Below are 115,343 nucleotides of genomic sequence, written 5' to 3'. Positions count from 1 at the left end.
ACCTTGGATGCCCAAACCAGAGACCGCGGGCCGTCCGTGGAAAAGCCGCGGCAGCCCGAGCGCACCCCTGAGCAGAAATCCGCGCCGGACAAGTCATCGACGGTGCAAGATACGCAGGAGGCCGACAAGAAGCCGTCGCCGCGTGCACGTCTGCGCCAGCACTGGATGCTTGCCGCGGCGGGCGCTGTCCTGCTGCTGGCCGCGCTGATTGGCGGCGGCGCCTACTGGCTCAACATCCGCCACTATGAATCGACCGACGACGCCTTCGTCGCCGCGCGCAGCTTTGCGGTCGCCTCGAAGGTCGGCGGCTATGTCGTCGACGTCCCCGTCACCGACAACCAGCACGTCAATGCCGGCGATCTGCTGGCGCGGATCGATGAGCGCGACTACAGGATCGCGGTCGAGCAGGCCGGCGCGCAGGTCGCGGTCGCCCAAGCTAACATCGCCAATGTCGAGGCGCAGCTCGACAGCCAGCAGGAGCAGATCAAGCAGGCCCGCGCGCAGGAGCAGCAGGCCGAGGCACAGTTGAAGTTCGCCGAGGAGGAGGCGTCTCGTGCGCAGAATCTGGTCGAGAAGGGCGCCGGCACGGTGCAGCGGCAGCAGCAGACGCGTTCCGACCTCGATGCCCAGCAGGCCAATACCAGCCGCGCGAAGACGGCAGTGACCGCGGCCGAGCTCGGCGTCAAGACGCTGGAGGCGCAGCGCAAGAGCAGCCAGGCCTCGCTCGAGCAGGCGAAGGCGCAGCTCGATCAGGCCAGGCTGAACCTGCAATACACCGACATCGTTGCCGCGCAGTCCGGGCGCGTCGTCAAGCTGAGCGGTGCGGTCGGCACCTACGTTGCGCCCGCCCAGAGCGTCATGATGTTCGTGCCGGACGAGGTCTGGATCACCGCCAACTACAAGGAAACCCAGCTGACGGACATGCGTCCGGGCCAGCCCGTCGAGATCAGGATTGACGCCTATCCGGAGCGCAAGCTGACCGGCCGTGTCGCCTCGGTTCAGCCAGGCTCCGGCACCGCGTTCAGCCTGTTGCCGGCGGAGAATGCCACCGGCAATTTCGTCAAGGTCGTGCAGCGCGTTCCGGTCAAGATCGTGGTCGACAACTGGCCGAGCGACGTGCCGGTCGGGCCGGGCATGTCGGTCGTGCCCTGGACGCGGGTGCGATGAGCGATGCCGTGGACGGCGGCGGCGCCTCCTGGTCGCCGGAGCGCTCGGCTGCGGGCGGGCACAATCCCTATCTGATCGCCTTCGTCGTCTCGATCGCGACCTTCATGGAGGTGCTCGACACCACGATCGCCAATGTCGCCTTGCGCCACATCGCCGGCGGGCTCGCCGTCGGCATCGACGAGAGCACCTACATCATCACCAGCTATCTGGTGGCCAACGCCATCGTGCTGTCGATCTCGGGCTGGCTGTCCACCGTGATCGGCCGCAAGCGCTTCTACATGATCTGCGTCGCCACCTTCGCGTTCGCCTCGCTGCTCTGCGGATTTGCCTGGAGCCTGGAGGCGCTGGTGCTGTTCCGGATCCTCCAGGGACTCGGCGGCGGCGGGATGGCAACGAGCGAGCAGGCGATCCTGGCCGACTCCTTTCCGCCGGGGAAACGCGGCCAGGCCTTTGCGATCTACGGCGTCGCCGTCGTGGTTGCGCCCGTGATCGGGCCAACACTGGGCGGCTGGATCACCGACACCTACACCTGGCACTGGATCTTCCTGATCAACGTGCCGATGGGCCTCATCTCACTGTTCCTGGTCGGCACGCTGGTGAAGGAGCCGTCGGGTGCCGAAGAGGAGCGGAAGGCGTTGCTCAGCAAAGGCCTGCGCGTCGACTATATCGGCTTTGTGCTGGTCGCGATCGGACTCGGCTCGCTCGAATTCGTGCTCGACGAAGGACAGCGCAAGGACTGGTTCGGCTCCAGCATGATCGTCGGCTTTGCGCTGGCCGCTGCGTTCTGCCTGATCGCGCTGGTCCCCTGGGAGTTGACGCGCAAGGATCCGATCGTCGACCTTCGCCTGCTCGGACGCCGCCAGTTCGGCTCCTGCTTCCTGGTGATGCTGTGCACCGGCGCTGTCCTGATCTCATCGACGCAGCTGTTGCCGCAACTGTTGCAGACCGAGCTGAACTATACCGCACTGCTTGCCGGGCTCGCGCTGTCGCCCGGCGGCATCGTCACGTTGATCCTGATGCCGGTGGTCGGCAATCTCGTCAGCCGCGTGCAGCCAAAATACCTCATCGCGCTCGGCGGGGTCATCGTCGCCTATTCGATGTGGCATCTGACCGGGCTGACCGGCGACATCACCTATGGCTACGCCGCGCTGGCGCGAATTTTCCTGTCCGCCGGACTTCCGTTCCTGTTCCTGCCGGTGACGACCGCGTCCTACGACGGCGTGCCGCCGGACAAGACCAACCAGGCATCGGCGCTGATCAACGTCGCGCGCAACGTCGGCGGATCGATGGGCGTTGCGCTTGCTCAGACCGCGCTGGCGCAGCGCCAGCAATTCCACCAGAACCGGCTGATCGAGCACGCAGCGCCCTCCGACATCGGGTATCAGCAAACCATCGATGCCATGACGCGCTTCTTCCAGGCCCAGGGCTCCAACGCCTCCGACGCCGCGTCCCAGGCGGTCGCCTGGGTCGGGCAGACCCTGCAGCAGCAGGTCGATCTGCTCGCCTATATCGATGTGTTCTGGTTGCTTGGGCTGATCGGCCTTGCGATGATCCCGCTCGCATTGATCATCAAGCCGATCGATCTGTCAGCGCCTCCCAAAGGACATTGAGAAGGCCGCTCAGGCAGACGACATTGTGAACGGAGACGATGGCCGATCTGCGCTATTGAGGTAAGGACGGACGCGGCCATCGCGCGGGGAGCAACATGCCCGGAATGAACCTTGTCGGCGTGAGCCTGGCTGCCGTCGTGCTGGCTGCGATGACCGTCACGGGATCGGGCGCCGAGCCGGTGCTGAAGGGCGCGGACGCCTTCGGCGACTGGCAGCGCGACAAGCCCGGCACGATCAGACTGATCACGCCGCAGGACCTGCCGAAGCCCGGCGCGACCCCCTCCAGCAGCAACGCGCCCCGCGTGATGACGCGCCCGGCATCGGTCGTGCCGCAGGTGCCGGCGGGGTTCAAGATCGAGCTGTTTGCCAGCGGGCTGAGCGGGCCGCGGATCATCCGGACCGCGCCCAATGGCGATATCTTCGTCGTCGAAACCTCGCAGGGGCGAATCCGTGTCCTGCGCAGCGCCGCCGGCGCCAGCAAGCCCGCGACCAACGAGACCTACGCGACGGGACTGAGCCGGCCATTCGGCATCGCCTTCTTCCCGAATGGCGACAATCCGCAATGGCTCTATGTCGCCAACACCGACAGCGTGGTCCGCTTCGCCTACCGTAGCGGCGACCTCAAGGCGTCGGGAAAGCCGGAGACCGTCGCCAGCCTGCCGCACAGCTACTTCGGCCATTCCACCCGTGACATCGTGTTCACGCCGGACGGCAAGCGGATGCTGGTGTCGGTCGGCTCTGTCGGCAATGCGGGCGAGGGGCTCGGCAGGGCGCCCGAAGGCTGGAGCACCCAACGCCCGCTCGGAGCGGCCTGGGGCGCGGAAACCGACCGTGCCGCCGTGCTCGCGTTCGATCCCGACGGCAAGAACCAAAAACTGTTTGCCACCGGCATCCGCAATTGCGTCGGGCTCGCGATCCAGCCGGGAAGCGGCACGCCGTGGTGCTCGACCAATGAGCGTGACAGCCGCGGCGACAATCTCGTGCCCGACTATGTGACGCGGATCCGCGAAGGCGCATTCTACGGCTGGCCGTGGTTCTATATCGGCGGCAACGAGGACCCCGCCCATGTCGGCACGCGCCCCGATCTGAAGGACAAGGTGACCATCCCCGACGTCCTCCTGCAGGCGCACTCCGCCTCGCTCGGCATCACCTTCTACACCGGGAGCAATTTTCCGCCCGAATATCGCGGCGACGCCTTTGCCGCCGAGCACGGCTCGTGGAACAGGTCCCGGCGGACCGGCTACAAGGTGGTCCGTATCAGGCTGAAGGACGGCGTGCCGACCGGCGAGTATGAGGATTTTGTGACCGGCTTTGTCATTGGCGACAATGAGGTCTGGGGCCGTCCGGTCGGCGTGACCGTGGCAAATGACGGCGCACTGCTGGTCTCGGAAGACGGCAACGGCACGATCTGGCGCATCAGCCACGAGTAGCGGCGAGCCCTTGGGCAGCGCCCGAGATGGGGCAAAGACTGTGGCAAGCGCGCTACAGCCTTGAGGTGCATTCTGCCGATATTCTCACGCCAGTGATTCAAGCAATTTTTTGGGGCGGGAGATTTTGGAATGCGGAAGATTGCGGTTGGCACCATCATGGCGCTTGCGCTCGGAGCATCGGTTTCTGCCAAGGCGGCCGATCTGGCCGCGCGGCCTTACACCAAGGCTCCGCCGATGGTTGCTGCGGTCTACGACTGGACCGGTTTCTACATCGGCATCAACGGCGGCGGCGGCTCGACCCACAAGTGCTGGGACTTTGTCTCGCCCGGCAGGGGCATTCTCGTTCCCGAGGGCTGCCACGACTCCACCGGAGCAACGGTCGGTGGCCAGGTCGGCTACCGCTGGCAAGCCGCCAACTGGGTGTTCGGCATCGAGGGGCAGGGCAACTGGGCCGACTTCTCCGGCGACAACATCAGCACTCTATTTGCCGCGGACCGCAACCGCAGCCGCATCGACGCCTTCGGCCTGTTGACCGGACAGATCGGCTACGCCTGGAACAACGTGCTGTTCTACGTGAAGGGCGGCGGTGCCGTCGTCGACGACCGCTACGATGTCTACGTAGCTCCCGGGTTTCCGGGGGCAGGCGCGCTGGTGGCTTCCGCCGATGAGACACGTTGGGGCGGCGTTGTCGGTGCCGGCCTCGAAGTCGGCTTTGCCCAGAACTGGTCGATCGGCATCGAATACGACCATCTGTTCATGGGGCACCGTACCGTTGGCTTGACCACGCCGGCTGGTCTGGCCGCCGGCGACAGGCGAATCGATCAGGATGTCGACATCGGCCTCGTTCGCCTGAATTACAAGTTCGGCGGTCCCGTGGTGGCGAAGTACTGATCGTCCCCCATCATATCGACCGGCGGCCTGAGCAGCGTGCCGCTGGTTGCTATCCCAATCCGTCCTTGAGGCCGTATTCCTCGTAGATGATCAGGGGATTGGTGTCGGGAAACAACCGGCACTTGGCCTGCGCAAGATGCAGGGTGACAGCGCCGGATTCGCATCTGGACGTCAGGATTTTCCGGACGTCCTCCATATGCGCACGCGGCTGATGTTTTGACGGCAACTGCTCAAGGGCGACCAGCGCCGTGGCCAGGGCCTCGGTAACCACCCAATCATCGTGTCCGGTAATTCCTTTTCGCGGCATCGCCACACCTCCCATGCCAGCGGCGCGACATTGTAACGCAAGGTGGGTGGGGGCTGTCATCAGCCAACATGGGCAGGGCGGCGCGGAACCCGCTCGAAACTTGCTGCCACGAAGCGCCGCAGGCGCCACGGGTGGCAGCTCCCGCAGGCAGTGACTACAACGACGGGCTCAGCCCCGGTCCGCCAAACTCCCAAAACTCCGTCTCCGAAATGTTCGAGCCCTATCTGTCAGCGTGGAGCCTCATTCCCGACGGCAACCCGATCGTGACGCACGCCGCGCGGCTGTTGCCGGTGCGGCGGCACGGCGAGCCTGCGATGCTCAAACTGTCGACCGAACGCGACGAGCGCCTCGGCGGCATCGTGATGGAGTGGTGGGACGGCGATGGCGCGGCGCGCGTGCTGGCCCGCGAGGGCGACGCGCTGCTGCTGGAGCGCGCCACCGGACCCACCTCCCTCAGCGAGATGGCCCGAACCGGACGGGACGATGAGGCCTGCAAGATCCTCTGTGCGACGGCGGCCCGCCTGCACGCCGTCAGAGCAAAGCCGCGGCCGGACCTGACGCAACTCACCGACTGGTTTCGCGAGCTGTGGCCGGCGGCGCGGACGCATGGCGCCATCATGCGTCGGTCGGTTGCAGCCGCGGAGGCGCTGCTTGGCGATCAGCGCGAGGTGGTGGTGCTGCATGGCGATTTGCACCACGACAATGTGCTCGACTTCGGTGCGCGCGGCTGGCTCGCGATCGATCCAAAGCATCTCGTCGGAGAGCGCGGCTTCGACTTCGCCAATATCTTCACCAATCCGGATCTTGCGGACCCGACACGTCCGGTCGCAACCGTACCCGGCCGCTTTGCGCGCCGCGTCGATATCGTCGTGGAAGCTGCGGTGATGGACCGCCGGCGGTTGCTGTCGTGGATCCTCGCCTGGACCGGATTGTCGGCGGCCTGGTATCTCGGCGATGCCGATCCGCTGGCCGAGATCGATCTGACGATCGCAAGACTTGCTGCGGCCGAACTGGACCGGATGGCGTGACGTCCGCGGCTATGCCGCGACTGCGCTGGCTCCGGTCAGTGACACACTGAGGATCCGCCACTTCGAGGTATCGAAGAAATAGGTGGCCTTGATGTGCGCGGACGCGGAATCCGGCGCCTGAATCACCGTGTGGAATTTCCGCGTTCCATCGCTCAGCGAAATCCGGAATGTCTGCATCGGTCGAACCTCCACTCGCCGAATGCTGCGGTAGCGACGGTTAACGTTCGGTTGACCGACGAAGTCGGGGGGACCGCCATCAGCGCTGCTTGCATGCGCTGACGGCCGTGGCTGCGGCCGGCGATGTCAGACCGACGCGCGGGTTGGCGCAGGGATCGCCAGCTGCCTCGCTACGCTTGGACGTTCTCGCATGCGTCCGTACCAGGCGAGCAGCGCCTCGCATTCCGCGGGCACCGGCAGGTTCACCAGCGCTGCAAAGATCAACCCGCCGATGACCGTGATGTCGGCCATCGAGAACGCCGCGCCGGCGACGAACGGTTGTCCTTTCAAGACCGCATCGAAATAGCGCATGCCCCTTAGCGCCTTGTCGCGCTGACGCAGCCCCCATTCGGCGTTCTGGTAAAGCTCGACATCGGGCCCAAGCCCCGGCGTGGCGTGGTGGAAGTAGACACTGATCGCGTCGAGCAGCTCCAGTTCGGCGCGCTTGCTCATCATGTGGATGATGCCCTTCTCGCGCGGCGTCGTGCCGGTCAGCGTCGGAGCGCCATCGAGCGCGTCGAGGTACTCGGTAATCGCCGTGCACTCGGCAATGAACGTCCCGTCGTCGAGCTCGAGCACCGGCAGCGTGCCTGAGTAGTTTTTGGCAAGGAAGTCGTCCCGCTTGTGCTCGCCCTTGCGCAGATCGACGCGCACGAACTCGACGCGCGAGTCCAGGTTCTTCTCGGTCAGGGCGATCCGGGCCCGTGCCGGATAGGGGCCGGTCGGCCAATCATGAATTCGCATTGCGGTTCTCTCTCTACCTAACACTTGGTAGGTATGGAATTAACGGATTATCATTGCCCAGTCAATCACTATCTAACAGTTGGTAGGTTTGGCTCTGAAGCAAACGAGGCAATGAAATGGGTGCAAGCTCCAGGGAAGCCATTTTGGCCGCCGCCAAGGGAATTGCGCAGGCGCGCGGTTATGGCGGCTTGAGCTTTCGCGACCTGGCGGACGAGGTGGGGATCAAGGCCGCAAGCATCTACCATCACTTCCCAAGCAAGGCCGATCTCGCCGCGGCGGTGGCGCGGCGCTATTGGGAGGATACCGCGGCAGCTCTGGAGGCATTGTCGGCAGCAACGCCGGACCCGGCGCGTTGCCTGCGGCAATATCCCGAGACGTTTCGCAAGGCGCTTGCGAACGACAATCGGATGTGCCTCTGCAGCTTCATGGCTGCCGAATATGATGATCTGCCTGACGCGGTGAAGCGGGAGGTCCAGATCTTTGCCGACGTCAACGTGGCGTGGCTGAGCCGGGTGCTGTCCGCAGCCGGCGCGGGCAGGCCCGAGGAAAGCCAGCAGCGCGCCCGCGCCATTTTTGCGGCGATCGCCGGCGCGCAGCTGGTTGCACGAAGCCGCGCGGATATCTCGCTCTACGACGCACTGATCGACGGCTATCGCGCGGCGGGTCTGTTGCCGGCGTAGTCCGCGATCACGTCACGCATCCGAAACGTTTGGGCCGCGCTGCAGTCCCCAATCCGGAATCACCACCAGTACGGACTTGGCTGGCTGTAGATCACCCCGGGCCCGACAACGCGCCGATGCCGGAAGCGCGCGTTGACCAGATCGACGGCGATCGCAGTCACATCGTGGCCCGTGTAAACAGGGTAGCCTTTGGAGAACAGGTAGCCGTCATAGGTCGGCGGAGACCCGTATCCGAATCCCCAGGGGAATCGCGGGGCGAACGGCGCTCCGTAGCCATCAGCCAGCGCTGATCCCGATGATGCCACGGCACTTAGCCCGAGTAGCGAGACGGCCAGCAAAAGACGCGGGGTCCGTTTCATTGCATTTCTCCTCCCAAGGTCGGTCAGGACGGTCAGTCGCCACAGTCATGTTATCCGCTGATCGCTGTGCTGGCCAGTGATCCGGCGGGAGCCGCCCGCAACGCCGGCGTCCTGCGACACAGATTGCACTGGTCAAGGCGACGCTGCGCACCGATAATGACGTCATCGCCTCTGGGACTGACGAGGGTCGCTTGTGTTCAGGCTACAGATTCTCGCATTCGCGGTCGTGATCCTCCAATTCTGTCTGACACAAGACGCGGCCGCGTTGCCGCTCACGCCTTTTCGATACGAAGCCCAGGCGCAGCGCCATTGCCCGGACGATACCGTGGTGTGGCTCAATTTCCGGAACGGGCGCTACTATCTCAAATGGCAGAAGCGCTACGCCATGGGGCTGGATGGCAATTTCGTATGCAGGAACGAAGCACGCGACAGCGGCTATCGGCAATCACTGCTCGGTCGCCGTTAGCACCGCCTCCACCGCGCCTGGGGAGAGGAGCGCATTGTTGAGGGAATGGAGACCACGTATTATCGCTGCAAGATCCCGCGGTACGCGATCCGCAGTGCCGGACCCTGGGCTGGTTCGAGAGGCGATGACCGGCCGAGCCAAGGCTGGTCGGTGAACGGTCATGGATGCGATCAGATTACCGGCATGGTTGCGGATCACCTTGGTCGCCGGGGTGGCGCTGCTGGTCGGCGGCGCCAGCCTGATCGCATATCGCTGGTACACAATGCCGACGACGCTGACGGTTGCGGTCGGCTCGCTCGACGGCGAGGCGACCAAGCTCGTGTCCGCGATTGCCGGCAAGCTTGGCCAGTCAGGCGCGCCGGTGCGGCTCAACATCGTTCACACCATAGGTCCGCTGGAATCCGCGAAAGAGTTTGCGGCCGGAAAGGTCGATCTGGCGGTGGTGCGCGGCGACGTCGGCGATCTCTCGCAGGCACAGGCCGTCATGGTGCTGGCGCATGCCGTAGCTCTCTTGGTCGCCTCGCCGGGAGCCTCGATATCCGACGTCAGCGAGCTCAAGCGTGCCACGATCGGCGTCATCGGCGGCGAGGCCAACCAGAAGCTCATCAAGGTCTTGACCGACGAATACGACCTCGCGCGGGCCGGCGTGACGTTCAAGGACATCGCTCCGGCCGATGCGCGGCGCGCGCTCGAGGCCAAGGAAGTCCGCGCGATCCTGGTCGTGATTCCGCTCACTGAGAAATACCTGGCGCTGTTGCGCGGGCTGTTTGCGCATGGTGCGAAAACCGGCCCCGTGATGATCGCGGTGGAGTCTGCCGGCGCGATCGCCGAGAAGGAGAGCGCCTACGAAAGCTTCGATGTGCCGAAGGGCACCGTGCGCGGCGCGCCGCCAATTCCCTCTGACGATCTGACCACGCTCAGGACGTCGTTCTATCTCGTGGCCCAGAAGAAGCTCGGCGCCGACCTGATCGGCGACTTGGCCGAGTCGGTCATGAAAGCTCGCCGGGATCTGCTTGCGGAATTGCCCATGCTGGGACAGATCACGGCACCCGACACCGCCGCAGACGCCTACCTGCCGGTGCATCCGGGAGCGGCCGCGTTCTACGACGGCACGCGGGAAAGTTTTCTCGACAAGTGGGGCAATGCGATCTTCCTCGCGCCGATGATCGCCGGTGCGCTGGCCTCGATCCTTGCGGCGGCGTGGAAGTTCGTCCGGCCGGTCGAGCTCAAGACCCGGCAGGAAGCGCTCGACGAGCTCTATGCGCTCGGGCCTCGGATCCGGATGAGCGAGCAGGCCGCCGAACTGGACGAGATCGAGCGCGAGATCGACCGCGTGCTTCGCATCCAGCGGAATGGGGATGCTGCCGACGAGAATGCCGAGCGCCACGTCACGGCGGTGAACGTCGCCGCCCATCGCCTGGAAAACCTGATCCACGACAGGCGCCTGCATCTTGCGTCACGGCAAGGGGGCAATTCGCAGGGTTGAAGGGGCTAGTTGGCGGAAGGGGTGTCCTGTCAACCCTACTGAATTATTTCGACGCCAAAGTCTCGCGGCATCTTCAGGTTCCCGCTGAAACCACCGTAAAATTCCGGAGAATGTGCAGTGGAAACCACGGCTAAGTCCGTGGTCTAGCGACGTTAATGGTTAAGCAAACGCAAATCTCGTTCATGTAGACGATCGCACAAATTTGCTGCAATCTGCACGCGAACTAGGTTAAGGGATCCTTCTAGGTTAAGGGATCCTTGCCCGGCTGAACCCGTCACGGGGAGGCTCGGGGATTGAAGATACGTAACGAGAAAATTTAAGCGACAAGCATTTTCAGGGTGCGCGGTGTGCGAACCGAAGCACGCAGCAGGCAGGGGTTACGGCGGTCGTAGTCATTTCACGGTAGGCAAAGTGCATATTGCAACGGCAGATGTTTCTTTGGCCGGATGCCCATGCGAATTTGGATGGGCGTTCGTGTTTTCAGTGAATTGAATTGCAATCGCTCCTGCTCTGCCTCAGCAGAGTGGAGGAGTAGGCGTTGGTTTGCGTAGTATTGCCGCACATCATAGTCGAGCCTAACGGGTCCGGAATCGAACCGCGCCTGCAGAGCATCTCAGTCGCTTCAACACGTTGTTCTTCCGACCTTCCGCTCGATCAGTCCGCAGGTCTCGCGAGTAATCTGCTGGCAGGCAACGCGCCCTGGCGGCGACTTCATCAATGCGATCCAGGACCGTTTGGTCGGTTGAACGCCGCCAAGCGCGACGCCGCGTCGAGATTTCAGACCTCGACCGATTTGAATTTTGAATAGGTCGGCCTCCGACCGCGAAATTATTGCGAACAAGATTTTGGAGCGAAAGTAATGGCAAGCGCCAGCGGCACGACCATCCTCTCGGGTACCCAGGGCAACGATAATTTGGTCGGTGGGTCGGGAAACGACATTCTCTCGGGTGGAGCGGGAAATGACCGCCTGAATGGCGGGTCCGGCGATGACATCCTCAACGGGGGCAGCGGTTTCGACACTCTCTTGGGAGGATCAGGAACCGACATCCTCATCTACAAGGCATTCGAAAATCAGTATATCCTCGGATCAACTGGTTTCAGCGCAGCAACCCAGCAGATCAGCGGAGGGGTTGCATACTCCGGAACGGACCAGACCACGTTGGGAAGCGTGGGTACGCAGTCGACGATCTCCGGATCGTCATTCCAGGGATATGACTCCTACAACGGCGGAAGCGGCGCGGTACAGCTAGGCAAAGCGGGGGCGACCCCGGACGCCGATACACTTCAGATTTGGCTGAGCGCTGCGCAGCTCGCAGACAGCAACATCCAGGCTGAAATTTCCTACTACAAGAATGTTTGGGTGCCAGCGCACATCAATGCGCAGACCGGGCAGTCTGACGAGACCATATACACTTTCAAGACCTTGAATTTGCAGGTCGCGGCCATTGAGAAGGTTGAGGTTCGCGATAGCGCCGGGGTTCTTACCATTGCGGCCAAATCGGATACCGCTTCGGCGACAGAAGCAGGCGGCGTCAACAATGGGACGCCCGGTGTAAATCCGACCGGCAACGTTCTGACGAACGATTTTGATTTTAGTTCTGCCACGAAGTCTGTCGCCGGCGTTGTCGCTGGGACAACGAGTGCTACCCTAAGCACAGGCGCCGGGTCCGATATCGTCGGTGCGCACGGCACGCTGCATCTCAATGCTGACGGCTCTTACACCTACAATGTGAACAATGCCGATACGGCAGTGAACGCATTGCCGACGTTCAACGATACCCTCACAGACACGTTCTCTTACACGGTCAAAGACACCGCGGGAGCGACTGCGACCACCACGTTGACCGTGACCATCCACGGCGCCAACGACGCCGCCACCATCACGGCATCGGGCAGCGAGGACACCGCGGTGACCGAAGCCGGCGCCGGCAACGCCACCGTTCAGGCAACCGCCGGCGATGCCACCGCGGGCGGCACGCTGACGGTCCATGACGTCGATGCGGGTCAGGCGCACTTTGCCGCCGTCGATCCGACGGCCTTGGCCGGCACCTACGGCAACTTCAGCTTCGATCCCGCCACCGGGGTGTGGGGCTACACGCTCGACAACAGCAAGGCGGCGACGGAAGCGTTGATCGCCGGCCAGCCGGCCACCGACACGCTCACCGTTGCATCGGCGGACGGCAGCGCGAGCCAGACCATCACGGTGAACATCACCGGCGCCAACGACGCAGCCACCATCACGGCGTCGGCGAGCGAGGACACCTCGGTGACCGAGGCTGGCGCCGGCAACGCCACTGTTCAGGCAACCGCCGGCGATGCCACCGCGGGCGGCACGCTGACGGTCCATGACGTCGATGCGGGCCAGGCGCACTTTGCCGCGGTGGATCCGACGGCGCTGGCCGGGACCTACGGCAACTTCAGCTTCGATCCCGCGACCGGGGTGTGGGGCTACACACTCGACAACAGCAAGGCGGCGACCGAAGCGTTGATCGCCGGCCAGCCGGCCACCGACACGCTGACGGTGACGTCGGCGGACGGCACCGCAAGCCAGACCATCACGGTCAACATCACCGGCGCGAACGACGCAGCCACCATCACGGCGTCGGCGAGCGAGGACACCGCGGTGACCGAAGCCGGCGCCGGCAACGCGACGACGCTGCCTTCGGCGGGCGATGCCACCGCGGGCGGTACGTTGACGGTCCATGACGTCGATGCGGGCGAGGCGCATTTTGCGGCGGTGGATCCGACGGCGCTGGCCGGGACCTACGGCAACTTCAGCTTCGATCCCGCCACCGGGGTGTGGGGCTACACACTCGACAACAGCAAGGCGGCGACCGAAGCGTTGATCGCCGGCCAGCCGGCCACCGACACGCTCACCGTTGCATCGGCCGACGGCAGCGCAAGCCAGACCATCACGGTCAACATCACCGGGGCCAACGACGCCGCCACCATCACGGCGTCGGCGAGCGAGGACACCGCGGTGACCGAAGCTGGGGCCGGCAATGCGACGACGCTGCCTTCGGCGGGCGATGCCACCGCCGGCGGTACGTTGACGGTCCATGACGTCGATACGGGCGAGGCGCACTTTGCCGCCGTCGATCCTTCGGCGCTGGCCGGGACCTACGGCAACTTCAGCTTCGATCCCGCCACCGGGGTGTGGGGCTACACGCTCGACAACAGCAAGGCGGCGACCGAAGCGTTGATCGCCGGCCAGCCGGCCACCGACACGCTCACCGTTGCATCGGCGGACGGCACCGCAAGCCAGACCATCACGGTGAACATCACCGGCGCCAACGACGCCGCCACCATCACGGCGTCGGGCAGCGAGGACACCTCGGTGACCGAAGCCGGCGCCGGCAACGCCACCGTTCAGGCAACCACCGGCGATGCCACCGCGGGCGGCACGCTGACGGTCCATGACGTCGATGCGGGCGAGGCGCACTTTGCGGCCGTGGATCCGACGGCGTTGGCCGGGACCTACGGCAACTTCAGCTTCGATCCCGCCACCGGGGTGTGGGGCTACACGCTCGACAACAACAAGGCGGCAACGGAAGCGTTGATCGCCGGCCAGCCGGCCACCGACACGCTCACCGTTGCATCGGCGGACGGCACCGCGAGCCAGACCATCACGGTCAACATCACCGGCTCCAACGACGCCGCCACCATCACGGCGTCGGGCAGCGAGGACACCTCGGTGACCGAAGCCGGCGCCGGCAACGCGACGACGCTGCCTTCGGCGGGCGATGCCACCGCGGGCGGTACGTTGACGGTCCATGACGTCGATGCGGGCGAGGCGCATTTTGCGGCGGTGGATCCGACGGCGCTGGCCGGCACCTACGGCAACTTCAGCTTCGATCCCGCCACCGGGGTGTGGGGCTACACACTCGACAACAGCAAGGCGGCGACCGAAGCGTTGATCGCCGGCCAGCCGGCCACCGACACGCTGACGGTGACCTCAGTCGACGGCAGCGCGAGCCAGACCATCACGGTGAACATCACCGGCGCCAACGACGCAGCCACCATCACGGCGTCGGGCAGCGAGGACACCTCGGTGACCGAGGCTGGCGCCGGCAACGCCACCGTTCAGGCAACCGCCGGCGATGCCACCGCGGGCGGCACGCTGACGGTCCATGACGTCGATGCCGGCGAGGCGCACTTTGCCGCCGTCGATCCTTCGGCGCTGGCCGGCACCTACGGCAACTTCAGCTTCGATCCCGCCACCGGGGTGTGGGGCTACACGCTCGACAACAGCAAGGCGGCGACCGAAGCCCTCACGGCGGGCCAGCCGGCCACCGACACGCTCACCGTTGCATCGGCGGACGGCACCGCAAGCCAGACCATCACGGTGAACATCACCGGCGCCAACGACGCCGCCACCATCACGGCGTCGGGCAGCGAGGACACCTCGGTGACCGAGGCTGGCGCCGGCAACGCCACCGTTCAGGCAACCACCGGCGATGCCACCGCGGGCGGCACGCTGACGGTCCATGACGTCGATGCCGGCGAGGCGCATTTTGCTGCCGTCGATCCTTCGGCGCTGGCCGGGACCTACGGCAACTTCAGCTTCGATCCCGCCACCGGAGTGTGGGGCTACACGCTCGACAACAGCAAGGCGGCAACGGAAGCGTTGATCGCCGGCCAGCCGGCCACCGACACGCTCACCGTTGCATCGGCGGACGGCACCGCGAGCCAGACCATCACGGTGAACATCACCGGCGCCAACGACGCCGCCACCATCACGGCGTCGGGCAGCGAGGACACCTCGGTGACCGAAGCCGGCGCCGGCAATGCCACCGTTCAGGCAACCGCCGGCGATGCCACCGCCGGCGGCACGCTGACGGTCCATGACGTCGATGCGGGCGAGGCGCACTTTGCGGCCGTGGATCCGACGGCGCTGGCCGGGACCTACGGCAACTTCAGCTTCGATCCCGCGACCGGGGTGTGGGGCTACACGCTCGACAACAACAAGGCGGCAACGGAAGCGTTGATCGCCGGCCAGCCGGCCACCGACACGCTGACGGTGACCTCAGTCGACGGCAGCGCGAGCCAGACCATCACGGTCAACATCAGCGGCTCCAACGACGCCGCCACCATCACGGCGTCGGGCAGCGAGGACACCTCGGTGACCGAAGCCGGCGCCGGCAACGCGACGACGCTGCCTTCGGCGGGCGATGCCACCGCGGGCGGTACGTTGACGGTCCATGACGTCGATGCGGGCGAGGCGCATTTTGCGGCGGTGGATCCGACGGCGCTGGCCGGCACCTACGGCAACTTCAGCTTCGATCCCGCCACCGGGGTGTGGGGCTACACACTCGACAACAGCAAGGCGGCGACCGAAGCGTTGATCGCCGGCCAGCCGGCCACCGACACGCTGACGGTGACCTCAGTCGACGGCAGCGCGAGCCAGACCATCACGGTGAACATCACCGGCGCCAACGACGCAGCCACCATCACGGCGTCGGGCAGCGAGGACACCTCGGTGACCGAGGCTGGCGCCGGCAACGCCACTGTTCAGGCAACCGCCGGCGATGCCACCGCGGGCGGCACGCTGACGGTCCATGACGTCGATGCCGGCGAGGCGCACTTTGCCGCCGTCGATCCTTCGGCGCTGGCCGGCACCTACGGCAACTTCAGCTTCGATCCCGCCACCGGGGTGTGGGGCTACACGCTCGACAACAGCAAGGCGGCGACCGAAGCCCTCACGGCGGGCCAGCCGGCCACCGACACGCTCACCGTTGCATCGGCGGACGGCACCGCAAGCCAGACCATCACGGTGAACATCACCGGCGCCAACGACGCCGCCACCATCACGGCGTCGGGCAGCGAGGACACCTCGGTGACCGAGGCTGGCGCCGGCAACGCCACCGTTCAGGCAACCACCGGCGATGCCACCGCGGGCGGCACGCTGACGGTCCATGACGTCGATGCCGGCGAGGCGCATTTTGCTGCCGTCGATCCTTCGGCGCTGGCCGGGACCTACGGCAACTTCAGCTTCGATCCCGCCACCGGAGTGTGGGGCTACACGCTCGACAACAGCAAGGCGGCGACCGAAGCCCTCACGGCGGGCCAGCCGGCCACCGACACGCTCACCGTTGCATCGGCGGACGGCACCGCAAGCCAGACCATCACGGTGAACATCACCGGCGCCAACGACGCCGCCACCATCACGGCGTCGGGCAGCGAGGACACCTCGGTGACCGAAGCCGGCGCCGGCAACGCCACCGTTCAGGCAACCACCGGCGATGCCACCGCGGGCGGCACGCTGACGGTCCATGACGTCGATGCGGGCGAGGCGCACTTTGCGGCCGTGGATCCGACGGCGTTGGCCGGGACCTACGGCAACTTCAGCTTCGATCCCGCCACCGGGGTGTGGGGCTACACGCTCGACAACAACAAGGCGGCGACCGAAGCGTTGATCGCCGGCCAGCCGGCCACCGACACGCTGACGGTGACGTCGGCGGACGGCACCGCAAGCCAGACCATCACGGTCAACATCACCGGCGCGAACGACGCAGCCACCATCACGGCGTCGGCGAGCGAGGACACCGCGGTGACCGAAGCCGGCGCCGGCAACGCGACGACGCTGCCTTCGGCGGGCGATGCCACCGCGGGCGGTACGTTGACGGTCCATGACGTCGATGCGGGCGAGGCGCATTTTGCGGCGGTGGATCCGACGGCGCTGGCCGGGACCTACGGCAACTTCAGCTTCGATCCCGCCACCGGGGTGTGGGGCTACACACTCGACAACAGCAAGGCGGCGACCGAAGCGTTGATCGCCGGCCAGCCGGCCACCGACACGCTCACCGTTGCATCGGCCGACGGCAGCGCAAGCCAGACCATCACGGTCAACATCACCGGGGCCAACGACGCCGCCACCATCACGGCGTCGGCGAGCGAGGACACCGCGGTGACCGAAGCTGGGGCCGGCAATGCGACGACGCTGCCTTCGGCGGGCGATGCCACCGCCGGCGGTACGTTGACGGTCCATGACGTCGATACGGGCGAGGCGCACTTTGCCGCCGTCGATCCTTCGGCGCTGGCCGGGACCTACGGCAACTTCAGCTTCGATCCCGCCACCGGGGTGTGGGGCTACACGCTCGACAACAGCAAGGCGGCGACCGAAGCGTTGATCGCCGGCCAGCCGGCCACCGACACGCTCACCGTTGCATCGGCGGACGGCACCGCAAGCCAGACCATCACGGTGAACATCACCGGCGCCAACGACGCCGCCACCATCACGGCGTCGGGCAGCGAGGACACCTCGGTGACCGAAGCCGGCGCCGGCAACGCCACCGTTCAGGCAACCACCGGCGATGCCACCGCAGGCGGCACGCTGACGGTCCATGACGTCGATGCCGGCGAGGCGCATTTTGCTGCCGTCGATCCTTCGGCGCTGGCCGGGACCTACGGCAACTTCAGCTTCGATCCCGCCACCGGAGTGTGGGGCTACACGCTCGACAACAGCAAGGCGGCAACGGAAGCGTTGATCGCCGGCCAGCCGGCCACCGACACGCTGACGGTGACCTCGGCCGACGGCACCGCAAGCCAGACCATCACGGTCAACATCACCGGCGCCAACGACACCGCCACCATCACGGGTACCGCGAGCGGCTCGGTGACCGAGGACGGCGGGTTGACGGCAGGCAATACGCTGACGGCCAATGATGTGGATACGGGGCAGAACCATTTCCAAACCCCGGCCTCCCTGGCCGGCACCTACGGCACCTTCACCTTCAACGCGCTAAGCGGCGTGTGGGGCTACACGCTCGGCAACGGCCAAGCCAATGTCCAGGCACTCGCAGGCGGCACGCAGGTACACGATACGCTGACAGTGAAGTCGTTCGACGGTACCGCCACGCAGGTGATCGACGTGACCATCAACGGTGCGAACGACGCGCCGGTTTTGGATGCAACCAAAACGCCGGTCCTCGCGTCCGAGAACCAGGGGGTCGGAGCGCCAGTCGGTGCAGTCGGGACACTTGTCTCGGCGCTGGTCGATCTCAATCCTCCGGTCGGCGGCCTTGATAACGTCACCGATGCCGACACCGGTGCGGTGACCGGCATCGCACTGGTCGGCACTGATACGAGCCATGGCACCTGGTTCTTCTCCACCAACAACGGTGGGGCATGGACGGCTGTGGGCACGGTGTCGAACACGTCGGCTCTGCTGCTGTCGGCCGACGCCAACACGCGACTTTACTTCCAGCCGAGCCCGGGTTTTGCCGGGACGAATACAGGCGCCATCACATTCCGTGCCTGGGACCAAACCAGTGGGTCGAACGGAGCGACCGGTGTGAACACCTCCTCCAATGGAGGTACGACGGCCTTCTCCGCTGCAACCGACACCGCCAATATCACCATCAATGCGACGAACATCGCGCCGGTTGTGGATTTGAATGGACCGGGTGCCGGCAATGACGCCACGGCGAGCTATCCATCACAGACAGCTCCCCTGTTGATCGCTTCTTCTGCGACGATCACCGACGCCGATTCGGCAAACCTGGCGTCCCTGACAATTACTCTCACCAATCCGCAGGATAATAGTTCAGGGACCGGTATCAGGGAGATACTGTCGCTCAATGCTGCCGCATCCTCGGCTGCTACGGCTGCCGGATTGACGGTGAGCTTTACGTCGAGCGTAACCAACAATACGGATCCGGTCACTCTGTCCATCACCGGGTCGGCGTCCGTCAGCACCTACCAAACCATCCTCAGAGGACTCCAGTACGCTGACATCAAATCCGGAGCGCACATCGATTCCCCGGCGCGCATCATCAATGTGGTGGCCAGCGACGGCACGAGCAGCAGTGTCGTCCACACGATCACGCTGAGCGTCGCAAAGCCGGCAGGAGTTGCGGGCTCCGAGATCAATCTGGCCCTGAACGATCCTGCCGATCACGTCGGAGCCACCACCGTGACCGTTACCGGCGTTCCTTCGGGATGGACCTTGAACGAGGGGACGCACAACAGCGACGGCAGCTGGACGGTGACGACCAATAACGTGTCGTCGCTGGCGATCACATCGCCTGTCGACTACGTCGGAGCGGCGGTCCTGAATGTCGCGCTGGCCTGGACGAATTCCGATGGCAGTATCGGACACGCAACCGTCATCGATAACGTCGAAGCGTATGCACCGGGCTCTCCCATCTTCGCCGTTGCGGGCACCGATACGCTGACGGCCTCAAGCGGTAGCGACGTGCTCGTGTTCTCGCAGCCGATTGGGCACGACGTCGTCTACAGTTTCGACGCGATGCACGACATGATCGACCTGGTCGGATATGTCGGTTTCGGAAGCTTCGCCGACATTCAAGCGCACACTGTCGACGACGGTGCCGGCAATGCCGTCATCACGCTGGGGGAGGGGCAATCGATCACCCTGTATGGCGTGGGTGCCGCGTCGCTTTCCGCCGACGACTTCGCGTTCAACCAGACTCCGTTCACGGAGAATCCGATCACGATGACGATCGACGACGGCGCGATCTTGCCGCTCAGTGGCGTGATCCACAACACCGGTACGATCGCGCTGAATTCAGCCGGCGCTGAAACCGATCTTCAGCTCGTGGGACATGGCATCACGCTGGAGGGCGGCGGTCAGCTGATCATGTCCGACAACGCCGGAAACTTCATTGCTGGTGCGATCAGCGACGTCACGTTCACCAACGTGGACAATATCATCTCGGGAGCCGGACACCTTGGCGCTGGACTGATGGTCCTCGTGAACGAGGGGACAATCATCGCAACCGGGACCAATTCGCTCGACATCGATACGGGGACGAACTCAATCAGCAATTCCGGAACACTCGAAGCGACCGGAAGTGGCGGTCTCGTCGTTCACAATGACATCGTCAATGACGGCGTCCTGTGGGCCAATGGTGGGAACGTCACCGTGGAGGGCAATGTCAGCGGCACCGGATCGGCGATCATAAGTGGGACGGCTACGCTCGAGTTTGCCGCAACTTCGACCGGAGACGTGGCATTCGCGGCCGGCTCGTCGGGAACTCTGGCACTAGATCATGCCTTCGACTTCTCGGGCATTGTCTCAGGTATGACCTCCGAAAATCATTTGGATTTGCTTGATTTCAACTTCGCGGACACAACTCTGAACTACGCCGCGAACGCTGAAGGGACCGGCGGAACGCTAAGCGTCACTGACGGCGTTCACACGGCGAGCATAGCTTTGATTGGTCAATACGACCCGGCGGGATTCCAGACCGAGGCTGACAAGGGCGCCGGGACACTGATCAACTATCATCTCCTGGCGTAGTGCGGTCCACACGACAAAACGACGTACACACCGGGGGCTGACGCCTCCGGTGTTCGTTTGGACGGGGGGGAAGCACTGATTTTTGCCGGGGACTCCGAACGGGGAGAACAACGCAGAACAGTGTACTGGCGGAAGGGGTGGGATTCGAACCCACGGTACCCTTGCGGGCACGCCGGTTTTCAAGACCGGTGCCTTAAACCACTCGGCCACCCTTCCGTCTGGATGCGAGCGACATAGCAAAGGGGGGAGGTTCGCGAAAGGGGCATGCGGTCGCCCCAAAGGGACAGCAAGGACGGCGCGCGCGGCGCCCAAGGTCTTAGTCTTCAGCTGAACGCGAACGCCAGCAGGCTCGAGCACAGCAGCACGAAGCTCGCTGCGGTCAGGGTCAGAAATCCGTCGGAGACCAAATCGTGATTACGCATGATACACCTGCCTTGAAGGGATGCTCATCCGAATTGATTAAAGCTTTCCGAACTGTCGCTCTTGCTCCTGGAAAGAGATGATGCGTCTTTCCGCTTTCAACGGACCCGATCAGGCCCGATACCAGTAGCCTTCCACAGCGTGAGCCACGAAGATGGCTGCACTCACCAGGCCCATAACCGCTGTAACCGTCTCGATCATCGCAAACTTCCTTTGCGCCCCGCAGGCGAGAGAACGATTGCAGCCTTGCACAGTCAAAAAGATTCAATTGTTGGGATCGAAGATGCGCCGGGACTGATGATTTGCTGCAACAGTGTGTCTGATTGCGGGACACGTGCGGGCGCTTGGCGCGGCTTTAGCTCAGTAGATCAACGGAGGGCGCGCAACAGACCATTCACCACGGCGGGCTAGCTTGAAAGCTCACCCCATTTCCGCCGTGTTCCGGTTGCGATATCGTCACGGTCTGGTGCGGAAGGTGGGCTGCATCATGGGGATGACCTCGACGCCTCGCAGTAGGCGCGGGTCCGGCAGAATGGTACTTGGGGCAGATGGGGATTAGACGGCCAGATTCGATCATCCGGACGGCGCGCGGCGCTGTTGCGGTGGCCACGTGCCTCGTCCTCGCCAACTGCGCCTCGTCGAACAAGTTCGCCAGCCGCGTCGACCCCCGATACGGCGTGTCGTCCAGCCCGCGCGTGGTCGCGCTCGGCGATCCCGTGCCGAAGGGCGGCGGCACCTACCGGATCGGCAAGCCCTACGTCGTCGCCGGCCGCACCTACGTGCCGGAGGAGGACGTCAACTACCGGGCCGACGGCATCGCCTCCTGGTACGGCAACGATTTCCATGGCCGCCTCACGGCCAATGGCGAGGTGTTCGACATGAGCTCGCTCACCGCGGCCCATCCGACCCTGCCGATGCCGAGCTACGCCCGCGTCACCAATCTGAGCAACGGCAGGTCGCTGGTCGTGCGCGTCAATGACCGCGGCCCGTATCACGGCAACCGCCTCATAGACGTCTCGAACAAAGCCGCCGAACTGCTTGAATTCAAAGGCAATGGCGTCGCCCGCGTCCGCGTCGAATATGTCGGCCGGGCACCGCTCGAAGGCTCCGACGACCGCCAGTTGATGGCAACGCTACGCACCGGCACGCCGGCACCGTCGCCGTCGATGGTCCGGGTCGCCTCGGCGCGACCATTCGTGCCGGAGATGTCGTCCTCGGGCGGCCGGATCCGCGGCGACGTCCCGCTGCCGGAGGGGCGGCCCTACAGCCTCGGCAATACCTCGGCCGATTACGCCTCGATCAACGCCACCTCCGAAATGTCCGCCTCTGGCCGCTCCCGCGGCCGCGTCCGGAACAATCCGCGGGAAGTATCCTACGAGAATGATGAGCGCTACGCCGCGAGCCCGAGCCCGGCGTCCGCGTATGTGCCGATCGACGCGCGCGGCCCAGCCGAGGTGCTGAGCGGGCGCGGCCTCTACTGAATCAGGTACTTCGCCTGACTATTTGAGAAATGCGATCAGCGACGCATTGACCTCGTCGGGGCGCTCCTGCTGGATCCAGTGGCCGGCCCCTCGATGATCAGCTTCTGCTTCAGGTTCGGCAGCACGCGCTCCATGTCGGCCACCCGCTTGGCGCCGATCAGCCCGGTGATGACGGAATCGTTCGAGCCGGCGATGAACAGCGAGGGCTGGTGGATCTGCGCGTCCTGCCAGGGCGCGGTCAGCTCCCAGTTGCGGTCGAGGTTGCGGTACCAGTTGAGGCCGCCGCGAAAGCCGGATCGGCGGTAATTGTCGGCGAACTCGGCGATGTCGGCCTCGGTCAGCCAGGTCGGCAGCGGCTTGTCGCCCGGCAGCTTGCCCAGAAAGCCCTTGGCCTCGTCGACGAACATCGAGTCAGGATCGGACACGCCGCGCCCCAGCACCAGCCGCATGGTGCTGATGACGTCACGCTCGAACTCGGCTTCGGCGACGCCCGGCGGCTGAAAATACTGCCAGTAGAAATTGGTGATGCCGCCCTCGCGCAGGGTCTGAAGCGGACGCCCGCGGCCGCGAAACGGCGGCGGCACACTGAGGCCGGCGACCTTGGTGAAGATATCCGGCCGGAACAACGCGGCGTGCCAGGCCACCGGCGCGCCCCAGTCGTGGCCGACAATCACGGCCTGTTCTTCGCCGAGCGCGGCCACCAGGGCGACCATGTCGCCGACGGTGTCGAAGATCGAGTAGGCGCCGACATCGGCCGGCGCGCTGGTGCGGCCGAAGCCGCGCATATCGGGCGCAACGACATGAAAACCGGCGGCAGCGAGCGCGGTGATCTGGTGCCGCCAGGAGTAGGACAGTTCCGGCCAGCCGTGGCAGAGCACGACCAAAGGTCCTTCGCCTGCCTCGCGCACGAACATGTCGATGCCGTTGGCGGTGATGGTGCGTGAGGAGGACATCGCGTTTCCGCCTTGTTTGCCGGTTCTGTTGCCTTTGCCGGTTCCAAGATTACGGACGTTCCGCGCAGGCGGCAATCCAGCCGGCCGTGCATAAGCGCAAATACCTCAGTTGTTTGCGATACTTCCACCTGTTAGAACGCAGTCTTTCAGGACATCGCCGATGGCAGGAAAGACCGCAGTTCCCCGCACGTTCGCCGCTCGCGCCGGACGAGGCTGGCGCGGCCTGATCGCGGCCGTCGTCGCGCTGGCGATCGGCTGCGGCGGGGTGGTCTATGCCGCCAACAACAGCGTGCAGGGCGCCAAGAAGGACGAGGGAGGTTTCGACGGCGATGCCCCGACCGCGATCCTGGTCGAGGCCTCCAGCGGCAGCGTGCTGTTCGAGAAGAATGCCGACGAGCTGCGCGCGCCGTCGAGCATGATGAAGCTGATGACGGCCGAGGTGGTGTTCAACGCCATCAAGAAGGGCGACGCCAAGCTGACCGACGAGTACCGCATCAGCGAAAATGCCTGGCGGCGCGGCGGGGCGCCGTCCGGTACCTCCACCATGTTCGCGGCGATCAACAGCAAGGTCTCGATCGACGATCTCCTGCACGGCGCGATCATCCCGAGCGGCAACGACGCCTGCATCGCGCTGGCCGAGGGGCTGGCCGGCAACGAATATACCTTCGCAACCGACTTCATGACCAAGCGCGCCCGCGAGCTGGGCCTGACCAAATCCACCTTTGGCAATTCCAACGGGCTGCCCGACCCCCGCAACAAGATGACGGTGCGGGAACTCGCGGTGCTGGCGCGCCACATCATCCTGACCTATCCCGACATGTACAAGCTGTTCGGCGAGAAGGAATTCACCTGGAACAAGATCCGCCAGCAGAACCGCAATCCGCTGCTCAACGCGCTGCCCGGGGCCGACGGGTTGAAGACGGGCTACACCAAGGAGGGCGGCTACGGCATGGTCGGGTCCGCCGTGCAGAACGACACGCGGCTGATCGTCGTGGTCAACGGCCTCGAGGACTCCGAGGACCGCGCCACCGAGGCCAAGAAGATGCTGGAATGGGGTTTCCGCAGTTTTGAGACCCGAACCTTGATCGCGGCCAACCAGCCGGTCGGTTACGCCCGGGTGTTCGGCGGCGAGAGCCGCTCGGTCAAGCTGACCACCCCCGATCCGGTCAAGGTGATGGTGGCGAAGAACGGCAACGACAAGCTGATCGCGCGCATCGTCTATAGCGGCCCGGTCAAGGCGCCGATCACGGCCGGCCAGAAGATCGGCGTCGTCCGGGTCTGGCGTGGCGGCAACGTCGCGGTGGAGCAGCCGGTCTATGCGGCGGACGCCGTCGCCACGGGGTCGACGATGCGCCGTGCGCTCGACGGCGTGCAGGAACTCGTCATCGGCATGTTCCGCGCCGGCGTCGAGAAGCTCTGACATGGCAGAGGCAGCAGTCAAACGGCCGAGCTTGCGCGGTCGCTTCATCACCTTTGAGGGCGGTGAAGGTTCGGGCAAGTCGACCCAGATCCGCAAGCTCGCCGAACGGCTCGACGCCGCCAAGCTGCGCGTCATCGTGACCCGCGAGCCCGGCGGCTCGCCGGGCGCGGAGATCATTCGCCACCTCGTGCTGTCGGGGATGGGCAAGCTGCTCGGGCCGGATGCCGAGACGCTGCTGTTCGCGGCTGCCCGCGACGATCATGTGCGCACGGTGATCCTGCCGGCGCTCAATCAGGGCATCTGGGTGCTGTGCGACCGCTTCTTCGATTCCACGCGCGCCTATCAGGGCCAGCTCGGGCAGGTGCTGCCCGGCCTGGTCAACGCCATGCAGCGCGTCACCATCGGCGATCTCAAGCCCGATCTGACCTTCATCCTCGACGTGCCGGTCGAGGTCGGCCTGCAGCGCGCCAGCGCCCGCCGCGGCAATGCGGCCGCGGATCGTTTCGAGGCGGAAGACGTCAAGTTCCACCAGGATCTGCGCGAGGCCTACCGGAAGATTGCGGCCGAGGATCCGCAGCGCTGCGTGCTGATCGATGCCACACCCGATCCGGATGCGGTCACGGCCAAAATATGGGCGGAGCTGCGCGAACGGCTGCGCGCGACGCAATCGGCGGCAAGCCCGGCATGAGCGCGCGCAAGGTCGAACAGGAGATCGCGGTCCGGCATCCGCGCGAAACGCCCGATCTGTTCGGGCATCGCGAGGTGGAGGCCGCCTTGCTCGATGCCTATCGCAGCGGCCGCATCCCGCATGCCTGGCTGATCGGCGGCGCGCAGGGCATCGGCAAGGCGACGCTGGCCTATCGCATGGCGCGGTTCGTGCTGGCGTTCCGCAATCCGCTGGCCGCGCAGGTTCAGCAGGCGCCGACGCTGCGGCTCGACCCATCCGATCCGGTGGCGCGGCAGGTCACCGCCGGCGCGCATGGCGGGCTCCTGGTGCTGGAGCGCGGCCTCAACGACCGCGGCGTGATGCGCACGGTGATCACGGTCGACGAGACCCGGGAGACGATCTCGTTCTTCGGCTCGACCGCCGCGGTCGACGGCTGGCGCGTCTGCATCGTCGATACCGTGGACGAACTCAATCCCAATGCCGCCAATGCGCTGCTCAAGATCCTCGAGGAGCCGCCGCAGCAGTCGCTGTTCCTGCTGGTCAGCCACGCGCCGTCGCGGGTGCTGCCGACCATTTTGTCCCGCTGCCGCAAATTGCTGCTGCGGCCGCTCGAGCAGGACGACGTGCTGCGCGCGGCCGCCGCCGCGACCGGCATGGCGTCCGACGATCCCGCGCTGGCGGAGGCCGCGGCCGCATCCGAGGGCAGTGTGGGCAGGGCGCTGTCGCTGCTCGGCGGCGACGCCCTCAAGCTGCAGCAGCGCACCGCGGCGCTGCTCGCGACGCTGCCCAACGTCGATCCGCGTGAGCTGCATGCGTTGGGCGACGCGCTCGGCACCAGCGACCGCGTCGCGCTTGCCGCCTTCATCGACGGCATCGATCGCTGGATGAGCGAGCGCATGCGCACTGGCGATGCCAATGCCAATCTGCCGCGCCTTGCACGGCTGGCGGAGGTATGGGAAAAGATCGTCCGCGCCGCGCGCGATACCGAAGCCTACAATCTGGAGCGCAAGCCGCTGGTTTTCTCGGTGTTTTCGATGCTCGCCGATGCAACCCGATAGACGCTCCGTCTGACAACACTCCCGACATTCCCGTTTCGACCTACAGAGGATTTTGTGGTGGCGACCGCTAGGAAGAAATCGTCGAAGAAGAAGGCGAAGAAGACGAAGAAGGCGGCGCCCGCTCGCGCAAGCGGGAAGAAGGCTGCGGCCAAGTCGCGCGCCGCCAAGAAGGGCAAGCGCGTCGCCAACAAGGCGAAGAAGGCTGCCAAAAAGACCGTCAAGAAAGCGGGCGCGAAGAAAGCGGCCAAGAAGACAGTAAACAAGGCAGCGAAGAAGGCCACCAAATCGGCGCCCAGGGCCGCGGCTGCAAAGGCTGTCGCTCCGGTACCGCCGGCCCCAGAGGCACCGAAAGCCCCGGCAGCCAGCAAGGCGCCAAAGCCGGCCCGTGCGCCGAAGCAGCCCAAGCCAGCCGCCGTTGCTCCTGCGTCTGCGCCTATAGCCGCACCGGCCGCAGATCGCGGCAACGTCTTCTACATCACGACGGCGATCGCCTATCCGAACGGCCAGCCGCATATCGGCCACGCCTATGAGGCGATCGCGACCGACGCGCTGGCGCGCTTCCAGCGGCTCGACGGCAAGGACGTGTTCTTCCTGACCGGCACCGACGAGCATGGCCAGAAGATGATCCAGACCGCGCAGGGCGAGGGCATGAGCCCGGAAGCACTTGCGACCCGCAACGCCGCGCGCTTCAGGGAAATGGATGAACGGCTCAACGTCTCGTTCGACCGCTTCATCCGCACCTCGGAGCCGGCGCACCACAGGTCGGTGCAGTCGATCTGGAATCGCATGCAGCAGAACGGCGATATCTACATCGACATCTATGCAGGCTGGTACTCGGTGCGCGACGAGGCCTACTACGCCGAGGAAGAAACCACCGTCGGCGAGGACAACGTCCGTCGCGGCCCGCAGGGCACGCCGGTGGAATGGGTCGAGGAAAAGAGCTACTTCTTCAGATTGTCCGCCTACCAGGACAAGCTGCTGCAGCTCTATGAGAGCCAGCCCGATTTCATCGGGCCGGATTCGCGCCGCAACGAGGTGATGAGCTTCGTGCGCGGCGGGCTGAAGGACCTCTCGATCTCGCGCACCACCTTCGACTGGGGCGTCAAGGTCCCCAACGATCCCGAGCACGTGATGTATGTGTGGGTCGATGCGCTGACCAACTACATCACCGGCGTCGGCTATCCGGACGAGAGCGACGCGAATTGGCGCTACTGGCCGGCGGACGTGCACATCATCGGCAAGGACATCATCCGCTTCCACGCGGTGTACTGGCCGGCCTTCCTGCTCTCGGCCGGGATTCCCGTGCAGAAGCGGGTCTACGCCCACGGCTTCCTGTTCAGCAGGGGCGAGAAGATGTCGAAGTCGGTCGGCAACGTCGTCGACCCCTTCAATCTCGCCGACCAGTACGGCGTCGACCAGGTGCGCTACTTCTTCCTGCGCGAGGTGCCGTTCGGCCAGGACGGCAACTACAACCACGAGGCCATTGTCGCGCGCATCAACGCCGATCTCGCCAATGATTTCGGCAATCTGGCGCAGCGCTCGCTGTCGATGATTGCAAAACAGCTTGGCGGCGTGCTGCCCGAGCCGGGCGAGTTCAGCGACAACGACAAGGCGATCCTGGCGCAGGCCGACGCCATGCTGGAGACTTCGCGGACCGCGATGGCGACTCAGCAGATCCATCAATGGCTCAACACGGTCTGGGCCGTGGTCGCCGAGGCCAACCGCTACTTTGCCGGCGAGGCGCCGTGGGCGCTGGCGAAGACCGATCCCGCGCGTCAGAAGACGGTGCTGTACGTCACCGCCGAAGTCGTGCGCCAGATCGCGATCATGGCGCAGGCGGTGATGCCGGAATCTTGCGCCAAGATGCTCGACAGCCTCGGTGTTGCCGCGGACGCTCGGCAGTTTGCCGCGCTCGCGGAGCGGATCAAGCCGGGGACGCTGTTGCCGGCGCCCGTTGGTGTGTTCCCGCGTTACGTGGAACCGAAGAGCGAGTGAGCGGTTCGGACATCATGCTGGTCGACAGTCACTGCCATCTCGATTTTCCCGACTTTGCCGACGATCTCGACGGCATCGTCGGCCGCGCCAACGCGGCCGGCATCGGCCGCATGGTCACGATCTCGACCCGGGTCAAGCGGCTCGACGGGCTGCTTGCAATCACCGAGCGGTTTCCCGACGTCTATTGCTCCGTCGGCACCCATCCGCATCATGCCGATGAAGAGGACGGCATTCCCGCCAGCGAGTTGATCGAGCTGACCAAACATCCGAAGGTCGTGGCGCTCGGCGAGGCGGGGCTCGACTATTTCTATCAGCATGGTTCGCGCGAGGCGCAGGAGCGCGGCTTTCGCGCTCACATCGCCGCGGCGCGCGCGACCGGACTGCCGCTGGTGATCCATACCCGCGAGGCCGACGAGGATTGCGGGCGCATCCTCGAGGACGAGGTCGCGAAGGGACCGTTCAAGGCCGTGCTGCACTGCTACACCGGCGGCCGCGAGCTCGCCATGAAAGCGATCGCGCTCGGGCTGTTGATCTCGTTCACCGGCATCATCACGTTCAAGAAGTCGGAGGCCCTGCGCGCGCTGGCGGCCGAACTGCCGGCCGACCGCATCATGGTCGAGACCGACGCGCCGTATCTCGCGCCCGGCAAATTCCGCGGCAAGCGCAACGAGCCGGCCTATGTCGTCGAGGTCGCCAGGGTGCTGGCGGAGACCCGCGGCGTCTCGCTCGACGAGATTTCGCGGCAGACCAGCGAAAACTTCTTCCGGCTGTTCTCAAAAGTGCCGGCGCCGAAGGTTGCTGCATGACGCTGACACTGACAATTCTGGGCTGCGGCTCTTCCGCCGGCGTGCCGCGCCCGGCGCTCGGCTGGGGCGCCTGCGATCCCGGCAATCCCAAGAACCGGCGCCGCCGCTGCTCGATCATGGCCGAGCGCACCACGGCGCAGGGCACCACGCGCGTCGTAATCGACACCTCGCCGGACCTGCGCGAGCAGCTGATCGACGCCGATGTCGAGCATATCGACGCGGTGTTCCTGACCCATGAGCACGCCGACCAGACTCACGGTATCGACGATTTGCGCTCCGTCGTGATGCACCAGCGCCGCCGCATCCCGGTCTATTTCAACATGTCCACCGCCAAGGACATCATGGCGCGGTTCTCATATTGCTTCATCTCGCCGGAAGGCAGCGATTATCCGCCGATCCTGACGCGGCATTCGATCGAGGCCGGCGAGAGCCACACGGTCGAAGGGAAGGGCGGCGCGCTGAAGCTCGAGGCCTTCCTGGTGCAGCATGGCCGGATTCCCGCGCTCGGTTACCGCATCGGCGATTCCGCCTACACGCCCGACCTGCACGACATTCCGGAGGAGAGCTGGCAGGCGCTGAGGGATCTCGACCTCTGGATCGTCGACGGCCTGCGCTATGCGCCGCATCCCAGCCACTTCAGCGTGGCCGACGCGCTGTCGTGGATCGAGCGCTTCAAGCCGAAGCGCGCGGTCCTCACCAATATGCATTCCGACCTCGACTACGAGGTGCTGCGGCACAAGCTGCCGCCCGGCGTGATCCCGGCCTATGACGGCATGCGCCTGACGCTCGATCAGGCGGGCTGACACTTCCCAATCACGACATTTCCTTCGGTCGGACCGCACCCGTCCGCCGCCGCACGTTCGCCGTGCCAGCGATCACACGCTTGCGCATTGACCTTTCGCGCGATTCGGATATCGTTATGATCATAACAATATCGGAAGGACCTGATGGCCGAAGCCACGGCAACGCGCGATTACACCGACCGCACGCGATATGACGCCCTGATGGACGTCGTGAAGAACCGCCTGACGACGCGGGCGTTCGATTCCAGCTACGTGATGCCGGCGGAGCATTACGACATGATCCTGGAGGCCGCGCGGCACGCGCCGTCCGGCGCCAATGCCCAGCCCTGGCACTTTATCGCGGTCACCGACCAGGACCTGAAGAACCGGATCACCGAGTATTTTCGCGAGGAGCAGGTGGCGCGCGCCAAGCTCAAGATGAAGTTTCCGACGCCCGACTATCGCGGCCTGGCCTCGGCGCCCGGCTTCATCGTCGTCGCCAGCGATTTTCGCTGGGTCAGAGCGTTTCCGGTGCTCAACGACGGCTCCGAGCTCGACAAGATGTACAAGGAGAATGCTGAGCGCATCCTGCTGCAGAGCGTGGCGGCGGCGACGATGTCGGCGCACCTCGCTGCGGCTGCACTCGGTTACAATGTCTGGTGGGTGACTGCGATCGGGCAGGAGAAGGCGCAGCAGGCGATGAAGCCGCTGCTCGGCATCCCCGAGGAGCTGTCGGTGCTCGACATCATGTGCTTCGGTCCGCCGGCGAAGCCGCCGTACAAGCGCTGGAAGAAGAGCCTGTCAGACATCAGCAACTGGAACAGGTTCGACGCCTCGCATTATATGACCGAGGCCCAGATCGACGAATGGGTTTCGACCACGCGCCACAAGGTGATGTATCGCGATGCCGAGAACGTCGACTAAGCCGGCAGCGCCGGTCAAGCGGCTGGCGCCAGATTACCGGCTGGAGGACCAGGTCGGCTTCCTGCTGCGCCGCGCCTATCAGCGCGCTTCGTCCAATCTGGTCGAGCAGATCGGCTCGCACGATCTGACGGCGCCGCAATTCGCGACACTGGCGCGGCTCTATGAGCGCGGGGCGCTGTCGCAGAACCTGCTGGGCCGGCTCGTCGCGATGGAGCCGGCCAACATCCGCGACGTGGTGCTGCGGCTGAAGAAGCGGCGGCTGGTCGCAACGCGGCGTGATCCGACCGACAAGCGGCTGGTGCTGATCGACCTGACCGCCGCCGGCGTTGCGCTGGTCGAGCAGTTGATCCCGATCGAGATCGCATGCACGGCCAAAACGCTGGCGCGGCTCGATGCCGAACAGAAGCAGCTGCTGTACGATCTGCTCGGCCGCCTCGCGGAGAACTGAACGCCTCGCCCAACACACGCTGTCGTCCCTGCGAAAGCGCTACGGCATGCACATCACTCAGCCGATCTTGCTTAAGGCGGCACGGGAGGTGGGAGGGCTCTCTCCCCCCTTGCGGGGGAGAGTTGGAGCGAGGGGTAAGCCACAGACACCGCCCGCGCGGCTTACCCCTCTCCCTAACCCTCCCCCGAAGGGGGGAGGGAACCCATCGGTCCTAACCGGCTACATAGGTAACAGAATAGACCGGCGACATAGGTAACAGGTCAACTGATCGGCAAGGAGGAGCTTGCCGATGGGGTGGATGGAGACCTGTGCTGTGGATGAGCGGATGCGTTTTGTGGTCGTGGCGCAAAGGCACGATGAATCATTTGCGGCGGTGTGCCGGCGGTTCGGCGTGAGCCGTCGGGTGGGCTACAAATGGCTTGCACGGTTCGAGGAAGAAGGTGCGGCCGGACTGTTCGATCGTTCGCGAGCTCCGCTGCATCGTCCGCACAGCATTGCCGAGAAGATTGCCGAGCGTTGCCTTGAGGTGCGTCGGGCGCATCCGACCTGGGGGCCGATCAAGGTGCTGGCCTTTCTCGAACGGAAGTCCCCTCGGACGGCCTGGCCTGCCGCAAGCACGATAGGCGAGCTGTTCGACCGAGAGGGCCTGACCGTGAAGCGCAAGCTGCGCCGGCGCGGCCCGCCTTCGAGCGCGCCCTTTGCCGGTTGCGAGGCGGCCAACGACGTGTGGTGCATCGACTTCAAGGGCTGGTTCCTGACCGGGGACGGCATGCGCTGCGAACCGCTGACGATCACCGATGCCTACAGCCGCTATCTGCTGCGCTGCCAGGCTCTGGCACGCACCGATACCAATCATGTCTGGCCGGTGCTGGACGCGGCGTTCCGGGAGTTTGGATTGCCGCACGCCATGCGCTCGGACAACGGCTCGCCGTTTGCTTCGCGCGGCGCCGGAGGATTGTCGCGGCTGTCGGTCAAGCTGATCAAAGCCGGCGTGACGCCGGAGCGCATTGCACCGGGCAAACCTCAGCAGAACGGGCGCCATGAGCGCATGCATCTGACCCTGCTGCAAGACGTTGCCAATCCGCCGGCTCGTACCATGCGCGAGCAGCTCAAGCGTCTGCACAGCTTCCAGCACCTCTACAACGAGGAGCGGCCGCACCAGTCGCTCGACAATGCTACGCCTGCCGACCGTTATCAGGCCTCCCCACGCCGCTTCGACGGCGTCTTGCGCCAACCGGAATACCACGACCAGGACGTCCGTTCCGTCCGGCACAACGGAGAGATCAAGTGGCTGGGCAACACGATCTACATCAGCGAAGCGTTGATCGGCGAACCCGTTGGGTTGGCCGAGAACCAGGACGGCTGGACCGTCAGCTATGGTCCGATCGTGCTCGGCACGATCGCCCACCGGGGCGACCTGCTCCGCAGACCCAAACGAAAGACAAAAGGCTGTGGACTTGAGGACAACGCTGCGCGTTGCCCTCAGGGTCCACAGCCTCAACAACAACAGACCTGAACGAAACGAGAATTGTGTTACCTATGTCGTCGGTCTGAACTGTTACCCATGTCCCCGGTTGCTCACATCCGGTGGTGCCTTCCTGACCTGTAAGTCCTCGCACCAGATGTGTGCATGCCGTAGTGCGAAAGCAGGACCCATAACCACAGGCTTTGGTGTTGAGGTAAGCTGTCGCCCCAGCGCAGCAACACAATTGGCATTCGTGGTTATGGGTCCCGGGTCAAGCCCCGGGACGACAGCGAGCATGTGGAGCCTTGCTTCAGGCCGAGATCGCCTTGGCGGAGCCGACCTGATTGCGCAGCAGGAATTTCTGGATCTTGCCGGTGGATGTCTTCGGGATCACGCCGAACACTACCGATTTCGGGGTCTTGAAGCCCGACATGTGCTCGCGGCAATAGGCGATGATCTCGGCCTCGGTTGCCTTCGCGCCGTCCTTCAATTCGAGGAAGGCGCAGGGCACCTCGCCCCATTTCGGGTCCGGCTTTGCCACCACCGCCGCGAACAGCACGGCCGGGTGCTTGTAGAGGATGTCCTCGACCTCGACCGATGAGACGTTCTCGCCGCCGGAGATGATGATGTCCTTGGAGCGATCCTTGATGATGACGTAGCCGTGCTCGTCGAGCACGCCGAGATCGCCGGTGTGAAACCAGCCGCCGGCAAACGCTTCCTGGGTCGCCTTCTCGTTCTTCAGATAGCCCTTCATCACGATGTTGCCGCGGAACATGACCTCGCCGATGGTCTCGCCATCGCGCGGCACCTCGCGCATGGTTTCCGGATCGAGCACCGTGACGCCTTCCTGCAGCGGATAGGAGACGCCCTGGCGTCGCTTCAGCTGCGCGCGCTGGTCGGCCGACAGTTCGTCCCAGCCCGGCTGCTCGGCGCAGACCGAGGCGGGGCCATAGACCTCGGTCAGGCCGTAGACATGGGTCAGCTTGACACCGATGCGCTCGGCGCCTTCGAGCACGGCGACCGGCGGCGCCGCGCCCGCGATCAGACCGACGACCGGCTTCGCCTTGCCGCCCTTCGGCGCGTCAGGCGCATTGATCAGCGTGTTGTAGACGATCGGCGCGCCGCACATGTGGGTGACGCCGTGCTTCGGGATCAGCTCAAAGATCTTCGCCGGGTCGACCTTGCGCAGGCAGACATTGACGCCGGCAGCCGCCGCGATGGTCCAGGGAAAGCACCAGCCGTTGCAATGAAACATCGGCAGCGTCCAGAGATAGACTGGATGCTGGCCGAGATTGCCGGCAAGGATGTTGCTGACGGCGTTGAGATAGGCGCCGCGATGATGCGTCACCACGCCCTTCGGGTTACCCGTCGTGCCGGAGGTATAGCTCAGCGCGATCGCATCCCATTCGTCGGCCGGCGGCCGCTCGACAAACAAAGGATCGCCCTGCGCGACGGCTGCCTCATACTCGATTTCGCCGATCCGCTTGCCGCCGGCAAACGCCGCATCATCGACGTCGATCACGAACGGCTTTGCGCCCTCCATCAAGGTCAGGGCTTCTGCGATCACGCCGGAAAATTCCGGGTCGACGAGGATGATCTTGGCGCCGCCATGGTCGAGCTGGAACGCGATCGATGGCGCATCGAGCCGGATGTTGAGCGCATTCAGCACCGCGCCGGTCATCGGCACCGCGAAATGCAGCTCGTTCATCGCCGGGATGTTCGGCAGCATCGCCGCGACGGTGTCGCCGTGGCCGATGCCGCGGCCGGCCAGATACGACGCAAAGCGCTTGCAGCGCTCATACATCTCTCTCCAGGTGAAGCTGCGGCCTTCATAGACCGTGCTGACATGGTCGGGATAGACCGCGGCCGAGCGCGCCAGGAAGCTCAGCGGCGTCAGCGGCACGTAGTTGGCCGGCGTCTTGTCCAACCCGATCGCGTACTGGTTTTGAGCTGCACTCATGTGGCCCATCCCAAGGTTCTTACAGGAAGCCGATCGAGATCCAGGGGAAGATGGCGACGATGACCAGGCCGATCAGCAGCGCCAGCATGTAACCCCAGATCGGCCGGATACCCTCGGCCGGATCGACGCGCCCGATGGCGCAGGCGGCATAATAGCCGACCCCGAACGGCGGCGCGAACAATCCGATGCCCATCGCCAGGATGATGATCATGGCGTAGTGCACCTCGTGGACGCCGACCGCCCGGGCGATCGGAAACAGCAGCGGTCCGAACAGCACGATCGCCGGGATGCCCTCCAGCACACTGCCCAGGATCACGAAGGCCAGGATCGAGACCGCGATGAAGCTGGCGGAGCCGCCGGGCAGGCCGGTCATCGCCGCAGCCAGCGCGCGCGAAAAGCCGGACTGGGTCAGGCCCCAGGCCATGCCGGTGGCGGCGCCGATGATCAGCAGGATCGCGCCCGAAAGCGAGGCGGTTTCCACCAGCATCGGAACGATCCGCCGCCAGTCGAAATTGCGGTAGATCAACAGCCCGTAGATGAAGAAGCCGACGATGAAGGCGTACACGATGCCGATCGTGGAGACCTCGGTCGCGGTCGCAATGCCCTCGACCACGGCGTAACGGATCACGAAAGGCAAGGCCAGCGCGGGCAGGGCGACGATCAGCGCCTTGAAGATCTCGGCGCCGCTGGCCCGCGTCACATGGCCCAAATTCTCACCGCGATAGCGCCACCACACCAGCGCCGACAGCGTGATCGCCAGCACCACGCCGGGCAACAGGCCGCCGGTGAACAGCGCCGCGATCGACACGCCGGTGACCGAGCCGATCGTGATCAGGACGAGCGACGGCGGGATGGTTTCGGTCTGCGCGCCGGTCGCGGCGAGCAGGGCGACGAGGTCGCCGGGCTTCGCGCCGCGCGCCTTCATCTCCGGAAACAGCACCGGTGCAACAGCGGCCATGTCGGCCGCCTTCGATCCGGAAATGCCTGACACGAGGTACATCGCGCCGACCAGCACATAATGCAGCCCGCCGCGGACATGGCCCAGCAGGCTGGCCAGGAACGCCACCATCGCCCGCGCCATTCCCGTCATCTCGATCAGGAGCCCGAGGAACACGAACAGCGGCACCGACAACAGGATCAGGTGGCTCATGCCTTCATCCATGCGCCCGACCAGCACCATCAATGGCGTGCTGGTGGTCAGCGCCAGATAGCCGTAGGTGGCGAGCCCGAAGCCGAACGCGATCGGGACGCCGGCGAAGACGCAGAAACCCGCCACGCCGACGAAGAAAATGATCAGATTGAGGTTGCCGAGCGGCTTCAGCGCGCCCTTGAGCAGCCAGAAGGCGGCGATGATGGCCGCGACCGAGGCGATCGCTGCCAGCACCGTCCTGACATTGCCGGCCCGAACCAGCCGCAACAGCGAAAACAACGCCATCAGCGCGATGCCGACCGGGAGCGCCGCCGCGCGCCAGCTGTTGAGGATCTGCAGCGCCGGCGTGGTGATGTAGCTTTCCTCATAGACGTATTCCCAGGACGGCCAGGCGATCATCACGAGGAACGCCAGCGCCGCGCAGGTCGCCACCAGATCCAGATAGGCGCGCATCGCAGGCCGCGCGTTGGCGACGACCGCGGTCATCCGCATGTGCTCGGCGCGGCGGAATGCGACGGCCGCCCCCAGCATCGCCAGCCACAGGAACAGGATCGACGCCAGTTCGTCCGACCAGATCAGCGGCTGGTGCAGCACGTAGCGCGCGACCACGCCGGCAAACAGGATGACGATCTCGGCGACGACGAGCACCGCCGCGGGAATCTCGACCAGCGTTCCGAGCAGCGATTCCAGCGCGACCAGGAACGAGCGGCGGCGAGGGGGCTGATTCACCTCGCCGGCCGCGACTTCGGTCAATTCGGCATGAGCCATACGGCCCCCTGCACTCAGGCTTCTTGCTTTGATGCGTTACGACAGCTTGCCGACGGACTTCTCCAGCAGGTCCCAGGCCTGCTCGCCATACTTGCCCTTCCATTCGGCGTAGAAGCCGGCCGCCTTCAGCTTCTCGCGGAACGGCGCCACGGTGGGCTGGTTGAAGGTCAGGCCCTTGCCGGCCAGTTCCTGCTGCAGGCCGGCATTCAGCTTGGCAACGTCGGCGCGCTCGTTGACGGCCGCGGCGTTGATGTTCTTGGCGACGACGGCGCGGACATCCTCCGGCAATTTTTCCCACGCCCGGCGGTTCATCAGGAACCAGAAGCCGTCCCACATATGGTTGGTCAGCGAGCAGAACTTCTGCACCTCGTAGAGCTTGGCGGTCGAGATGATCGCCAACGGGTTCTCCTGGCCCTCGACGATCTTGGTCTGCAGCGCCGAATAGACCTCGCTGAAATTGATCGAGGCGGGCGACGCATCGAACGCCTTGAACATCGAGGTCCACAGCGGCGACACCGGCACGCGAATCTTGAAGCCCTTGAAATCGTCCGGGCCGTTGATCGGCTTGGTCGACGACGTGGTCTGACGGAAGCCGTTGTCCCAGATCTTGTCCATCACCTCGAGGCCGGCCTTCTTGATCTCGCCGCGGACATAGGCCCCCAGGCCGCCATCCATGGCCTTCCAGACCGTGTCGTAATCCGGGAACGCGAAGCCGATGCCGTTGATGGAGGCCGCCGGAACCAGGGTCGCCAGGATCAGGCCGGACAGCGTGAAGAACTCGACGCCGCCGGAGCGGATCTGGCTCAGCATGTCGGTGTCGGAACCGAGCTGGTTGTTCGGAAAGATCTGCAGGTCGAACTTGCCGTTGGTCTCGGCCTTGATCGCCGCGGCCATCTCCTTGGCACGTACGTTCATCGGATGGCCATCCGGGAGATTGTTGGCGTACTTGTAGGAGAACTCGGCGGTCTGGGCGCGCGCCACATAAGGTGCGCCGACGCCGCCGAGGACGGCGGAAGCGGCGGTGGCCTTCAGCAGCGTGCGTCGTGAAAAGCTCATTGGTGGTCTCCCTCGAGGCTTGTTGTTGTTCTGAGATGCCAATCCTATACGGACCTGACGCCGTGGGGTCACCAGCGATCTCTGCATACGGCCGCGCTTATTGCAGCGTCCGCACGCCGCGGCAATATCGGCTTTCAGCCGAGGCGGCTGGCGGTGGACCGCATAGTTTCGGAAGCAGCCCGGTCACGGGGTCGAGTTGCCAGGGCCTGCGAAGAATTCCCACTAAATAACTGATCCAATTGTAGATATAAATATTCCATAATATACCTTATGCGAATTAGACATGGAGAAGAACGAGTTCTCACCTAGCGCGGTGACCGACCTAATCTAGTTCGGTGAGCCCCAGCCTAATTCGGACGCAAGCTGCGCTGTAACGAGAGACCCGCTTCTCCCAGCCGACCTGGGACCAAAATTAGAGCCGCTGGCTTATTGGCGAGCCGATAAGACGCGACCGCGCTGACCGGGGCGGGCAGCAACGACAATTAAGGCTTGAGAGGCAACCGGGGATTAACACCAGGAGGCAAATAGACGGTGTCGAGATTCCATTTATTTCGCATCGCCACCAGCAACTTTCGGGCCTCCGGCGAGATTTTCAGCTCACTCGCATTGGCGAGTTGGACTGAAAGGTTATGAGCGTGCTGGTACTCTATTGTTCCGGTCTCCGACGGCATGGGAACCCCGGACGAATGTACTTTCATCTCAAGGTACTCATGCGCGATGATGGTCTCGAGTTTGGTGTCCCTACTCGCCGTCTCCCATTCCTCGAATCCCGGCCACTGCTCCCGAACATTTCCCTCCACCCAAATCCCGTCACCTGTTCTGCATCCGCCACGTTCGTTGCCACCTGGATGAAAAGCTGACCTCTTGCCGCTTCGGTGGTTGTAATCTTTGCCGCCGATATGTTCCTTGGGCACGCCGACTTTCTCCATCTTCTCCGCGATTTCTTTTTCCAATTGCAACACTTCGGCATCGGAAAAATGCGGTGGCGGACGCCTCATGCCCTCGATGAATCGCGCTCTTGCAGTATTTTTCGCTGCTGCAGTAGCCCCTCTCCCGCCGGCCATTGAGCCTCTTTCGGCTTCCTCTGCTGTCTCGACGACCTTGCCGAATTTTCCGCGCAAGAAGGTCTTGAGTTCTTCAGATGCTGACAGGATTCCCTTTAATCGCGGCGCCAGTCTGGCAACAACGCCGCCACCTTCCTCGATCCACCGCAATCCCTGTACAACCCCAAACCCAATTAACTCGGTAATGATCGTCGTAATCACTTCGAATGCGGCAATCCCCAGGACGCGGCCCGAAAATTTGGCCAGGTCAAGTGGCGTCATCGTCGCCAGCTTTTCGTTGGCTTCCTTTCCGACTTCATCGCCAACGGCGAGTCCGATGGCCTTGGCCCTGACAAGGATCGGCGCGATAAATTGGCGCGGATTACCCCGGGCAGTAATCATCGCTTCAATCCAGGGCTGAATGAGTTCGGCCGCTCGTTGTTGGATTTCTTCGCGGAATTTCGAGTCGAACACGAACTTTCCGACGCCTTTGAACATGTCGATGAAGCCGTCCATCGACTCCTTGAGCCCCTCGACGAAACCCTCGAAGAATGCGGCGTTCATGGCCGCATCGCTGGCGCCGTGGGTTGCAACCGCGTAAGCTCGCATTTTTGCCTCTAGGATCTTGAGGCTATCCTTGGTGTTAAGGGCAAGGCCCTCCCTGAATCCTGAATAGAAGTCCTTCAGGCTCGCCAACACGTCCACGTCAATGTTTGGTCCGGCTTGTCCCTGTCCCTGTCCTTGTTCGGCGGCTTTAGGCACGACGGTCACACGAAGACTTGCCAAGGAGGCTCCTGTGAGCTGGTGCGCTTCGATCAGCGCAACACCTGAGCGCGCCTTGGTCGTAATCTCATATACGGTGCCCAAGCCGTGGTTTTGCTTGAACTTGATGTCTGCAACTCCGATGTTGTCGGAGGTTACGTTGACAACTGAATCCAACGTCTGATTCAAAGAGCGCTGATCTATCCCACCCAGCGGTGAAAACCTCAGAAGTCGGGGAGCCGGGGGATCTCGCAGCAGTATGGCGTAGGTTTCGTCCACCATCAGCGCCAGCTGAGACACAAAGAAATTGCGATTGTTGTCTGCTGTGGAAAGGCCAAGCTCCGGCATCGTGTGGGCGCGAAACCTGGCGTCCGATTTCAGGAACGGCTCGAAAGATGTCATTGCCTCACCCTCTTCGAAAAGAGTAGCCGGTCAATATCCACCGCGCGGCAGCTTGATTTTGGCTTTCGCGGCGGGATTGAGCAAGGGGTCGGCGACCGCCCCGACGACGCGATGGCCCTGACGGCGGCTGCGAGGCGCCTGCAGCCGGCATCAGCGTCCCCGAAACCGCGGCTTTCGTCGTTGCAGGAACGCCGCCACGCCCTCCTTGTGGTCCTCGGTGAGACTCGCCAGTGCGAACTGGTCGAGGTCCATATGGCCGGCGAGGTCGTCAAGCGCGTGCGCCAGCCGGTTGACCGTCAGTTTCGTCATGGCCACCGAGATCGGCGGTTGCGCCGCGATCTTGGTGGCGAGCGCCATCGCGGCCTCGTAGGATTTGCCGGGATCGGCCACCTGCTCCACCAGGCCCCATTCGTAGGCGTCGGCGGCGGAAATGCGGTCGTCGGCCAGGATCACCGCCTGCTTGGTGCGGGCCGGTCCCATCAGATGCAGCATGCGTGGCACGCTCTGCCAGCTCATGTTCATGCCAAGCGCGATCTCCGGCACCCGCATGTGGGCGTCGCGCGCCATGACGCGAAAGTCCAGCGCGACCGCGAGCGCCACGCCGCCGCCGACGCAAAAGCCCTCGATGGCGCCGATCGTGACCTGCTCCATCTCCTGCCAGGCTCGCGTCAGCCGCGGCCCGAGCTTTAGGTGCCGGCGCAGCGTGCCCATGTCCATGGTCTGGCGCGAGCGGCCTTCGGCATCCTTGAGGTCGAAGCCGGCGCTGAAGGATTTGGCGCCGCCGGTCAGCACGACGACGGAGGTTCCGCCGTCGTCCTCGAAACTGCGCGCGGCGTCGGTCAATTGCCGCAACGCCTCCGGCGACAGCGCGTTGATTCCGTCACCGCGGTCGAACCGCACCACCGCGATGCGGCCCTCGGGCCCGAGGCCCTTCTCGATCGTCACGAAGTCAGCCACCGAATACCTCCCTGCTCGCGTTGTTGTGTCAAATGCCGGGCAATCGCTCGCCTCGACATAGCACGGCCAGTTCGCCTATCCTGTCGCCATGACCGACCATGATCACGACCATCATCATCACGATCACGACCATTCCGAGCTGTCGGAAATGGAGCTGCGCGTCCGCGCGCTGGAATCGATCCTGAGCGAAAAGGGCTATTTCGAGCCGGCCGCGCTCGACGCCATCGTGCAGGCCTACGAGACCAAGATCGGCCCGCATAACGGCGCCCGCGTCGTCGCCAAGGCGTGGAGCGATCCCGCCTTCAAGCAGGCGTTGCTCGACGATGCCAGCAAGGCGGTCGGCACGCTCGGCCATGTCAGCCGCGTCGGCGATCATCTGGTCGCCGTCGAGAACACGCCCAATCGCCACAACATGGTCGTGTGCACTCTGTGCTCCTGTTATCCCTGGGAAATGCTCGGGCTGCCGCCGGTCTGGTACAAGGCGGCGCCGTATCGCTCGCGCGCGGTTAAGGATCCGCGCGGCGTGCTGGCCGATTTCGGCGTCAGCCTGCCGACGCAGACCGAAATCCGGGTCTGGGATTCGACCGCGGAAACCCGCTTCCTGGTGCTGCCGATGCGCCCCGCCGGCACCGAGGGCTGGAGCGAGGACCAACTCGCTGAGCTCGTGACGCGCGACTCCATGATCGGCACCGGATTCCCGAAGACGCCGGGAGCCCCGTCGTGAACGGCGTGCACGACATGGGCGGCATGGACGGCTTCGGCAAGGTCGAGCCCGAGCCGAACGAGCCGATGTTCCACCAGGAATGGGAATCGCGGGTGCTGGCGATGGTGCGCGCGATGGGCGCGGCCGGCGCCTTCAACATCGACGCGTCGCGGTTCTATCGGGAGTCCCTGCCCCCGCACGTTTATCTCTCGAGCTCGTATTACAAGAAATGGCTGCTCGGGCTCGAAGACCTGCTGCTTGCCAAGGGTTATGTCGCGCCGGAGGACGTTACCGCCGGACATGCGGTGGCGCCGGCGAAGTCGCTCAAGCATGGCAAGTTCTCGGTCGCCGACGTCGAGCGCGTCATGGTGCGCGGCAAGTTCGGCCGCACCGCGCCGGCGGCCGCGAAATTCAAGCCGGGCGACCGGGTGCGGGCGAAGAACATCCATCCCGCCACCCACACGCGGCTGCCGCGCTATGTGCGCGGGCATGTCGGCGTGGTCGAGCGCGATCATGGCTGTCACGTGTTTCCCGATACGGCCGCCAATGATGCCGGCGAGCATCCGCAATGGCTGTACACCGTCGTGTTCGACGGACGCGAGCTGTGGGGGCCGGACACCGACCCGACGATCAAGGTGTCGATCGACGCCTTCGAGCCGTATCTGGAGCCGGCCTGATGGACGCCTCCGCGGCCGCTCGCGCCACCAGCGCCATCGCCAGCATTCCGCGCGACGACGACGGCCCGGTGTTCCGCGCACCCTGGGAAGCGCAGGCCTTTGCCATGGCGCTCACCCTGCACGACCGCGGCGTGTTCACTTGGCCGGAATGGGCCGCAGCGCTGGCCGACCAGATCAAGCGCGCGCAGGCCGCCGGCGATCCCGACACCGGCGAGACCTATTATCTGCACTGGCTGGCGACGCTCGAGCATCTCGTGGCGGCCAAGGGCGTCACGACCCCGGACGCGCTGCGCCGCTACCGCAACGCCTGGGACCACGCCGCCGACCGCACCCCGCACGGCAAGCCGATCGAGCTGACGCCGGCGGATTTCGAGTGATCGCGTCGCGCGCGCCGCTTCACCCCCCGCGAAAGCGCTCAGGCCCGTCATCCCCGCGCAAAGGCTTCGCCTTTGCCGCTGGAGGCGCGAGCCTCTTCGGCGAGCCTCGAAGGATCGACGGGCACCAGCCGGGCCGATTCATCCTTCGAGGCTCGCCCAGCAGCGCAAATGCGCTGCAAGGCTCGCACCTCAGGATGACGGTTATTGTTGAACCGAGAGACCGCGACGCCACATGGATCAGCGACCGCCCTGCGCCACATACTCCCGCCAGCCCTTGGCGCGCAGGCTGCAGGCCGGGCATTCGCCGCAGCCAAAACCCCAATCGTGCTGCGCGCCGCGTTCGCCGAGATAGCAGGTGTGGGAATGTTCGCGGATCAGGTCGACCAGCCCCGCCCCGCTGAGGTCATGCGCGAGCCGCCAGGTCGCGGCCTTGTCGAGCCACATCAGCGGCGTGTGCAGCTCGAAGTTTTTCGCCATGCCGAGGTTGAGCGCCGACTGCAGCGCCTTGATGGTCTCGTCGCGGCAATCCGGATAGCCGGAGTAATCGGTCTCGCACATGCCGCCGATGATGTGGCGGATGCCGCGCCGGTAGGCGAGCGCCGCCGCGAAAGTCAAAAACACCAGGTTGCGGCCCGGCACGAAGGTGTTCGGCAAGCCGTCGGCGCCCATTTCGATGGCGACGTCGCGGGTCAGCGCGGTGTCGGAAATCTCCGCCAGCGTCGGGATCGCGATGGTGTGGCTGTCGCCCAGTTTCGCCGCCCAGTCCGGCCGTAGCGCGCGGATGCCTGACAGCAATCGGTCGCGGCAGTCGAGCTCGATCGCATGGCGCTGGCCATAGGTGAAGCCGAGCATTTCGACGCGGGCGAAGCGCTGCAAGGCCCAGGCGAGGCAGGTGGTGGAATCCTGGCCGCCGGAGAACAGCACCAGCGCGGTGTCGGAATTGATCTGATCGGTCATGGAGCGCGCTTTAGCACCCCCGGGCGCGATGGCCAATCGGTGGACATCACGGCGAGTTCAGCGCCTTTGGCTGGGATCGGCTCGCTCGTTTTGGCATAACACCAACACCCTCATAAACCGGTGCCCGATGACCCCTTCCCGCGACATTTCCCGCCTTATCGAGATCATGGCCGCGCTGCGCACGCCGGTGACCGGCTGTCCCTGGGACCTCGAACAGGATTTTGCGACCATCGCGCCTTACACGATCGAGGAGGCCTATGAGGTGGCGGACGCGATCACCCGCGGCGATTTTGACGACCTCCGCGACGAGCTCGGCGACCTCCTGCTGCAGGTGGTCTACCACGCCCGCATGGCCGAGGAGCGGAACGCGTTTGCGTTCGGCGACGTGGTCGAGGCGATCACCAAAAAGATGATCCGCCGTCACCCGCATGTCTTTGCCGACAAGGACGGCAACATCCAGCCCGCCGGCGTCAAGAGTGCGTGGGAGCGCATCAAGGCCGAGGAGAAGGCCGAGCGCGCGGCGCGGCGACCGCCGGAAGAGACGGCGCACACGTCCCTGCTGGCCAGCGTCAAGGCCGGCCTCCCTGCCCTGACGCGCGCAATGGAATTGCAGCGCAAGGCATCCACCGTCGGCTTCGACTGGAACGATCCGCGCGCGGTGCTGGCGAAGATCCGCGAGGAAGCCGACGAGATCGAGGCCGCGCTCAACAGCAAGGACAAGGAGGAACTCGCGTCAGAGACCGGTGACCTGATGTTCGCCGTCGTCAACCTCGCCCGCCATGTCGACGCCGATCCGGAGACCGCGCTGCGGGCGACGAATGCGAAGTTCGAGCGGCGGTTTGCCTATATCGAGCAGGCGCTGGCGGCGAAGGGACGGATGCTAGACGGCGCGACGCTGGAGGAGATGGACGCGTTGTGGAACGAAGCAAAAACCGCCGTCGCCCCGGCGAAGGCCGGGACCCATACCGCGTGATCTAGCGGTTGGCTATTGCTGTCAGTTCCACGCGCATATTCGCCAAGCCGACCGAGATGCGGAACTGCGACCGTGCCCACAACAACGGCCGGTGGTTATGGGTCTCGGCCTTCCGCCGGGACGACGGTGTACTTGTAGATGCAGGGTGGCCTACAGCAGCGTGCCGCGCAGGATGACCGCCGCGACGCCGAAATAGATCACGAGCCCGGTGACGTCGACCAAGGTCGCGACAAACGGTGCCGACGCACTCGCCGGATCGAAGCCGATGCGCTTGAGGATGAACGGTAGCATCGAGCCGCACAGCGAGCCGAAGGTGACGATGCCGATCAAGGCCGCGCCGACGGTTGCGGCGACCAGCACCCAATGCGGGCCGTAGTCGAACAGTCCAAGCGTCTGCCAGAGCGTGATCCTGACGATGCCGATCACGCCGAGAATGGCGCCGAGCACGATGCCGGTCGGCAGCTCGCGCAGCGCCACCCGCCACCAGTCGCGCAGCCGCACCTCGTGCAGCGCCAGCGAGCGGATCAATAGCGAGGTTGCCTGCGAGCCGGAATTGCCGCCCGAGCTCATGATCAGCGGGATGAACAGGGTCAGCACGATCGCCTTCTCGAGCTCGCTCTGGTACGACTGCATCGCGGTCGCGGTCAGCATCTCGGACAAGAACAGCGCGCACAGCCAGCCGGCGCGCTTCCTGATCATCTCGCCAAAACCGATCCGCAGATACGGCTCGTCGATCGCTTCCATCCCGCCGAACTTCTGGGCGTCCTCGGTGGATTCCTCGACGATCGCGTCGATGACGTCGTCGACCGTGACGATGCCAAGGATATGCCCGGGACCATCGACGACGGCGACCGCGAGCAAATCGTAACGGGAGATCAGCCGCGCCGCCTCCATGCGGTCGGCCTCCGGCGCGATCATCAGCGGTTTTCGCGCGGGCGCGGCTGTCAGCACGTTGGCATGTGGATCGCCGGAGATCAGGCGGCGCAGCGGCACCGCCTGGATCAGCGTCTTCTTGACCGGATCGGTCACGAAGATCGAGTAGACGGTCTCGCGGGTGCGCTCGACCATGCGGATGTGATGCAGCACCTCGGCGATGGTCCAGGTCGAGGGCACGCTGACGAACTCAGTGGTCATGATCGAGCCGGCGCTGCGCTCGGGATAAGCGAGCAGGCCCGAGATGACCGCGCGGGTGTCCGGATTGAGGCCGTTCAGCAGCGTGGTGCGCAGCGGCTCGATCAGCTCCTTGAAGATGTCGGCGGCGCGGTCGTCGGACACGCCGGACAGCAACGCCACGGCGGCGTCCGTCGGCAGCTCGGCGAGGATCTCGCAGGTGTTGTCGAGCCCGGGCAAATCGAGCACCTCGATCGCCCGCTCCGCCGGCAGCGACTGCAGCAGCTTTGCGGCATCCGCGGGCTCCCTTGCGTTGAGCGCCTCGACGATTTCGGGGGCGCGCTCATGGGCCAGATCGCCGGTCGGGCTCACTGGCGCGTCGCGGGTCATGGTATCGCTGGAGTCTTGCATCGATCGCCCTCGCCTTGGGTTCTGAAGCGCAATGAACCAAGGCGGCGCGGATTTCAAACGGAAAGTGCGGCGTCGCGCCGCAGGCGCGCCGACGCCGTGAGATGTCACGGCTTCGTCATATTTCCGGAGAATGCGGCTTGCGCCGCATTTCTTTTGGGCATGGCCTCTTCGGAAAACCGCTTCGCACTTTTCCGGATCATGCCCGGCTCAGGCCTGGTGTGGCACGGCGTCGAACCGGTTCATCACGATGTCGCGTTTGGTCTCGTCGACGCGCACCGTCATGTCGAAGCGCTCGCCATGCAGCTCCTTGTTCAGGACCTCGGCGTTGCGGTGTAGCCAGCTGATGCCGGCGCCGTCGGAGGCGTCGATCGAGAGATTGAGCGTCATGCGCTTGGCCGCCAGCCGATCCTCGATCGCGGTCAACAGTTGGTCGATCCCCTCGCCCGTCGCGGCTGAGACCAGAAAACACGGCCGCTCCGGCGGCCGGCGCGCGGCGATGTTGCGGAGATTGTCACGCTCCTCGGGATCGAAGCGGTCGATCTTGTTCCAGACCTCGATGATGCGCTGGCCGCCATCGGCGTCGGTATCGATGCCGAGCTGGCGCAGCACCGCCTCGACGTCGCGCTCCTGCGCCTCCGCATCTTCATGCGAGATGTCGCGGACGTGCAGAATGATGTCGGCCTCCAGCACCTCCTCCAGCGTGGCGCGGAAGGCGGCGACGAGCTGGGTCGGCAGATTGGAGATGAAGCCGACGGTGTCGGAGAGCATCGCCTTGCCGCCATGCGGCAGGTTCAACGCGCGCAAGGTGGGGTCCAAGGTCGCAAACAGCATGTCGGCGGCTTGCACGTCGGCACGAGTCAGTCGGTTGAACAGGGTCGACTTGCCGGCGTTGGTGTAGCCGACCAGCGCCACCACGCGATACGGCACGCGCTGGCGCCCGGCGCGATGCAGCCGCCGCGTCGCCTGCACCTTCTTCAGCTCGCCCTCGAGCTTGGTGATGCGATCGCCGATCAGGCGGCGGTCGGCCTCGATCTGGGTTTCACCCGGGCCGCCCATGAAGCCGAAGCCGCCGCGCTGGCGCTCAAGATGGGTCCAGGATCGCACCAGGCGGCTGCGCTGGTAGTTGAGATGGGCGAGCTCGACCTGCAGCGCGCCCTCCTTGGTCTTGGCGCGGCGGCCGAAGATTTCCAGAATGAGGCCGGTGCGGTCGAGCACTTTGGTGCTCCAGGCCTTCTCGAGGTTGCGCTGCTGAATCGGCGACAGCGCGCAGTCCATCACCACGAGCTCGACATGGTTGCCGGCGACGAGGCCGGTGATCTCCTCGACCTTGCCCTTGCCGAGATAGGTCGCGGGCCGGATCCGGCTGATCGGCGCGACCAGTTGCTCCACTACGTCGAGATCGATGGCGCGCGCAAGACCGGCGGCTTCCTCGATCCGCGCGTCATAGTCGCGGACAGAGAAATCCGTTTGCGCATCGCCGTCGCCGCGGCGCATGCGCAGGTAAGGGCCGATGACGATCACCCGCCCGGTACTGCTATTCTCCGCCGACCCAGGCCTAGATTTGGGCCGGTCGGCGCCCCCTTCACGATTGAAGGGTTCCAATCAGGTCACTCTCAAGCCGGTGCGTCCTCGCCACCTTCGAACAACTGAATCGGAGCGCCCGGCATGATGGTCGAGATCGCGTGCTTGTAGACAAGCTGCGAATGACCGTCGCGCCGCAGCAGCAGGCAGAAATTATCGAACCAGGTGACAATCCCCTGCAGCTTTACTCCGTTCACTAGAAATATCGTCAAAGGTGTTTTGGTTTTACGAACGTGATTAAGGAAGGTGTCTTGTAGATTTTGTGCGCGGTCTGCCGCCATTGTTTTTGTCCCGCATTGCTTGTGCTTCTTTTTATTGAACCGGTGATTGCTCTCTCACGGAGCCTGCATCCGGCTGCTCACCTGCCCTGAGATCCCCCTCCGGCAGGCATAGCGGTAGGATTAGAAGCCACGCGCGCGTGTTAGGCAAGCCAGTTCGCGTATCAGTCGGTAGGAACACGGTGGCAATTCTAAGAAAGCGCGGCGAAAGAGACGAATATTCTCAGCCTGCGTGGATAACTCCCCCGGAATTATACCGACCCTGCGTCGGCACGCCCATGCTCACGTCAGCGTGCAGATACCGGTCCGATTTCGGTTGAAGCGCAGGCCCAGACGGTCCTTGGGGGTCAGCCGACCCCCAGCGCCTTCAGCTTGCGATGCAGCGCCGAGCGCTCCATCCCGACGAACTCCGCGGTGCGCGAGATGTTGCCGGAGAAGCGGCTGATCTGCGCGATCAGATAGTCGCGCTCGAACACCTCGCGCGCCTCGCGCAGCGGCAGGCCCATGATGTGCTCGCCATTGTTGGAGGTCGGCATCGCCGGCACCATCGAGCCGACGTCCTGCGGCAGCATGTCCGCGGTGATGATCGCCTCCGGTCCGCCGCCGGCGAGAATCATCACGCGCTCGACATTGTTGCGGAGCTGGCGGACGTTGCCCGGCCAGACATGCGACTGCAGCACGGCCATCGCGTCCTGCCCGATCTGCCGCTTCGGCAGGCCGGTCGCGGCCGAGATCTGGTCCATGAAATAGTCGATCAGCTCCGGGATATCCTCGCGCCGCTCCGACAGCGGCGGCACCCGAATCGGCACCACCGACAGCCGATGATAAAGGTCCTCGCGGAAGCGGCCGGCGGCGATCTCCTCCTCGAGATTGCGCGCGGTCGAGGAGATGATGCGGACGTCGACATGGACCTTGGCGGTGCCGCCCTGGCGCTGAAAGGTCTGGTCGACCAGCACGCGCAAAATCTTGTTCTGGGTCTCGCGCGGCATGTCGGCGATCTCGTCGATGAACAACGTGCCGCCATGCGCCTCTTCGAGCGCGCCGGGCTTGCGCTGCTGCTCGCCGTTCGAGCCCTCGACGCCGAACAGCTCGAGCTCCATGCGCTCCGGCGTGATCGCGGCCGCGTTGATCACCACGAACGGCCCCTCGGCGCGGCCGGAGGCATTGTGCAGGGTGCGCGCCGCGAGCTCCTTGCCGGCGCCGGCAGGCCCGACGATCAGGATCCGGCTGTTGGCCTTGGCGGCGCGGTCGATGGTCTGGCGCAGCTGGTTCATGCAGGCCGAGCGGCCGGTCAAAATGCTAGCCGCCGGAGCCAGTTGCTTGAGCTCCTTCACCTCGCGCCTGAGCCGCGAGGTTTCCAGCGCCCGGGTCGCGACCAGGATCAGCCGGTCGGACTTGAAGGGCTTTTCGATGAAGTCGTAGGCGCCGCGCTTGATCGCGGCGACGGCGGTCTCGATGTTGCCGTGGCCGGAGATCATCACGACAGGCAGATCGGCATTGTCCTTCTTGATCTGCTCGAGCAGCTGCAGCCCGTCGAGCTTGGAGCCCTGCAGCCAGATGTCGAGGAACACCAGATGCGGACGGCGGTTGGCGATCTCGGCGAGCGCCGAATCGCTGTCGCGCGCGGTGCGCGTGGAAAAGCCCTCGTCGTCCAGAATGCCCGCAACGAGATCGCGAATATCGGCCTCGTCATCGACAATCAGAATGTCGCTAGCCATGGGTATACACCTGCCTGTCAATCGCCCGTTGCGGCTTTGATTCTTGGTAGTTGGATTTCTGGTTGATCGTTGGTCGTTTCTGCCGGTGCGCTGGTCGGCTCACCCGGCGGATTTTTTTCAAGTTTTTGCTCGTTCGGTTCCGGCGTGGCCTCCGGTCGCTGCGCGCCGTCGGGCTTCGCCGCCTGCCCCGAGACGGCAAACCGCAGCCGCATCCAGGCGCCGCGCTGGCCGTCGCGGAAGTCCGACGCGTCCTTGAGCTCGATGCGGCCGCCATGGTCCTCGAGGACGCGGCCGACGATCGCAAGCCCGAGGCCGGTGCCCTTGGCCCGCGTCGTGACATAGGGCTCGAGCAGCCGCGCGCGGGCGACCTTGGGCAGGCCGATGCCGTTGTCGACGACGTCGATCAGGATGTCGTCGTTCTCGCGCTGCGCCACCACGTCGATCCGGCCCTTGCCAAGTTCCTCGGGCGGCACCTGCTCGATCGCCTCGGTGGCGTTCTTGATGATGTTGGTCAGCGCCTGCGAGATCAGCCGGCGGTCGAATTGCGCGGGCAGCGGGTCTTGCCTGATATCGGCCTCGATGTCGAGGTCGGGATTGGCGACCTTCATCAGGAACACCGCCTGCTTCACCACGTCGGCGACGTCCTCGCCCTCCATCACGGGCTTCGGCATGCGCGCAAAGCGCGCGAACTCGTCGACCATCCGCCTGATATCGTCGACCTGGCGCACGATGGTGTCGGTGCACTGGTCGAAGATCGACTTGTCCTTCTCCTCGGTGATGGTCTTGCCGAACCTACGCTTGATGCGCTCGGCGGAGAGCTGGATCGGGGTCAGCGGATTCTTGATCTCGTGGGCGATGCGGCGGGCGACGTCGCCCCAGGCCGAGGTGCGCTGCGCCGATACCAGCTCGGTGATGTCGTCGAGGGTGATGATGTAGTTGTCGCGTGACTGGCTGGTCGGCTCGGCGGAGATCCGCACCGAGAGATTGCGCTCGTGGCCGTCGCGGTTGATGGTGATTTGGCCCTGCACCAGCCGCTGGGTGCCCTCCCGCGCGGTCTTCATCATCTCGTCGAGCTCGGGCAGCACGTCCGACAGCGGATGATCCAGCGTCTCGGATTCGGCGTGCCCGATCAGCTTCTCGGCCGAACGGTTGAGGATGCCGACGCTGCCTGAGGCATCGACGCCGATGATGCCGGCGGAGGCCGAGGACAGCACCGCCTCGATGAAGCGGCGGCGACTGTCGATCAGCTCGCTGGCGTTGACGAGCTCGTCGCGCTGGGTGCGCAGCTCCTGCGTCATGTTGTTGAAGGTCTGGCCGAGCTGGGCAAGGTCGCCCTCGGATTTGACCACCGGCACCTGGACATGCAGGTCGCCGGTCGAGACCTGGTTGGCCGCGCTCATGATGTTGCGGATCGGCTCCACCAGCCAGTTGGCGAAATTCAGCCCGATCAGCACCGAGGCCATCAGGATGGTGAGCGCGATCACCGCGAACATCAGCGCGAAGGTGACCTGGATGCCGAGCCGGCGCGATTCGATCTCGGCATATTCGGCGACGCTAGTCTGGGTCTGTTTCAGCTGCCCGACCACGTTGGGGTCGAGCAGGCGCGCGACGTAGAGGAACACGCCGTCGAAATTGCGCAAGCGCACCACGGCGGCGACATAGTTCTCCTCCGGAAACACCGAGATTTCCGGCTTGTTCTCGCCGATATCGTCGAGCAGTTCCTTCGGCGGCGTCGCAAACACCTGGGTGGCGCCGGTCGGCGCCGTCACGACGGGCTTGCCGTCCCGGTCGAGCAGCATCGCCCCCGGCAGGTTGCGCGCGATGGCACCCGAGGTCAAAAGCTGCAGGAAGGTCAGCCGGTCCTGATCGAACAGCGGCCGGGAATTGGCGAGGTCGCTGGCCATCGCCAGGATGTCGCCATTGATCAGCTGGGCGTGCTCATAGGTATAGGCGCGGGCCACGCTCAGCGAGTTCTGGATCGCCTCCCGGGTCGGCCCCGAGAACAGCCGATCCAGGCCGCGGTCGAGGGTGACGTTGGCGACGACCGCCACCAGCACCGCCGGCAGCACCGCGATGATCGAGAACAGGCTGACGATCTGGACATGCAGCCTGGCTGCGGCCCGGCCACGGCGGCGGGCCTGGATCACGTCCCAGACCTCGCGGGCAATGATCCCCATCAGCAGCAGGATCGAGGCCGCGTTGATCACCAGGAAGGAGTAGACCACCGGCTTGGTGGGCTCGATCGGGGTCAGACCGCTCAGCACCACGAAGGTCAGCATCGCCGACAGCAGCGCCGTGGCCGCGGCGAACGGCGCCAGCCATCGCCGCAAGCCAAAACCCTTCGGCTCGGCAGCGGGGGACGTGTCTATGGTCGAGGCCGTGGTCTCTGCGCTGGTCATACCGGCAATTGAGCTGGAAGCGTTCGCCCGCAGGACTTGCGGACTGATGCAATCATATCACAATGTTGCCGAATTGCGACATTTCCGCGGCGCAAAGATCGGCGCGGACGCGTGTTCCCAACACCATTTGTGACGAAAGCATAACCGTGGGTGAGAATAGCCGCGGAAGTCATTCAGGCGATGGGCTAAACGGCCGCGGTCGGTCCGGGGAACGCTAGCGCGACCGCCGGGATTCCCCGGACGCAGATCATGGCCACGTTCGTTTTCGTGAGGGGTCGCCCGATGCAGCGGATGAAAGCGACCACGGCCTCTCCGGACCGGAAGAACAGCAGGCACAATGCCCCAACCGGGCCTATCCAGGAAAAGGCAGGGTCGCCTATACACTACGTCCATGGGCCCAGTGCGCCGATCAACTAAGAGAGACCTGCATGTCCGACGTCGAGACCAAACCGACCATGACGACGATCATTCTGATCGCCATCCTCGTGCTCAACGTTTTGGGAATCGGTCTTTCTGAAGTTCAGCGCAGGCAACTCGGGCAGCAAAGCTTCCTGGCCACACTCGAGCTCCGGGACATCGAGAAACAACGGCTTGAGCAACAGGCTACGGAACTGAATCGTCTCTACGGTCTCGTTGCCAACATCGACCAACGGATCAGCAAAGTGCAAGCTGCGGTTGAGAATGCGGAATTGGCGCACCTCAACAGTCTTGTCACCAACGTCGACCAGCGTATCAACAAAGTGCAGACGGCGCTCGAATCTGGCCCGCTCGCCCTTCAGGTAAAGGACATCCAGGCGCGTATAAATGCTGTCCAGATCAAATTGGACCAAGCACCTGCCGGCAAATAGCCGTTCCGGACGCTATTCCCCGGCGGCGGAGCGCGCCTCGCCGGCCTTGCCTACCCGCCGCTGCGGTAGACCTGGATGTCGAGGTCGCGGATCTTCTTGCGCAGCGTGTTGCGGTTCAGTCCGAGCAGGTCGGCCGCCCGGATCTGGTTGCCGCGCGTCGCCGCCAGCGCCGCGGTCAACAGCGGCACCTCGATCTCCTTGAGGATGCGGTGATAGAGGCCCGGCGGCGGCACGCCATTCGGGAAGCCGGAGAAATGCGAGGACAGATAGGCCTCGACCGCGCCGCCGAGATTGTCGACGCCGACGCTCGCCGTGCTGCCCGCGGTGACCGCCGGTGGCGCCAGTTCGCCGTCGATCACCGAGCCGGTGATGACATCCTGCGGATAGAGCGCAGCCAGGCGTCGGGCGAGGTTTTCCAGCTCGCGGACGTTGCCGGGCCAGCGATGCTGCTTCAGCCGTTCCAGCGCCTGGGCATCGAGCTTCTTCGGCGGCAGGCCGTCCTTCTCCGCGAGCGCGAAGAAGTGCCTGATCAGGTCGGGCAGGTCCTCGATCCGCTCGCGCAGCGGCGGCAGCCGCAGCGGCACGACGTTGAGGCGGAAGAACAGGTCTTCCCGGAACAGCCCCTGCTGGATCAGGATGCGCAGATCCTTGTTGGAAGCGGCGACGATCCGCACGTCGGTCTTGATCGGGGTGCGGCCGCCGACCGTAGTGTATTCGCCCTGCTGCAGCACGCGCAGCAGCCGGGTCTGCGCCTCCATCGGCATGTCGCCGATTTCGTCCAGGAACAGCGTGCCCCCCTCGGCCTGCTCGAAGCGGCCGGAGGCGCGGGTGTTGGCGCCGGTGAACGCGCCGCGCTCATGGCCGAACAGTTCCGACTCGATGAGGTCGCGCGGGATCGCCGCCATGTTGACCGCGACGAACGGGCCGTTGCGGCGCCTGCCGTAATCGTGCAGCGCGCGGGCGACCAGCTCCTTGCCGGTGCCGGACTCGCCCGAGATCATCACGGTAAGGTCGGTCTGCATCAGCCGCGCCAGCACCCGGTAGATCTCCTGCATCGCCGGCGAGCGGCCGACCAGCGGGATCGAGTCGAACTCGTTGTCGTCGTTGGCGCTCGCGACCCGCTCCTTCGGCTCGGCCAGCGCGCGGCCGACGATGGTGATCAGCTCCTTGAGGTCGAACGGTTTCGGCAGGTACTCGTAGGCGCCGCGCTCGGAGGCGCGGATCGCGGTCATGAAGGTGTTTTGCGCGCTCATCACGATGACCGGCAGGTTCGGCCGCATCTTCTTGATCCGCGGCAGCAGGTCGAACGCGTTCTCGTCGGGCATCACCACGTCGGTGATCACGAGGTCGCCCTCGCCCTGGCTGACCCAGCGCCACAGCGTGGCGGCATTGCCGGTGAGGCGCACCTCGTAGCCAGCGCGCGACAGCGCCTGGTTCAGGACGGTCCGGATGGCGGTGTCGTCGTCGGCGACAAGTATGCTACCTGCAGGCATTGTTGTTCCTCATCGTGCATCCTGAGAGGCAGGCGACGGCGTACCCGGAACGTCATCGCGGTTGCTGTGATCGTGTTGCTTGGCGGCGCTGTACATCGGCATCAGCACGCGGAACGTGGTTTTCCGCGGCTGCGACTCGCATTCGATGATGCCGCCATGATCGCCGATGATCTTTGCGACCAGCGCGAGCCCGAGCCCGCTGCCGGTCTGCTTGGTGGTGACGAAAGGATCGAACAGGTTCGGCAGCAGGTCTTCCGGCACGCCCGAGCCATTGTCCTTGACGCAGAACTCCAGCGGCAGCGAGACCCGCGATTTCTTGCCGGGGACCGACAGCCGCACGCCTGGCCGGAACGCCGTGGTGAGCTGGATCTCGGCGTCGGTGCCGAGATCGGCGACCGCTTCGGCCGCGTTCTTCACCAGATTGAGGAACACCTGGATCAGCTGATCCTGGTTGGCCAACACCGGCGGCAACGACGGATCGTAGTCCTCGATGAAGCGGACATTGCGGGCAAAGCCTGATTGCGCCAGCCGCTTCACATGGTCGAGCACGGAATGAATGTTGACCGGTCCGCGCGCCACCGGGCGGTCGTCGCCGAACACCTCCATGCGGTCGACCAGGGTGACGATGCGATCGGCCTCGTCGCAGATCAGGCGGGTCAGCAGCCGGTCCTCGGAAGACGCCTGCTGCTCCAGGAGCTGCGCGGCGCCGCGGATGCCCGACAGCGGATTCTTGATCTCATGCGCCAGCATGGCGGCGAGCGCGATCACCGAGCGCGCGGCGCTGCGATGGGTGAGCTGGCGGTCCATCTTGTCGGCGATGGTGCGCTCCTGCAGCATCACCACGATATGGCCAGGCCGCTCGGTCAGCGGGGCGACGTGGAGATCGACCTGGCGATCACCACCGATCCTGGGCGTGCCGAGGTCGACCTTGTATTCGTTGACCGGCGAGCCTGATGTCCGCACCTGCTCGATCAGCGCGAGCAGCGGGCTGCCGAACGGCACCAGCTCCTTGAGCGACTGCCGGCGCAGGAACTGCGTCGAGATTTCAAAGAAGGATTCGGCGGCGATGTTGGCATCGACGATCCGCCCGTCGGGGGCGACCAGCAGCACCGGGTTGGGCAGCGCATTGAGGATTGCCTCGCCATCGGTGGGTATTGGCCTGCGAAAGTCCATGGCTGACGTCATGCGGCAGCGCTCCAGGCAAAGTCGTCGTAGGCCTCATCGAGCGAGCGATGCACGCTCGACGGTTCTTCCGAGGTCAGGATCTTCTGCCGCCAGCTCTTCAACGTTGCGGCCGGCGCGCAGCTATAGGCGGCCGCGACCTCGAGCGCCCAGCCGAGATGCTTGCGGGCATGCTTGAGCCCGACGCGGAGGCCGTAATGGCTGCAGACCTCGTCATAGAGAGCGCGGACATGCTTGAGCTGCTCGGCCAGCGGCGGTGCGGTCTCGGCGATGCCGGTCTCGAGCCGGCGGCCGACCTGCCCCGGCAGCCAGGGCTGTCCCTGCGCGCCGCGGCCGATCATGACGGCATCGGCGCCGGACTGCTCGAGCGCCGTGACGGCCTTATCGAAGGTGGTGACGTCGCCATTGACCACCACCGGGACTGCGACGGCGTCCTTGACCGCCCGGATTGCCTGCCAGTCCGCCTCGCCCTTGTAGAACTGGCAGCGGGTGCGGCCGTGCACGGTGATCATCTGCACGCCGGCGCCTTCGGCGCGGCGCGCCAGCTCCGGCGCGTTGAGCGAACGGTCGTCCCAGCCGAGCCGCATCTTCAGCGTCACCGGCACCTTGACCGCCGAGATCGTCGCCTCGATCAGCGTCAGCGCATGGTCGAGGTCCCGCATCAGCGCCGAGCCGGACTGGCCGCCGGTCACGTGGCGGGCCGGGCAGCCCATGTTGATGTCGATGATGTCGGCGCCGGCGGTTTCCGCAATGCGGGCGCCCTCCGCCATCCAGCGGGTCTCGCAGCCGGCGAGCTGCACCACATGCGGGCCGATCCCGGCCGCTTCGCAGCGCAACTTCGACATCGGCTTGCCGTTCACCAGATCGTCGCTGGCGGTCATCTCCGAGACCACCAATCCGGCGCCCAGGGCCGCCGTGAGTCGGCGGAAGGGCGCATCGGTAATGCCGGACATCGGCGCGAGGAGAACCCGGTTGGCGACGGCAATATCGCCGATCTTCAACGGGTTACGAGCTACACTTTGCACGCCGGTCACGGCTGTCTCGAAGTTGGGTCGGCCACGTCATTGCAGCCGACATTGTTTATTTTGCGCACAATTCTTGTGCAGTCAAGGTTCTTGCCTACAGTTTAGACAATTCTACCACCGACGCAAGTGCACTGCAACAAAATCTGCTTTTCCCACAGCTAGCTGGAAACGCTCTGTTCTTGCGCACAGGGCATGGTAAGGGCTGTGCGCGACTGTGACGTCGCCCTCTCCTCACCCCAGATTCGTCTGTCATTGGTTCAACATGCCCAAGCCTGAGCGTACCGCAGCCATTCTTGTCGCAGCCGGCCGAGGCCTGCGCGCCGGCGCGGGCGGGCCGAAGCAGTACCGGACCATCGGCGGACAGACCGTGATCTATCGGGCCATGGAGGCGTTCTCCGGGCATCCTGACGTGTTCGCCGTCCAGCCGGTGGTCAACCCGGATGACGCCGCGCTGTTTAACGATGCGGTCGCTGGCCTCCGCCACCAGCCGCCAACCCCGGGCGGCGCTACCCGCCAGGCCTCCGTGCATGCGGGGCTCGAGGCGCTCGCGAGTGAGAAGCCCGATATCGTGCTGATCCACGATGCCGCACGCCCCTTCGTCACGTCGGCGGTGATCTCGCGCGCGATCGCGGCCGCCGGCCGCACCGGTGCTGCGATCCCGGTGATTCCGGTCACCGATACCATCAAGCTTACCGGCAATGCCGGCGACGTCGAGGCGACGCCGGAGCGCGCGCGGCTGCGGATCGCGCAGACGCCACAGGCCTTTCGCTTTGACGTGATACTGGAGGCGCATCGTCGCGCGGCACGCGAGGGCCGCAGCGATTTCACCGACGATGCAGCGCTTGCGGAATGGGCGGGATTGACGGTTGCGACATTTGAAGGTGATCCTGCCAACATGAAACTCACCACTCCCGAAGATTTCGTGCGCGAGGAAGCGCGGCTCGCGAGCCAGCTCGGCGACATCAGGACCGGCACCGGCTACGACGTGCATGCCTTCGGCGACGGCGACCATGTGATGATCTGCGGCGTGCGTGTGCCGCACACCAAGGGCTTTCTCGCCCATTCTGACGGCGACGTCGGGCTGCATGCGCTGGTCGACGCGATCCTCGGCGCACTGGCCGACGGAGACATCGGCTCGCACTTCCCGCCAAGCGATGCCAAGTGGAAGGGCGCCTCCTCCGATCAGTTTTTGAAATATGCCGTCGAGCGCGTCACCGCGCGCGGCGGGCGGATCGCCAATCTCGAGGTGACGATGATCTGCGAGCGGCCGAAGATCGGCCCGCTGCGCGACACCATGCGGGCGAAGATAGCGGAGATCTCCGGCGTTCACATCTCGCGGGTGGCGGTGAAGGCGACCACCAGCGAGCGGCTCGGCTTCACCGGCCGCGAGGAAGGTATTGCGGCGACGGCGAGCGCAACGATACGTCTCCCCTGGGACGATAAAGGCTGGAGTGCCTGACATGGGCGGCAGCGACGCTCGTGCCCTCTCCCGCTCGCTGCTCGACCTGTGCCGGATGCGCAAGCTGACCATCGCGACCGCCGAATCCTGCACCGGCGGCCTGGTCGCCGGCGCGCTGACCGACATCCCCGGCTCGTCCGACGTGATCGACCGCGGCTTCGTCACCTATTCCAACGAAGCCAAGCGGGTCATGCTCGGGGTCAAGGCGGCAACGCTCGAGACCTTTGGCGCGGTCAGCAAGGAAACCGCGACTGCGATGGCGATCGGCGCGCTGGAAAAAGCCGGCGTCGACCTCGCGGTCTCCATCACCGGCATCGCCGGGCCCGGCGGCGCCACGCCAGGCAAGCCGGTGGGTCTCGTGCACTTTGCTGTTGCCGCGCGCGACGGCCGCATCATTCACCGCGAGCAGCGGTTTGGCGCGATCGGCCGCAGCGCGGTGCGCCAGCGCTCGGTGGTCGAGGCGTTGCGCATGCTGATGGAGCTGGCGCGCCCGCCGCAAGCGGCAAAGCCGCGTCGCGAGGCCGTCAGCCGGCTGCGGCCGCGGGTGGCGCGCTCGCCGCGCAGTCACGCCGCCAAGCGGCGCCGGACGCCGCGCGGATGAATGCGCAACGGCCGGTAGCGAGACCGGCCATTCGATGTCCGACCCGTCCTTGATTCAAGTCAGGTTCTTGCGGCGCTCGAGCTCCGCCGCAGTCGGCGTCTCGAATTCGAACGAGCCGGTCTTCACCTCGCCATCCGGAACGTATTTGGCATAGATGATGCCGGACGGCAGGACCTGCGATGACACCAACTTCAGATTGCCCGGCTGGCCGCTGTCGCCGAACAGGCGCTTGCCCTTGCCGAGGATCAGCGGCGCAATGAACACATTGACCTCATCGACCAGGCCTTCGGCGAACAGCGTCTTGAGGAAGTCGCTCGAGCCTTGCGTGAGAAGATCAGGGCCGTCGGATTGCTTCAGCTGTTTCAGTGCGGCGACGACGTCGGTCCCCAATGTCTCGCTGTTCCGCCAGCTCAGTTGGCGGCCGGCATCGCGGGTGGCGACGTATTTGGTGATGCGGTCGAAGACCGGGCCGATTGGATCGTTCTTGTCGACATAGGGCCAATGCGCGGCGAAAATGTCGTAGGTCTTGCGGCCGAGCAGCAGGTCGAATGGATTGGCCAGCATCTGGCCGATCACCTCGCCGGTCTTCTCATCGACAAGCGGGGCGAACCAGCCGCCGAAACGGAAACCGCCGATCGGATCTTCCTCCGGGCCGCCCGGCGACTGCATGACGCCGTCGAGGCTGATGAAGGCGCCGACAACAATCTTTCTCACTTCAAGCTCCTTGCGTGATCATGGTCTGATGGCCCGAGGACGAACGCGATAGGCCGGAGCCGACAAGGGTCGCAAAATTCTTTGCAGCGTGCTGCGAGCGCCGCAGTTGCCGCGCGGATGACGCGCTGTCGCGCCAAAGCCGATCTCATGCCAAACATGTTAACTGCAACCCAGAGTCGCCGACCCGGGGCGCAACTTTGACGTTGCTTCGCCGTTTTCCCATGTCCAACCTGCGGCATTCCAACCGCAAATCCACAACAAGGAGAAAAATTGATGAAGTTGGGAACGTTGGTCGTGGCCAGCATCACCGCCGGTGCCATGACACTGTCGACTGTTGTCCCCTCGGTTGCCGCTCCGCTCGCTCCGGCACGTTTGCAGGATCAGCCTACCTCCGTTCAGCAGGTGCAGTACCGGCACTATCATGGCGGCGGCCCGCGCTACGGCTACCGCGGCGGTGGTTATCGCGGCGGATATCACCACCACGGTGGCGGCGGAAATGCCGGCGCGGTGATCGGCGGTCTTGCGGTCGGCGCGATCATCGGCGGTGCGATTGCCGCAAGCCAGGCCAAGGCCAACAACGACGCCTATTGCTCCCAGCGCTTCCGCTCCTACGACCCGGCCTCCGGCACCTACATCGCATCCGGCGGCGTGCGCCGTCCCTGCCCGTAAGGCAATGCAAGGGCATTTTGCCTTGTAGTTTACGGTTGCGATGCCCCCTCTCCCGTCATTGCGAGGAGCGACAGCGACGAAGCAATCCATCCATCAGCGTACGCGGAGATGGATTGCTTCGCGGAGCCTGTCATCGGGCGCGCGTTCGCGCGACCCGTTGGCTCGCAATGACGTTGAGAGATTTATGAAGCGACCGGCTTGCCGTAGATGTGGTCCGCCCGCTTCTCGAACGCTCCGGCGAAACGGCCGAACGCGGCGTCGAACATCGAGCCCATCAGCATCGCCAGCATCCGGTTCTTGAATTCGTAATTCAGGAAAAAGCCGACGTCGCACTCGGCGTCCGACTTCGGCTCGAAGGTCCAGCGATTCTCCAGATTGCTGAACGGACCGCGCAGATATTCGACCAGGATTTTCAGATTGGGCCGGTCGAGCGTTACCTTGCTGGTAAAAGTTTCCCGCACCAGCTTGAAGGAAACAGTCATGTCGGCCACCACGATCTCGGTGCCGTCGTCCTTCGGTGTGCGCTGACGGATCTTCAGCGCCTGGCACAGCGGCACGAATTCCGGATAGCGCTCGACGTCGGCGACCAGATCGAACATTTGCGCGGCGGCGTGACGAACCCGCCGCTTGCTTTGGAATCGCGGCATGATCTAGCGGCCGCGGGCGACGCGGGCCGCCTGCAGCCTGGCGAAATCCTCGCCGGCATGATGCGACGAGCGGGTCAGCGGGCTCGCCGACACCATCAGAAAACCCTTGGTATAGGCGACCCGCTCATAGCCGGCGAATTCATCCGGCGGCACGTAGCGCATCACGGCGTGATGCTTGCGGGTCGGCTGCAGATACTGGCCGATGGTGAGGAAATCGACGTCGGCCGAGCGCAGATCGTCCATCACCTGCAGCACCTCGTGCCGCTCCTCGCCGAGGCCGACCATGATGCCCGACTTGGTGAAGATGGTCGGGTCCATCTCCTTGACCCGCTGCAGCAGCCGGATCGAGTGGAAATAGCGCGCGCCGGGGCGAACCGTGAGGTAGCGCGATGGCACGGTCTCCAGATTGTGGTTGAACACGTCGGGCTTTGCCGCGACCACGCGCTCCAGCGCGCCGTCCTTGCGCAGGAAATCCGGCGTCAGGATCTCGATCGTGGTGGTCGGGCAGCGCGCGCGGATGGCGCGGATAACTTGCGCAAAATGTTCGGCGCCGCCGTCTGCGAGATCGTCGCGGTCGACCGAGGTCACCACCACATGGGTCAGGCCGAGCTTGAAGGTCGCCTCCGCGACATATTCCGGCTCATTGGTCTCGAGCGCCGCGGGCATGCCGGTCTTGACGTTGCAGAACGCACAGGCCCGCGTGCAGGTGTCGCCCATGATCATGAAAGTGGCGTGCTTCTTGTCCCAGCACTCGCCGATATTGGGGCAGCCGGCCTCCTCGCACACCGTGACGAGGCCGTTCTCCTTGACGATGCGGCGGGTGTCGGCATAGCCGCGCGAGTTCGGCGCACGGACCCGGATCCAGTCCGGCTTCGGCGGCGAGACCGCATCCGGCCGGTTCACCTTTTCGGGGTGACGCGGGCGCAACGGGGTCGTGGAGATGGTATCGACGATGGTGACCATAGGTGCCTGCAAGTCGCGAGAGAACCTTAGCTAATCCGTGTTGACGCGGCCTGCAACCCGGCGCCCGACCCTAGCAGAGCGGCCGGAATATTGGCAGTCTCCTGCCCTGTTCCGCCGCGATTCCCACCTGAAAATGGCTCAAAAACCGCAATCGACCACGGCGACCGCGCCGCGCCTCGGCAAGCCGCTGAAACGCTCGTTCTTTGACCGCAGCGTGCACGAGGTCGCGCCCGACCTGATCGGCGCGACCTTCCTGGTCGGCGGCGTCGGCGGCATCATCGTCGAGGTTGAGGCCTACCACCACACCGAACCGGCGGCCCATTCGTTCAACGGGCCGACCCCGCGCAACCAGGTAATGTTCGGACCGCCCGGCTTCTCCTACGTCTATCGCTCCTATGGCATCCATTGGTGCGTGAACTTCGTCTGCGAGAAGGCCGGCTCGGCCAGCGCGGTGCTGATCCGCGCGCTGGAGCCGACCCATGGCCTCGCCGCGATGCGCAAGCGGCGCGGGCTGGACGATGCGCGGGCGCTGTGCTCGGGACCCGGCAAGCTCTGCGAGGCGCTCGGCATCAGCATTGCCCACAGCGAGCTGCCGCTCGACCGTCCGCCGATCGCGCTTTATGCCCGTACCGAAACGCCCGACATCGCCACCGGCGTGCGAATCGGCATCACCAAGGCGGTCGAGCTGCCCTGGCGCTATGGGGTGAAGGGATCAAAATTCCTCAGCAAGCCGTTTGCGGCCTGAGCGCGGCTGGTCAGCTCTGGTCGACGTAGACGATCCCGTAGGGATTGAACTTGAAGTCGCCGGGCTGATACGACGAGACGTGCGACAGCCGCGCCCTGTGGTCGCGCAGCACCGCTTGCAGGCCACGCTGTGCGAGCTCATCGCCGACAGTGTCCATCAGCGCAGCCACCTCGCGCTCGGTGCCGTAGCTCTTGGCGACATAGACCTCTGGCAGGCCGACGAGGTGATAGCCGACGGTTTCGGTCCAGGTGCCGTTGTCGAGCGGACGCTTGGCAAAGGCCAGGCGGCAGGCGCGGCTCGCGCCGGCATCGTCATCCGATTGCAGGGCCGCGGCCGCCTGTCGCGTCAGCTCGGCCCAGCGCGGCAGACCGTGCGCAACGCCGGCGCTCTCGCCCTTCAGCGCCGTGGCACCGGCCTTGATGACGGCATGGACCAGAAACAACGCACCGACCGAGCACGTGACCGCGTTGTCCGCGGACATCCGGGGACCCAGCACGTAGAGCACGGATTGATGGTTGACGACCGCCGACTCGTCCGCGCCGGTCCAGGCATTCGGCGCGACGCGATCCCAGGAGACGCCGAACGAGCGGGTCATGCGGGGATCCGGCTTATCCTGCGAATAGGTGGTGTCGATGCTGAAGCCGGCGGCGAACTTCTGGATCGCCAGCGAGGCGGCGTCCGACAATTGCGCGAGCTGACCTTCGCCACCGAGGAAGCAAAGCACGTGGCGCGGCTTCACCGTCGATGCGGCCGCGTGGGCCTGTTCGCCGCGAACCACCATTGGCAAGGCTCCCATCGCAATCAGCAGGTCTCTGCGGGATATCGTCATGACCGTCTCACGGCGCGGGCCAGCCGGGCGTGAACGGCCGACCTCTCGGCGTGTTGGTCGGCGGTCAGTGCGGCCGGGTTCACACCGCGTGGTGACAGACGGCCTCGACCTTGTTGCCCTCGGGATCGCGCAGGAACGCGGCATAGTACGAGGTGTGATAGTCGCGCAGGCCGGGCGCGCCGTCGTCAGTGCCGCCGGCGGCGATGCCGGCATCCCAGAAGGCGTCGACCTGGGTGCGCCACTTCGCCTTGAAGCACCAGTGGCGGCCGGACGCCTCCTCCGGCCGCGCGCCCTTGCGGATCGAGAGATAGACCCGGTCCGGATAGGCCGGCCGCGCCCGCTCGCCATAGCCGATCCAGTCATCGCGGCGGCCAACCTTGACGACGCCGAGCACCTTCATGATGGCGTCGTAGAAGCGTTCGGCGGCGGCGATGTCGGAAACCGTGATGGAGACGTGATCCAGCATCGCCCCTCGCCCGCCTTGCTAGTTGGGCATGATCCTTTCGGAAAACCGCTTCACACTTTTCCGGACCATGCCCTACGACGCCTGCTTCAGGCGCTCGATCGCTTCGAGGATTTTCGCCTTGCGCTCCAGTGCCGCCTCACGCTTTTCCTTTTCTTCCTCGACGAGCTCTTCCGGCGCGTTGGCGACGAACTTCTCGTTGGAGAGCTTTGCGTCGACCCGCTTGATGTCGGCGTCGGCCTTGCCGAGCTCCTTCTCCAGCCGCGTCCGCTCGGCGCCAAAATCGATCACGCCCTTGAGCGGCAGCGCGACGACTTCGCCGCGCACCAGCAGCTGCATCGCGCCCTCAGGCGACGCATCGGCGAAGGAAATCTCCGACAGCCGCGCCAGGCGCTTGATGGTGTCGTTCCAGCGCTGCGCGCGGTCGCGCGTCTCGTCCGACGTCGTCACGATCACCAGCGGCGTCAGCGTCGACGGCGGGATGTTCATCTCCGCCTTCACCGAGCGCATCGTTGTGACGAGGTCGACCACCCAGCCGATCTCGGCCTCCGCGGCGGGATCGCTGAAATCGTCGGCGTCGAGCGCTGCGATGATGGGTGGAATGATCTCGCCGGCCGGGCCGGGCGCGGCCATCGCGGCAAGCTCCATCTCGGTCATCGCGGCCTTGCGCGGCCACGGCGCCAGCACCAGCAGGCTGTCGCGCTGGGCCGTCACCGCCCACAGTTCCTCGGAGATGAAGGGCATGAACGGATGCAGCAGTTTGAGAATCTCGTCGCGGGTCCAGGCGATCATGGCGCGGGTCTCGGCCTTGGCGGCGCCCTCCTCGCCCATCAGCACCGGCTTTGCCAGCTCGAGATACCAGTCGCAGAACACGTTCCAGACGAAGCGGTAGATCGCGCCGGCGGCATCGTTGAAGCGATAGCCCTCGATCGCCTCGGTCACCTCGCGGGTGGCGCGCGAGGTCTCGTGCGCGATCCAGCGGTTCAACGTTTCCTTCAGGGTATCCTTGGCGCCCTTGGGATCGAAACCATCCGGCTTCACGCACTCGTTCATTTCGGCGAAGCGGCACGCGTTCCAGAACTTGGTCGCAAAATTGCGGTTGGTCTCGACCAGGTGCGGCGACAGGCGGATGTCATGGCCCTGCGCCGCCTCGCGGGTCAGCGCGAAGCGCAGCGCGTCGGCGCCGTATTCGTCGATCACGCCGAGCGGGTCGATGACGTTGCCCTTCGACTTCGACATCTTGGCGCCCTTCTCGTCGCGGACGAGACGGTGGATGTAGACGGTCGAGAACGGCGCCTGCTTCATGAAATGCAGGCCCATCATCATCATGCGGGCGACCCAGAAGAAGATGATGTCGAAGCCGGTCACCAGCGTGTCGGTCGGGTAATAGCGCGCGACCTCCGGCGTCTCGTCCGGCCAGCCCAGCGTCGAGAACGGCCACAGCGCCGAGGAGAACCAGGTGTCGAGCACGTCCTCGTCGCGGGTGATGAAGCCTTCGCGCTTGGCGGGATCGGTTGCCATCTCGTGGCCCTGCTCCGGCGTGATGACCTCCTGCTCGACGTAATAGCCGAGCGCGTTGCCGACCGCCTCTTCCTCGGTTTCGGCGACGAACACCTTGCCGTCCGGCCCGTACCAGGCCGGGATTTGATGGCCCCACCAGAGCTGGCGCGAGATGCACCAGGGCTGGATGTTCTCCATCCACTCGAAATAGGTCTTTTCCCAGTTCTTCGGCACGAACGTGGTGTCGCCGGAACGCACCGCCGCGATCGCCGGCTGTGCCAGCGTGTGCGCGTCGACGTACCACTGGTCGGTCAGATAGGGCTCGATCACGACGCCGGAGCGGTCGCCATGCGGCACCATGTGGGTGTTGGGCTCGATCCGCTCCAGGAAGCCGAACTCCTCCAGCCGCGTCACGATCTTCTTGCGCGCGGCGAAACGCTCGATCCTGTCGAACTCCGCCGCGAACTCGGCGGATCCTTCGGGAAGGCCGCGCAGATAATCCTCGTTGTCGACCAGGCTGAGGCAGCCCTCCTGGTCGAGCACGCTGATCTGCGGCAGGCCGTGGCGCTTGCCGATCTCGAAATCGTTGAAGTCGTGCGCCGGCGTCACCTTGACCGCGCCGGACCCCTTCTCCGGATCGGAATAGTCGTCGGCGACGATCGGGATCCTGCGGCCGACCAGCGGCAGGATGACGTGCTGGCCGACCAGCGCGGTGTAGCGCTCGTCGTCCGGATGCACTGCAACGGCGGTATCGCCGAGCATGGTTTCCGGGCGCGTGGTCGCGACCACGATGAACGACTTCGGATCCTCAGGGCTGAAGGTCCGGCCCTCGATCGGATAGCGCAGGTACCAGAGATGGCCCTTGACCTCGACCTGCTGCACCTCGAGATCGGAGATCGCGGTCAGCAGTTTCGGGTCCCAGTTGACCAGCCGCTTGTCCTTGTAGATCAGGCCATCGCGGTGCAGCTCGACGAACACCTTCACGACGGCGCGCGACAGCCCCTCGTCCATCGTGAAGCGCTCGCGCGACCAGTCGCAGGAGGCGCCGAGGCGCTTCAGCTGGTTGACGATGGTGCCGCCGCTCTCCGCCTTCCACTGCCAGACCCGCTCGAGGAATTTGCCGCGGCCCATGTCGCGGCGGCCCGGCTCCTGCCGCTCCATCAGCTGCCGCTCGACCACCATCTGGGTCGCGATGCCGGCATGGTCGGTGCCGGGCTGCCACAGCACGTCGCGGCCGCGCATCCGCTCGAACCGGCACAGGATGTCCTGCAGGGTGTTGTTGAGGGCGTGGCCCATATGCAGCGAACCGGTGACGTTCGGCGGCGGGATCACGATAGTGAAAGGCGCAGCGTCCTGGCGTTCCGGCCGTCCGGCCTTGAACGCACCGCTGTCCTCCCAAAGCTGGGACATCCGGCGCTCGATATCGGCGGGCTGGTAGTTCTTCTCGATCATGACACTGCAATTTGGGAATGTGGAAACGGCTAGAAAGCCGCCCGAACGCACCGAGTCAACCGGACCGGCGCACGGAAACGGCAATTAGGGCATTTTGGGGTGGCTGAATGAGGGCCGGATAGCCCCGTTCCCGGGGCGCGGGGTTTCAGCGCCCGCGCGAGACCCGCTCGATCTCGGCCTTGACGATCCGCTCGACCAGCCCGGGCAGGTTGTCATCCAGCCAGGCTTTCAGCATCGGTCGCAGCATCTCCTTGACCAGATCCTCGAGCGTCCGCGCATTGTTGCTCAGCACGGTATTGGCCAGCGAGTTGAAGGCGGATTCGACCGCCCGCATCGTGGTTCCCGAGATGATCGGCTGGATCGTCGCGGGGTCGACCGGCGGCGGCTCGCGGACTGGCTCGCGTACCGGCTCACGAACTGATTCTTGGACCGGCGCACGGCTCCGCACCGACGGGTCGGTGAACTCGACGTCGTCTTCGGGCTCGACCTTGCGGAACGAAGGCGCGGGCGCCGGATCCGGCAGCGCCATCTCGTCGGTGAGCTCGAACACGTCAGCTTCCGGTTGTGGCGGCGATGGCCTGATCTCCGACGCCGGCGTTGCTTGGTCGAGGCTGGCCAACAGCGAATCGATATCGTCCTGGCTGTTGCTCGGCGCTGCTGCGGGCGCAGGCGGCACCGGTTTTGGCGCGGGCGCGGCGGCCTTCGCAGCCGGAGCCGGCGGCGGGCTGGCGGGTTTGGCGGCTGGCGGCTCGACCTTCGGCGGCGGCGCGGCGGCCGCCGGTTTCTCGGCCGCGGCCGGCTTCGCCTCGTCGTCGGCAATGATGCGACGGATCGACGCCAGAATCTCCTCCATCGAGGGCTCTTGGACCTTTGCAGGTTGCGTCATGTCCGACTCCACATCGAAACCATTTTACATCAAGCCCGAGAGGATTCGCTGGTTCCGATGATGCGGGCCGAGATTTTCGTCGCTCCCGCCCCGACTTGTCCCCAGATCAAGCCCGCCCGAGGCCTTCGCGCAGCCTCGTGTCGCTCGTTGCGTCCGCTGCACCAACATCATGGCCCTGCCGCGAATCGCCTTGCTGCCCAGCATAACGGTAAGTCAGCCTTTATCGATTGCAAGCAAACGCGCGCGCTCGCGGTCCTGATTGACACAGAACCACGAGCTTAAGCGCAACAAGCAACGTTGATGTGGCGGCTAGCGGCCGTCGGGCGTGCGGACGCCGGCCCAGCTGTCGCGCACCTGGTGGTAGTGCACGCTCGGATCGTAGACCGAGGTGGGCAGGCCCATCACTGTCGGCGACAGCCGGCCGATCGCGTTCAGCACGTTGTAGGAAGCGACGACGCGGTCGTGCTGCGCCGTGACCAGCGAGTTGCGCGCGTTGACCAGCGCCTGTTGCGCGTTGAGCACGTCGAGCGTGGTGCGCTGGCCGGCCTTGGCCTCTTCGCGCACGCCGTTCAGCGCGATCTCGGAGGCCTGCACCTGCGCCTGCGCCGAGGCCACCTGCGACTTGCCGGCGATCAGCTGGCCCCAGAAGGTGACGACGTTGGCGCGGGCCTGGTCCCGGGTCTGCTCCAGCACCAGGCGCTGCTGCGCCAGCGATTCCTTGGACTGCCTGATCAGCGCATATTCGGTGCCGCCCTGGTAGATCGGCACGGACAGTTGCACCGACGTCAACGCGTTGAAAGCGCGCTGCGTCAGCAAGGTTTGCTCGTATTGCTGCGTCACCTGGGTCGACAGCGTGACGGTCGGGAGCAGTGCGCCCTCGGCGATCTTGGTCTGCAGGAAGTTGACGTCGACGCCGAACATCGCTGCGGTGACGTTCGGATTCTGGGTCAGGCCGAGATCGACCGCGGCGGCCAGCGTCGACGGCAGGAAGCGGTCCACCGGCGATCCCGGCGCGAGATTGGTCGGCTCGCTGCCGATGATGCGGCGGAAGTTGGAACGCGTCGTCGTGAGATTGGCTTCGGCGGTGAGCTGCTGCGTCCTGCCGGCTGCGAGCTGGGCTTCGGACTGCGCAACGTCGGTCCGGGTCACTTCGCCGACATTGAAGCGGTCCTGGGTCTGCTTCAGGGTCTGCTCCAGCACGCGGGTGTTGCTGCGCTGAACCTCGACGATCGCCGAATCGCGGAGATAGTCCATGTAGATCGTGGCGGCCTGCAGCAGCACGGACTGCTCCAGCACCCGCAACCCTTCGCGTGCCGACGACACCTGGCTCTCGGCCGCGCGCACCCGTTGCGGCGTTTGCGCATTGAAGAGCGGCTGGTTGACCGTGATGCCCGCGCTGCGCGGCACCGTGGGGCCGATGACCGGCTGCCCGCCCTGCCGCGAGTCGGTATATTGATAGCCCGCACTCGCGGTCAGCGCGACCTGCGGGCGATAACCTGAGAGTGCCTGCGGAACGCCTTCGTCGGTAGCCCGCACCTGCGCGCGTTGCGCGTTCAGCTGGGGATTGTTTTGGTAGGCACGCACCAGCGCGGCCTCGATTGTATCGGCGAGCGCAGGCACGGGGCCCATCTCAGCCAACAGAAGGACCGCAATCGCAGCCGCGGTGATGACCTTCACCCCACGCATCCCCAGTAATCCATCCATTTGTAGTCGCCCGGCTCATGAACATGGGCCGACCGTCGCCTCAGACGAAGTGAGTCCGGCCTCACCTTAGTCCGCGGCTAGGGGCAACGGAACTACCCCGCAACGCAAGACGGTGGAAACTCTTCACGTGGGGCAAACGGGCCACACTTCTGATTCAGAACGGGATTTTATCGAGCCCCGGCAGCGCAGTCCCTGGCGGCGCAGTAATGGCTCAGAAGACGAAGGCCGGCAGCCGCTCAAGTCCGGGCAGCACAGGAGCCGTGGCGTCGAACAGCTCCCGATGTCCGTAGTCCCCCCGGGTATGGGTCACGAGGCCAGCCCTGGGCGGCCGCGTCAGCGCGAAGACCCCAACCAGCCGGCCGCCTTCCTTGAGCTGGGCAAACAGCCCGGTCGGGAGGATTTCGGTGGCGCCGTTGAGGACGATGACGTCGTAGGGCGCGCCCGCAGCGTCACCGTCGGCGGCGGCGGCGGTCGTCACCGTCACATTCCGGCTGCCGAGCTGGGCCAACGTCCCGGCCGCCTTGGCAGCCAGCGCCGGATCGCTCTCGGTCGCCCTCACCTCGCCGGCGAAGCGCGCCACGATGGCGGCGGCGTAGCCGGTCGCACAGCCCACCACCAGGACGCGATCGGTCGCTTTGATGTCGGCCGCCTGCAGCAGCTTGGCGAGCAGCGCCGGCGTGATCAGGCAGCGCCTGGTGCTGCCGCCCTCGGCGACGTCGAGATCGAGGTCGAGATAGGCCAGCGCCTGCTTGTCGGCCGGCACGAAGGCCTCGCGCGGCACCGTCAGCATGGCATCGAGGATTCGATCATCGGTGACGTCGCTCGGACGCACCTGACCATCGACCATGTACTGGCGCGCGGTCGAAAAACCGGACATTGGCGAAGACCCTGCAAGTCGCGCGGCATTGCCGCTGGAGGAGCTAGAACAGGGCCATCTTTTGGAACAAGCTCCGCCAAAACGCAACACGCGGTTAACCTGCGCGCGTGCGCCCGGCGGCCGCCTATTCGATTGTGACGGCGAGCCGGCCGATCAGCCGGGCCACTTCGTCGAGATGCGCCGAATCGTGGTCCTCGACGGCCTTCGCCAAACGGCGCACGCATTCATCGTCGCTGATGTCGGGAACATCGGTGGGAACAAGCGTCGGCTGCTGGAATGACAGGTCGACCAGGTTAATGGACATGACAATCACCTCTCGAGACCCGGCGAGATGGAATGTCTGAAGTTATTGAGTCGATTTGACGACGGGAATGGTCTGTCGCGACAGGCCACAGGCTTGTGATCGGGTGATGGATGATCGATGGGGCCAGAACTGGCTCCCCGGGCTGGATTCGAACCAGCGACCATTCGATTAACAGTCGAATGCTCTACCGCTGAGCTACCGAGGAATAGGCGAACCAATCGTTCGCGAGCGGGCAGCGTATAACAAAGCCTTTCGGCCTTGCAAAGAACCAAATGCTGGCTCCGGGGAAACTTTAGCAAGTACGGTAAAGTCACTGCCGCACAAGGGTTTATCCCACAGCCGGCCATCCGCCGGGCCCCGCCGCAGGCCGACGAAGCCTTAACCACGATGCGGCGAACCGCCCTGCCCCGATTCTCGACAGATGCGCTTCGATTGCTGACACGGCTCTCCGGACCGCGATCGCGCTATCGCTGCGCGATCGCGACCATGAACAGCACCATCGCCGCGGTCGAGGCGACCGTCCGCACGTGGTTCCAGAAGGTCCAGTCGGTCAGGTGGCGCGCCCAGATCGGCGCGGCCGCGCTGCTCGCCGGGTCGGTCGCGGCAAGCTGGTCGTTGAGCGGCACGTTGAAGACCATCGTGACGACGAACATGCCGATAACATAGATGACGCCGCCGCAAATCATCGCGAGCGCGCCCGGCTCCTGCCACTGCAGGCTCGCCAGCAACACCAGCGCCGCGCAGGCGAGCGTGGTGCCGAGGAACAGCGGCATGAACAACGAGCGGAGGATATCGACATTGATGGCGTTCATCGCGGAAATCCCGGCCGACTGCTCAATGCGGCCGAGCGAGGTCATGATGAAGGCCGAGAACGCGAAATACAGCCCGGCGATCAGGCCGCAGCCGATCGCGGAAAACCACAACAGGCCGAGGTCAGAAGCTGGCGCATCGTTCGATCTCCAAATGCGAGGATTGCTCGTGTTTGATGAATGCGATAAACTCTCGTATTAAGGAGGTCAACACCCGATCGCGGAGCCGACCGATGACGAGACGAAAGGCCGCGCCCGCGGCGACAGAGCCTAAAGCCGGGCTGGCGCGGCTTGCCCCGGCGCAGCAGCGCAGCCGCTTGCGCTTCGAGCGCATCCTGGCCTGTGCGGCCGAGATCATGGCCGAGAAGGGCAGCGAGGCGTTCCGGATGAGCGACATCGTCGAACGCAGCGGGATCGCGTTCGGCTCGCTCTATCAATATTTCCCGGACAAGACCGCGATCATCGGCACGCTGGCGGAACGCTACAACGCCGTTGGGCGCCACTGCGTCAGGCGCGACCTGGCCGCCGTGACCACCGCGCGCGACCTGCACCCTGCCCTGTGCCGCATCGTCGACAGCTACTACGAGATGTTCATGCGCGAGCCCGTGATGCGCGACACCTGGCAGGCGACCCAGGCCGACCGCGCCCTGCAGCAGCTCGACGCGGAGGACATGGCCGCGCTCGCGGGCATGCTGTCCGAGGCTGTCCGGCGGGTCGCGCCCGATCTGCCCGCAGCCGCCCTCGCCACCTTCTCAGGGCTGACCATGACACTGATCGCAGCCGCCGTACGTCACGCGATCACCCTGCCGGCACGACAGGCACGGCGCGTGCTCGAACTGTTCAAGGGGATGCTGCCGCGAGATCTGACCAGGCTAGCGTGATCGCTTGACCGACGCGTCCGGCGCCCGCGTCCGAGACGTGCCTTCATGGTCACGTCTTCCTGACACCGTAGGATTGCTGCAGCGCTCAAGCATCCGCTGTTTTTCGCAGAATGTGATTTGTTTCACACGAGGCAATCGACGGCCGAGCCTAAAACGCGAAGGGGGATGTTAGCGCCTCATTAACCAGAGCGGATGCCATCGTCCTTTTCGTAAAATTCGAACGATTCGCTCAATCCGGACCGAAGACCGTTTTGCGACCATGGCGCTCTCGAACCTCGGAGAGCGCGATGAGCGAAGTCGAATTTGATCTGTTGCTGGACGCCGTGCGAGCGGCCGTCGCGCCCATTGCTCAGGAGGATTTCGTGGCCCAGACGTCGCCCCGCATTCAGCCGCCGCCGCGCGCCGCCAATGACAATGACGCGCCCTGGCCGCTGATTCCGTTCCCTGAAGGCTGGTACGCCGCAAGCTAATGCGGCTTCTCATCTGTTGGCTGCAAGTCGCTGAAAGCAACCGCTAAGCAAGCCTCTAAGAATGAGTGGAGGCCACGACCAGAATTGAACTGGTGTACACGGTTTTGCAGACCGTTGCGTAACCACTCCGCCACGTGGCCCCTTGGGGGCGGATCAATACAGACCTGCAAGGGCTTAAGCAACCGCTCTCACGCGGTTCCCGGTGGAGTTCTGAAACTCGACCCGCCGCGCGTCTGACGCTGGCGTGCCCATTCTGTTCTCGGTAGGATGATGTTCCTTTGCTTGGGAATTCCTTTGGGAACCCGGCACCGACCTATTGCGCCGGGGCAGACCGGCCGCGAGATTACCGAAACCTTTGGCAGAGCCGCGCGTCAATTCGGGACCGTCGGCTTGCAAACCTGGCGCATAATGCGCGATGTGGACAGGCGGCGCAGACTGCCTACAACCATCACTGCTGATGTGCTGTCTTTGCAGCACAGCGTTCGATAGTCACGTACCCATCATTCGTTTGTTTCACACTATTTGAATTTCAGAGTACCAACGCCGTGAAAAACGTCCATGAACGCCGCCTGGAAGAACGCCGTTCCGGTGCCTCTTCGGAAGCGGCGACGCAACGTCTGGTAGACCACACCATCAGGTTCATACGCGCCGCCACCCCGGATGCCAGGCCCGATGGCCGGGCGAGCAGGTCCATCGACAAGCGATGGCTGTGGTCGCTTTGCGCGGCCATGCTTGCCGTCTATTTCGCCGCCGCCCTGTATCTCGATCGAAGCTTTGTCGATCCGACACCGAAGGGCGAAGTGGTCGTGCGCCTGACGCGGCCCTTCGAGCGGTACGGGCTTGCTTCGGTGGCGTTCCCGGTCAACCTGAATGCCGAAGCCGACAACCCGGCCATCGACGGCGACCGCACATCGCGGTTGGTCATCTACGAGGACGATCGTCCGCTCGGCCCGGCACACGTGGGGTTCGGCGAAATCGACAAGCTGGGCGGCGGCCGGTTTTCCCACCTGCCGAACGGCATCTTGTTCTCAAGCAGCGACGGCACCGATCCGAACACCAACCGTCGCAACTATTGGGCTGTCGTTCCGATCGAGCTGAAACCGAAGGGCGACAACGTTGTGCGTCTGATGGGCCCCTTCGAGCGGTACGCCCTTGCATCGGTGGCGCGCCCGAGCAAGCTGGAGGCCGCAGCCGACAACCCGGCGGTTGAGGGGGATCGCACATCCAAGGTGGTCGTCTACGAGAATGACCGTCCGCTCGGACCCGCACACAAGGGATTCGGCGAGATCGACAAGCTGGGGGGCGGCCGATTTTCTCATCAGACAACCGGCATCGTCTTCTCGAGCAGCGACGGCAGCGATCCGAATACCAACGGCCGCACCTATTGGGCCGTCGTTCCGCCTCCCCCGAAACGGCCGGCAGGGCGCGAAGTAGTGCAACTGACCGGGCCCTTCGAACGGTACAAACTCGCATCCGTGGCGCGCGACCTGTCACAGGAACTGCAGGCCGAAGCCGACAAGCCGACCGTCGAGGGGGATCGTACGTCCAAGCTGGTCGTCTACGAGAATGATCGTCAGCTTGGCCCCGGGCACGCAACCTTCACCGACATCAACGAGCGCGGCGGCGGCCGATTCTCCCATCAGCCAACCGGCATCATCTTCTCGACCAGCGACGGCACCGACCCGAACACCAACGGGCGCGTCTACTGGGCGGTCGTCCCGTAAGCACGCGGGATGGGCTGGCAAGCGATCTAGCTCCGGCGGCGCCGGCGAAAATCCCGCTTTTTCGGTTTCGGCGCCAGTTCCGGCATGGTTGCCTGGACGTCGCGGAAGCGCGTCAGCATCCGATCGAAACTGTCGTTCAAGGCCTCGGCGATGTCCGGCCGCTTTTGCAGCGCCCCCAGCAGCATCGCCGCCGCCTCGATGGTGGACAGGCCGTCGCGGCGCGGTTCCCGCCGCAACTGGCCGTAGCGCGAGGGCCGCTTCGGTCCGAGGATCACCCGCTGACACCTGAGCATCCAGGGATTGCGCCACCACAGCGCCTTGGCCTGGCTCCAGGTGCCGTCGAGCAGCACGATGCCCTCGATGCGGCCGAGGATGCTGCGCTGGTTCGGCTCCAGCTCGCCCTTGCGGTTGATTGCGACGATCTCGGCATCGGTATCGAGGTCCTCGACCTTGGCCGAGCCGAGATAGAGCACCGCCCAGCGCGCCGGATCGGCCACCGGCCGACCGAGCGCCTTGGCGAGGCTGGGCCAGGACAATCCGATCCGGTGCACCGCATTCTCGAAATGACGGGCGGTCAGCCGCGCGGTGCCGAGCGCCCTGTCCTGCTCCTGCGGATGCTGCAGGATCAGTAGCTGGATGCGGCTTTCGATCGGCGTGACGCTGTCGCAGATGCAGAGCGGCAGCGGCTTGCCGCAATGCGGGCAATCGGCCACGACATCGGGGGCTTCGACAGGATTCGACATGCCACGGCTATACGCCGCCAATGGCCGCGCCAGCAACATCAACGCAAGGCCGGCCTCGCTCAGACCGTCTCGTTAAGGGGCCGGATCGGGCGCAATGATCAGATCCTCGGGATTGAAACGCAGCGACAGGCGGTTGCCGGTGATCTCGAAGGTGTCGTGCATGTTGGCCTTTTCGCCGTTCGGAAGACGCAAAGTGTCGTCGCGCCTGACCGGGTCCTGGCGAATCCAGCTGTCGAATTCGGACAAGCCGCTGTGGCCCTCCCGGATAAAGGTGACAAGCCGCCTGAACAATTTGGGCCACATCACCAAAGCCTGGAGATCATTGAGCGTGACGATCGTGGCCGGTTTTTCCACCCCGACGTTCTCGCTGTCGAACATCCCGGCGTTATCAGCCCTGGCCTGCGCAATAATGCTACGCAAGCGATCGATGAGGGCGATCGGCATCGTGTCATACGGTTCGACATAGGCAAGGCCCGCGCGCACCAGTGTGGCATTCACGCTGCCGTCGAGCCGTGCCTCGTCGACAAACAACGGCTGTCCATCCTCCGTCGGGGGAACGCCGACATAGACCAGTCCGAGCAAGCGTCCGTTGGACTCGATGCCGTTGGCGACCACGTAACCCGGCAACGGGTCAACGTCGACGGCCGACACGATGTTGGGTTCGTCCGCAAAGAATTGGACACCTTTGTAGCCGAGCAGCACCAGATTCCTGTCGCGGGCGCCGAAGGCGAACCTGTCGTTTTGATGGGCCCCGTCAAAATGGGTTTCCAGCGTATCGATGCCTTCGTAGCGAACATTGATGCCTTTCGACCGGATGTCCGGCGGCCGGGCGGAAAAGCGCGGCAACGAGGCCAGGAGCTCGAGGTTGGCCGGCTCGAAGCGGATGGTGTCGCCGTCGGGCTGCGGGCCTCGCCGCGGATCGTCGGCGCGATGAATACGATACTGACCGTGGAGAACCGTGTAGCGTGTCTTCGCCATCATCCTCTCCTTCCGCAATATGACATCGAGTTGGCGGCGTGCGCCCAGCGCATCGCCGGCGACCAAGCCTAGCATCCCGGCCACAACCTAAAGTGTGAAGTTGACGACAATTCGCTTCGGCCGCGGCGGTCTGCGGCAAGGCGTAGACGCAATCGACAAGCCATTCTCGCGTCTGCCGAAAATCGCGTCTCTTCCGCTTCGATGCGAGGTGCGGCATTTTGCCGTGCAGCTCGCGCCAGAGCGCTCTCGAGCCGTTTATTCCGCCGGCGCGGGGACGGCGGACGGCGCGGAGCGCTGCCGCAGCCGGTCGATCAAGAGATAGATCACCGGCGTCGTGTACAGCGTCAGGATCTGCGACACGAACAGGCCGCCGATGATGGTGATGCCAAGCGGCCGGCGCAGCTCGGTGCCCGGACCGGTCGCGATCACCAGCGGGACGCCGGCGAACAGCGCCGCCATCGTCGTCATCAGGATCGGGCGGAAGCGCGCCCGGCAGGCCTCGAAGATCGCATCGCGCGACGACAGACCCTGATGCCGCTCGGCCTCGAGCGCGAAGTCGACCATCATGATGCCGTTCTTCTTGACGATGCCGATCAAGAGGATGATGCCGACGAAGGCGATCACGGTCAGCGGCGTGTTGGTGACCTGCAGCGCCAGCAGCGCGCCGAGCCCGGCCGACGGCAAGGTCGAGATGATCGTGATCGGATGCGCGAGGCTCTCATAGAGCACCCCGAGCACGATATACATCGCGACCAGCGCGCCGAGGATCAACAGCGGCTGCCGGCCGCTGGTCTTGTTGAAGTCGCCGGCATTGCCGTCAAAACTGCCGCGAATGCCCTCCGGCATGTGCAACTCGTTGACCGCCTGCTGGATGTTGGTGGTGGCGACCTCGAGCGGCACGTTGGGCAGCAGGTTGAACGACACCGTGGTCGAGGGGAAGCCGCCGGAGTGATAGACCGCGAGCGGCGACAGGCCGCGCTGGTAATGCACCACAGCCGACAGCGGCACCTGCGCGTCGCCGGCGCCGGCGACATAGACGCGGTCGAGGTTCGACGGGTCGCTCTGGAATTTCGGATCGGTTTCCAGCACCACCATGTACTGGTTGCGCTGGGTGTAGATGATCGAGATCTGCCTCTGCGCGAACGCGTTGTTGAGCGCGTTGTCGATGTCCTGGACGCGGACGCCGAGGCTGGAGGCGGTCTTGCGGTCGATCACGAGGTTGAGCTGCAGGCCGCCGGGATCGCGGTCGGAGGAGACGTCGGTGATGCCCTCCACCGTCTCCATCCGCTTGGCGACGATCGGCGCCCATTTCTGCAGCAGATCGAGATCGGTCGAGGCCAGCGTGTACTGGTAGTCGGAATCGCTCTGCCGGCCGCCGGTGCGGATGTCCTGCGCCGCGAACATGAACAGGCGGATGCCGGGCACCATGAACAGATTGCGGCGCAGCCGGTCGATCACCTGCGCGGTCGAGAGCCCGCCGCGCTCCTCCGGCGGCTTGAGGCTGATGAACATGGTGCCGCGGTTGGAGGTCGCCCCGCCCGGCCCGCCACCGGAGCCGACCGACGAGCCGATGCCGGCGACCGCGGGATCGGCCATCACGATGTCGGCCAGCCGCTGCTGCAGCGAGAGCATCGCCTGGAACGAGATGTCCGCCGAGGCACGCGTCGAGCCGATGACAAAACCGCTGTCGTCGGTCGGGAAATAGCCCTTCGGGGTCTTGATGTAGAGCGTCACCGTCAGCGCGATGGTCGCGAAGAACACGATCAAGGTGAGGAATGGATAGCCGAGCACGATCCGCAGCGTCGACGTATAGAACGCGACGACGCGGGACAGCGTGCCCTCGATGGCGCGGTCGTACCAGGTGGCGTGGTCCGAGGTCGCCTCCTTGATGTAGTGCGCGCAGATCATCGGCGTGACGGTCAGCGACACCACGGTCGAGACCGCGATCGCAAACACCAGGGTCAGCGAGAATTCGCGGAGCAGCCGTCCGACCACGCCGTCCATGAAGATCAGCGGCGTGAACGCGGCGATCAGCGACAGCGAGATCGACAGCACGGTGAAGCCGATCTGCTTGGCGCCCTCGAGCGCGGCCGGATACGGCGCCATGCCCTGCTCGAGGTTGCGGTACATGTTCTCGATCATCACGATGGCGTCGTCGACCACGAAGCCGACCGAGATCGCGAGCGCCATCAGCGACAGATTGTCGATCGAGAAGCCGGCGAGCCACATCCCGGCGCAGGTGCCGGCCAGCGCCAGCGGCACCGAGACGCCGGCGGCGATCGTCGGCACCATGCGGCGCAAGAACACAAACACCACGACCATCACCAGCACCACGGTCGCGAGCAGCGTGAACTGCATGTCCTCGACGCTGGCGCGGATCGTTCCGGTGCGGTCGACCAGGGTCGAGATCTCGACCCCGGCCGGGATCCATTGCTTCAGCTCCGGCAGCAGCGCGCGGACGCGGTCGACGGTGTCGATGACGTTGGCGTCTCCCTGCTTGGTGATCTGGATCAGCACCGCCGGCTGCTTGTTGAACCAGGCGATCGAGCGCGAATTGCGCACGGAATCCTCGACTTCGGCGACGTCGGCGAGGCGGACGAAATTGCCGCTCGAGCTCTTGATGATGATGTCGCGGAACTCGGCCGCGGTGCGCATTTGCCGGTTGATCGATAGCGTCTCGCTCTGCCGGCCGCCGTTGAAGATGCCGACCGGCCCGAGCGGATTGGCGTTGATGATCGCGAGCCGGACGTCGTCAGTCGCGATCCCGGCGTTGGCCAGCGACACCGGGTTGAGCGCGATGCGCACCGCCGGCTGGTCGGCGCCGCTGACGGTCACCTCGCCGACCCCCGGCACTTGCGAGATGCGCTGCGCGATCACGGTGTCGGCGACGTCGTACATCGCGCTGGTCGAGATCGTCTTCGAGGTCAGCGCCAGCACGAACACCGGCGCCGCCGCCGGATTGGCCTTGCGGAATTTCGGCAGCGTCGGCAGGTCGCTCGGCAGGTCGGCCAATGAGGCATTGATCGCGGCCTGGACGTCGCGCGCGGCGCGGTCGATGTCGCGGCCGATCGAGAACTGCACCTGGATACTGGTGGTGCCGAGCGAGCTCGTCGAGGTGATCTGGTCGACGCCGGCGATGGTGCCGAGCTTGCGCTCCAGCGGCGCTGCGACAGTCGCGGCCATCACCGACGGATCGGCGCCGGGCCGTGTCGCCGACACCCGGATGGTCGGGAAGTCGACATTCGGAACCGACGACACCGGCAGGAACTGATAGGCGACGATGCCGACCAGAAACAGCCCGATCGCAAGCAGCGTGGTGCCCACCGGCCTGCGAATGAAGGGCTCCGAGATCGACATCACTGGATGCCTTCGGTCGCGCCCGCAGTCGGCGGCCCGCGCGGACCGGGATCCGGCACCGCCCGCTCGATCCGGCGGTTGAGCCGGTCGAGCGCCAGATAGATCACCGGCGTGGTGTAGAGCGTCAGCAGCTGGCTGAGCAGCAGGCCGCCGATGATCGAGATGCCGAGCGGAAAGCGCAGCTCGGCGCCCGTGCCGCTTTCGATCGCAAGCGGCAGCGCGCCGAACAGCGCCGCCAATGTCGTCATCATGATCGGACGGAAGCGCAAGAGGCAGGCCTGCACGATCGCGTCATAAGACGACATGCCCTGATGCCGCTCGGCTTCCAGTGCGAAGTCGATCATCATGATCGCGTTCTTCTTGACGATGCCCATCAATAGGATGATGCCGATCAGGCCGATCACCGAGAGGTCCTGCCCGCACAGCCACAGCGCGAGGATCGCGCCGACACCGGCCGAGGGCAGCGTCGAGAGAATGGTGATTGGGTGGATGTAGCTCTCATAGAGCACGCCGAGCACAATGTAGATCGTGACGATCGCGGCCAGGATCAGCCAAGGCTGGCCGGCGAGCGAGCGGGCGAATTCGGCGGCGTCGCCGGAATAGATGCCGGCGATGCTGCCGGGCATGCCGATCCTACTCTCGATCGCCTTCACCGCGTCGACGGCGTCGCCGAGCGCCTCGCCCGGCGCCAGATTGAAGCTGAGCGAGGCCGACGGGAACTGGGCCTGGTGCGAGATCGCGAGCGGCGCCGTGGTCCGCGTCAGCGTCGCCACCGCCGATAGCGGCACCTGCCCGGCCGGGCTGCCGGGGGTTGCCGCGACGCCCGGGACATACAGCTTCGACAGGATCGATGGATCGCGCTGATACATCGGCAACGCCTCCAGCACCACACGGTACTGGTTGGCCTGGCCGTAGATGGTCGAGATCTGCCGCTGCGCGAAGGCGTCGTTCAGCGTGTCGTTGATCACCTGCAGGCTGACGCCAAGCTGGCCGGCGCGCTGGCGGTCGATGTTGAGCGCCGCACGCAGGCCGCCCTCCTGCGCCTCCGAGGAGACGTCGCGGAAGATCGGGTCGAGCCGCATCTCGGCGACCAGTTTTTGCGCCCATTGCGAAACCTCGGCGGCGTCGGTGCCGGTCAGCGTGTACTGGTACTGCGAGCGGCTCGACTGGGTCGAGATCTGCACGTCCTGCACCGGCTGGAAGTAGACGGTCATGCCGGGCACCGTCGCCACCTTCTGCTTGAGGCGCTCGACCACCTTGGCGACGCCATCAGGCCGCTCGTCGAGCGCCTTCAGCGTCATCACCAGGCGGCCGACATTGGTGGTCGGATTGACCGAGCCCGAGCCGATCACCGAGACCACGCCGACCACGTCGGGGTCGGCCTTGAGGATGTTGGACACCTCGGTCTGCCGCCGCTGCATTTCCGCGAACGAAACGTCGGGGCCGGCCTCGGTCACCGCGGTGATCGAGGAGGTATCCTGCAGCGGCAAGAAGCCTTTCGGCGCCAGCACATACATCACCAGGGTCAGCGCGATGGTTGCGAACGTCACGAACAGCGTCGCGCGCTGGCGCTGTAGCACCCAGAGCAGCGTGCGGTGGTACAGCGTCACCGTCCAGTCGATGAAGCGACTGACCGCGGCGAGGCCGGGGATCGCGACTTCCTCGTGGATGTTCTTGAGCAGCCGCGAGCACATCATCGGCGTCAGCGTCAGCGACACGATCGCCGAGGTCACCACCGCGATGGTCAGCGTCAGGGCGAATTCGCGGAACATGCGCCCCACGAGTCCGGACATGAACAGCAGCGGGATGAACACCGCGATCAGCGACACCGTCAGCGAGATCACGGTGAAGCCGATTTCGCTGGCGCCCTTCAGGGACGCCTCCATCACCGTCTCGCCCTCTTCCATGTGGCGGACGATGTTCTCGATCATGACGATGGCGTCGTCGACCACGAAACCGGTTCCGATGGTCAGCGCCATCAGCGACAGATTGTCGAGGCTGAAGCCGGCGAAATACATGATGCCGAAGCTCGTGATCAGCGACAGCGGCAGCGCGACGCCGGCGATCAGGGTCGCGCGCAGCGACCGCAGGAACAGCAGCACCACCAGCGTCACCAGCACCACGCTGAGCATCAGCGTGAACTGCACGTCGCGGACCGAGGCGCGGATCGTCACGGTGCGGTCGGACACGATGGTCAGATTGACACCGGCCGGAACCGCGCGCTGCATCCGCGGGATTTCGCTGCGGATCTGCTTGACGACGTCGATGACATTGGCGCCCGGCTGGCGCTGGATGTCGATGATGACGGCCGGCGTGCCGTTGTACCAGCCGCCGGTGCGGTCGTTCTCCAGCCCGTCGATGATCTGGGCGACGTCGCCGATCGTGACCGGCGAGCCGTTGCGGTAGGCGATGATGATGGGACGGTAGGCGTCGGCGGCGGCGATCTGGTCGTTGGCGGCGATGGTGTAGGACTGCTGGGCGCCGTCGAGCGAGCCCTTCGGCCCCGACACGTTGGCGCCTGCGATCGCGTTGCGCAGGTCCTCCATCGAGATGCCGTAGGCGGCGAGCCGGGCGAGGTCGGCCTGCACCCGCACCGCCGGCTTCAGGCCGCCGAGGATCGAGACCCGGCCGACGCCGGAAATCTGCGCCAGCCGCTGCCCCAGCAGGGTGTCGGCGAGATCGCTCATCGCCCGCAGCGAGATGGTGTCCGAGGTCAGCGCCAGCGTCATGACCGGCGCATCCGCCGGGTTCACCTTGTTGTAGACCGGCGGGTACGGCAGCGTTTTCGGCAGAATGCCGGCCGCGGCGTTGATCGCGGCTTGGACGTCCTGCGTGGCGCCGTCGATGTCGCGGTTGAGGTCGAACTGCAGCGAGATCTGGCTGACGCCGAACGAGCTCGTCGAGTTCATCGACGACAGCGACGGGATCTGGCCGAGCTGACGCTCCAGCGGCGCCGTGATCAGCGATGCAATGACGTCCGGACTCGCGCCCGGCAATTGCGTCGTCACCTGCACGGTCGGGAAGTCGACCTGCGGCAGCGCCGAGACCGGCAGCGCCCAGTAGCCGAGCGCGCCGCCGATCATCAGCGCGATGCCGAGCAGCGAGGTGGCGATCGGCCGGCGGATGAACGGTTCGGAGACGCTCATGGCTGCGTGCTCGCTGTGAGATCGATCATGACGAGGTCGTTGGTTCGGTCATGGCTGCTTCGCCGCGCCTGACTGTTCGCCCCCTGCCGCCGGCGCCGGTGCCGGACCGGTCTGCCCCTTCTGATCGCCTTCGCTGTGCTCCTGCCGGCCGCGATGTTCGCCGCCCTTGCCCGGCCAGTCCTTCTTGCCCTCTCTGCCTTGCCCCTGACCCTGCCCCTGACCTTGGCCACCGCCCTTGCCATCGGGATTGCGGCTGCGCTTGCGCGGCGCAAGATCGGCGGCCGGCGGGCCGTCATCCTTGCCGATCACGACCTTCGCGCCGTCGGCGAGATTGGCAAAGCCCGTGGTCACGACGCGGTCGGATGTGGTGAGGCCGCTGGCGATGACGGCGTCATGCTCGTTCTGCTGCGTCACCGTGACGGGCCTCGCGGTGACGACGTCGCCCTCGCCGATCACATAGCTGAAGGTGCCGGCCGGCCCGCGCTGCACCGCCGAGGTCGGCACCACGATCGCCTGCGACAGCGTCTCGACCTTGAGGCGGACATTGACGAACTGGCCGGGCCAGAGCTGGTAATTGGCGTTGGGGAATTCGGCCTTCAGCTTCAGCGTGCCGGTGGTCGGATCGACCTGATTGTCGATGCCGGTCAGCTTGCCGGTGTCGATCACGGTGACGCCGTCATTGCCGAACACGTCGACCGCAAGCTGGCCCTTCGCCGCCGCCGCATTGACCCGCATGATCTGCTGCTGCGGCAGGCTGAACCAGACCGCGATCGGCTGCAGCTGGGTCAGGATCACGAGCCCGGTCGCGTCCGCCGCGTGGATGATGTTGCCCTGGTCCACCTGGCGCAGGCCGGCACGGCCGGACATCGGCGCCACGATTTTGGTGTAGCTCAGCGTCGCCGCCGAATTGTCGATCGCAGCCTGGTCGGCCTTGATCAGTGCCTCCTGCTGCGCCACCAGCGCGCGCTGGGTGTCGGCCTGCTGCTTGGAGCCGGCATTGGTGGCAGCGAGCTGTTCATAGCGCGCGAGATCGAGCTTCTGGTTGGCGAGCAGCGCGACGTCCTGCGCCTTCTTGGCCACCGCCTGGTCGTATTGCGCCTGGTAAATCGCGGGATCGATCTCGCCGAGCACATCGTCCTTCTTGACGTCCTGACCCTCGACGAAATTGACCTTGATCAGCTTGCCGTCGACCTGCGAGCGTACCGTGACCGTGTTCAGCGCCTTCACCGAGCCGACGCCGTCGAGATAGACCGGGACGTCCTGCACGCGCGGCGTTGCGGCCAGCACCGGTACCGGCAGGTCGGGCCGCCCGAACGCGCCGCGGCCGCCACCGCCGCCCTGCTTGGGCTGGTACGCGAGCCAGCCGAGATAACCGAGACCGCCGAGGATCACCAGCGTGATGAGGAGCGACACCAGGCGCCCGAGAACGCGCGAGAGCACGCTGCGCTTGGGCGGCGCGGTCCGTTTGTCGGCGTCCTTGTCGTTGGCGTCGGGCTTAAAGAGCATCGACCGGTCTTTCCATCTTCGGTTCCCAGCCGCCCCCCAGTGCCTGATACAGGCTCACGATCGCCAGCAGCCGCGCCAGTTGGGCCTGGGAATACGCATCTTCAGCCTGGAACAGAGTCAGCTGGGTGTTTAGCACAGTTACGATATCGGCGGTGCCGGCCTTGAGCTGCTGCTCGGCGAGCTGAAAGGCGCGCCGCGAGGCCGACAGCACGTCACGCTGCAATTGCAGCTTTCGCGTGGTCTCGCGAATCGCGACCAGCGCATTGTCGACGTCGGTGAAGGCCTGGACCACGGTCTTGCGGTAGGTCTGCAGCAGCTCGTCCTGCTTTGCCTTCGCGTTTTCGAAATTGCCGAGAATCCTGCCGCCGTCGAAGATCGGCTGGGTCGCGCTGCCGACCAGACTGAAGAACGCCGCGTGCGGCTGGAACAGCGAGACCAGCGCCTGGCTCTGGTAGCCGCCCTGCCCGGTCAGCTGGATGCTCGGAAAGAACTGCGCCCGCGCGCTGCCGACATTGGCGGTGGCGGAGGCGAGCTGCGCCTCCTGTCTGCGGATATCGGGGCGCTGGGTCAGCAATTCCGACGGCAGGCCCGGCGTGACGCGGGGGATGCCGACCGAATTGAGCGTGCCGCCGGCGATCCGCACGCTTTCCGGCGGCCGCGACACCAAGACCGCGAGCGCGTTGATGTTCTGCTCGAGGGTCTGGCGCAGTGGCGGCACCAGCGCGCGCTGGTTGGCGACCACGCTCTCCTGCTGCGCGACGTCGAGATCGGTGCCGGTGCCGGCCTTGAAGCGGTCCTTGATGGCGTTGAGGATGCGCTCGGCGCTGGCGATGTTGCGCTGGGCGGTGCGCAGCCGGTCCTGGCTGGCGAGCACGGTGAAATAGGCGTTGGCAACGCTCGACAGCGTGGTCAGCGCCACCACCTCGCGGTCGAACCGGTTGGCGACCGCGGTCTCCTCCGCCGCCTGCAGCGCGTCGCGGTTCTGGCCCCAGAAGTCGAGCTGATAGCTCGCGCTCAGCGACGCGTTGTAGTTCACGACTTCGCGGCCGCCGATCGAGAGGCCGCTGGCGCTCGAGCCCGAGGTGCGCGAATAGCTTTCCGATCCGTTGAGATTGACGGCCGGCAGCAGCGCAGCGCCGGCCTGCCGCGCCAGCGCGTCGGCCTGGCGAAACCGCGCCACGGCTGCGGCGATATCGAGGTTGACGGTCTGCGCCTCCTCCATCAGCTGCGTCAGCTCCGCCGAGCGAAAGCCCCGCCACCAGTCGAGCGTCGGCACCGCATCCCCCGGCTTGCCGGGACGCGCGGCCTTGTAGCCCTGCGGGATATCGAGCGCCGGATCGGGAATGTCCTGGGTCAGGATGCAGCCGGCGGAACTGGCGAGGAGACCGAGCGCGACAAACGATCGGCCCGCGAGCCGTCGCACACGGACGATGAGGCCAAGGGGGCCTCCGGGTACCGTCGCGGGCACTGGCTGGGTCACACCCGTTCTCCGCCGAGCACAGAGTCCACCCGCGGCGTCCCAATGACGCGTTCGGGGATGGTCTGGGGGTCGTTCACGGAGTGATGCTTTCAATGGAACCGGCCTGGCCCATACTACCCCTGGTGCAAGGGGGCGGACAGTCCTGTCGGGGGCGTCCAAGGTCGCATCCACCGCGATTTCGAGCGCGCTGAAAGGTCGATTTCGCCCTATTTTTTACGGCCTTTTCGCGCAATCGGCAGGCGCGCGGTCGGTCGCGATTCTTACCAAGATTTCATGGGGATTTCTCCCTCCTGTTGCGCCGAATCCGCAGCTTGCCGCGTGGCTGGCCGTGGCCGGCACCATCATTGCGCCCACAACGCGGCTGCCGCCGGCGATCGCACAGCGTCCGTGAAATCGATCGTCGGTGGCCTCGCGCAAACTTCGCGCGAAACGTTGATCCGCAGGAAGATTCTGCCAGCCGGTCGCCTGGCCGGAAGAACCGTGTTCTCCGCCCTCTTGCCGCGGTGCAAAAGCCCTTTCCTTTTTCGATCGGCGCACTAGGTTCGCTCGGGTAAGACACCGTCAGACAAAGAAATTCCCCAACATGGCATTCAACACAGACGTCATCGAAGCGATCGGCAATACGCCGCTGATCAAGCTGAAGCGCGCCTCCGAACTGACCGGCTGCACCATCCTCGGCAAGGCCGAGTTCATGAACCCGGGCCAGTCGGTCAAGGACCGCGCCGGCAAGTGGATGATCCTGGAAGCCGAGAAGCGGGGTGATCTCAAACCGGGCGGCCTCGTGGTCGAATCGACCGCGGGCAATACCGGCATCGGGCTGGCGGTGGTGGCGAGCGCGCGTGGCTATCGCACGATCATCGTCATCCCGGACACCCAGAGCAAAGAGAAGAAGGACTTTCTGCGGCTGTGCGGCGCCGAACTGATCGAGTCGCCGCAGCTGCCGTACTCCAATCCGAACAACTACCAGCACGTCGGGCGTCGGCTCGCCGACCAGTTGCGCAAGACCGAACCGAACGGCGTGCTGTTCGCCGACCAGTGGAACAACCTCGACAATGCCAAGGCGCATTACGAATCGACCGGGCCGGAGATCTGGCAGCAGACCGGCGGCAAGATCGACGGCTTCATCTGCTCGGTCGGCACCGGCGGCACGCTCGCCGGCGCCAGCCGCTATCTGAAGGAGAAGAACAAGGACATCGTCACCGCCTGCGCCGACCCGCACGGCTTTGCGATGTACGAATTGTTCAAGAACGGTCAGGCCAAGTCGACCCCGGGCGACTCGATCACCGAAGGCATCGGGCTCGGCCGCGTCACGCCGGTCGTCGAGACCGCGAAGGTCGACACCGCCTTCCTGGTCTCCGACGAGGAAGCCGTGACCGTGATCTATGAACTGCTCGAGCACGAGGGCCTGTGCCTCGGCGGCTCGACCGGCGTCAACATCGCCGGTGCGATCCAGCTCGCCAAGCAACTCGGCCCCGGCAAGACCATCGTCACGATCCTCGCCGATTCCGGCAGCCGCTATCTGTCAAAGCTGTTCAATCCGGAGTTCATGCGCGCGAAGAACCTGCCGGCGCCGGAATGGCTGGAGAAGCGCAGCAAGATTCAGCTGCCGTTCGTGTAAGTAGCGAGTAGCGAATGGTGAGTAGCGAACAGCGGAAAATCTCTATTCGCTATTCGCCGCTCCCGCCCTCACCGCAAAATCTGACCCAAGAACAGTTTCGTCCGCGCGTGCTGCGGGTTGGCGAAGAATTCCTGCGGCGTGTTCGACTCGATGATCTGGCCGGCGTCCATGAACACGACGCGGTTGGCGACCTCGCGGGCAAAGCCCATTTCGTGGGTCACCACCAGCATGGTCATGCCTTCGCGGGCGAGATCGACCATGGTATCGAGCACCTCCTTGACCATTTCCGGGTCGAGCGCCGAGGTCGGCTCGTCGAACAGCATCACCTTCGGGTTCATGGTCAGCGCGCGCGCGATCGCGACGCGCTGCTGCTGACCGCCCGACATCTGGCCGGGAAACTTGTTGGCCTGGTGCGGGATCTTGACCCGCTCCAGAAACTTCATCGCGGTCGCCTCGGCATCCTTCTTCGGGATGTTGCGCACCCAGATCGGCGCCAGCGTGCAATTGTCGAGCACGGTGAGATGCGGGAACAGGTTGAAGCTCTGGAACACCATGCCGACCTCGCGGCGGACCTCGTCGACCCGGCGCAGGTTCGGGCCGAGCTCGATGCCGTCGACCACGATCTCGCCCTCCTGGAATTCCTCCAGCGCATTGATGCAGCGGATCAGCGTCGACTTGCCAGAGCCCGACGGGCCGCAGATCACGATGCGCTCGCCTCGGCCGACTTCGAGGTTGATGTCGCGCAACACATGGAAGTCGCCGTACCATTTGTTGAGCGTGGAGATGTTGACGATCGGATCGGTGGACATGGTGACCTTGTTCAGTTGCGACGGTGGGCGTTGAGCCGGTTTTCGACGAACAGCGAGTAGCGCGACATGCCAAAGCAGAACACGAAGTAGATCATCCCGGCAAACGCGAAGCCGGTGAAGGCCGTGGTCGGCGTCGACCAGGTCGGGTCAGAGAACGTCGCGTGCAGCGAGCCGAGCAGGTCGAACAGCGCGACGATCGAGACCAGCGAGGTGTCCTTGAACAGCGCGATGAAGCTGTTGACGAGGCCGGGAATGACATGGCGCAGCGCCTGCGGCATCACGATCAGCGACGTCGTCTTCCACCAAGACAGGCCGAGCGCGCTCGCCGCCTCGCCCTGACCGCGCGGAATCGCGGCGAGGCCGCCGCGCACCACCTCGGCCTGGTAGGCGCCGGCGAACAGCGCGATGCCGATCAGCGCGCGGACCAGGCCGTCGACGTTGAAATTGCCCGGCAGGAACAGCGGCAGCATGTAGGTCGCGAAGAACAGTACGGTGATCAGCGGCACGCCGCGCCAGAACTCGATGAAGGCGATCGAGAAGATCCGGATCAGCGGGATGGTCGAGCGGCGGCCGAGCGCCAGCGCAATGCCGATCGGCATCGAGGTGACGATGCCGGTGACGGAGACGACGAGCGTCACCAGGAGGCCGCCCCACAGCCTGGTGTCGACGACCGCGAACCCGCCGCGGTCGAGCCCCATCAGCTTGATCACGACGGCGATGCCAGCAAAGGTCACGAAGCTCGCGAGCAGCGCGCGCTGCCCGGTCCGCATGCCGCCGCCGAGGAAGAACAGGATCAGCGAGACGATCACTGCGGTGAGCAGGAAGTCGTACCACAGCGGTTGGCCCGACATCTGCAGCTGATCGCGCAGCCAGGTCAGCGGGAAGATAAGCCAGCCGACCGCGCTGCCGATCAGCACGATCAGCTTGCCGATTCCCCACAGCACCGGGCCGATCGCCGAGTTCTGGCTGAGATTGACCAGCACCTGCCCGGCATTGACGATGCTGTCGCCGAACAGCTGCGAGAGGCTTGCGACCCAGCTGACGCCAAAACCGGTCAGGCCGCCGCCGCGCAGCAGGAAGAACGCGACCACCGGAAAGGCGAAGAAGAACAGGCTCGCATTGAGGCCCTTCGCCGGCAGGCGCGGAATCAGCAGCGGTGCCAGCAGCACGACCGCGAGGATGAAGGTCAAATTGACCCGCCAGCGCTCGGCTTCCGGATAGAAGCCGTAGATCAGCTGGGTCAGCTTGGCCTGGATATAGGGCCAGCAGGCACCGACCTGATGCCCGGTATTTTCGGCAAGGCAGGCATTGCGGTCCTTGCCGCTCCAGACCGCATCGACCAACAGGAATTTCAGCGCCGGAATGATGGTGTACCAGAGCAGCAGCAGCGCCAGGATGGTGAGCAGGATGTTGGTCGGCGAATTGAGCAGCCGCGTGCGCACGAAGCCGATGAAGCCGGTGGTTTTCACCGGCGCCGGACGTTCCGGGACGAGGTCCTGCCGGACGAAGGATGACGCAGTGACGTCGGTCATGCCCCTGCCCCCAGGCTCCGGTTGATGCGCCAGCCATAGACGCTCATGACCGCGCTGGTGACCAGCGAGATCAACAGATAGACGCCCATGGTGATGGCGATGATCTCGATCGCCTGGCCGGTCTGGCTCAGCGTCGTGCCGGCGAACACCGAGACCAGGTCAGGATAGCCGATCGCGACCGCCAGCGACGAGTTCTTGGTCAGATTGAGATACTGGTTGGTCAGCGGCGGCACGATCACGCGCATCGCCTGCGGCACCACGATCAGCCGCAAAGTGGCGCCGCGCGACAGGCCGAGCGAGGAGCCGGCCTCCATCTGTCCCTTGTGCACCGACAGGATGCCGGCGCGGACGATCTCGGCGATGAACGCCGCCGTATAGGTCGACAGCGCGACCAGCAGCGCAACCAGTTCGGGGATGACGCGCGCCCCACCGGCAAAGTTAAAGCCCTTGAGCTGCGGCATCTCGAAGGTCAGCGGCAGTCCGAAGATCAGCATCGTCGCCAGCGGCAGGCCGAACAGGAGGCCGAGCACAGTGGGCCAGATCCGCATCGCCTGGCCGCGCTGGAACAGGGCCCGCCGCGCGTAGCTGCGCAAGGCCAGCGCGCCGACGACGCCGATCGCGATCGCGATCAGGAACGGGTCGAGCCCGACCTCGCCGATCGGCCGCGGGATCACGAGGCCGCGGTTGGACAGGAAGACGGTGCCGAACAGCGAGATGCTCTGCCGCGGCCCCGGCAGCGCCGCCAGCACCGCGAGATACCAGAACAAGAGCTGGAACAGCAGCGGCAGATTGCGCACCAGCTCGACATAGATCTCGCCGATCCGCGCCAGCAGCCAGTTCGGCGACAGCCGGCACAGCGCGATGATGAAGCCGATGATGGTGGCGAAGATGATGCCGATCACCGCCACCAGGAGGGTATTGAGCAGGCCGACCAGGAACACCCGCGTATAGGTGTCCGATCCCGTATACGGGACCAGGTTCAGGCTGACGTCGAAGCCAGCAGTGTTCTTCAGAAAGCCGAAGCCGGAGGCGATGCGCTGCGTCTCCAGATTGGCGCGGGCGTTGGCCACGATCTCGTAGGCCACCCACGCCAGCACCGCCGCGAACACGATCTGCACGGCAAGTCCGGTCCAGCCGGACTTGCCGCCGAGCGCGCGCTTCAGGCGGAAGATGAATTGCGGCGGTGGTTTTCGGGGCTCGGTCGTCATCGCCGCAGCCGCCCTGTTACCAGATCAGCGGATCGGTGGCGCGTACTGGATGCCGCCCTTGCTCCAGAGGTTGTTGAGCCCGCGCGCGATCTGCAGCTTCGAGCCGGCGCCGACATTGCGATCGTACATCTCGCCGTAATTGCCGACCGCCTTGATAATCCGGGAGAACCAGTCCTTGGTCAGGCCGAGCTGCTCGCCGAGATTGCCGTCGGTGCCGAAGGCGCGCTTCAGGTCGGGCTTGTCCGACTTGGCCATCTCGTCGACGTTCTTCTGGGTGACGCCGAGTTCCTCGGCATTGAGCTGAGCGAACAGCGTCCACTTCACGATGTCGAACCACTGGTCGTCGCCGTGGCGGACCATCGGGCCGAGCGGCTCCTTGGAGATCACCTCGGGCAGCACGACGTGGTCGGCGGGATTGGCGAGCTTGAGCCGCTGGGCATAGAGCTGGGAGACGTCGGAGGTAAACACGTCGCAGCGGCCGGTCTCGTAGGCCTTCACGGTCTCGTCGGCGCCGGCGAACGCGATCACCTCATACTTCATATTGTTGCCCTTGAAGTAGTCGGCGAGGTTCTGCTCGGTGGTGGTGCCGGTCTGCACGCAGACCGAGGCGCTGTTCAGTTCCAGCGCCGAATTGACCTTGAGCGACTTCTTCACCAGAAAACCCTGCCCGTCGTAATAGGTCACGCCGGTGAAGTTGGCGCCGAGCGAGGTGTCGCGCGACAGCGTCCAGGTGGTGTTGCGCGACAGCACGTCGATCTCGCCGGACTGCAGCGCCGTGAAGCGGTCCTTGGCCGACAGCGGCACGAACTTGACCTTGGTCGGATCGTCGAAGATCGCGGCCGCGATCGCGCGGCAGACGTCGACGTCGATGCCGGTCCAGTTCCCCTTGTCGTCGGGCGACGAGAAGCCCGGCAGGCCGCCGCTGACGCCGCAGGACAGCTGACCCCGGTCCTTGACTGTCTTGAGGGTTTGCGCCGAGGCGGCCTGGACCGAAAGGGCGGCGGCTGCGGCAAGGGTGAGAGCCAGGGATACGCGTTTCATGGGCGGGGGCCTTTCAGGGGTCGTCCGTTGGACGTTTGCTAGTGATCGCCTCGCGTTCACGGGCCACCCCGATGATCCCCTGCAGCAATAACGCCGATCTGACCCGGTAGTCTTGACGTGCTATCCGGTCAGGCAAAGGATCGTAGGTCGCGGCAGGCCCCTCAACGTGCGGCGACTGGTAGTTGCGGCGCATCACATAGCGACTGACGAGCCGGGTCAAGGGGTTGACGCACGTCTTCTACCTCTTGTTAGTAGCAATCCCGGCGTAACCCGTCGTCCCGGCGGGTTACGGCTGCGGCAAAAAGTCTAAAGTCTAATGGCTGCGCCCCATGACCTCATCCGACGGCTCCACACCCGCCTCTCCGCAACATTCCGCAACACGCCTGGTTACGGCCGGCCGTGACACCAAGGCCCAAAAGGGCTTTGTCAATCCGCCGGTCTTCCACGGCTCCACCGTGCTCTATCCGACCGCGGAGGACCTGCACGCCCATCGCGCCGAATTCACCTATGGCCGCCACGGCACCCCCACCACACGGGCGCTGCAGGACGTGCTGATGGCGCTGGAGGGCCCGCAATGCGCCGGCGTCGGCCTCGCCCCGTCGGGACTGTCGGCCATTTCCACCACGCTGCTCGCGGTACTGAAGGCCGGCGATCATCTCCTGGTCTGCGACAACGCCTACCGGCCGACCCGCAATTTCTGCGAGGGCATGCTGAAGCGGCTCGGCATCGAGACCAGCTATTTCGATCCGTTGATCGGCGCCGGCATCGCGGCGCTGCTCAAGCCCAACACCCGCGCGGTGCTGGTCGAGGCGCCGGGCTCGCAATCCTTCGAGATGCCTGACCTCCGCGCGATCGCCGATGTGGCCCACGCCCACGGCGCCCTCGTCATCGACGACAACACCTGGGCGACGCCGCTGTATCACCGCTCGCTCGAGCAGGGCGTCGACATCAGCATGCAGGCCGGCACCAAATATATCGGCGGCCATTCCGACATCATGTTCGGCACCATCTCGGCGAATGCCAAGGCCTGGCCGCTGGTTACGGAGGCGATCCGCCTGCTCGGCGTCTGCGCCGGACCCGATGACGTCTATCTCGCGCTGCGCGGCGTGCGCACGCTGTCGGTGCGGCTCGCGCAGCACCATCGCTCCGGGCTCGAGATCGCGCGCTGGCTCGCAGGCCGGCCGGAGGTCGCGCGGGTGCTGCACCCTGCCCTGGAGACCGATCCGGGACACGCGATCTGGAAGCGCGATTTTACGGGCGCCTCCGGCCTGTTCAGCATCGTGCTGAAGCCGGTGCCGGAGAAGGCCGTCGACACCATGCTGAACACGCTCAAACTGTTCGGCATGGGGTTTTCCTGGGGCGGCTTCGAGAGCCTCGCGATCCCGTTCGACTGCAGCGAATATCGCACCGCGACCAAATGGGCGCCGGGCGGGCCGACGCTGCGGCTGCATATCGGGCTCGAGAATGTCGACGACCTCAAGGCCGATCTCGATCGCGGCTTTGCGGCGCTGCAAGCCGCGGTCTGATCCGCGCACGCGCAAGCCGCGCATTACCGCTGCATTAACCACGGCCGCCGTGCCGCGACATCGCGCATCGTGATCAACGACGCGCCTCGCACACGCGCGCGATATCCGGAATTTTGCGGGGATTTGACCGCATCGATAACCAGCCGTTCACCATCCCCACCAATCCCTTAATCGGCCGGCCCGGCCATCAAGTTCCCTTATACTTTTGCCGCCGTAGTCATGCTCCCGGGAAGGGCTGTCAGCACCGCAAGGTTGTGTGACCGCCTGCTGCAAGGGCATTCAGTCAAGCACATGAAGACGGCACGCATCGTGGTCCTCGCCATCGCCGGCGTCGCAGGCCTCGCGGCCACCTATCTCGCGAGCGTAAGCCAGCAGAAGCCGGAGCCGCCGCCCGCGCCGGTCGTGCAGTTGCCGACCGTCGAGGTGCTGGTGGCGAAAGCCGACATCGGCCTCGGCCAGCCGATCAAGCCGGAAGACGTGCAATGGCAGCGCTGGCCGGCCGAGACCGCCAGCAGCGCCTTCCTGCGCCAGGATACCAATCCCGACGCGATGAAGGACGTGATCGGCTCGATCGCACGCTCCCCCTTCATCGGCGGCGAGCCGATCCGCGAGCAGAAGCTGGTCAAGGCCGACGGCAGCGGCTTCATGGCCGCGATCCTGCCTTCCGGCATGCGCGCGATCTCGACCGAAATCTCGCCGGAGACCGGCGCCGGCGGCTTCATCCTGCCGGGCGACCGCGTCGACGTGATCCTCTCCAAGCGCGACAAGAATCCCGACAAGAACGGCGCCGACGTCGTCTCCACCGAGGTCCTGCTGTCCAACGTCCGCGTGCTGGCGATCGACCAGGCGCCGAAGGAGAAGGACGGCAGCAACTCGCTGGTCGGCCGCACCGTCACCCTCGAGCTGAAGCCCGAGCAGACCGAGACGCTGGCGCGGGCGCGGCAAACCGGTGTCCTGACGCTCGCGCTGCGCAGCATCGCCGACGTCAACGAGAAGACCGACGAGACCTCGGCCGACGACCACGCCTCGAAACGGGGCGAGAGCATCAGGGTGGTTCGCTACGGCGTGCCCAGTGCTCCGACGACACAGAAGTGATGGGGGCTTCGACAATGACATCGCCTGCAAAACAATTCACGCTGCGGACCGCACTGGCCCGCTCGCTGTCGTTCTCGGCGGTCGCCGCGCTGCTGCTGGCCCCTCTCCTTGCACCGGCGGTTGCGGCCGATTCCGACAGGAGTGGTGAAGCCGGAGGGAAAGTAGACTTCTCGACGACCGGCAGCATCGCCGCCAAGACGCGCTTCCTCTCGCTCGGCGTCGGCAAGTCGATGGTGGTCGACCTGCCGCGCGAAGCCAAGGACGTGCTGGTCGCCGATCCCAAGATCGCCAACGCGGTGATCCGCTCGGCGCAGCGCGCCTATATCATCGGCGCGGCGGTCGGCCAGACCAACGTGGTGTTCTTCGATGCCGACGGCCAGCAGGTCGCCTCCTACGACATCGCGATCAAGCGCGATCTCAACGGCATGCGCGCCGCGCTCAAGCAGATGCTGCCGGGCGTCAATATCGAGGGCGTCGGCGACAGCGTGGTGCTGACCGGCACGGTGGCGAGCCCGGTCGAGGCGCAGCAGGCCGGCGACATCGCGGCCAAGCTGGTCGGCGCCGCCGACAAGGTCGTCAACTCGATCGTGGTGCGCGGCCGCGACCAGGTGATGCTGAAGGTCACCGTCGCCGAGGTGCGCCGCGACGTCATCAAGCAGCTCGGCGTCGATCTCAGCGCCAGCATGAACTTCGGCACCGCGGCGGTGGCTTTCAACAACAGCAACCCGTTCACCGCGAACAGCGCCGCACTCGTCCCCGGCAACCAGCTGACCGGCGCGGCTCTCAACAAGCTGGGCCAGGCGTCGGTGACCGCAACGTTGCGCGCGATGGAGAGCGCCGGCGTGGTGCGCACGCTGGCGGAGCCCAACCTGACCGCCATCTCGGGTGAATCGGCAACCTTCATTTCGGGCGGCGAGTTTCCGATTCCGACCGGCGTGACCTGTCAGACCACGACCTCGGGCACGATCGGAAACTGCGTTCAGACCGTCAGCTTCAAGAAGTTCGGCATCTCGCTCAACTTCACGCCGGTGGTGCTGTCGGAGGGGCGGATCAGCCTGAAGGTGATGACCGAGGTCTCCGAGGTCTCGACCGAGAACTCGCTGACCGGCGGCCAGAACGGAACGACGATTCCCTCGATCAAGACCCGCCGCGCCGACACCACGCTGGAGATCCCCTCCGGCGGCTCGATCGCCATGGCCGGATTGATCCAGCAGCAGACCAAGCAGGCCATCAACGGCATGCCCGGCGTCGATCAGATCCCGGTTCTCGGCCAGCTGTTCCGGAGCCAGGACTTCGTCAACAACGAGACCGAGCTGATGGTCATCGTGACGCCCTATGTGGTGCGCGCCGTCGCCCAGAAGGAGCTGTCGCGTCCGGATGACGGATTTGCCCCGGCCTCCGACGCCCAGTCGGCGCTGCTCGGGCGCATCAACCGGATCTACGGCATCGCCGCCCGGGCCGAGCCGGTCGGCGCCACGCCGGCCAATTTCGGCTTCATCATCGACTGACGCGGGGCATCAGGGGTTGGGGGATCGAACGATGACACGCAACACAACAGCCGGCCGCACCAAAACACTGCCGATGTTCGGCGCCCTCCTCGTTGCGGGGGTCGCGCTCGGCGGCTGCAATCTGACCGGCGACGGCGTGACCGGAAGCGTCCCGGACGACTACCGGCAGCGCCATCCGATCGCGGTCACCGAAGGCGAGCAGTCGATCGTGGTGTTCGTCGGCCGTGGCCGCGGCAACCTGACCGAGACCCAGCGCGACGACGTGATGGGGCTGGCGCGCAACTGGCGCCGCGAAGGCACCGGCGCGATCGCGGTCGACGTGCCGGTCGATACCCCGAACTCGCGCTCCGCGCAGGCGGTGTATCAGGAGATCCGCGGCCTGCTCGCGTCGATGGGCGTGCCCGGCCACGCCATCACCAGGCGCGCCTACAATGTCGACGATCCGCGCGCGCTCGCCACCATCCGCCTCAGCTATCCGAAGATGGCCGCGGTCGCCGGCCCCTGCGGGGTCTGGCCCGCCGACCTCGGGCCGAATATCTACAATCCGAACTACAACGAGAACAAGCAGTTCGACAATTTCGGCTGCGCCTCGCAGCGCAATCTGGCGGCGATGGTCGCCAATCCGTCCGACCTCGAGCAGCCGCGCAGCGAGACCGCCGCCTACACGCCGCGCCGCACGATCGCGTTTGACAGATACCGCAGGGGTGAGTCGACCGCGACCACCTATTCCGAAGTTGAAAAAGCCAAGCTGAGCGACGCCGCGAAATGACTGCTCCACAGCAAGACGAGCCATCGCACGCCGACGATTACATCGCGCCGGCGCCGCGGATTTCCGTGCAGGCGTTCTGCGCCAGCGTCGCGACCGCGACGACGGCGCGCGCCGCCGCCGAGGACCGCCGGCTGGCCAAGGCCCACCTCTCCGTCCACATGGGCGGAATCGTGGCTGCGATCGACACCTATCACAAGGCGCCGACGCCCAACGTCATCGTGCTGGAGACCGAGCCCGACAAGGATTTCCTCGCCGGCCTCGACGAGCTCGCCACCGTCTGCGATCCCGGCACCCGCGTCGTCGTGCTCGGCACTCCCGGCGAGATGGCGCCCTATCGCGAGCTGGTGCGGCGCGGCGTCAACGACTACGTGGTCGGGCCGGTCAAGGTGCTCGACATCGTGCGCTCGATCTGCAGCCTGTTCTCGGCCTCGGAAGCGGTCTCGGTCGGCCGCCTGATCGCGGTCGCGGGCGCCAAGGGCGGCGTCGGCGCCTCGACCATCGCCCACAACGTCGCCTGGACCATCGCGCGCGATCTCGGCCTCGATTCGGTCGTCATCGATCTCGACCTCGCGTTCGGCACCGCCGGCCTCGACTACAACCAGGATCCGGTGCAGGGCATCGCCAACGCGGTGTTCGCGCCCGAGCGTCCTGACACCGCCTTCATGGACCGCCTGCTCGCCAAGTGCAGCGACCATCTGAGCCTGCTGGCGGCGCCGGCCACGCTCGACCAGGTCTACGATTTCGGCGCCGATGCGTTCGACGCCATCTTCGACACGATGCGCATGACGACGTCCTGCATCGTGCTCGACGTGCCGCATCAATGGACCGCCTGGACCAAGCGCGTGCTGGTCGGCGCCGACGACATCCTGATCGTCGCCGAGCCCGACCTCGCCAACATGCGCAACACCAAGAACATGCTCAATCTGCTGAAGTCGGCGCGCCCCAATGACCGCCCGCCGCTCTACTGCCTGAACCAGGTCGGCATGCCGAAGCGGCCCGAGATCGAGGTCAAGGAATTCGCCAAGTCGATCGAGAGCCAGCCGATCGCGGCGATCCCGTTCGACTGCCGCCTGTTCGGCGAGGCCGCCAACAACGGCCAGATGATCGCGGAAGTTTCTGCACGCCACCGCACCACAAAAACCTTCCTGCAGATCGCACAGCGCCTGACCGGCCGCCCCGATCTCGCCGAGGAACGCGAGTCGCTGCTGTCGCCGATCCTCAAGCGGCTGCAGGGGCGCCGGGCTGCCGGCTAATCACCTGATGATGGCTTGATGGAGCTAGTCGCGGCGGCTGGTCGCGACCGGAATCTTGTCGGTGTCGGCGCGGCTGGCTTCCTTGCGCGCCAACAGCCGCTTCAGCGCGGCGACGTTGGCGGTGCCCTGCTCCGGCGCCAGATCGGCCTTCATGATGGTCTCGGCGTCGGACTGGCGGCCCTGCAGGCCGACCACGACGGCGAGATTGGTCCGCACCCGCATGTCGCCGGGCGCACGCTCGCGGGCCTTGCGCAGGGTCTCCTCCGCCTTCGGCAGGTCTTTCGAGAGCAGGTAGGACAGGCCGAGATTGGACAGCACCGACGGATCGTCGGGCGTGATCTTCAGAGCGCTGGAATAATACTGGCGGGCCTCGTCATGGCGGTCGAGCTGGTCGAGCACGGCGCCCTGCGCGGACAGGATTCGCCAGTCCGGATCTTCCGGGCTGTGGGCGCGCCCGAGCACCTCGAACGCCTGCTGGAAATTGCCGTTGTCGGCGAGCGCCCGGCCATAGCCCGCCAGCAGCGGCTTGTTGCCGGGCTGGGCCAGCACCGCCTGCTCGAGCACGGCGACCGCCTGGGCCCGCTGCCCGGTGGCGCGCAGCGCCCGGGAATATTTCAGCGTGGCGTCGACGTCCTTGGGATTGGCGCGGACGCGCTCATGATAGGCTTCGATGTCACGCCTGACGTCGCTGGGCGCCGGGCTCGGCTCCGCCATGTCGCCCAATGACCCAGTGATGTCGGACGGCCCCGAGGTCTGGCAGGCGGACAGCCCGATCAGCAGGATCGCGGCAGACATCGTGCCTGCGAAACGGCGCGCGCGGCCTTTTGGTCGGAATGATTTCTCGGGCATCAACGGGACTCGGGAACGGCGAAGGTTCCCGGATGCTCACAGCTTAACCCTAATGCCGGGTTAAGCCCGGTATCATGCCCCCGTCATACCAATGGCCGACACGGCCCAAGGTACGGTCGGGGCGCGGCCAGGCCGCGCCAAAAGCTGCACCGAAATCGGGATCAGTCGACGAACTGGGCGCCGAATTCGTGCCCGATTCGCCAGGCCAGGCGGCACTGGCGCGGCCTGCCGGTCGAGAACAGGATGGTGAATTCCGGCGGAATCTCCAGATATTCGGCGATCACCTTGACGCCGCCGGAGGAAATATCGGTGATCATGCAGTCACGCGGCAGCGAGCCCGTTCCCATCTGGATCTTGGCGACGCTGCGGCACGCACGGCGTTCGCTCTTGCGGCGATTCACAAACATTCTCTGCCCCAACCCTTGCTGGACAATCCTTCGCGTCCAACCGTGATAGCGGGGAAAGATTGGAATCTGCCTAGCGGATCAGCGTGCAGTTTAGCGATTGTGTTCAGCCTTCGTTGACCTGGACCGCCCCCCCGCGAGCCCCGAAGCTGGCTTGGACGAGCCGGAAACCCTCGGGAACAAAAGGGGTTGATCCCCTCCCGATTGGGGTTAGCCTGATCTTTCGACTCGAATTGCCGGGGCGCGGCCGAGCATGGGAACCATGGTCTTACTTGATCTCCTGGGTGGCGTGGCGCTGCTGCTGTGGGGCCTTCATATGGTCCACAGCGGGATTTTGCGCGCTTTCGGCCCCGATCTGCGGCTGTTGCTCGCCAAGGGACTGACCAACCGCTTCACAGCATTTGCCGCCGGCCTCGGCCTGACCGCCCTGCTCCAGAGCTCGACCGCGACGGCCCTGATCACGAGTTCGTTCGCCGCCGAGGGGCTCGTCAGCCTGGTGCCGGCGCTCGCCATCATGCTGGGCGCCAATGTCGGCACCACCCTGATCGTGCAGGTGCTGTCGTTCAACGTCGCGGCCGTCGCGCCTGTGCTGTTCGTGGTCGGCCTCGTCGCATTCCGCAGCGGGCCGCGCTCGAAGGTGAAGGATCTCGGCCGCGTCTCGATCGGCCTCGGCCTGATGCTGCTGGCGCTGCATATCCTGCTCGACACCCTGGCGCCCGCGGAGAACGCGCCGGGGATGCGGGTCTTCATGAACGCGATCACCGGCGATCCGGTGCTCTGCATCCTGATCGGCGCCGTCGTCACCTGGCTGGTGCATTCCAGCGTCGCCAGCGTGTTGCTGGTGATGTCGCTGGCCTATTCGCAGTTCATCTCGCCCTACGCCGCGTTTGCGCTGGTGCTCGGCGCCAATCTCGGCAGCGCGATCAATCCGCTGATCGAGGGTGCGCGGCGCGACAATCCGGCGAGCTACCGCTTGCCGGTCGGCAATCTCGTCAACCGCCTCGTCGGCATCCTCTTGATCGCGCCGTTCCTGCGCCCGATCACCGAGCACATCCAAGCCTGGCAGCCCGATCTCGCCAAGGCGACCGCGCAATTCCACATCGCGTTCAATGTCGCGACCGCCGTGCTGTTCATCGGCGTGCTCGACGGCATGGCGCGCCTGCTCACGCGCTTCCTGCCGGCGCGCGTGCAGGAGACCGACCCGTCACGGCCGCGCTATCTCGACGAAACCGCACTGGAGACGCCCTCGCTCGCCCTGACCGATGCCTCGCGCGAGGTGCTGCACATGGGCGATTACGTCGAAGCCATGCTGCGCAAGGTGATGGCGGCGATGATGACCAACGATCGCGGCCTGGTTGACCAGGTCTCGAAGATGGACAACAGCGTCGACAGCCTCAACGAGGCGATCAAGCTCTACGTCACCAAGCTGACCCGCGGCAGCCTCGACGAGCGCGAGGGCCAGCGCGCCATGGAGATCGTCGCCTTTGCGATCAATCTCGAGCATATGGGCGACATCATCGACAAGAATTTGAGCGAGCTCGCGACCAAGAAGATCAAGCGCCGGCTGCAATTCTCCAGCGAGGGCGCCGAGGAATTGTCGGCCTTCCACAAGCGAACCATCGATTCGCTGCGCATTGCGTTCGGCGTGTTCATGTCCGGCGACGCCAATGAGGCGCGCAAGCTGCTGACCGAGAAAGCCGCGTTGCGCGCGGTCGAGCTCGCAGCCGTCGACCGCCATCTGGAACGGCTGCGCGAAGGCCGCCCCGAGACCATCGAGACCACCTCGCTGCATCTCGACGTGCTGCGCGATTTGCGCCGCATCCATTCGCACATCTGCTCGGTCGCCTATCCGGTGCTGGATGCCACCGGCGAGACCGCGGCCGATCGCAGCCGCGACGCGGAGGTGGACCCACTGCCGGCCGCGCCGTCGCCGGGCCGGCCGTAAGGGGCGACCGCGCCACACGTCGTCGGGCGGGATCACACCCTTCTTGAGGATGAAATTGCCATAGAAGCGGCGCTCGCCGGTCTGGATGATGCAGTAGGCCTTGCGCGCCGCCTCGTAGAAGGCAAACCGTTCGATCGCGCCCATCGGCGATGCGCGCCCCTGTGCGGCATCGATCTCGTGCTGCACCTCGCGCCGCACGGGCGGGATTTCGTGGGGCCGGCCGACCACCTCCATCGTCGTCACCGGCGTGTCGACAAAGGTGTCGAGCGGCAGCACCGACAGGATGGCGCGGGCGGCCCGCGGCGCGGTCACGTTGTCGATGCGCAGCAGTTTGCCCAGCACGGTCTGCCGCGCCACCGTGTCGGCCGGGAAATTGGTGTCGCAGAGCACCAGCTCGTCGCCATGCCCCATCGATCGCAACGCGTGAAGCACATCCGCGTTGAGCAGCGGATCGATTGATTTCAGCATGCTGCGCGCCTCCCTCGGTGTCCCCGGGCCGCGACGGATTCGGCTAGGGCGTGTACCCATAAGTATCGCGTCCGCTTTGGTCTCCGAAGCTGACGTAGAAGCCGACGGCGCTGCATGTCGGCCTCGGGCCATTACCGGACATTCACCACATCGCATGACCGCTCCAGCCTGTCGCTACTTTGGGTAGGCAAACCATTGCCGCGCATCTAGTTTCGCGAGAGGTTGGATGATCTTTATCGCGGGAGGCACAATGCCACTCTACACTTATGTAGCGGTCTACAAAGACTCTAGCTATATCGCTCAGAAGAGGCGCAGCAACTACCAAGGCTTTAGCGATTGGATCGAGGCACTACCGGCCGGGCTACAAAAGAAGGCCGCCCCGAGCATGTACGCTGGGTTTGAACCTGTTCCAAATCGAAAGAATGTTTGGCGACGGACTCAGACGATTGACGACAGTGAACTTGTCGTCATCGCTATCCAGACCGACAGCTGAGTTTCCTTCGAATGTCCACTTTGGGTCAAAAGCCGATCACGACGGCCGTCTTGACCTTGGTCGGCTTCTCTCCCGAAAGCGGATATTACTGAGGCCACAAGCTGACTAGATCCGATTTAGGGTTTGGTCCACTCCGGGCCAGTACCGGCAAGGCGGCACTCACGGACACCAAACTCGTTTTTCAGGCACTTTGCGGTACCAAAAATGGCCGCTTGCTTTTGCGCGAACGCTTTGGACCACGCCCGCATGTCTGCCCTCCCGACCGCTTCCAACATCACCCCGCGCGCAGGATCGTCTCGAAGCGTTCCGAGAATGATTCCCTGTCCGATGCCAGCGCGGGTGCAGCCTCCCATGTAGACAAATATCCTCAGGTACTTGGCATCGATTGATCCCTTAATCATTCGATCAACTCGCGCGTTCATTACGATCATCTGATTGCCACGGGCGTCGCCCATTTGCGTCTCGTCATAGATCGTCGCCTCGATAACAACCGGCGCGTCGATGTCGGTCGGGACATGCTCGAATATGATGCCGCGTTCGAAGCTTGGCCCCAGACAGGCAAATGCGCTGGTGCAAAGAATGCAACAGGCGGCCAGAGAAATCGCCAATGTGCGTATATTGGCAAGCCGGTTGTTGATCATTGCAAGAGAATGCCGACTCCCTGCGATGTCTGCAACGGGCCATAAGCTGATGGCGACTCAACTGGGCAACTTCCGCCTATGACTCGAAGCCCCCGTTCATGCGCACGCGCCCTAGCGATCCAGCGTCTTCGATGCGGAGCCGCGGCTCTTGATGATCAGCATGATGTTGTGGATGTAGATCAGCGTGGCGAGGCCCTGCCCGATGATGACGACGGGCTCGCGCTTGGCGAGGCCGTAGATCAGCGTCATCAGGCCGCCGCCCATCGAGAAGAACCAGAACGCAATAGGCACCACGCTCTGGCCGGCGGAAGCTGACGTAGAAGCCGACGGCGCTGCATGTCGGCCGCGGGCCAACAACAGACACGCCTGCTTCCCACTTTTCGAGGGCAAAGCGAACGTCCCGTCATTGCACCCCAGAGGTTCTGCCGTTGACAGTCGGCCGCTTCACCGCTCGAGCGTGGCGAGATAGGCGGCAAGTGCCAAAAAGTCCGCCTCGTCGAGCGCTTTGACCACATCGATCATCGGCTTGCTCTCGGACCCAGCGCGGAAGCCGTGCCGGTATTCGTAGAGCTGGCGGAAGATGTAGGTCGGCGAGCGCCCGGCGATGCCCGGCACGACGTCGGTGCCGGTCAGCTTCTCTCCATGGCAGCCGGCGCAGGCGATCTCCGGCTTCGCGGCCAGCCCACGACCGGCGGCGACGCTACCGGGCGGCACGTAGGCGGTGAAGCGGACGCGCGCGTCGCGGTTGACGAAGCGGCCAACGTCCGCGGGTGTCTCGATGATGCGCACGCCGATCGGCTCGCGTTCATCGCCTTTAGTGACGAAGAACCAGCCGGCGACCGTCGGTTTCGGCACGGTCTCAGTCTCCACCACATCAACCAACTTCTTCGGCTTGATGGCGGCAAAATATTCAGCCGCCGCCTTGATCTCATCGTCGTTCGCAGCCTTGGCGAGCGAGATCATCCATGCTTGCGGAATGCGGTCGGGTAGTGCTGTCGCGCGTTTGCCGCTCCTGTAGTCTTGCATCTGTTGAATAAAATACGCCACCGGCAGGCCGGCGATGTCGGCGTTCTCCGGACCACCCGTTCCAGAGGCACGATGGCAGAAGCCGCAGGCGTAGACGTCAGGCGCGCGGCCGCTCGCCACCACCGTCGGCATCGCCGGATGGTCACCCGGGTGCCAATCCGGTGCCAGGAAGCGATCGCGCGTTTGTGGAACCGTATAGCTCACCGCGCTGTCGGGAACGTGGCGAGGTTGGCCGTCATCGGACGGCGGCTTGAAATCAGGCGGATTGTAAGTGTAGGCCCAGAACGGCGGCTTGTCGGTGGTCTGCGCTTGCGCGCCCGCCGCAGCTACGAGAATTATGGGCAGTGCAACTAACGCCTGAACAGCCGCTCCCAATCGTGCCATGTTCGCCTCCGGCTTTCGGGCAGCGAAGAGATAAACTAGCCTTGAATCCGCGCGGGAACAATTGGCTTGCTTGTTATTGAGGCCGGCCGCCCTGAGGCGCGCTGTGGGTCATAAGTCGCCGATGGCGACCGAACTGAGCAACTTCCGCTTATGACTGGAAGCCGACGTTTATGAGCACACGCTCTAACGATCCAGCGTCTTCGATGCCGCGCCGCGGTTCTTGATGATCAGCATGATGTTGCGGATGTAGATCAGCGTGGCGAGCCCCTGCCCGATGATGATGACCGGCTCGCGCTTGGCGAGGCCATAGATCAGCGTCATCAGGCCGCCGCCCATGGAGAAGAACCAGAACGCCATCGGCACCACGCTCTGGCCGGCGCGCTCGCTGGAGATCCACTGCACCAGGAAGCGCGCGGTGAACAGCAACTGCGCGACGAGCCCGAACGCCAGCCAGAAATCGAACTTGGCGATGAACACGTCGTAGAAATAGGCGTTCAGTGCCTGGCCGTATTGGATCAGCATCAGTTCACCTTCGTCACGCCCGGCACTTTGGCGCCTTCAGCCACTGCAGTGAGGTCCGTTACCTCAGTGACATCGGTCACTTCAGTGACCCCGGTCACCTCGGTGACCACAGGCGTCGGCCTCTTGCGCCGGATCAGCCACCAGACACCGGCGAGATCCATGATCCCGATCCAGAGCCGGTCGAAGAATCCATAGTTCGAGACGCCGGAATGGCGCGGGCGATCGACGACGTCGACATAGGCAATTGCAAAACCTTCGCGGCGGACCAGCGCCGGCAGGAAGCGATGCAGGCCGTCGAAATACGGCATCGCCAGAAACACCTCGCGCGGAAACGCCTTCAACCCGCAACCGGTGTCGCGGGTGCCGTCGCGCAGGATCACGCCGCGCACCGCATTGGCGATCCGCGACTGCAGCTTCTTGAAGCCGGTGTCCTTGCGCCCGACCCGCTGGCCCGCGGCGAGACCGACGCGGCCGCCTCCGCTCTCGATGGCGGAGATCAGGTTTGGCAGGAAGGCCGGGTTGTTCTGGCCATCGCCGTCGAGCGTCGCCACGATCGCGCCGCGCGCCGCCCGCACGCCGCTGCGCACCGCGGCCGACTGGCCGGCGGAGGCGGCGTGGCGAAGCTGCCGCAGGTTGGACCGCTGCGCCATGATCGTGGCGAGCCGTTCGCCGGTGGCGTCGGTCGAGCCGTCGTTGACATAGATGATCTCATACGCCCAGCGACCATCCAGCGCAGCCGCGATCTCGGCGATCAGCGGCGCGATGTTGTCCGCCTCGTTGCGGACGGGCACGACGATGGAAACGGCGACCGTCGTCTGGTCGGAAGCAGGCAAATCGGCTCTCGTAGTTGGTTTGGAGTTCGCGGAACCCGCCCGATCCGGCCGTCGGGCGACCGCTTTTATGGGGCGAAGGCGCTCCTCGCAACCCTTTTGAGGCGCCCGGAGAGCGCCACGACGGTACCGTCGCGATGAATGGCAAAACCAAGGCGGCGGGCGGCGAACCAGTAGCGCACGGCCATGGCGCCGATCACGCCGACCAGCGCGCCGGCCACCACGTCGCTCGGGTGATGGGCCAGCAGCACCAGCCGGGTCGCGGCGATCACCAGCGCATAGACCAGCATGATGACCCGCGCCCGCGGCCACACCGCGGACACCGCGAACGCCAGCGCAAACGCCGTGATGGCGTGCCCCGACGGCAGGCTCGCATAGGCTTCGCTGCCGTTGAAATGCTGGAAGTTGAAGGCATTGGCCTTGCCGCCGACGAACGGCCGGCCGCGGCCGACGATCCATTTCAGCACTTCGCCCACGGCCACCGACAGCGCAACCGACAGAAACAAATATTGCAGCCGGGTCCCGAGGCCTAGCAAGGTCGCGCGCGAGGTGCCATGCAGCGCCGGCGCCGCCAGCGAGACCGCAATCAAGAGACCGCCGAGCGTCCACAGCACGTAGACGTCCTTGCCGAAATTGGTGAGCATCTTCACCCACCACAGGCCCGGCGTATCGCGAGGCGGCATCAGGCTGATCTCCGCGACGTCGACCGCATACATCAGCGTGATGATGACCACGCCGATGACGACGAAGAGCAGCAGCACGTGGCGTGCCGAGCGGCGCGCCGCCTCGGCGCGGCGCGAATGCGACGGCGAGCGCACCAGTTGCGCGAAGGACAGCCAGACCAGCGTCAGCAACCGTCCAAAATAATGCGATGGTTCCACGATTGCCGGTGTCGGCATCTCATCTCACTCCGTTCCTTCGGAGCGGAAGATCGCGATCGAGATCGCCTTGCCCTGCGAGATGTTGTAGCCGTCGACCCGCACCGGCGCGTTGTAGCGCAGCCCGATCGCCTCGGCGCGCTGCACGAAGGCGCGCTCGGAGCGCTGCTCGACCAGCGCGAAGCGGCAGGTGCCATGCGCGAGGAAATCGGCGGCGCCCGATCCATCGGTGAGCAAGGTCGAGGTGTCGGTCATGAACACGAGGCTCGGCTCATGGAAGCCGGCGGCCGCCGCCTTCGGGCCGACGCAGGTGACGTTGCGCAGCGCGCGCGCCACTTCCTGGCTCGGAAACACCGTGTTGAGCCGCGGCAGCACCACGCCGTAGGTGGCGCCCGCGAGCAGCGCCGCGGCGACCACGGCGTTCAGCAGAGAGCGCTCGGCGCGGCTGTCCTCGAACAGCCACCACGCGATCAGGCCGAACACCATCGCGAAGGCAAACAGCGGCCAGGCCGGAAACACCGGCTGATGGATCGCCTTGATCGCGCCGACGATCACCAGTACCGCGGCGATCGCCGGCAGCGCGAACCACCAGGCGGCGCCGCGCACCAACCAGGGCGAGCGCGACAACACCCGCCGTTCCAGCGCGCCGATGGTGAGGATCGCGATCGCCGGATAGAGCGGCAGCACGTAATGCGGCAGCTTGGTCAGCACCGCCTCGAACACGATCCAGGACGGCACCATCCAGGCCAGCAGGAACTGGGCGCCGGGCTCGCGCCGCGCCCGCCAGACCGCCGGCGCCGCCATGCCGGCGAGCGGCGCGGCGGGCCAGAACGTCACCCAGAACAGCAGCAGATAAGTCCCGGGCGGCGCGCCATGGGATTCCTGGGCGCCGAGCTTGCTCAGCATGTCGCCGCCGACGGAGTCCGCAAAGAAGGTGTCGCCGGCGCGCAGAAAGATCAGCACGAACCACGGCAATACGAGCACCAGCGTCCACATCAGGCCCCAGACCGGGCGCAGGCGCCAGAACCAGGCCATCGAGCGGTCGAAGAACGCGACGACGGCCATGGTGAGGCCGACGAACATCAGGATCAGCGGCCCTTTGAGCAGGATACCGACCGCGAGCGCCGTCCAGAAGATTGCAGGCGGGCCCCATGATGGATGCGCAGGATCCTCGCCGCGCTGCCAGGACATGTAGACCCGCGCCATCGCGCCCATCGCCGCGGTGACGGATAGCAGCAGCATGGCGTCGGTCTTGGCGAGCCGCGCCTCGACCCCGAGCAGCACGCAACTCGCCAGCATCAGCGCGGCGAGCACCGCGCCCTGCCGCGTCACGAAGGCGAGCGCCGTCCAGTATGTCAGCAGCACCGCGCCGATGGCGCCGATCAGCGACGGCAGCCGGTAGACCCAGATGCGGACCTGGGCGCGCGGAACCCCGAGCGCCGAAATCGTCTTCAGCGTCGCCGCCTGCATCCAGTAGATGCCGACCGGCTTCTTGTAGCGGACGTCGTCCTGGAAGCGGATGTCGACGAAATCGCCGCTCTCGACCATCTGCTTGGTGGCCTGGGCGAAGCGCACCTCGTCGCGGTCGATCGGCGGGATGGTGAAGAAGCCCGGCAGGAACAGCACCAAGCAGGTCAGCGTCAGGAACAGAATCGAACGCCATTGGCTGGCTGTTGCGAATTCGAACGCCATGAACAGCCTGCGGCTGGAATGCGCAGGCTTTACAGACTGTTGCCCTGCTCCAAAGCGGGGTTGGAGGCTATCCACCATGGGTTTCGCATACGATGAAACCGCAGCGCAAACAACCGTGCTGTTCCGCTTTCCCGCGCGGTCATTGCACGCGGATCACAACTGTGTCCGCGGCGCCAGTGGCGTCGATCACGGTCAGCCGCGCGAAGCCCGGTCCGGGCGGGTCGATCAGGCGCTGGCGCCGGCTGTCGATGTCCCCGGCTGAGACACCATTCACCAGCACGGTCAGCGGCAGCACGCCGCCCGCGACCTTGACCGGCATCGCCGCATAGCGGCCGCCTTCGGAGTGATCGACGTCGATGCGCGAGCCGTTCAGCGGGAACTGGATGTGCGGCGCCTGGTCGCTGCCGGAGCGCACCAGTTCGCCGAGCGGCCGGAACCGGCGCAGCGGCGGCGGTAGCTTTGTGTTGCTGGCGACCAGCACGCCCTTCGGCGGCATTGGCAGCGCCGCCGGAATTTTCCCGGTGCGCGCGAAGGCGTCGAACAGGATCGGCGCCGCCGAGACGCGGCCGACCAGGCCCGGCACCGGCGCGCCGTCCGGACGGCCGACCCAGACGCCGATGGTGATGCGGCCGTCGAAGCCGACCGACCAGGCGTCGCGATAGCCGTAGCTGGTGCCGGTCTTGAACGCGATCCTGCCGTGCACGCCGTTCTCCGGCGGCGGCGTGCCGAGCAGCACGTTGCCGACCTGCCAGGCCGCCGCCTGATCCATCAGCCGCATCGTCTCGCGCTCGTCATTGGCGCGCATGATCTCGCGCAGCGGCTTGGTGGCGCCGAGCCGCGCCAGCCCGGCATAGAGCTGGGTGAGATCCTGCAACGTCACACCGACGCCGCCGAGGCCCATCGCAAGGCCCGGCGTCTCGTCCTTCGGCAGCACCAGACTGGTGCCGGCCTGCTTCAGCCGCGACGACAGCCGGCTGGCGCCGACGCGGTCGAGCAACGCGATCGCCGGCACGTTCAGCGACAGTTGCAGCGCCTTGCGCACCGGCACCGTGCCCTGGAACGTCATGTCGAAATTTTCCGGCGCGTAGGTGCCGAACCGGATCGGGCGATCCTCGATCAAACTGTCCGGATGCACAAAGCCGTCCTCGAACGCGAGGCCATAGATGAACGGCTTCAGCGTCGAGCCCGGCGAGCGCACCGCGCGGGTCATGTCGACCTGCCCGGCCCGCCGCTCGTCGAAATAATCCGGCGAGCCGACCCGCGCCAGCACGTCGCCGCTCTCATTGTCGACCGCGATGATCGCGACCGAGATGTCCGGCCCCTGCACCACAGCGCGGTCATGCGCCAGCGCCTCCAGCGTCTTCTGCAGCGTTGCGTCGAGCGTCAGCTTGATGACCGGCGTGTCCTTCATCGTCGCGATCGCCTGGTCGGCGGAATGCGGCGCCAGGATCGGGATCTGCTTGCGCATCTTCGGCACCGCCGTCGCCTTGGCCTGAACAGCGTCGTCCTTTGAGACCACGCCGTCCTCGACCATGCGGTCGAGCACGCGGTTGCGCGCGATCTGCGCCGCCTCTGGATGGCGATCGAGCCGCCGCCGCTCCGGCGATTGCGGCAGCGCCACCAGCAGCGCGGCTTCCGCCAGCGACAGCCGTTTCGGCTCCTTGCCGAAATAGGCGATCGAGGCGGCGCGCACGCCTTCCAGATTGCCGCCGAACGGCGCCAGCGCGAGATAAAGGTCGAGGATCTCTTCCTTGGAGAGCTGCTGCTCCAGCTCGACCGCGCGCACCATCTGGCGCAGTTTTGCGTACAGCGAGCGCTGCTGCCGCGGCTCCATCAGCCGCGCCAGCTGCATCGTGATGGTGGAGCCGCCGGAGACGATGTGACCGCGCGTGCCGAGCTGGAACGCGGCGCGCGACAGCGCCAGCGGATCGACGCCGTGATGCTCGTAGAACCGCTTGTCCTCATAGGCGAACAAGAACTTCAGATAGGTCGGATCGACCGAGGTCTTGGCATCGGCCGGCAGCCGCCAGCGCCCGTCCGCCATCGCATAGGCGCGCAGCAATTTGCCGTTACGGTCGATCACCGTGGTCGAAACCTGCCTCGCCTGGTCGAGCGGCAACGGCCCGAGCGAGGCGACCCAGGCGGCGAAGGCGCCGGTCGCAAGCATGCCGGCGACGGCACAGCCTGCCGCCGCCACCTTGAGCCATCGCCAGCGCGATGGCCGCGCCGGCGCCATGGTCGCCTTCCCGCTCATTTCGCCGGCCTGACCTCGACCGCGCCGGTGCCGCTGCGGCCGTAGCGCGAGGGGTTGTACATGTCCTCGACATAGGCCTGCGGCAGCACGTATTTGCCCGGCGACACCGCGCGCACGACATAGCCGACCGTGAACACCGACTTGTCGTTGGCGGCGCGGTCGATCGCCGCGGTGAAGCGGTCGTCGCGGAACTCGGTGTTCTTGGCTTCCACGCCGTCCTCGATCCAGCTCAGCGTGCCGGAATCGCCCGACGACACCAGATGCGGGTTGTCGATCTCGAGCCCGGCCGGCAGATAGTCGGCCACCATGATGTGCCCGAACTCCGGCCGCGCCTCCGTCACCTTCAGGACGACAGCGAAACGGTCGTTCTGTTTCGCCTTGGTCACGTCGGCCGGCTTGCCGTCGAGCGTAAAGTAGCTGCGCTCGATCTTGAAGCCGTTGGCGGCGGCGGGCTCCGGCGTGACCGGCGAGCCCGACACCGAGATCACCGCCTGCACCGGCGCATCGCCGGTGTTGGTGATCTTCAGCGGCTGGCTCGCCATCTCCTCGGCCTTGTAGCTGCGATAGACCGCGGTCTTGACCGGCTGGCCGTTGATGTCGAGCGTCAGCGCCTCCTTGGCGAGCGCGCGTGCCGCCAGCACCATCCACGCATTCTCCTGCGTCGAGGTGTAGGGCGTGAGCCCGCGCGCGGCTTCGACCCGCAGCACCGCCTGGGTCAGGGTCGCGCGCGGCGCGTTGCCCTCGCCGGCCAGCGAGACCAGCGCCGCCGCATCGCGCAGCGCCGAGCCGTAGTCGACGCGGCCGAACTCGAACGCCGGCTTCGGGTTCAGGGCGTCGAGCGCGGAGCCATAGACCCGCTCGGCGCGCGCCTTGTCGCCGACCAGCGCCAGCGCCGCGGCAAGCTGCGCCTTGGAGATCGGCGTCGCCAGATTGTTCAGCTTGGTGTCCGCGAGATAGCGCAGGTCGCCGATCGGCGCGGCGCCGTTGCGCGCGAGCACGTAGAGGCCGTAGGCCAGATCGCGGCCGCCGTCCTTCTCCGGCTCGTTGGCGTTGACCACCGAATTCCTGATGCGGTCGAGCGCGTTCTTGAACAGCACGTCCGGCACCGCAAAGCCCTTTTCGCGGGCGCGGGTCAGGAAGTCGGTGACGTAAGCATCGAGCCAAGCGTCGTCGCCGCCCGCCGACCACAGGCCGAACGAGCCGTTGGAGCCCTGCCGCGCCAGCAGCCGCTCGATCGCATCGCGGATGCGCTGGTCGACGGCGGTATCCATCGCCAGATGGGCGCCGGCGGCGAGATCGTTGACGTAGAGCAGCGGCAGCGCGCGGCTCGTGATCTGCTCGGAGCAGCCATAGGGGTAGCGGTCGAGCGCCTTCAAGATGCTCGCCGCGTCGAGCGCGGTCGACAGCGACGCCGAGAGCGAGACGCTGCCGGTGCCCGGCACGAGGTCGGAGAACATGTCCGCGGTCAGCGTCAGGCTCTCGCCCTTCGCCAGCGTGCGGATCGAGCGGCGCGCCAGCACTTGCGTGGCCGGCTTGACGTCGAGCGCATAGTGCCGCGCCAGGGTCAAGCCGTTCGGCCCTGCGATGTCGACGTCGAAACTGGCCTGTCCGGCGGTCGCGGCAGCAAGTTCGAACGAAATCGAGGTGCGCTGCTTGGCGGCGAGTTGAACGGTCTTGCTGAGGGTCGCTATACCGCCGTTCGTCATCAGAAGCTTGTCCGAGTTGCCGGAGAGCCTTGCTGGTCCTGACGCCGACGACTTCACGCCGATCGTATAGCTGCCAGGCGCGCCTTCGACATTGTCGATGTCCATGCTCAGCGTGCCCTTGTCGCCGGTGAGCAGGAAGCGCGGCAAGGTCGCGGTCAGAACCACGGGATCGCGGATGATCACGTCGGTGGTGGCGCGGCCGAGTTTGGTCGCGCTCCATGCCACCGCCATCACCCGCGCGGTGCCGGCGAACTCCGGGATGTCGAAGCTGATCTCGGCGGTGCCGTCGGGACCGACGGTGACGATGCCGGAATACAGCGCCAGCGGTTTTTGCGTGGGCGGCGAGCCCTGCAGCTCGGCTCCCCCTGCGTCACCACCGCTGCGGATCTGGCCGGCCGTACCCTGCATGCCGTCGATCAGCTGGCCATAGAGGTCGCGGATTTCAGCGGTGAGACGGCGCTGGCCGAGATAGTAATCGTCCGGCGCCGGCGGCTTGTAGTTGGTGAGGTTGAGGATGCCGACATCGACGGCTGCCAGCACCACCTTGGCGTCCTCGCCGGGATTGAGCCCGCCGAGTTTTACGGGGATCTTCAGCGTCGAGCCCGGCCGCACCAAGGCGGGCGGCGACAGCTCGACCGCGAGCGTGCGGGTCTTCTTGTCGATGCCGAACCATTTCAGGCCGATCGCGCGGCCCGGCATGCGGCCGGCGGCGACGTCGAGCGGACGGCGCAGCGTCGTCAGCACATAGGCGCCGGTGCCCCAGTCCTTGCCGACCGGGATTTTCACCTGCTGGGTGCCTTCCTTGACGTCGACGCTTTGCGTGGTCAGCAGGCGGTCGCCGAGCACATAGACCGTGAGCTTGCCGGCGGTGCGCGCATTCACCGTAACAGTCATGGTGTCGCCGGAGGCGTATTCCGGCCGGTCGATCGAGGTCTCCAAGAGATCGGGCGTGTCGGCGCTGCCGTCGGAATACCAGCCGACGTCGAACTGCACCGAGGTCACCGGACCGTCGGCATCGGTCGACTTGACGTCGAGCCGGTAGCGGCCGGGCTGCGGCTGGAAGGTCAGCCGTTGCGCCTTGTCGGCGACGAGATTGACGTCACCGTCGGCGACGCGGCGGGTCGACTTCACCGGTTCGTAATTCCACGACGAGTTCTGCCGGTACCACTGGTAGCGCGACTCCAGCTTCAGCAGCTCATAGCGCAGCCCGCTGCGCGCGAGCTGCTTGCCGTCGGGCGCGACGAACACGACGTCGAACTCGGCCTTGTCGCCCTCGGCCACGCTCTTGTCGCCGAACACAGGCTTGATGCCGATCAGCGAAGTCGCGGGCGCCACCGGCAGCACGATCTTGCGCTCGACCGAGCGGCCGCCGGTCTCCGCCATACGGATGAAGATCTGGGCCTCCTGCGGCCGGGTCGAGGCCGGCGCCTTCTCGAGCTTGACGGGGAACGTCGCCGCGCCCTTCTCGTCGGCCTCGGGGAGGTCTGCGATCGGGGTGCGCTCGTTGCTCGCGCTCTCCTCGTCGGCGACGCCGAACTTGTAGCCGGGATAGCCGGGCCGCCCGGACGCCGCTGACGTCACCAGCATGTCGCCCTCGAGCTGCAGGCCGGAGGCCGGCGCACCGTAGAGGAAATGGCCGCTGACCTGAAGTTCAACTGGAACTTCAGCTTTGATCGTCTTCTCCTTGCTGGTGAGATCGAATTCGATCCGCTCCGGGATGTAGTCCTCGACCATGAAGGTGGTTTCGCCGACCGAGCTCGCCTTGGGGTCGGTGAAGACGCGGGCCCGCCAGGTGCCCGACGGCACCGCCGAGTTCAGCGCCACCGCCAGCGAGCGGCCGCCGGCGCCCTGGTCGGGCAGCACGGCGCGGCGGAATTCGACGCCGTCGGGGCGCTCGATCACCATTGTCAGCGGCGTCCCGGTCAGGGCGTTGCCCTGGCCGTCGCGCAGCAGCGCGGTGAGATAGACGGTCTCGTTGGAGCGGTAGACGCCGCGCTCGGCATAGACGAAAGCGTCGGCCCCGGCCGGGATCGCCCGCCCGGCAACGCCGCGATCGGTGAGGTCGAAGGCGTTGGTCTTCAGGCTGAGGAAGGCATAGTCCGCCTTCTCGCCCATCACGGTCAGCAGCGCCGGCGACAACCCGCCCTCGCCCCGCGCCAGCCCCTGCTCGAACAGCACGTGCCCGGCCGCATCGGTCTTGCGGGTGGCCAAAATCTCGTTGTTGCGGGCGACCAGCTTCACCTCGGCATTGGCAACCGGCTCGGTCGAGGCCAGCGAATTCACGAACACATGAATACCGTCATTGCCGGAGAACGCCGACAGGCCCATGTCGGAGACGATGAACCACTGCGTCGCCAGCGAGCTATCCTCGTCGGACCCCGGGCTCTTGGCCGAAGCCGTCATCACATAGACGCCCGGCTGCAGATCGCCGAGCGCCTGGTCGACCGGAAACGCCGTGACGACGTCCTGGTTCAGAGTAGCAGCGGTCGACAGCTCGCCGGACCAGACCTTGACGCCGCGCTGGTCGCCGAGGTCGGTGAGCTGGTAGCGGCTCAGCGTGCTCTGGAAGTCGGAATCGATCACCGTGTTGATTAGGTTGCGGTCGCCGATCCGGAACACGTCGACCGTCACCGCCGGCGTGTTGACGCTGACCAGCGGGATGCCGCGCTGTCCGGTCCGCGGCAGCACATAGGCGCGGCCGGTGAAGCGCACGAACGGCTTGCGGTCGCGGACATAGATGTTGAACTCGGCCGATTTCGGTAAGCCCTCCTTGACACCAGACGGCAGGCCGGCGCGCAGGTTGATGTTGTAGCGCTCGCCGTGCTTCAGCCCGTCGACGCAGAGCTGCTTGCCCTCGGCCGACAGCGCCGGCTTGTCGGTGCCGGCCAGCGCGAGGTATGGCGCGAAGTCGACGCGCTTTGCCAGTTCCTCCGAGAACTGGAAGCAGGCCCGCGGCGAAGCCGAATCGGAATCGACGGTGTAGTCGAGCAGCCGGAAACCGTGCTCGTCGCGCATCCGCTCGTATTGCCCTCTGATATCGGCGACCTCGCGGATGTCGAGCGACAGCCGCAGCGCATCGAGCGCCGGC

At 65.4% G+C, this 115,343-nt stretch carries 87 protein-coding genes, 3 tRNA genes and 4 pseudogenes (1 of these 94 cut by a window edge); 39 read left to right on the top strand and 55 right to left on the bottom strand.

All coding sequences use genetic code 11. The features are described from left to right. Positions 1-3 precede the first annotated feature (3 nt). The 4 genes from XH93_RS21890 (at position 4) to XH93_RS21875 (ending at position 5,098) form a co-directional block, all read left to right on the top strand. Entirely contained in the window at positions 4-1,167 is a 1,164-nt protein-coding gene (locus XH93_RS21890; RefSeq protein ID WP_194469111.1) for an HlyD family secretion protein, read from the top strand. Then, a complete protein-coding gene (locus tag XH93_RS21885) occupies positions 1,164-2,777 on the top strand; it encodes a DHA2 family efflux MFS transporter permease subunit (protein ID WP_194469110.1) in 1,614 nt (537 codons plus the stop codon). The genes XH93_RS21890 and XH93_RS21885 overlap by 4 nt, the downstream gene beginning before the upstream one ends. Before the next feature lie 104 nt (positions 2,778-2,881). Beyond that, on the top strand, positions 2,882-4,207 hold the full coding sequence (locus XH93_RS21880; RefSeq protein WP_246799726.1) for a sorbosone dehydrogenase family protein: 1,326 nt from the start codon (positions 2,882-2,884) through the stop codon (positions 4,205-4,207). 129 nt (positions 4,208-4,336) lie between these two features. Next, positions 4,337-5,098, top strand: a complete 762-nt coding sequence (locus XH93_RS21875; RefSeq protein WP_194469108.1) for an outer membrane protein — start codon at positions 4,337-4,339, stop codon at positions 5,096-5,098. Between the two features lie 49 nt (positions 5,099-5,147). Here XH93_RS21875 and XH93_RS21870 read toward each other — a convergent pair whose 3' ends face one another. Then, positions 5,148-5,405 carry a hypothetical protein gene (locus XH93_RS21870; RefSeq protein WP_172626922.1) on the bottom strand — a complete coding sequence of 86 codons (258 nt, stop codon included), beginning with the start codon at positions 5,403-5,405 and terminating at the stop codon, positions 5,148-5,150. Positions 5,406-5,614: 209 nt separating this feature from the next. On the opposite strand from XH93_RS21870, the gene XH93_RS21865 reads away from it, so the two are divergent. Further along, entirely contained in the window at positions 5,615-6,433 is an 819-nt protein-coding gene (locus tag XH93_RS21865) for an aminoglycoside phosphotransferase family protein (protein WP_194475280.1), read from the top strand. A gap of 9 nt (positions 6,434-6,442) precedes the next feature. Here XH93_RS21865 and XH93_RS21860 read toward each other — a convergent pair whose 3' ends face one another. Both XH93_RS21860 and XH93_RS21855 read right to left on the bottom strand, forming a co-directional pair. After that, the gene (locus XH93_RS21860) at positions 6,443-6,610 is read right to left on the bottom strand and encodes a hypothetical protein (protein WP_172626923.1); all 168 of its coding nucleotides are present in this window, start codon (positions 6,608-6,610) and stop codon (positions 6,443-6,445) included. Positions 6,611-6,736: 126 nt separating this feature from the next. Next, positions 6,737-7,393 carry a glutathione S-transferase gene (locus tag XH93_RS21855; RefSeq protein ID WP_194469107.1) on the bottom strand — a complete coding sequence of 219 codons (657 nt, stop codon included), beginning with the start codon at positions 7,391-7,393 and terminating at the stop codon, positions 6,737-6,739. A 116-nt stretch (positions 7,394-7,509) separates the two neighbouring features. On the opposite strand from XH93_RS21855, the gene XH93_RS21850 reads away from it, so the two are divergent. Beyond that, a complete protein-coding gene (locus XH93_RS21850) occupies positions 7,510-8,073 on the top strand; it encodes a TetR/AcrR family transcriptional regulator (protein ID WP_194469106.1) in 564 nt (187 codons plus the stop codon). Positions 8,074-8,132: 59 nt separating this feature from the next. Here XH93_RS21850 and XH93_RS21845 read toward each other — a convergent pair whose 3' ends face one another. Next, on the bottom strand, positions 8,133-8,432 hold the full coding sequence (locus tag XH93_RS21845; RefSeq protein ID WP_194469105.1) for a hypothetical protein: 300 nt from the start codon (positions 8,430-8,432) through the stop codon (positions 8,133-8,135). Positions 8,433-8,640: 208 nt separating this feature from the next. Here XH93_RS21845 and XH93_RS21840 point away from each other — a divergent pair, with 208 nt between their 5' ends. From XH93_RS21840 to XH93_RS21830, 3 genes are all read left to right on the top strand, one after another. After that, on the top strand, positions 8,641-8,898 hold the full coding sequence (locus XH93_RS21840; RefSeq protein ID WP_371815120.1) for a hypothetical protein: 258 nt from the start codon (positions 8,641-8,643) through the stop codon (positions 8,896-8,898). Positions 8,899-9,058: 160 nt separating this feature from the next. Next, the gene (locus tag XH93_RS21835; RefSeq protein ID WP_194469104.1) at positions 9,059-10,384 is read left to right on the top strand and encodes a TAXI family TRAP transporter solute-binding subunit; all 1,326 of its coding nucleotides are present in this window, start codon (positions 9,059-9,061) and stop codon (positions 10,382-10,384) included. Positions 10,385-11,243: 859 nt separating this feature from the next. Next, positions 11,244-20,648: a VCBS domain-containing protein gene (locus tag XH93_RS21830; RefSeq protein ID WP_194469103.1), complete on the top strand. Its 9,405-nt coding sequence runs from the start codon at positions 11,244-11,246 to the stop codon at positions 20,646-20,648. A 126-nt stretch (positions 20,649-20,774) separates the two neighbouring features. Here the strand turns inward: XH93_RS21830 and XH93_RS21825 are convergent. Continuing rightward, a tRNA-Ser gene (locus XH93_RS21825) sits at positions 20,775-20,864 on the bottom strand. A 752-nt stretch (positions 20,865-21,616) separates the two neighbouring features. Between XH93_RS21825 and XH93_RS21820 the strand changes: the two genes are divergently transcribed. Beyond that, a complete protein-coding gene (locus XH93_RS21820; RefSeq protein WP_194469102.1) occupies positions 21,617-22,549 on the top strand; it encodes a septal ring lytic transglycosylase RlpA family protein in 933 nt (310 codons plus the stop codon). A gap of 18 nt (positions 22,550-22,567) precedes the next feature. Here the strand turns inward: XH93_RS21820 and XH93_RS21815 are convergent. Next, positions 22,568-23,502 (bottom strand): annotated as a pseudogene (locus XH93_RS21815) (alpha/beta fold hydrolase). Between the two features lie 160 nt (positions 23,503-23,662). Between XH93_RS21815 and XH93_RS21810 the strand changes: the two are divergent. The 9 genes and pseudogenes from XH93_RS21810 to XH93_RS21770 all read left to right on the top strand — a co-directional run. Further along, a complete protein-coding gene (locus XH93_RS21810) occupies positions 23,663-24,922 on the top strand; it encodes a D-alanyl-D-alanine carboxypeptidase family protein (RefSeq protein WP_246799266.1) in 1,260 nt (419 codons plus the stop codon). Position 24,923: 1 nt separating this feature from the next. Continuing rightward, positions 24,924-25,610: a dTMP kinase gene (tmk, locus tag XH93_RS21805; protein WP_139483625.1), complete on the top strand. Its 687-nt coding sequence runs from the start codon at positions 24,924-24,926 to the stop codon at positions 25,608-25,610. Then, on the top strand, positions 25,607-26,647 hold the full coding sequence (locus tag XH93_RS21800) for a DNA polymerase III subunit delta' (protein WP_194469101.1): 1,041 nt from the start codon (positions 25,607-25,609) through the stop codon (positions 26,645-26,647). The genes tmk and XH93_RS21800 overlap by 4 nt, the downstream gene beginning before the upstream one ends. A gap of 57 nt (positions 26,648-26,704) precedes the next feature. Then, complete coding sequence (gene metG / locus XH93_RS21795; protein ID WP_194469100.1) at positions 26,705-28,642, top strand: methionine--tRNA ligase; 1,938 nt, start codon at positions 26,705-26,707, stop codon at positions 28,640-28,642. A gap of 14 nt (positions 28,643-28,656) precedes the next feature. Beyond that, on the top strand, positions 28,657-29,448 hold the full coding sequence (locus XH93_RS21790; protein ID WP_194475277.1) for a TatD family hydrolase: 792 nt from the start codon (positions 28,657-28,659) through the stop codon (positions 29,446-29,448). Further along, positions 29,445-30,251, top strand: coding sequence for an MBL fold metallo-hydrolase (locus XH93_RS21785; RefSeq protein ID WP_194469099.1), 807 nt, complete (start codon positions 29,445-29,447; stop codon positions 30,249-30,251). Before XH93_RS21790 ends, XH93_RS21785 begins: the two co-directional genes overlap by 4 nt. A 144-nt stretch (positions 30,252-30,395) precedes the next feature. Beyond that, positions 30,396-31,154 (top strand): nitroreductase family protein, encoded by a 759-nt coding sequence (locus XH93_RS21780; protein ID WP_194469098.1) that lies wholly within the window; start codon positions 30,396-30,398, stop codon positions 31,152-31,154. Further along, complete coding sequence (locus XH93_RS21775) at positions 31,135-31,602, top strand: MarR family winged helix-turn-helix transcriptional regulator (RefSeq protein WP_194469097.1); 468 nt, start codon at positions 31,135-31,137, stop codon at positions 31,600-31,602. The genes XH93_RS21780 and XH93_RS21775 overlap by 20 nt, the downstream gene beginning before the upstream one ends. 289 nt (positions 31,603-31,891) lie before the next feature. Beyond that, a pseudogene (locus XH93_RS21770) lies at positions 31,892-33,004 on the top strand (integrase core domain-containing protein); the annotation flags it as partial. 373 nt (positions 33,005-33,377) lie between these two features. On the opposite strand, the gene XH93_RS21765 reads toward XH93_RS21770, so the two are convergent. The 5 genes from XH93_RS21765 to XH93_RS21745 all read right to left on the bottom strand — a co-directional run bounded on the left by XH93_RS21765 (position 33,378) and on the right by XH93_RS21745 (position 41,165). Next, entirely contained in the window at positions 33,378-35,027 is a 1,650-nt protein-coding gene (locus XH93_RS21765; RefSeq protein ID WP_194469096.1) for an acyl-CoA synthetase, read from the bottom strand. Positions 35,028-35,046: 19 nt separating this feature from the next. Continuing rightward, complete coding sequence (locus XH93_RS21760) at positions 35,047-36,945, bottom strand: TRAP transporter large permease subunit (protein ID WP_194469095.1); 1,899 nt, start codon at positions 36,943-36,945, stop codon at positions 35,047-35,049. A gap of 36 nt (positions 36,946-36,981) precedes the next feature. After that, the gene (locus XH93_RS21755) at positions 36,982-38,001 is read right to left on the bottom strand and encodes a TRAP transporter substrate-binding protein (RefSeq protein ID WP_194469094.1); all 1,020 of its coding nucleotides are present in this window, start codon (positions 37,999-38,001) and stop codon (positions 36,982-36,984) included. Positions 38,002-38,483: 482 nt separating this feature from the next. Beyond that, a complete protein-coding gene (locus tag XH93_RS21750; protein ID WP_194469093.1) occupies positions 38,484-40,208 on the bottom strand; it encodes a hypothetical protein in 1,725 nt (574 codons plus the stop codon). A 150-nt stretch (positions 40,209-40,358) separates the two neighbouring features. Further along, positions 40,359-41,165: an enoyl-CoA hydratase/isomerase family protein gene (locus XH93_RS21745; protein WP_194469092.1), complete on the bottom strand. Its 807-nt coding sequence runs from the start codon at positions 41,163-41,165 to the stop codon at positions 40,359-40,361. Positions 41,166-41,253: 88 nt separating this feature from the next. Here XH93_RS21745 and nthA point away from each other — a divergent pair, with 88 nt between their 5' ends. Genes nthA through XH93_RS21730 form a run of 3 tightly spaced genes read left to right on the top strand, consistent with a single transcriptional unit; the run spans position 41,254 to position 42,922 of the window. After that, complete coding sequence (gene nthA, locus XH93_RS21740; protein WP_194469091.1) at positions 41,254-41,889, top strand: nitrile hydratase subunit alpha; 636 nt, start codon at positions 41,254-41,256, stop codon at positions 41,887-41,889. Continuing rightward, on the top strand, positions 41,886-42,545 hold the full coding sequence (nthB, locus tag XH93_RS21735) for a nitrile hydratase subunit beta (RefSeq protein ID WP_194469090.1): 660 nt from the start codon (positions 41,886-41,888) through the stop codon (positions 42,543-42,545). Before nthA ends, nthB begins: the two co-directional genes overlap by 4 nt. Beyond that, positions 42,545-42,922 carry a nitrile hydratase accessory protein gene (locus tag XH93_RS21730; RefSeq protein WP_194469089.1) on the top strand — a complete coding sequence of 126 codons (378 nt, stop codon included), beginning with the start codon at positions 42,545-42,547 and terminating at the stop codon, positions 42,920-42,922. The genes nthB and XH93_RS21730 overlap by 1 nt, the downstream gene beginning before the upstream one ends. A gap of 237 nt (positions 42,923-43,159) precedes the next feature. Here the strand turns inward: XH93_RS21730 and queC are convergent, their stop codons facing one another. Continuing rightward, positions 43,160-43,879 carry a 7-cyano-7-deazaguanine synthase QueC gene (queC, locus tag XH93_RS21725; protein ID WP_194469088.1) on the bottom strand — a complete coding sequence of 240 codons (720 nt, stop codon included), beginning with the start codon at positions 43,877-43,879 and terminating at the stop codon, positions 43,160-43,162. 127 nt (positions 43,880-44,006) lie between these two features. Here queC and mazG point away from each other — a divergent pair, with 127 nt between their 5' ends. Continuing rightward, positions 44,007-44,852 carry a nucleoside triphosphate pyrophosphohydrolase gene (gene mazG, locus XH93_RS21720; RefSeq protein WP_194469087.1) on the top strand — a complete coding sequence of 282 codons (846 nt, stop codon included), beginning with the start codon at positions 44,007-44,009 and terminating at the stop codon, positions 44,850-44,852. Positions 44,853-45,002: 150 nt separating this feature from the next. On the opposite strand, the gene mgtE is transcribed toward mazG, so the two are convergent. The 5 genes from mgtE to XH93_RS21695 all read right to left on the bottom strand — a co-directional run bounded on the left by mgtE (position 45,003) and on the right by XH93_RS21695 (position 52,349). Then, the gene (gene mgtE, locus XH93_RS21715) at positions 45,003-46,373 is read right to left on the bottom strand and encodes a magnesium transporter (RefSeq protein WP_194469086.1); all 1,371 of its coding nucleotides are present in this window, start codon (positions 46,371-46,373) and stop codon (positions 45,003-45,005) included. A gap of 207 nt (positions 46,374-46,580) precedes the next feature. Beyond that, the gene (hflX, locus tag XH93_RS21710; protein ID WP_194469085.1) at positions 46,581-47,975 is read right to left on the bottom strand and encodes a GTPase HflX; all 1,395 of its coding nucleotides are present in this window, start codon (positions 47,973-47,975) and stop codon (positions 46,581-46,583) included. An 11-nt stretch (positions 47,976-47,986) separates the two neighbouring features. Continuing rightward, positions 47,987-48,235 carry an RNA chaperone Hfq gene (gene hfq, locus XH93_RS21705; protein ID WP_006020546.1) on the bottom strand — a complete coding sequence of 83 codons (249 nt, stop codon included), beginning with the start codon at positions 48,233-48,235 and terminating at the stop codon, positions 47,987-47,989. Positions 48,236-48,579: 344 nt separating this feature from the next. Then, positions 48,580-49,950, bottom strand: coding sequence for a sigma-54 dependent transcriptional regulator (locus XH93_RS21700; protein ID WP_139483655.1), 1,371 nt, complete (start codon positions 49,948-49,950; stop codon positions 48,580-48,582). Positions 49,951-49,967: 17 nt separating this feature from the next. Further along, positions 49,968-52,349: a PAS domain-containing sensor histidine kinase gene (locus XH93_RS21695; protein ID WP_194469084.1), complete on the bottom strand. Its 2,382-nt coding sequence runs from the start codon at positions 52,347-52,349 to the stop codon at positions 49,968-49,970. 428 nt (positions 52,350-52,777) lie between these two features. Between XH93_RS21695 and XH93_RS21690 the strand changes: the two genes are divergently transcribed. Then, positions 52,778-53,197 carry a hypothetical protein gene (locus tag XH93_RS21690; RefSeq protein ID WP_139483659.1) on the top strand — a complete coding sequence of 140 codons (420 nt, stop codon included), beginning with the start codon at positions 52,778-52,780 and terminating at the stop codon, positions 53,195-53,197. 50 nt (positions 53,198-53,247) lie between these two features. Here the strand turns inward: XH93_RS21690 and ntrC are convergent, their stop codons facing one another. The 3 genes from ntrC to dusB are packed head-to-tail and all read right to left on the bottom strand — an operon-like array spanning position 53,248 to position 56,873. Continuing rightward, positions 53,248-54,690 carry a nitrogen regulation protein NR(I) gene (ntrC, locus tag XH93_RS21685; protein ID WP_139483661.1) on the bottom strand — a complete coding sequence of 481 codons (1,443 nt, stop codon included), beginning with the start codon at positions 54,688-54,690 and terminating at the stop codon, positions 53,248-53,250. Positions 54,691-54,699: 9 nt separating this feature from the next. Further along, positions 54,700-55,875, bottom strand: coding sequence for a nitrogen regulation protein NR(II) (locus XH93_RS21680; RefSeq protein ID WP_139483663.1), 1,176 nt, complete (start codon positions 55,873-55,875; stop codon positions 54,700-54,702). Further along, positions 55,872-56,873 (bottom strand): tRNA dihydrouridine synthase DusB, encoded by a 1,002-nt coding sequence (dusB, locus tag XH93_RS21675; RefSeq protein ID WP_194475276.1) that lies wholly within the window; start codon positions 56,871-56,873, stop codon positions 55,872-55,874. Before dusB ends, XH93_RS21680 begins: the two co-directional genes overlap by 4 nt. A 286-nt stretch (positions 56,874-57,159) precedes the next feature. Between dusB and XH93_RS21670 the strand changes: the two genes are divergently transcribed. Together XH93_RS21670 and XH93_RS21665 are read left to right on the top strand one after the other, a co-directional pair. After that, a complete protein-coding gene (locus XH93_RS21670; RefSeq protein WP_194469083.1) occupies positions 57,160-58,356 on the top strand; it encodes a bifunctional 2-C-methyl-D-erythritol 4-phosphate cytidylyltransferase/2-C-methyl-D-erythritol 2,4-cyclodiphosphate synthase in 1,197 nt (398 codons plus the stop codon). Between the two features lies 1 nt (position 58,357). Further along, entirely contained in the window at positions 58,358-58,957 is a 600-nt protein-coding gene (locus tag XH93_RS21665; protein WP_139483666.1) for a CinA family protein, read from the top strand. A 54-nt stretch (positions 58,958-59,011) separates the two neighbouring features. Here the strand turns inward: XH93_RS21665 and XH93_RS21660 are convergent, their stop codons facing one another. Continuing rightward, positions 59,012-59,671, bottom strand: a complete 660-nt coding sequence (locus XH93_RS21660) for a dihydrofolate reductase family protein (protein WP_194469082.1) — start codon at positions 59,669-59,671, stop codon at positions 59,012-59,014. A 273-nt stretch (positions 59,672-59,944) separates the two neighbouring features. Here XH93_RS21660 and XH93_RS21655 point away from each other — a divergent pair, with 273 nt between their 5' ends. Continuing rightward, positions 59,945-60,340: a BA14K family protein gene (locus XH93_RS21655; RefSeq protein WP_139483668.1), complete on the top strand. Its 396-nt coding sequence runs from the start codon at positions 59,945-59,947 to the stop codon at positions 60,338-60,340. Between the two features lie 182 nt (positions 60,341-60,522). Here the strand turns inward: XH93_RS21655 and XH93_RS21650 are convergent, their stop codons facing one another. Then, positions 60,523-60,987 (bottom strand): type II toxin-antitoxin system RatA family toxin, encoded by a 465-nt coding sequence (locus XH93_RS21650; protein ID WP_139483670.1) that lies wholly within the window; start codon positions 60,985-60,987, stop codon positions 60,523-60,525. Between the two features lie 3 nt (positions 60,988-60,990). Then, the gene (gene lipA / locus XH93_RS21645; RefSeq protein ID WP_194469081.1) at positions 60,991-61,950 is read right to left on the bottom strand and encodes a lipoyl synthase; all 960 of its coding nucleotides are present in this window, start codon (positions 61,948-61,950) and stop codon (positions 60,991-60,993) included. A gap of 133 nt (positions 61,951-62,083) precedes the next feature. Here lipA and XH93_RS21640 point away from each other — a divergent pair, with 133 nt between their 5' ends. Continuing rightward, entirely contained in the window at positions 62,084-62,695 is a 612-nt protein-coding gene (locus XH93_RS21640) for a DNA-3-methyladenine glycosylase (RefSeq protein ID WP_194469080.1), read from the top strand. Positions 62,696-62,705: 10 nt separating this feature from the next. Here XH93_RS21640 and XH93_RS21635 read toward each other — a convergent pair whose 3' ends face one another. The 9 genes from XH93_RS21635 to XH93_RS21595 form a co-directional block, all read right to left on the bottom strand. Continuing rightward, positions 62,706-63,524: a hypothetical protein gene (locus tag XH93_RS21635; protein WP_194469079.1), complete on the bottom strand. Its 819-nt coding sequence runs from the start codon at positions 63,522-63,524 to the stop codon at positions 62,706-62,708. 79 nt (positions 63,525-63,603) lie between these two features. Further along, on the bottom strand, positions 63,604-63,990 hold the full coding sequence (locus XH93_RS21630; RefSeq protein WP_194469078.1) for a VOC family protein: 387 nt from the start codon (positions 63,988-63,990) through the stop codon (positions 63,604-63,606). Between the two features lie 72 nt (positions 63,991-64,062). After that, positions 64,063-66,939, bottom strand: a complete 2,877-nt coding sequence (locus tag XH93_RS21625) for a valine--tRNA ligase (RefSeq protein ID WP_194469077.1) — start codon at positions 66,937-66,939, stop codon at positions 64,063-64,065. Between the two features lie 145 nt (positions 66,940-67,084). Beyond that, positions 67,085-67,825, bottom strand: a complete 741-nt coding sequence (locus tag XH93_RS21620) for a PopZ family protein (RefSeq protein ID WP_139483683.1) — start codon at positions 67,823-67,825, stop codon at positions 67,085-67,087. A gap of 309 nt (positions 67,826-68,134) precedes the next feature. Then, complete coding sequence (locus tag XH93_RS21615; RefSeq protein WP_139483685.1) at positions 68,135-69,511, bottom strand: TolC family outer membrane protein; 1,377 nt, start codon at positions 69,509-69,511, stop codon at positions 68,135-68,137. Between the two features lie 229 nt (positions 69,512-69,740). Beyond that, positions 69,741-70,406: a protein-L-isoaspartate O-methyltransferase gene (locus XH93_RS21610; protein ID WP_139483687.1), complete on the bottom strand. Its 666-nt coding sequence runs from the start codon at positions 70,404-70,406 to the stop codon at positions 69,741-69,743. A gap of 124 nt (positions 70,407-70,530) precedes the next feature. Then, positions 70,531-70,710 (bottom strand): hypothetical protein, encoded by a 180-nt coding sequence (locus XH93_RS21605; protein ID WP_139483688.1) that lies wholly within the window; start codon positions 70,708-70,710, stop codon positions 70,531-70,533. Positions 70,711-70,840: 130 nt separating this feature from the next. After that, a tRNA-Asn gene (locus XH93_RS21600) sits at positions 70,841-70,915 on the bottom strand. A gap of 259 nt (positions 70,916-71,174) precedes the next feature. Beyond that, positions 71,175-71,633 (bottom strand): DUF1772 domain-containing protein, encoded by a 459-nt coding sequence (locus XH93_RS21595; RefSeq protein ID WP_246799265.1) that lies wholly within the window; start codon positions 71,631-71,633, stop codon positions 71,175-71,177. Positions 71,634-71,752: 119 nt separating this feature from the next. Here XH93_RS21595 and XH93_RS21590 point away from each other — a divergent pair, with 119 nt between their 5' ends. Both XH93_RS21590 and XH93_RS21585 read left to right on the top strand, forming a co-directional pair. Beyond that, complete coding sequence (locus XH93_RS21590) at positions 71,753-72,400, top strand: TetR/AcrR family transcriptional regulator (protein ID WP_194469076.1); 648 nt, start codon at positions 71,753-71,755, stop codon at positions 72,398-72,400. A gap of 287 nt (positions 72,401-72,687) precedes the next feature. Next, the gene (locus XH93_RS21585) at positions 72,688-72,870 is read left to right on the top strand and encodes a hypothetical protein (protein WP_139483694.1); all 183 of its coding nucleotides are present in this window, start codon (positions 72,688-72,690) and stop codon (positions 72,868-72,870) included. 66 nt (positions 72,871-72,936) lie between these two features. On the opposite strand, the gene XH93_RS21580 is transcribed toward XH93_RS21585, so the two are convergent. Next, positions 72,937-73,010: transfer RNA gene (locus XH93_RS21580), tRNA-Cys, on the bottom strand. Between the two features lie 405 nt (positions 73,011-73,415). Here XH93_RS21580 and XH93_RS21575 point away from each other — a divergent pair. Next, positions 73,416-74,594, top strand: a complete 1,179-nt coding sequence (locus XH93_RS21575; protein ID WP_194469075.1) for a hypothetical protein — start codon at positions 73,416-73,418, stop codon at positions 74,592-74,594. A gap of 26 nt (positions 74,595-74,620) precedes the next feature. On the opposite strand, the gene XH93_RS21570 is transcribed toward XH93_RS21575, so the two are convergent. The 6 genes from XH93_RS21570 to XH93_RS21545 all read right to left on the bottom strand — a co-directional run bounded on the left by XH93_RS21570 (position 74,621) and on the right by XH93_RS21545 (position 85,747). After that, the gene (locus XH93_RS21570; RefSeq protein WP_194469074.1) at positions 74,621-75,337 is read right to left on the bottom strand and encodes a tRNA-uridine aminocarboxypropyltransferase; all 717 of its coding nucleotides are present in this window, start codon (positions 75,335-75,337) and stop codon (positions 74,621-74,623) included. Positions 75,338-75,409: 72 nt separating this feature from the next. Then, entirely contained in the window at positions 75,410-76,315 is a 906-nt protein-coding gene (locus tag XH93_RS21565) for a thermonuclease family protein (RefSeq protein ID WP_210340393.1), read from the bottom strand. Positions 76,316-76,570: 255 nt separating this feature from the next. Beyond that, positions 76,571-79,675 (bottom strand): efflux RND transporter permease subunit, encoded by a 3,105-nt coding sequence (locus XH93_RS21560; RefSeq protein WP_194469072.1) that lies wholly within the window; start codon positions 79,673-79,675, stop codon positions 76,571-76,573. Continuing rightward, complete coding sequence (locus XH93_RS21555) at positions 79,672-82,818, bottom strand: efflux RND transporter permease subunit (RefSeq protein WP_194469071.1); 3,147 nt, start codon at positions 82,816-82,818, stop codon at positions 79,672-79,674. Before XH93_RS21555 ends, XH93_RS21560 begins: the two co-directional genes overlap by 4 nt. Positions 82,819-82,866: 48 nt before the next feature. Next, positions 82,867-84,324: an efflux RND transporter periplasmic adaptor subunit gene (locus XH93_RS21550; protein ID WP_194469070.1), complete on the bottom strand. Its 1,458-nt coding sequence runs from the start codon at positions 84,322-84,324 to the stop codon at positions 82,867-82,869. Continuing rightward, positions 84,314-85,747 carry an efflux transporter outer membrane subunit gene (locus XH93_RS21545; RefSeq protein ID WP_246799725.1) on the bottom strand — a complete coding sequence of 478 codons (1,434 nt, stop codon included), beginning with the start codon at positions 85,745-85,747 and terminating at the stop codon, positions 84,314-84,316. Before XH93_RS21545 ends, XH93_RS21550 begins: the two co-directional genes overlap by 11 nt. 640 nt (positions 85,748-86,387) lie before the next feature. Between XH93_RS21545 and XH93_RS21540 the strand changes: the two genes are divergently transcribed. Next, positions 86,388-87,422 carry a cysteine synthase A gene (locus XH93_RS21540; RefSeq protein ID WP_139483708.1) on the top strand — a complete coding sequence of 345 codons (1,035 nt, stop codon included), beginning with the start codon at positions 86,388-86,390 and terminating at the stop codon, positions 87,420-87,422. A 68-nt stretch (positions 87,423-87,490) separates the two neighbouring features. On the opposite strand, the gene XH93_RS21535 is transcribed toward XH93_RS21540, so the two are convergent. The 4 genes from XH93_RS21535 to XH93_RS21520 are packed head-to-tail and all read right to left on the bottom strand — an operon-like array spanning position 87,491 to position 92,012. Next, positions 87,491-88,231: an amino acid ABC transporter ATP-binding protein gene (locus XH93_RS21535; RefSeq protein ID WP_194469069.1), complete on the bottom strand. Its 741-nt coding sequence runs from the start codon at positions 88,229-88,231 to the stop codon at positions 87,491-87,493. 11 nt (positions 88,232-88,242) lie between these two features. Next, a complete protein-coding gene (locus XH93_RS21530; protein ID WP_194469068.1) occupies positions 88,243-89,763 on the bottom strand; it encodes an amino acid ABC transporter permease in 1,521 nt (506 codons plus the stop codon). Then, positions 89,760-90,971 carry an amino acid ABC transporter permease gene (locus tag XH93_RS21525; RefSeq protein ID WP_139483714.1) on the bottom strand — a complete coding sequence of 404 codons (1,212 nt, stop codon included), beginning with the start codon at positions 90,969-90,971 and terminating at the stop codon, positions 89,760-89,762. Before XH93_RS21525 ends, XH93_RS21530 begins: the two co-directional genes overlap by 4 nt. Before the next feature lie 24 nt (positions 90,972-90,995). Then, positions 90,996-92,012 (bottom strand): amino acid ABC transporter substrate-binding protein, encoded by a 1,017-nt coding sequence (locus XH93_RS21520; RefSeq protein ID WP_139483716.1) that lies wholly within the window; start codon positions 92,010-92,012, stop codon positions 90,996-90,998. A 329-nt stretch (positions 92,013-92,341) separates the two neighbouring features. Between XH93_RS21520 and metC the strand changes: the two genes are divergently transcribed. The 5 genes from metC to XH93_RS21495 all read left to right on the top strand — a co-directional run bounded on the left by metC (position 92,342) and on the right by XH93_RS21495 (position 98,163). Then, positions 92,342-93,538, top strand: coding sequence for a cystathionine beta-lyase (gene metC, locus XH93_RS21515; protein ID WP_194469067.1), 1,197 nt, complete (start codon positions 92,342-92,344; stop codon positions 93,536-93,538). Positions 93,539-93,829: 291 nt separating this feature from the next. Beyond that, positions 93,830-94,633 carry a Flp pilus assembly protein CpaB gene (gene cpaB / locus XH93_RS21510; RefSeq protein ID WP_139483720.1) on the top strand — a complete coding sequence of 268 codons (804 nt, stop codon included), beginning with the start codon at positions 93,830-93,832 and terminating at the stop codon, positions 94,631-94,633. Positions 94,634-94,647: 14 nt separating this feature from the next. After that, positions 94,648-96,141 carry a type II and III secretion system protein family protein gene (locus XH93_RS21505; RefSeq protein ID WP_194469066.1) on the top strand — a complete coding sequence of 498 codons (1,494 nt, stop codon included), beginning with the start codon at positions 94,648-94,650 and terminating at the stop codon, positions 96,139-96,141. Positions 96,142-96,172: 31 nt separating this feature from the next. Beyond that, complete coding sequence (locus XH93_RS21500) at positions 96,173-96,910, top strand: CpaD family pilus assembly protein (protein WP_194469065.1); 738 nt, start codon at positions 96,173-96,175, stop codon at positions 96,908-96,910. Next, the gene (locus XH93_RS21495; RefSeq protein WP_194469064.1) at positions 96,907-98,163 is read left to right on the top strand and encodes an AAA family ATPase; all 1,257 of its coding nucleotides are present in this window, start codon (positions 96,907-96,909) and stop codon (positions 98,161-98,163) included. The genes XH93_RS21500 and XH93_RS21495 overlap by 4 nt, the downstream gene beginning before the upstream one ends. Positions 98,164-98,187: 24 nt before the next feature. Here the strand turns inward: XH93_RS21495 and XH93_RS21490 are convergent, their stop codons facing one another. Both XH93_RS21490 and XH93_RS21485 read right to left on the bottom strand, forming a co-directional pair. After that, the gene (locus tag XH93_RS21490; RefSeq protein WP_246799264.1) at positions 98,188-98,958 is read right to left on the bottom strand and encodes a tetratricopeptide repeat protein; all 771 of its coding nucleotides are present in this window, start codon (positions 98,956-98,958) and stop codon (positions 98,188-98,190) included. A 215-nt stretch (positions 98,959-99,173) separates the two neighbouring features. Then, positions 99,174-99,419, bottom strand: coding sequence for a PilZ domain-containing protein (locus tag XH93_RS21485; protein ID WP_139483729.1), 246 nt, complete (start codon positions 99,417-99,419; stop codon positions 99,174-99,176). Positions 99,420-99,669: 250 nt separating this feature from the next. On the opposite strand from XH93_RS21485, the gene XH93_RS21480 reads away from it, so the two are divergent. Next, positions 99,670-101,361, top strand: coding sequence for a Na/Pi cotransporter family protein (locus XH93_RS21480; protein WP_194469062.1), 1,692 nt, complete (start codon positions 99,670-99,672; stop codon positions 101,359-101,361). 21 nt (positions 101,362-101,382) lie between these two features. Here the strand turns inward: XH93_RS21480 and XH93_RS21475 are convergent. Then, positions 101,383-101,829 (bottom strand): annotated as a pseudogene (locus tag XH93_RS21475) (RbsD/FucU family protein); the annotation flags it as partial. A 250-nt stretch (positions 101,830-102,079) separates the two neighbouring features. On the opposite strand from XH93_RS21475, the gene XH93_RS21470 reads away from it, so the two are divergent. Beyond that, a complete protein-coding gene (locus XH93_RS21470; RefSeq protein ID WP_194469061.1) occupies positions 102,080-102,322 on the top strand; it encodes a hypothetical protein in 243 nt (80 codons plus the stop codon). A gap of 116 nt (positions 102,323-102,438) precedes the next feature. Here the strand turns inward: XH93_RS21470 and XH93_RS21465 are convergent, their stop codons facing one another. From XH93_RS21465 to XH93_RS21425, 9 genes and pseudogenes are all read right to left on the bottom strand, one after another. Continuing rightward, positions 102,439-102,963 (bottom strand): hypothetical protein, encoded by a 525-nt coding sequence (locus tag XH93_RS21465; RefSeq protein WP_194469060.1) that lies wholly within the window; start codon positions 102,961-102,963, stop codon positions 102,439-102,441. Between the two features lie 111 nt (positions 102,964-103,074). Beyond that, a pseudogene (locus XH93_RS42400) lies at positions 103,075-103,281 on the bottom strand (lipid-A-disaccharide synthase N-terminal domain-containing protein); the annotation flags it as partial. 126 nt (positions 103,282-103,407) lie between these two features. Beyond that, positions 103,408-104,373: a c-type cytochrome gene (locus tag XH93_RS21455; protein ID WP_246799263.1), complete on the bottom strand. Its 966-nt coding sequence runs from the start codon at positions 104,371-104,373 to the stop codon at positions 103,408-103,410. A 183-nt stretch (positions 104,374-104,556) separates the two neighbouring features. Continuing rightward, on the bottom strand, positions 104,557-104,895 hold the full coding sequence (locus tag XH93_RS21450) for a lipid-A-disaccharide synthase N-terminal domain-containing protein (protein WP_139483734.1): 339 nt from the start codon (positions 104,893-104,895) through the stop codon (positions 104,557-104,559). Beyond that, positions 104,895-105,728 (bottom strand): glycosyltransferase family 2 protein, encoded by an 834-nt coding sequence (locus tag XH93_RS21445; RefSeq protein ID WP_246799262.1) that lies wholly within the window; start codon positions 105,726-105,728, stop codon positions 104,895-104,897. The genes XH93_RS21450 and XH93_RS21445 overlap by 1 nt, the downstream gene beginning before the upstream one ends. A 65-nt stretch (positions 105,729-105,793) precedes the next feature. Next, positions 105,794-106,624 (bottom strand): phosphatase PAP2 family protein, encoded by an 831-nt coding sequence (locus tag XH93_RS21440; protein WP_194469059.1) that lies wholly within the window; start codon positions 106,622-106,624, stop codon positions 105,794-105,796. Positions 106,625-106,630: 6 nt separating this feature from the next. Continuing rightward, positions 106,631-108,295, bottom strand: coding sequence for an ArnT family glycosyltransferase (locus tag XH93_RS21435; RefSeq protein ID WP_371814765.1), 1,665 nt, complete (start codon positions 108,293-108,295; stop codon positions 106,631-106,633). A 139-nt stretch (positions 108,296-108,434) separates the two neighbouring features. Beyond that, positions 108,435-110,462, bottom strand: a complete 2,028-nt coding sequence (gene pbpC / locus XH93_RS21430; protein ID WP_371815119.1) for a penicillin-binding protein 1C — start codon at positions 110,460-110,462, stop codon at positions 108,435-108,437. Between the two features lie 83 nt (positions 110,463-110,545). Next, positions 110,546-115,343 carry the 3' portion of an alpha-2-macroglobulin gene (locus XH93_RS21425; RefSeq protein ID WP_194469056.1) on the bottom strand. It continues 455 nt past the right edge of the window, so 4,798 of the gene's 5,253 nt are visible here — the last part of the coding sequence; the start codon falls outside the window, past its right edge — the gene reads right to left on this strand; its stop codon occupies positions 110,546-110,548.

It is taken from the genome of Bradyrhizobium sp. CCBAU 51753 (assembly GCF_015291565.1).
GTDB lineage: Bacteria > Pseudomonadota > Alphaproteobacteria > Rhizobiales > Xanthobacteraceae > Bradyrhizobium > Bradyrhizobium ivorense.
Note: the sequence above shows the minus strand (reverse complement) of the source record. Positions and strands in the feature narration are given on the sequence as shown.

Coding starts and splice junctions, on each gene's coding strand:
- XH93_RS21790 (WP_194475277.1), top strand. CDS start 28,657: ATGCTGGTCGACAGTCACTGCCATCTCGATTTTCCCGACTTTGCCGAC.
- XH93_RS21765 (WP_194469096.1), bottom strand. CDS start 35,027: ATGAGTGCAGCTCAAAACCAGTACGCGATCGGGTTGGACAAGACGCCG.
- XH93_RS21640 (WP_194469080.1), top strand. CDS start 62,084: ATGGCTCAAAAACCGCAATCGACCACGGCGACCGCGCCGCGCCTCGGC.
- XH93_RS21690 (WP_139483659.1), top strand. CDS start 52,778: ATGTCCGACGTCGAGACCAAACCGACCATGACGACGATCATTCTGATC.
- XH93_RS21440 (WP_194469059.1), bottom strand. CDS start 106,624: ATGCCGACACCGGCAATCGTGGAACCATCGCATTATTTTGGACGGTTG.
- XH93_RS21555 (WP_194469071.1), bottom strand. CDS start 82,818: ATGAGCGTCTCCGAACCGTTCATCCGCCGGCCGATCGCCACCTCGCTG.
- XH93_RS21435 (WP_371814765.1), bottom strand. CDS start 108,295: ATGGCGTTCGAATTCGCAACAGCCAGCCAATGGCGTTCGATTCTGTTC.
- XH93_RS21540 (WP_139483708.1), top strand. CDS start 86,388: ATGGCATTCAACACAGACGTCATCGAAGCGATCGGCAATACGCCGCTG.
- XH93_RS21585 (WP_139483694.1), top strand. CDS start 72,688: ATGAGCGAAGTCGAATTTGATCTGTTGCTGGACGCCGTGCGAGCGGCC.
- nthA (WP_194469091.1), top strand. CDS start 41,254: ATGACCGACCATGATCACGACCATCATCATCACGATCACGACCATTCC.
- XH93_RS21495 (WP_194469064.1), top strand. CDS start 96,907: ATGACTGCTCCACAGCAAGACGAGCCATCGCACGCCGACGATTACATC.
- XH93_RS21610 (WP_139483687.1), bottom strand. CDS start 70,406: ATGTCCGGTTTTTCGACCGCGCGCCAGTACATGGTCGATGGTCAGGTG.
- lipA (WP_194469081.1), bottom strand. CDS start 61,950: ATGGTCACCATCGTCGATACCATCTCCACGACCCCGTTGCGCCCGCGT.
- XH93_RS21620 (WP_139483683.1), bottom strand. CDS start 67,825: ATGACGCAACCTGCAAAGGTCCAAGAGCCCTCGATGGAGGAGATTCTG.
- XH93_RS21880 (WP_246799726.1), top strand. CDS start 2,882: ATGAACCTTGTCGGCGTGAGCCTGGCTGCCGTCGTGCTGGCTGCGATG.
- XH93_RS21830 (WP_194469103.1), top strand. CDS start 11,244: ATGGCAAGCGCCAGCGGCACGACCATCCTCTCGGGTACCCAGGGCAAC.
- XH93_RS21700 (WP_139483655.1), bottom strand. CDS start 49,950: ATGGCTAGCGACATTCTGATTGTCGATGACGAGGCCGATATTCGCGAT.
- XH93_RS21605 (WP_139483688.1), bottom strand. CDS start 70,710: ATGTCCATTAACCTGGTCGACCTGTCATTCCAGCAGCCGACGCTTGTT.
- XH93_RS21870 (WP_172626922.1), bottom strand. CDS start 5,405: ATGCCGCGAAAAGGAATTACCGGACACGATGATTGGGTGGTTACCGAG.
- tmk (WP_139483625.1), top strand. CDS start 24,924: ATGGCAGAGGCAGCAGTCAAACGGCCGAGCTTGCGCGGTCGCTTCATC.
- XH93_RS21670 (WP_194469083.1), top strand. CDS start 57,160: ATGCCCAAGCCTGAGCGTACCGCAGCCATTCTTGTCGCAGCCGGCCGA.
- XH93_RS21525 (WP_139483714.1), bottom strand. CDS start 90,971: ATGACGACCGAGCCCCGAAAACCACCGCCGCAATTCATCTTCCGCCTG.
- XH93_RS21485 (WP_139483729.1), bottom strand. CDS start 99,419: ATGTTTGTGAATCGCCGCAAGAGCGAACGCCGTGCGTGCCGCAGCGTC.
- XH93_RS21450 (WP_139483734.1), bottom strand. CDS start 104,895: ATGCTGATCCAATACGGCCAGGCACTGAACGCCTATTTCTACGACGTG.
- XH93_RS21860 (WP_172626923.1), bottom strand. CDS start 6,610: ATGCAGACATTCCGGATTTCGCTGAGCGATGGAACGCGGAAATTCCAC.
- XH93_RS21520 (WP_139483716.1), bottom strand. CDS start 92,012: ATGAAACGCGTATCCCTGGCTCTCACCCTTGCCGCAGCCGCCGCCCTT.
- XH93_RS21505 (WP_194469066.1), top strand. CDS start 94,648: ATGACATCGCCTGCAAAACAATTCACGCTGCGGACCGCACTGGCCCGC.
- XH93_RS21865 (WP_194475280.1), top strand. CDS start 5,615: ATGTTCGAGCCCTATCTGTCAGCGTGGAGCCTCATTCCCGACGGCAAC.
- XH93_RS21835 (WP_194469104.1), top strand. CDS start 9,059: ATGGATGCGATCAGATTACCGGCATGGTTGCGGATCACCTTGGTCGCC.
- XH93_RS21760 (WP_194469095.1), bottom strand. CDS start 36,945: ATGGCTCATGCCGAATTGACCGAAGTCGCGGCCGGCGAGGTGAATCAG.
- queC (WP_194469088.1), bottom strand. CDS start 43,879: ATGACCGATCAGATCAATTCCGACACCGCGCTGGTGCTGTTCTCCGGC.
- XH93_RS21650 (WP_139483670.1), bottom strand. CDS start 60,987: ATGCCGCGATTCCAAAGCAAGCGGCGGGTTCGTCACGCCGCCGCGCAA.
- XH93_RS21775 (WP_194469097.1), top strand. CDS start 31,135: ATGCCGAGAACGTCGACTAAGCCGGCAGCGCCGGTCAAGCGGCTGGCG.
- XH93_RS21635 (WP_194469079.1), bottom strand. CDS start 63,524: ATGACGATATCCCGCAGAGACCTGCTGATTGCGATGGGAGCCTTGCCA.
- XH93_RS21845 (WP_194469105.1), bottom strand. CDS start 8,432: ATGAAACGGACCCCGCGTCTTTTGCTGGCCGTCTCGCTACTCGGGCTA.
- pbpC (WP_371815119.1), bottom strand. CDS start 110,462: ATGCTTGCGACCGGCGCCTTCGCCGCCTGGGTCGCCTCGCTCGGGCCG.
- XH93_RS21785 (WP_194469099.1), top strand. CDS start 29,445: ATGACGCTGACACTGACAATTCTGGGCTGCGGCTCTTCCGCCGGCGTG.
- XH93_RS21535 (WP_194469069.1), bottom strand. CDS start 88,231: ATGTCCACCGATCCGATCGTCAACATCTCCACGCTCAACAAATGGTAC.
- XH93_RS21820 (WP_194469102.1), top strand. CDS start 21,617: ATGGGGATTAGACGGCCAGATTCGATCATCCGGACGGCGCGCGGCGCT.
- XH93_RS21615 (WP_139483685.1), bottom strand. CDS start 69,511: ATGCGTGGGGTGAAGGTCATCACCGCGGCTGCGATTGCGGTCCTTCTG.
- XH93_RS21800 (WP_194469101.1), top strand. CDS start 25,607: ATGAGCGCGCGCAAGGTCGAACAGGAGATCGCGGTCCGGCATCCGCGC.
- XH93_RS21455 (WP_246799263.1), bottom strand. CDS start 104,373: ATGGCACGATTGGGAGCGGCTGTTCAGGCGTTAGTTGCACTGCCCATA.
- XH93_RS21755 (WP_194469094.1), bottom strand. CDS start 38,001: ATGAGCTTTTCACGACGCACGCTGCTGAAGGCCACCGCCGCTTCCGCC.
- XH93_RS21565 (WP_210340393.1), bottom strand. CDS start 76,315: ATGGCGAAGACACGCTACACGGTTCTCCACGGTCAGTATCGTATTCAT.
- XH93_RS21850 (WP_194469106.1), top strand. CDS start 7,510: ATGGGTGCAAGCTCCAGGGAAGCCATTTTGGCCGCCGCCAAGGGAATT.
- XH93_RS21680 (WP_139483663.1), bottom strand. CDS start 55,875: ATGACGTCAGCCATGGACTTTCGCAGGCCAATACCCACCGATGGCGAG.
- mgtE (WP_194469086.1), bottom strand. CDS start 46,373: ATGCAAGACTCCAGCGATACCATGACCCGCGACGCGCCAGTGAGCCCG.
- XH93_RS21550 (WP_194469070.1), bottom strand. CDS start 84,324: ATGCTCTTTAAGCCCGACGCCAACGACAAGGACGCCGACAAACGGACC.
- XH93_RS21855 (WP_194469107.1), bottom strand. CDS start 7,393: ATGCGAATTCATGATTGGCCGACCGGCCCCTATCCGGCACGGGCCCGG.
- XH93_RS21500 (WP_194469065.1), top strand. CDS start 96,173: ATGACACGCAACACAACAGCCGGCCGCACCAAAACACTGCCGATGTTC.
- XH93_RS21490 (WP_246799264.1), bottom strand. CDS start 98,958: ATGTCTGCCGCGATCCTGCTGATCGGGCTGTCCGCCTGCCAGACCTCG.
- XH93_RS21655 (WP_139483668.1), top strand. CDS start 59,945: ATGAAGTTGGGAACGTTGGTCGTGGCCAGCATCACCGCCGGTGCCATG.
- mazG (WP_194469087.1), top strand. CDS start 44,007: ATGACCCCTTCCCGCGACATTTCCCGCCTTATCGAGATCATGGCCGCG.
- metC (WP_194469067.1), top strand. CDS start 92,342: ATGACCTCATCCGACGGCTCCACACCCGCCTCTCCGCAACATTCCGCA.
- XH93_RS21695 (WP_194469084.1), bottom strand. CDS start 52,349: ATGACCAGCGCAGAGACCACGGCCTCGACCATAGACACGTCCCCCGCT.
- XH93_RS21665 (WP_139483666.1), top strand. CDS start 58,358: ATGGGCGGCAGCGACGCTCGTGCCCTCTCCCGCTCGCTGCTCGACCTG.
- XH93_RS21590 (WP_194469076.1), top strand. CDS start 71,753: ATGACGAGACGAAAGGCCGCGCCCGCGGCGACAGAGCCTAAAGCCGGG.
- XH93_RS21530 (WP_194469068.1), bottom strand. CDS start 89,763: ATGACCGACGTCACTGCGTCATCCTTCGTCCGGCAGGACCTCGTCCCG.
- XH93_RS21730 (WP_194469089.1), top strand. CDS start 42,545: ATGGACGCCTCCGCGGCCGCTCGCGCCACCAGCGCCATCGCCAGCATT.
- XH93_RS21480 (WP_194469062.1), top strand. CDS start 99,670: ATGGGAACCATGGTCTTACTTGATCTCCTGGGTGGCGTGGCGCTGCTG.
- XH93_RS21570 (WP_194469074.1), bottom strand. CDS start 75,337: ATGTCGAATCCTGTCGAAGCCCCCGATGTCGTGGCCGATTGCCCGCAT.
- ntrC (WP_139483661.1), bottom strand. CDS start 54,690: ATGCCTGCAGGTAGCATACTTGTCGCCGACGACGACACCGCCATCCGG.
- cpaB (WP_139483720.1), top strand. CDS start 93,830: ATGAAGACGGCACGCATCGTGGTCCTCGCCATCGCCGGCGTCGCAGGC.
- XH93_RS21630 (WP_194469078.1), bottom strand. CDS start 63,990: ATGCTGGATCACGTCTCCATCACGGTTTCCGACATCGCCGCCGCCGAA.
- hfq (WP_006020546.1), bottom strand. CDS start 48,235: ATGGCGGCAGACCGCGCACAAAATCTACAAGACACCTTCCTTAATCAC.
- XH93_RS21885 (WP_194469110.1), top strand. CDS start 1,164: ATGAGCGATGCCGTGGACGGCGGCGGCGCCTCCTGGTCGCCGGAGCGC.
- XH93_RS21780 (WP_194469098.1), top strand. CDS start 30,396: ATGGCCGAAGCCACGGCAACGCGCGATTACACCGACCGCACGCGATAT.
- XH93_RS21470 (WP_194469061.1), top strand. CDS start 102,080: ATGCCACTCTACACTTATGTAGCGGTCTACAAAGACTCTAGCTATATC.
- XH93_RS21750 (WP_194469093.1), bottom strand. CDS start 40,208: ATGACATCTTTCGAGCCGTTCCTGAAATCGGACGCCAGGTTTCGCGCC.
- XH93_RS21465 (WP_194469060.1), bottom strand. CDS start 102,963: ATGATCAACAACCGGCTTGCCAATATACGCACATTGGCGATTTCTCTG.
- XH93_RS21810 (WP_246799266.1), top strand. CDS start 23,663: ATGGCAGGAAAGACCGCAGTTCCCCGCACGTTCGCCGCTCGCGCCGGA.
- XH93_RS21625 (WP_194469077.1), bottom strand. CDS start 66,939: ATGATCGAGAAGAACTACCAGCCCGCCGATATCGAGCGCCGGATGTCC.
- XH93_RS21875 (WP_194469108.1), top strand. CDS start 4,337: ATGCGGAAGATTGCGGTTGGCACCATCATGGCGCTTGCGCTCGGAGCA.